This is a genomic window from Mycobacterium hackensackense, from assembly GCF_025822555.1.
Lineage (GTDB): Bacteria > Actinomycetota > Actinomycetes > Mycobacteriales > Mycobacteriaceae > Mycobacterium > Mycobacterium fluoranthenivorans.
In genome coordinates this window covers 166440-281782 of the sequence record NZ_JACKUC010000032.1, presented here as the reverse complement: position 1 = coordinate 281782, position 115343 = coordinate 166440, and the positions used below count along the sequence as shown (strand labels likewise).

Below are 115343 nucleotides of genomic sequence, written 5' to 3'. Positions count from 1 at the left end.
TGATCGCCGGCAAATCGGTGTGGATGCAGCGCGGTCCGCTCGATGACGCGATCCGGGCCTCCATCGCGATCCCCGGCATCTTCACCCCGCATGTGGTGGACGGCCGGCTGCTGGCCGACGGCGGCATCCTGGACCCGCTGCCGATGGCGCCCATCGCGGCGGTCAACGCCGATCTCACCATCGCGATCAGCCTGTCGGGCGCGGATCCGGCGGCCCGGCTCAGGGAGCCGGAAGGGCCCCGGCCCACCGCCGAGTTTCTGGGCCGGATGTGGCGCAGCACAACGGCATTGCTGGACACCACTGCCGCCCAGCGGGTACTGGAGACCCCGGCGGCGCGTTCGGTGCTGAGCCGCTTCAGCAGTGTCGACTCCGAGCCGCCCGACGATACCGGGGTGCCGCGCCTGGGCAGCTTCGAGATCATGAATCGCACCATCGACATCGCCCAGGCCGCGCTGGCCCGGCACACACTGGCGGCGTATCCCCCCGACCTGCTGATCGAGGTGCCGCGCACGGCATGTCGCAGCCTGGAGTTCCATCGTGCCGATGAGGTCATCGAGATCGGTCAGGAACTCGCCGCCGCCGCGCTGGCCGTCCTGGACTGATACCGGCTCGGCCGGTCAGTGCGCCAAGAATTCCGCGACCGCCCCCGCCACCCGCCTGCCCTGCGCCCGGCCCGCGACCGCAGACGGTCGCCGGCATGCCGGGTCCAACGGATTGCGCCCGAAAGCGGTCAGCGCCTCGTCATCGGCGTACACCGTCAAGGTGCGGCCGGCGAACGCGGCGATCTCGCCGGCCGTCCCGGTATCGAACGGGGACGGTGCGAACTCGGCGGCGGGCACCAGCACCACCACGGCGTCGCAGTCCGCGGCGGCGGCGGTGTTGACGCTGCTACCCACCCCACCGTCCATATAGCGCCGGTCCCCGATGGTCACCGGCGGCCAGGCGCCGGGCACCGCGCAACTGGCCGCGACGGCATCGACCAGCGGCACACCCGATTGCGGGGTGAACACCACGAGTTCCCCGGTGTCGACGGGAATCGCGGTGATCCGCAGATCTCGATCCGGCCAGTCGTGCGAGGGCAGCCGGTGCGCGATCACCTCGCGGCGCACCGCCTCGGGCACGGTGTGAGCGGCCAGCGCGATCGCCCCGATCCGCCGCAACCGCTCCTGCGGGCTGCCCGGCTCACTGAGCGCGCTCAGGAACACGGTCGAGATCTGGTCGATGTCGACACCGGAATCGATCTCATGCGACTGGTCGGCGATCTGACGGGCGAAGAGTTCAGCCAGCGCCGCACCGCTGCCCAGCGCAGCGGCGACCGCCGACCCGGCGGAGGTGCCCAGCAGCACGTCGGAATCCAGCAGCGCCGCCGCGGTGTCCGGGGATTCGTCGGCGATACCGGTGAGCACCCCGGTCTCCCAGGCGATACCCGCCAATCCGCCACCGGCCAGGATCAAGCCACGTTTCACGAGGTCCGAGTCTGCCAGCACAGGCGTGTGTTCTACCCAATTCTCCGACACTCGTGCGTCATGATGGCAGCATGACAAGCGCGACGATGCGGGCCCAGCGGTTCTACGCGGAAACCAAAACCATTGCGGTGGAGGATGTTCCGATTCCCGAACCGGGCCCCGGCGAAGTCCTGGTCAAGGTCGCGTTCTGCGGGATCTGCCATTCGGACCTGAGTTTGATCAACGGCACCTTCCCGGCCCAGATCCCGGTGGTGACCCAGGGCCATGAGGCCTCGGGCACCGTCGCCAAACTCGGCCCCGGTGTGACCGGCTGGGCCGAGGGCGACCGGGTGGTCGTCGCCGCGGGCCGGCCGTGCCTGGACTGCGTGAACTGCCGCCGCGGCGACGTGAGCAACTGCCTGCGGATCCGGTTGATGGCCTTCGCCTATGACGGGGCCTGGGCGCAGTACACCGTCGCGCAGGCCTTCGGACTCACCCGGGTGCCCGACAACGTGCCGCTGGAACAGGCCGCCATCCTGGCCGACGCGGTGTCGACGCCGTTCGGCGCGGTGGTGCGCACCGGCAAGGTCGGCATCGGCGAGTCGGTCGGTGTCTGGGGCGTCGGCGGGATCGGCACTCACATCGTGCAATTGGCCCGGCTGGTCGGCGCGGCGCCGATCGTCGCGGTCGACATCAAACCCGCCGTGCTGCAACGCGCCCTCGAGTTGGGCGCCGACCATGCCTTCGACGCCCGCGATGACGCGCTGCACGACAAGATCGCCGAAGTCACCGGAGGCCGCGGACTGGACGTCGCCTTCGATGCGGTCGGGGTGTCCTCGACGTTCGACCAGGCGCTGGCCAATCTCACCGTCGGCGGCCGGTTGGTCGGGGTCGGGATGAGCGCCGACGCGCCGACCATCGGGCCCACCTCGATGTTCAACCTGACCAAACGCCAAGTCCTGGGCCACCTCGGCTATCAGAACGCCGATATCGGCACCCTGGCCAAGCTGGTGTCGCTGGGCCGACTGGATCTGCACCGCTCGATCAGCGATATCGTGTCGCTGGAGGACGTGGCCAAAGGTATCGAGAAGTTGCACCACGCCGACGGTGACCCGATCCGGATCCTGGTGGAGCCCTAACTCAGATGCGGTGCCGCTCGGCCCGCGATGAGCGGCAGATCCAGATAGGTGGCGACACCGGGAGCCGCGGCGCACACCGCGGGTACCGAGTTCACGCAATGCGCGGCGGTGCCGACCACACCGGACTCCGCCTCGTCGCCCGGTTCGCCCTGGAATCCGCGCACCACGACGGTGAAGTCGGGATTGCCCCGCACCGCCATCTCGTAGCGCTGCCCCTCCGGCCCGAAAGTCCATGCGGGATCGAGGTTCTCCTCCCCCATCAGCCAGTTGACCGTGATGCGCACCACCGGTTCGCCGTCGACCTGGGCTTCCCAATGGAACCGGCGGGCGGCGACCTGACCGGGTGCGATATCGCCGATCGGCGAGGCGATCGGCGCGGTGGCCACCGCCACCTCCTGGGACGTGACGACGCGCGGGTCGGCGCGGAAACCGAGCTTGTCGGTGCACATCCGGATCGCCTGGATGAACCCGCCGTCGAGCATCTTCTGCATCGGGCCGCTCATCGCCTTGTCCGGGGTGTCGCCGAAGCCCATCACGTGGCGCAGGACGTCGGGTGCGTCGTAGGTGCGCAGATCGGAAAACTCTTCGGCGCGAACGAAGGTCACTCCGGTGGACAGCGCCGACAGCAGCAGCGGGTACTTCTCGCTGAAGCCGCCGGGCGCGATACCGGTGCCGTGCAGAGTCACCCCACCCTCGAGAGCCGCGGCCCGCAGCGGTGCGGCCTGTTTCTCGCTCGGGTACAGCCAGCCCACCGGGGTGACGACGTTCTTGCCGGATCGCAGCAGTTCGGCCACCTCCTCGGCGTTCGGCAGCAGCGGCGCGTAGATGACCGCGTCGGCGTCGAGCGCCAGGATGTCCTCGACCCGGTTGGTGGCGGCCACTCCCAGCGGAGCGCTGCCGATGAGGTTCCCGATATCGCGACCGTTCTTGGCTTCCGAGTGCACCCACGCGCCGGCGAGCTCGAGATCGGGATGTTCGAGGATGCCCTTGATGGCGGCCACCCCCACTCCGCCGGTGGCCCACTGCACCACGCGCAACGCCATTGTCGCTCCCTTCCGCATGCAAGAACTAGAACACGTTCTACCACCTTTACGGCCGCCGCCCGGCACAATGACCGGTGATGACCAACGCCCTGGACTTCGGTGTACTCGGCCCGTTGCAGGTGACCGTCGACGGCGCAGCGCTGCCGCTGGGGACGCCGAAGCAACGGGCGGTGCTGGCATTGCTGGTCATGAGCCGAAACCGGCCGGTCAGCGGCGATTCCCTGGTCACCGCGGCGTGGGAGCAGTTCCCCCCGCCGGAACCCAAAGCCAGCCTGCACTCCTACATCTCCAATCTGCGCAAGCTCATCTCCGGCACCGGCGCGGACGGGCGCACGGTGCTGGCCAGCGCGGCACCGGGTTACCGGTTGGCGGTCGACGATGCGAACTGCGATATCGGCCGCTTCATCGCAGCCAAGAGCGCCGGGGTACAGGCCGCCGCGGCCGGACAGTTCGAGCAGGCCAGCAGTCACCTGGCCACGGCCCTGGCACAGTGGCGCGGACCGGTGCTCGACGACCTGCGGGATTTCGAGTTCGTCGACCCGTTCGCCACCGCACTCGTCGAAGACAAGGTGGTGGCCCACACCGCCCATGCCGAAGCCGAAATCGCTTGCAACCGTGCCTATACCATCATCGGCAGCCTCGAGTCGCTGGTCATGGAGTTCCCCTACCGCGAGCCGTTGTGGGCGCAGCTGATCACCGCGTACTACCTCAGCGACCGCCAGTCCGATGCGCTGGATGCCTTCCAGCGACTCAAGTCCACCCTGGCCGACGATCTGGGCATCGACCCCGGGCCCACGGTGCGCACGCTGTACGAGCGCATCCTGCGCCAGGAACCCCTCAACGTCCGTCAGGCCGCCCGGACCACGGCCGTGCACAAGATCAACAATCTCGACCTGCGCACCGCCGTGGGTGTGCAGGTCGCCTCGGCACAGCTGCGCACCCGGTCCGGACGGGTCTACCCGCTGCTGGCCGCGGCCACCAGGATCGGCAGACTGCCCGATAACGACATCGTGCTGGACCAGGCCAACGTGAGCCGCCACCACGCCGTCATCATCGACACCGGAACCAGTTTCGTCATCACCGACCTGCGCTCGGCGAACGGCGTCGAGGTGAACGGTCAGCGCATCCGCGGTACGGCCAGCCTCGACGACGGCGACCGCTTCCGGATCTGCGAGCACGAGTTCGCCTTCGAGATCGTCCGTCCCGACTGAGCTTCGGCTGTGAGCGCCACGTCCACCCGTTAGGGTGTTGAGCCTGCGGACGTAGAGGAGCGAGGCAGACATGACCGGGCCGACTTCGCGTGAGGGCACCGATTTCGGCCCGTATCGACTGCGGCGTCTCATCGGCCGCGGCGGGATGGGCGAGGTGTACGAGGCCGAGGATACGGTCAAAGACCGGATCGTCGCCCTGAAACTGTTGCCGGAGGGTGTCTCCCACGATCCGGTGTTCCGCAAGCGCCTGCAGCGCGAGGCGCATTCGGCCGGGCGTCTGCAAGAGCCGCACGTGGTGCCGATCCACGATTACGGCGAGATCGACGGCGTGCTGTACGTCGACATGCGCATGATCAACGGGAACGACCTGCGCAAGCTGCTCAAGGGCTACGGACCGATGACGCCGGCGCGCGCGGTCGCGATCATCCGCCAGGTCGCCTCGGCGCTGGACGCCGCCCATGAGAGCGGCATCATGCATCGCGACGTGAAACCCGAGAACATCCTGATCACCCGGGACGATTTCGCGTACCTGGTGGACTTCGGGATCGCCAACGCCGCCAGCGACGAGAAGCTGACCGAACTGGGTACCGCGGTGGGCACCTACGCCTACATGGCCCCGGAGCGGTTCACCAGTGGCGAGGTCACCTACCGCGCCGACGTGTACGCGCTGACGTGTGTGCTGCACGAATGTCTCACCGGCTCCCAGCCGTTCCCGGGTGACAGCGTCAGCATGGTGATCACGGCCCACTTGATGAATCCCGTCCCGGCGCCCAGCCACACCCGGCCCGGCATCCCCACCGCGTTCGACGCCGTCATCGCCCGCGGGATGGCCAAGAAACCCGAGGACCGGTTCGCCAGCGCGGGAGACCTGGCCGCCGCCGCGACCGACGCACTGAGCTCCCGGGATCAGGATCAAGCGGCCACCATCGTGGCGCGCGGTGAGGCCGCCGTCCGCCCCGGCGTGCCGTACGGCGCGCCCGCCCGGCCGCCCACGCCGCCGCCGTTCGGGGCCACCGCGCCTCCTGGTGCCACGCCACCGCCGGTCCCCCCGCCGCCACCGGGTGCCACGCCGGCGCCGTACGCGGCCACCCCCGCCGGTTTCCACCAGGCCCCGTCGGGCGGGCCGACCTGGAATCAGGGCAGTCCCCCGCCGAAGAAGAAAGCGACGCCGTGGCTGCCGATCGCGGCCGCTGCGGGCGTGTTCGTGCTGGTACTCGCCGCGCTCGGAGTCTTCTGGCTGGTCAAACCCGAGGACACCGCCGCGTCCCCGACCACCAGCACCAGCAAGACCACCGAAGAGCCGACCGAGACCACCGACACGACGGAGACGACGGAACGGACCCGGACCACCGAACCGGACAGCCCGGGCACCCTGGAGAACCGGCTGCTGGGCATGCTGCCCCGCGACTACTCTCCCGGGTCCTGTCAGGTGCTGCACCCGCCGGTGACCGGCGCGCTGGCGACCGTCGACTGCGGACCGGCCTCCTCACCGGGTGGACCGGCCGCGTCGCGATACTCGCTGTTCGCCGATCAAGGTCAGTTGTCGGCCCACTTCGACGACGCCATCAAGGGCGATTCCGAGTTGTTGCAGTGCCCGGGCAGCGGGATCGATTCGCCGACGACATGGCACTACACCGACTCCGCGCAGCGGGCTGAGGGCTCGATCGCCTGCGGCACGTACAACAACGGTCCCGACATCACCTGGACGAAGAACTCCGACCTGCTGATCGGCAATATCCAGGCGCCCGATCTCGCACAGTTGCACCAGTGGTGGCTGGCCTACGGCTAGCCCGCCAAGACGACGCCAAGAATCCATCAAGATCGGCGTTGGACCCTGATGCCGTCCCGGAGCGACCGGGACCGACATCACCAGGAGTCCAGCCCATGTTCAGCACTTTCGCCCGCACCGCACTCGTCACCACGATGTCCGGGTTGGCGCTGGGACTGGCGGCGTTCGCCTCGGCGGGCACCGCGAGCGCGATCACCTCGCAGACCGATACCGCGTTCCTGAGCGAGATCGCCGACGAGGGCATCTCCTACGATTCCGCCTCCGCGGTCATCGGCAATGCGCACCAGGTCTGCTCAGAACTCAAGGCCGGCGCCTCCGGCACCGATATCGGCGGCGACATCCTCGCCCACACCGACCTGACCACCCGGCAGGCCGCCGCCTTCGTGGTCATGTCGATCGATTACTACTGCCCGCAGTACACCGACGCCTTCGCCTGAGAAGTATGTTCGATCCCGACCGCAATGAAGCGAAAGGGATCACCATGCCGAATCGTGTGTTCGTCGTCGGGGTCGGAATGACCAAGTTCGAGAAACCGGGCCGGCGCGAGGGCTGGGATTACCCCCAGATGGCCAACGAGTCGGGCACCAAGGCTCTCGCCGATGCGGGTATCGAGTACACCGAGGTGCAGCAGGGTTACGTCGGCTACTGCTCGGGCGACTCGACCTCGGGTCAGCGCGCGCTCTACGAGCTGGGCATGACGGGCATCCCGATCGTCAACGTCAACAACAACTGTTCCACCGGTTCAACGGCGCTGTACCTTGCGGCGCAGTCGATTCGGGGCGGGTTGGCCGACTGCACGATCGCGCTGGGGTTCGAGAAGATGCAGCCGGGTTCCCTCGGCGGCGGCGCGCAGGACCGCGAATCGCCGCTGGGCCGGCACGTCAAGGCACTGGCCGAGATCGACGAGTTCGCCTTCCCCGTGGCGCCGTGGATGTTCGGCGCGGCCGGGCGTGAACACATGAAGAAGTACGGCACCACCGCCGAGCACTTCGCAAAAATCGGCTACAAGAACCACAAGCATTCGGTGAACAACCCGTACGCGCAGTTTCAGGATGAATACACCCTCGATGACATCCTGGGCTCGAAGATGATCTCGGACCCGTTGACCAAGCTGCAGTGCTCGCCCACCTCCGACGGTTCGGGTGCGGCCATCGTCGTCAGCGAGTCCTTCGTCGACTCGCACGGGCTGGCAGGTCAGGCCGTGGAGATCGTCGGCCAAGCCATGACCACCGACTTCGCCTCGACCTTCGACGGCAGCGCGGCCAACATCATCGGCTACGACATGAATGTGCAAGCGGCACAACAGGTCTATCGCCAATCCGGACTCGGCCCCGCCGACTTCCAGGTGATCGAGCTGCACGACTGCTTCTCGGCCAACGAACTGCTGCTGTACGAAGCGCTGGGCCTGTGCGGTGCGGGCGAGGCCCCGGCGCTGATCGACAACGACGACACCACCTACGGCGGCCGGTGGGTGGTCAACCCGTCCGGCGGCCTGATCTCCAAGGGCCATCCGCTGGGTGCCACCGGGCTGGCGCAGTGCGCCGAGCTGACGTGGCAGCTGCGCGGTACCGCCGACAAGCGGCAGGTGTCCGGGGTGGCAGCCGCGCTGCAGCACAACATCGGTCTCGGTGGCGCGGCCGTGGTGACGGCCTACCAGCGCGCCGAACGCTGACTCCCGCCGAGATCGACAAACGGGCGCGAAGGTCCTGGGACTTTCGCGCCCGTTTGATCAATTGGGCGCAGATCGGTCAGAGGATGATGACCTCGTAGCTGCCGTCGGCGTGCTGGGCCCGGATGGTCTTCTTGTCGTATTTGCCGACGCTGGTGCGCGGCACCTGCGTGATGAACGTCCACCGCTCCGGCAGCCACCACCGAACCACCTTGTCGGCCAGGAACTCCCGCAGCTCGGCGGCATCCGCCGAGGCGCCTTCGTCGAGGACGACGACGGCCAGCGGCCGTTCCTCCCAGCGCTCGTCGGGCACACCCACGACGGCGGCCTCCAAGACGGCCGGGTGGGCGATGAGCAGGTTCTCCAGCTCCACCGACGAGATCCATTCGCCGCCGGATTTGATGACGTCCTTGGCCCGGTCGGTCAACGTGACATAACCGTCCGGGTCGATGAGGCCGACATCTCCGGTACGCAGCCAGCCGCTGTCGAATTTCTCGGCGTCCCGGCCCAGGTAGTAACCGCCGGTGATCCACGGCCCGCGCACCTCCAGCTCACCGATCGCCTTACCGTCATCGGGTAGCCGGTTGCCCGCGTCGTCGACGATGCGGACCTCGACCCCGCACATCGGCCTGCCCTGGGTCGCGCGCATCTGCCAGTGCCGCTCCTCGGAGACGCCGGGCAACGGTTTGGCCACCGTGGCCAGCGGGGAGGTCTCGGTCATCCCCCAGGCCTGCTGGATGTAGACGCCGTACTGCTCCTGGAAGGTCCGCATCAGCGACACGGGCACCGCCGAACCGCCGCAGGCCACCAGCCGCAGCGACGAAACATCGTGCCCCGGAGACCTTTCCAGGCAGTGCATGACATCGTTCCAGATCGTCGGGACCGCCCCGGCCACCGTCGGCCGCCGCGTTTCGATCAGCTCGATGAGCGAGGCCCCATCCAGGAACCGGTCCGGCATGGCCAGGTCGGCTCCGGCCATCAACGCCGCGTAGGGCAGGCCCCAGGAGTTGGCATGGAACATCGGCACGATGGGCAGCACCACGTCGCTGGAGCTGACGTCCAGGGCGTTGGCGGTGCATGCCGTCAGCGCGTGCAGATAGCTCGAACGGTGGCTGTAGACAACACCTTTCGGGTTTCCGGTGGTACCGCTGGTGTAGCACATCGCGGCCGCAGAATTCTCGTCGAGCTCGGGCCAGTCGAACTCTGTGGGCTGGCCGGCCAGCAGTTCGTCGTAGCGCAGCACCGTCGGACCGGACAGCGCGTCGAGGTCGCCGTCGCCGACCACGATCACGGTGTGCACGGTGCTCAGCTGAGGCAGCACCGGGGCCAACAACGGCACCAGTGAGGCGTCGGCGATGATCACCTGGTCCTCGGCCTCGTTGGCGATGAACGCGATCTGTTCGGGCGACAGCCGGATGTTCAGGGTGTGCAGGACCGCGCCCATCGCGGGGGCGGCCAGGTACGCGACGAGGTGTTCGGCGTTGTTCCACTGGAAGGTGGCGACCCGCTCGTCCCCGGTGATCCCGAGCCCGCGCAGCGCGTGCGCCAGTTGGGCGGCCTGTTCGCCGACTTCACGGTAGGTGATGCTGCGGTGGCCGCCCTGCCCGGTGGCGGTGGTGACGACGCGGTCCCCATTGACGCCGCACGCGTGGCGCAGGATCGCAGTGATGGTCAAGGGCCAGTTCTGCATGGTGGAGTACACCGCCGCGATGGTAGCGCCAGCCCGGGTTGCACCTGCAACGAATCACCGCCGGCGGACGATGTAGTTCACAGCAAGTGTTCACCACATCGACAGGGGGCGCGTCATGCGTCCGTATCTCACCGCCGTGCCACTGGCGGTGGCCGCGCTGCTCGGGTGCGCGCCACCGGTACACGCCGACCAATCCGCGCTGGACACCATCGGCGTGCTGGAGTCCGAGGGTTACACCGTCAACGTCGACCGGGTCGGCAGCGCCCCGATCGATCAGTGCGTGGTCACCAGTGTGCGTAACCCGCAAACCGTCACCCGGCTGATCCGGGTGGACAACGGCCGTAACGGCAAACACGACTACGACTATGTCGAGGTGGTGGTCAGCCGGTCCATCTCGGTGTCGCTCGACTGCACCGCAAACCTGCGACATGGGCCATGATGGACGTATGCGAATGAGATGGCTGCTGCCCACGACGGCGGTATGTGCCGCGATCACCCTGTCCACCGGGATCGCCGCCGCCGAAGAAACGGCGCAGGAGACCATCAACCGCCTGCAGTCCGAGGGCTACACCGTGAACATCGACCGGACCGGCACCCTGCCGATGAGTCAGTGCGTGGTCACCAACGTCCGCAATCCGAACACGGTCAAACAGTGGGTGCCCTATGTCGGGCCGGGCACCGATGAACGGGTGCTCGTGCAGCAGACGGTCAGTCAGTCGATCTCGGTGTCGCTGGACTGCAACCGGTCGATCAACGGCACGCGTTAGACGCCGACCGGCTCGAGTTCGCGCTCGTCGGCGAAGGCGATGGCCTCGAACGGCGAGTACATCGGCGGCGGCGTCACGCGGAACGCGGTGATCTCGCCTTCCACGTCGGTGACGTAAAGCCGGTCACCCTGGTCACTCAGGGCCACCGCCGTGGGGCGGGACCCGACCGTGATGGTCTCCAACACGTCGTTGGTGACGGTGCACAGCACCGCAACCTGGTCGTAGTCGACGACATAGGCACGCGAACCGTCCGCAGACATCGCCATCTGGATCGGCAGCGAGCCGGCCGCGATGGTGCGGTTGACGGTGAAACCGGCGAGATCGACGACGACGATCGCGCCCAGGTCGGTGATATCCGAGGTCAGCACGTACGCAGCGGTCTTGGTGACGGCGAGGTCGCGGATCGGCGCACCCAGCGACAGGGCCTTGCGCACGCGAGCGGTCTCGGTGTCGATCATCAGCAGACGGCTGCCCGAGATCGTGGTGACGGCCGCGTACAGGGTGCGTCCGGACGGGGCGATCCGGAGCCCGTCGATCGAGGCGCCGACGCCCGCGGGGATGTCGATGGTGCCGACCCGCTCGGCCGTGGTGTCGATGACAGCGATATCGACATGGTCGTCACCGGTGCGCGCCACGTAGGCGCGCTTGCCATCGGGGCTCACCTCGATCGCGGTCGCGGTGAATGCGAGCGGATAGGTGGCGAGGACCGTGTTGGCGCGGGTGTCGACGACCACCACGCTGTCCACCTCCGCGGTGCTGGTGAGCACGTACGCGCGGTCGTCGGCAAGTGCGACGGCGGTGGGCTCGCCCAGCACAGGCACCTGGCCCGGGCCCGTGACAGTGTCCGGGCGGACCACGGTGACGGAGTCGTCGCTGTGGTTGGCAGCCACGATCGTCGTGGAATTGGCAGCCACGTCGGCGATGACACCACGTCCGATCAGCACCGATCCCGCGAACGCCGTCCGCGATTCGGTCAGCGCAGCATCATTCGCGCGCACAAAAACACTTGCCATTTCCTCGACACCTCCGCCGGTATGTCGGCACCGGCACTAGATTCAGTCGCCATGCGCCGTGGTTGGCGCGTTCGTCCTTGATTCTAGCGACGAAAAACGGGTCGACAGCGGGCTCGAACGGGACCGGTGGACGATCTGCCGTCAACCTCTCAGACACTTATTAGAAAACTTTTCGTTATGCAGTTGTGACCTTTGTTCAGCAATTCGAGGCGGGCCGTCTAGCACCGAAGATGCGGAGCCAGCAATTGCCAGCCAGACGCCCCGAACAACCCGCGACCACCGGCGACCGCAACGCGGGAACCGGAAATGAGCGGCATATCACACCCGACACATCAGCAAATCCGCCGCCCCGACGCCCGGTATCCGCGGCACCAACCGCGGCGCCATGACCGGAATTCCGTCGATTTGACGTTGCTGTCAAATTAGCTACGGGGTCGTCCCGCGCTCAGGGCAGCAGCACGTACGAAAGGCCCTTCTGGGCTTTTACGTCGCGCGCCGACCAGGTGCCGGGGCCCATGCCGGGCCCACCCATCTCGGTGAGCCGCAGATACGTGCCATCGGCGCGTTTGGACACCGTGTCCACCCACGCCACATGTCCGGCCGCAGGCGCATCGAGCACACCGGGCGGAATGACGACGATCGCACGCGACTGCGGATCGCCGGCCACCGACCAACCCGAGGACCTGGCCGCACTCGCGAGATCCTTCGGCGCACCACCGATCGCCGGATAGAACTGCTTTCCGGAGACGAAATACCATTTCTCGAACGCGGCCCACATATCGGTGCCATCGCGGCCCGGATTGTTCTGCGCCTTACGGCCGACGGCGCGTCCCGCGGTCAGCCGCATCGATTCGGTCTCACAGGGCGGTACCACCGGATCATTGGAGCCGGTGTCCAGCATCGCGTCGGTGACATAACCGCCACTTTGCAGCCTGTTCCACAGATCGGTGCTCAAGTGATAGGGACCGCCGCTGAACACCACGCCACGGGCATAGCACGTGATGACCACCTTCGAGTGATCGGCGATGCTGCCGATCTTCTGGCTGGTCGCCGACGGCGCCGAGCGGACCGCCAGGTCAAAACTGCCCGTGTTGACCGTGACCGTGCGCCCACCGGCGGCCGCTTCCGATTGCGGCACCGCCCCCGCCTCGCCGCCTCCCGAGACGAGGGAAGCAAGTGAGAATGCCACGAATGCGATTGCCCACGTACTCACCCTGGTCGAACTCACCCGCAACCCTTTCGGAATACCAATTCGCAGAATCATAATTCCCGAATTGGCTATTTGCTAGAACCGAAAGAATTCTTTGCCGACCCGTGATGTCCGGCCGGCACCGGGGCACCCGGCCCTCAATGCCATTGATAGCGCGTCTTGGGACGTCCGGCCTTCCCGTAGTCGGTGCCACGCGCGACGGTCCCGTCGTCGGCGAGCCGCTCCAGGTACCGCCACGCCGTCACCCTCGACACCCCGACCCGCTCGGCCACCTCATCGGCGGTCAGGCCGTTCGGACTGTCCCGCACCACCCGGGCGATCTCGTCGGTGGTGTGCGGCGCCGCTCCCTTCGGCGAGACGGCCTTGTCGGTGGCGACCCGCAGTTCGGCGAAGGCCCGGTCCACTTCGGCCTGGCTGGCGGCTTCGGTGCCGGCGGGCAACGCACTGCGGTAGCGCCGATAGCGCTCCAGCCGGTCCCGGAACGCCGCGAAGGTGAACGGTTTGAGCAAATACGCCAGTGCCCCGTGCGCGACGGCGGCCCGCACCATCTCCAGGTCTCGCTCCGAGGTGATCGCGATGATGTCGGGCGCGGGCGCCAATCCCGACAGCGCCGACGCGAGCGCGATCCCGCTGGCATCGGGTAACCCCAGATCGAGCAGCACCAGATCGACGGGAGGCTGCGCTTCCGCCGCGGCCCGCATCGCATCGCGCGCGGTGTGCGCCACCGCGACCACCGAAAACCCATCGAGGCGGCCGAGATAGGTGAGGTGGGCCTCGGCGATCAGTGGCTCGTCCTCGACGATCAACACCCGGATCATCGGCGCACTCTGCTCTTCGCGCACGCGCTCATCGCGGCACCGTCACGGTGACCACCGACCCGTAGGTCACCTCCGCGGCGATCGTCCCACCGTGCCGGTTGACCACCTGCGCGATCAGCGCCAAGCCCAGACCATGGCCCGCCGCATCACTTTTCGTCGAATAGCCACGGCGCATCGCCCGCTCGAACGTCTGCGGATCCATTCCCGGCCCACTGTCGGCCACTCGAATCGTCAACGCCTCGTCGTCCTGGTTCACCGTCACTTCGACCCACGGCTCATCGCGGTCACACGCGTCGAGCGCGTTGTCGATCAGATTACCCAGCACCGTGACGATCTCCTGCCCGGTCAGCGGGATATCCGAGGGTAGTTGGGTGTCCTCGGTGACGGTCAGCGCGATGCCCCGTTCGTCGGCCTGAGCGGTCTTGCCCAGCAGCAGCGCCACCAGGGCCGGTTCGTTCAGGGACTGCGACAATCTGTCGACCAGGTGCTGGGACAGTTCGAGTTCTCGGGTCGCGACGGCGACCGCCTCCTCGGGGCGGCCCATCTCCACCATAGTGATGACGGTGTGCAGTTTGTTCGCCTGTTCGTGGGCCTGGGCACGCAGGGAATCGGTGAGCACCTGCAGCGCACTGAGTTCGCCCAAGGCGCCCTGCAACTCGGTGCGGTCGCGGATGGTGACGACCTCGGCGGCGCCCACGCCCCGGTCGCCACGCCCCCGGCCGCCGGATGCCCCGGACACCAGCGCCCGGTTCACCACCAGCACCCGATCCTCGGTCACCTGCAACTCGTCCCGGACGCCCGGATCGTGGCTGCGCAGGAACTCCGGGAGGTCCGCACGGGTCACGGGCCCCTCCGGCAGGCCCAGCAGCCTGCGCGCCTCATCGTTGACCAGGGCCACGCCGCGACCGTCCAGCACGATCAAGCCTTCGGACACCGAATGCAGCACGGCGTCATGGTGGTCGTACATCACCCGCAGCTCGTCGGGCCGCAACCCGTGTGTCTGTCGCAGCAGACGTCGCCGGATGGCCCAGGCACCGAGCAGCGAAATCCCCAACGCCGCAGCGGTGACCGCGACGATGATCGGGATCTGCGCCTGCCAGCGCTGCGCCAGCGTCTGCCGGGTGATGCCCGCCGACACCATGCCGACGATGCGGCCGTCGGGCGCCCGCACCGGGGCGACCGCCCGGATGGACGGACCCAGGGTGCCGGTGTAGACCTCGGTGAACGTCTCACCGCGCAACGCCGGTTCGAGAGTGCCCAGGTAGTGCCCGCCGATCTGGGTGGGGTCGGTATGGGTGAACCGGATTCCGTCCGGCGTCATGATGGTGATGAACGCGATGCCGGTGGCGGTGCGCACGGCCTCGGTCGTCGGCTGCAATATCTTTGTCGCCGAGCCCGATTCGATCGCCGCCGCGGTCGACGGGGAATCCGCCAGTGAGGTCGCGATGCCCAGCACCTGCTGACGGGCGGCGGCGTCGCCGTCCCGGCGGGCGTCCAGCAGGGCCAGGCCGCTGCCCGCCAGCACCACGACGACGACCACGAGGATCTGCAGGGCGATCGCCTGACCTGCCAGGGACCACTGTGATGCGGCCGGCCACCACCTGCGCACCGCCACCCCCAGCTGAACGAAATGAACTAAAACGTGACCCGGGTCACTTACTCGTCGACCATCCTTACATGACTTCTCATCAGGACACCCCTACCAAAAAGCGGGACCGCACCCACTGGCTCTATATCGCCGTCATCGCCGCCGTCGTGATCGGTGTCGGTGTCGGCCTCCTCGCCCCCTCCATCGGCAAGGACGTCGGTGTCCTCGGCACCATGTTCGTCAACCTGATCAAGATGATGATCGCGCCGGTCATCTTCTGCACCATCGTGCTGGGCATCGGCTCTGTCCGCAAAGCCGCCACCGTCGGGCGCGTCGGCGGGCTGGCCTTCGTCTACTTCTTGATCATGTCGACCGTCGCGCTCGGCATCGGGTTGGTCGTCGGCAACCTGCTCAAGCCGGGCTCAGGGATGCACCTGTCCGAGAAGACCGCGGGCCAGGGCGCCGCCCTGGCCGAGAAGGCACATCAGGCCGGCGGCCTGATGGACTTCGTCACCCATATCATCCCGAACACCCTGCTGTCCTCACTGACCGAGGGAAATGTGTTGCAGGCGTTGTTCGTTGCGCTTCTCGTCGGATTCGCGCTGCAGGCCATGGGGACCGCCGGCGAGCCCATCCTGCGCGGTATCGAGCATCTGCAGAAGCTGGTGTTCAAGGTGCTCACCATGATCTTGTGGCTGGCCCCGATCGGCGCGTTCGGTGCCATCGCCAACGTCGTCGGACAGACCGGCTGGAGTGCGGTCACCCAACTGCTGGCCCTGATGCTCGGCTTCTACCTCACCTGCATCGTGTTCGTGTTCGGTGTCCTGGGCGTGCTGCTGCGCGCGGTATCCGGCGTGTCGATCTTCAAGCTGGTGCGCTACCTGGCCCGCGAATACCTGCTCATCTTCTCCACCTCATCCTCGGAGTCGGCGCTGCCCCGGCTGATCGCCAAGATGGAACACCTGGGCGTGGACCGCAGCACCGTCGGCGTGGTGGTCCCCACCGGGTACTCGTTCAACCTGGACGGCACGGCGATCTACCTGACCATGGCATCGCTGTTCATCGCCGACGCCATGGGCCATCCGCTGTCCCTCGGTGAACAGCTGTCGCTGCTGGTGTTCATGATCGTCGCCTCCAAGGGCGCCGCCGGGGTCAGTGGCGCCGGAATGGCCACCCTGGCCGGCGGTCTGCAGAGCCACCGCCCGGACCTGCTCGACGGCGTGGGCCTGATCGTCGGGATCGACCGCTTCATGTCCGAGGCGCGTGCGGTGACCAACTTCTCCGGCAACGCGGTGGCCACCGTCCTGGTCGGCTCGTGGACCAAGACGATCGACCGGGCCAGGGTCGACGCCGTGCTGAGCGGCCAGGCACCGTTCGACGAACTGACCATGGTCGACGAAGCACGCGCCGAAGAGCCGGCATCGGAGCGCACTCCGGTACCGGTGTAGGGCGCGCACGGGAACCCGGCCGGAGCTGCTCCGGCCGGGTTTTCGTTGTCGTTGAACCGTTTCCACATCGGGGCCGTGTTCTCGGTATGCGTACGATCTTCTTCGCCCCACTCGCCGCCGTCGTGGCGCTCGCCACCGCGGCGCCGGCTTCCGCCGAATCCGCGGTGTCCACCATCGGGCTACTGGAATCTCAGGGCTATCACGTCAACATCGACCGGGTCGGCAGCGCCCCGCTGGATCAATGCGTGGTGACCAGTGTCCGAAATCCGCAAGAACAAACGAGACTCATCCAGGTGGACAGCCACGGCGACCGCGACATCGTCGTCCCGGTGGTGGTCCGGCGCACAATCACGGTGTCGCTGGACTGCTCGAGATAGCGAAGCCCGACGGGACCATCAACGGTTCGACATCAACGGTTCAACGATGTGGGACCATCTGCACATGAACCCGCAGGATGATCCCGAGGCCCGGATCCGGGCCCTCGAGCAGCCGCTCAGCGATGTGGCCAGGGCTTCCGAACTGGGCACCGACCAGCAGTACAGCGCCTACGGCTACACCCCACCTCCGCCGCCCACTGCACAATGGCAGTATCCCGGCGGGTATCAGTCCGGGTTTCCCACTGCGCCACCACGTTCCGGGTTGCGTCCATGGATGTTGATCGTGCCGGTCATGATCGGCTTCCTCGTCCTGGCCGGGGGCATCGTCACATGGGTGCTGCTCCAGAACACCGCGGTGACCCGAACCTCTCCTGGGATCTCCGGTGGCGGCGGCCTGATCACCAGCGCTGCACCCAGCCAGCGGTCGACGGCGAACCAGGCCCCCACCGCGGTGCCGACCGCCGCGCCGTCGCAGACGCTGCCCCAGCCAGGTAGCACGGTGAGCGTCTCCGGCATCGGCGCCGTCAAGACCATCGCCTGCAATGACAACGTGGTGGTGGTCAGCGGCGCGAACAACCGGATCACCATCACCGGGCACTGCACCAGCCTGACGGTGTCCGGCTTCGAGAACAACGTCACCGTGGACACGGCGGACGCCATCACGGCCAGCGGGTTCAACAACCATGTGGCGTTCCACTCCGGCTCACCGGCGGTCAACCAGTCCGGCGAGGGAAATCTCATCGAGCAGAGCTAGTCTGCCGGTATCACCTTGAGCTGCAACGCCGCCGCGGTGGCCGGGCCGACGACCCCGTCGACCGCCAGGCCCGCGGTGCGGCGCTGGAACTCACGCACCGCGGCCTCGGTCTGCGGACCGTAGTCGCCGTCCACCACCAAACCCCCGGCGTAGGACGCGTAGGCGTACTTCAGGCGGCGCTGCAATTCGGATACCTGCGGACCCCGCACACCGCGATACAGCAGGATCCCGGTGTACTCGCCCACCGGAACGGGCGGGCGCGGGGTCGACGCCGGGTCGGCGATCACACCGATACGCGCGGCGATATCACTGCGCAACAACGTCATGTCGATCGCACCCGGGTCCCATTTGCCCTGCGCATAGCCCGCGTACTCCTTGTGCCCGATGGTGCGGGCAGAGGTCTGGGCCAGCCGCCGGTTGATCGCCGCACAACAGCGGACCAGCGCGAAATACTGGGCATCGGGCCAGTTCTGACGATGAGGGGCAAGCGGACCGGTACCGGTGTTGGCGCATTCGATGCCGATCAGGTGCCAATTGCCCATGTTCGCCGGCACCCACGGATACATCCCCGCACCTGCATGCCACGCGACCCCGAGCGCCACGACGGTCACCGTGCCGTCCCGCGCAATGTGCAACTGCGACAACGGCCCTGCCAGATCGGGGCGGCCGTGGGCGATCGACGCCGCGGTGGCGGTATCGGATCCCGTGTGGTGCACCATGACACCACGGATGTCCTTGAAATCACCGTGCCCGCGGTCCCGCCAGCCCGGGTACTCGACGACATCGAGCCCCTCGGCCCTGAGCACATCGGCCAGCCAGACCGGATCGCCGGTGCACGGTCGTCTAGACGGCACCGCCCTTGCCTCCCCGCCCCACGGAATCGTGGTCTACCTGCGATCTCCAGCCGTTCTCCACACAACCTCCAAGTACCGGCGACCCCGTGGCGACAGGATGTGTGTGTCAGCCAACCTACCTCCGGCCATACCAACCGGCCCACCCACACAAGGAGTCTCGCCATGAAGCACACCGTCAACAGCATCGTCTCGGCCACCGCCGCGGTCACCATTCCCCTCGGCGCCGCGATGGCCATCGGCGCGCTGACGGCGCCCGATGCGTCGGCGGCAGGTGAGTCCGCGGTAGTCACCGTCGGTCTTCTGCAGGCGCAGGGGTTCGACGTGAAAATCGATCGGGTGGGTTCGGCACCACTGGATCAGTGCACGGTCACCAACGTCCGCAATCCGCAGGAGCGCACCGAACTCGTGCGGGTCGGCGACCGCGGCGACCGCGATTTCATCCCGGTCGTCGTCAGGCGCACGGTGACGGTCTCACTGGACTGCTCACGCTGACTCGCCGCTGCCGAATGGTTCTGCGGCGGAACACCTCACGAGACGGTGCCAAACAGCATCTACCGGCCCGCTCGCAGTGCGAACGGACCGGTAGATGCTCGATCGAGAATTCCGCGTCGGCCACGTCGGCCGACCGGCGATGGGGTCAGCCCCCGAAGGCCTTACCAATCCTGTTCACGATGTTGGTGACGCCCTTGCCGACCTGCTTCTGCAGATTCGTGCCACCCTTACCGAGCTGGTTCTGCAGATTCGTGCCGCCCTTACCGAGCTGGTTCTGCAGATTCGTCCCGCCCTTACCGAGCTGGTTCTGCAGATTCGTCCCGGCCTTACCCAGCTGGTCACCCACGTTGCTGCCAGCCTTGCCCAGCTCGCTACCCAGCTTCCCGAGATTGTTCCCGAGCTGCGTGATGACGTTCTGCTGCGAGTCGGCCGCGGCCACGCCCGCCGAAGCAGTGGCAACGCCCATCGCGACCGCAAGCCCACCGGTGCTCACGACCGCGGCCGTGGCAACTCGTTGCAGCATCCCCTGACGTCGATCCATGATCGTCCTCCCTCTAGCAAACGCCTTTGTTGGCTTACAAAAATTAGCACAGGGGTTGCTGACGGAGCCATAGTCACAACCGTCTTACAGCAAACTATTGTATTAACCCTTCCGTAAATTGTTTTGCCCTGCGCCGTGGTCGTGGAGTACCCAATAGCCTCGTAAGCAAACCCGGAATTTATCGGTCCGGCGCATCGCCGGAAGGCGCCGACTTCGCTAAACCTGCACGCAGATGCCACCTTTGAGATGTTCGTCATAGCGCCCCAGCGCTACCGAGCAAACCAGGTATTGGTGGGACAAATGAGGAGATCCTGCATTTTTGTCCCCACCGGTTCGAAACTGGCACCGCAATTGCAGGCACCGGAATGAGCACGCCAAACCTTCCGCGCGCGAGTTTGCTGGCGAGGGTCGCCGGCAAAGTCATATCGATATCGGGGTTGCCGGGTTGGTGGCGTCACACCCATGACCGAACGGCTCCGGGACACAGCGCACCCGCCGGACCGAGCCCGCGGACCGACCTACGCCGGCAGCGCCTCACTCATCGTTGCTGATTGAGCCAGACCTTGGTTCCGCCCAAGGGCGCCCAGGTCATCGAACCGTTCTGGAACATGATCTTCTTGCCGCCGAACACCCACGCCTCATCCGAGGTCGCGAGGCCCAGTTGCGGCACCCATGCCTTGGCGAATTCCTTACTACCCCAGTGCGCCCCGGTTTGGGGCGAGTACCACACGCGCACCGGAGTGCTGCCGGTGAAGTCCTGATAACCGTTCGCGAATGCCGTCAGCGGGACGACTCGCCTCGCTCGGGCCACATCCCCGACGGGCGACGGAGACCAGACGAACTGGCCGGGCGTCAGTTCCCACAACATGGCCGCCGTGCGCAGCTGCGCCCACACCGTCGACGTCGCGGCGAACACCGGACTGAGCACGTCACCCAGCGCGGGGTCGGTGACGGTCGCGAACCGCTGATAGACAGCACTCGTACCGGGCGGGGATTGAACGACTCGTTGCGCCTTCTTGGCGGTCCAGTTGGTCTGGTAGACCCCGAAGCGGTCCTCTTCCATCGCGCTCGAACTGTTGAGATCGCGCGTCGTGTAGAGCATCAACGGCCCCCCGAACGGCAGTTCGCGCCAACTGCTGATCATGTTGGATATCAGAGCCGCTTGCGCGTCCTCCGAGACGCGGTTGGTGGGTGCGCCGAATTCGGTCACCCAGATGCTCTTCGCCCTTTCATTGTTGGCCAACATGAGCAGACGAAGCCGCACCAACTGTTCGACCGGCGAATCGCTCTGGTACATCCCCTCGGAGAACTTCATGGTGTAGCTATAGGGATGGTAGGACAACGCGTCGAAATACGGGCCGGCTCCGGCCGCATACATTTTCGTCAAAAATGTCACCGGGTTGATGGTCCACGTGCTCCACGATTTACCGGAGCCGAGCACGCCACCGAGTACCGTCACCGAAGGATCGACGGCCTTTATCTTCGGGTACGCCGCTTTCAGAAGATCGGTGTAACCGCTCGGATCCGGTACGGGCCGATACCCGAAAATTCCATTGGGCTCGTTCCATATTTCGTACGCCGCGATCTTGCCTTTGTAGCGCGCCGCCACGGCAGCGGTGAAATTCCCGTACACATCCGGCGATGCGGGCCGCCCGTTGGGCGGTATCGAACCGGGAGCCGCCGCCCAGAGCGGGCTGGAGGTGATGGCGCAGATGATCGATATGTTCGCCGCGGCCGCTGCGGCGACGACACGGTCGGCACGCGACCAGTCGTAGACGCCCTTCTTCGTCTCGACATTCGCCCACGGAATACCGATTCGCACGGCGTGAATGTTGTTCGCGACCCACCGTTGCACGGTCTGCGCAACTTGGTCCTCGTTATAGAAAAAGAACTGCGAGTCGGCGAACCCCAAGGTTGACGACGAGGCCGCCAATGGCGTCACCTGTCCGAATTCCATGGGTCGATGCCGTTGCGATGTCGGTACCACGAAGAGCACCGCAAGCGTCACCAGCGAAACAATGACCGAAGCAGCGACCCGAGAATATTTACGGGCGGGGTAATTCATCCTCCGGCGCACGCATACCCAATCTCTCCGGTCCCCTGTCTACCCAAACGATATTGTGGCGTATCGGCCCTTTTCGACACGCGCAATTCAATTCGGCGTGTCGGACGATCGACCGACGCGCCGGGGCCGTGTGGTTCGGATCAGTCGCCCGCCTGGGGTTCCGCCTTCTCGACCGCTGCCCCCTTCTGCCAGGGCCAGCGCCCGGTGATCTCGACTTCCAGCGAGAAGCTCAAGAAGGTCCGGATGACCACGATGCCCGCGAGCACCACCACGCTCTGCCACGTGGGCGTGATGGCGACCGTCCGGATGATGTCTGCGGCGACGAGGAACTCCAGGCCGAGCAGAATCGAACGCCCAAGCTGTTCCCGGAAGAACCGATAAGGATCACTTGCCTTGTCCCGCATGCGGCCGACGGTGGCGCCCAGCGCCAGCACCGCCCCGACCGCGATCACCGCGACACCGATGCCGTCGATCACCTTGCCGACCGTCTCGACGACTTCAAAGAAACCCATGACTGAACGGTAGGACCCGACCCGGGGTTTTCAGCCCCTGGCGACCACGACACGCTGGCAATTCACCGTCGAATACCGGTGAGCCCGCCCGCAAACTCCCTTGCCGACGATTCGGTGCCGTGTACCGACCAACGAGCATGTTTGCGCGCCCGAACTGGACATCTCAGCAAACTCCCGCGATAGTGAACGCATGTCGAACCCGAAAGCCCGGTCATTGTCTGGTCGCGTCATGGCCGCCGCGGTCGGTATCACGATCGCCGCCGCACCGGTCGCGGTCGCGCCGGCACATGCCGACGGCGCCGATGACGCGATCCTGGCCGCACTGAGTGCCGCGGGGTTTTCGATCGGCAATCCCGCGGTGGTCAAACAGGTGTCCCGGACCATCTGCCCGTCGTTGAAGGACGGCGCCAAGACGATGACCTGGTTGGTCACGGGTGCGACGATGCAGGGCATCCCCCAACTCGTGGCCACGAAGCTCGTCGGCCTGACGGTGAAGACGAGATGCCCGCAGATGGTCAAGTCTGTCCTGACCTGACGAGTCCCGGCCCGATTGCGAGAATGGCCCCATGGCCGCCGACTCGCCCGATTTTCCGCACCACGCCGCGCAGCGGGGACGGGTGGAGCCGGCACCGAGGCGGGTGCGCGGCTACTGCGCCGGTGAGCTGATCTTCGACACCACCGCAGCCCGCTACGTGTGGGAGCTGCCGTACTACCCGCAGTACTACATTCCCCTCGACGATGTGCGGCGGGAGCACTTGGTCGACGAACTCCACCCGCAACGCAGCCAGTTCGGGGCCTCCCGGTCGTACGCGATCAGTGCCGGCGAGGTCACCGTGCCGTCGGCGGCACGTGTCTATGACCCCGAGGGCGACGGGCTCGTCCCCGGTCTGGTGCGCTTCGAATGGTCCAGTCTGGAGTGGTTCGAGGAGGACGAACGGATCCTGGGGCATCCGCGAAATCCGTACACCCGCGTCGATGCGCTCCGCTCCCACCGACACGTGGTGGTCGAGCTCGGTGGGACGGTGCTCGCCGACACGCACTGCCCGGTTCTGCTGTTCGAAACCGGTTTACCCACGAGGTATTACATCGACCGGACCGACGTGCGTTTCGAGCACCTGGCAGCCAGCCAGACCCAGACGTTGTGCCCGTACAAGGGCACCACGACCGGCTACTGGTCCGTACACGCGGGCGGAGCCACCCACGCCGACCTGGCCTGGGCGTACGACTATCCGCTGGCCGCGGTGGCGCCGATCGCCGGGCTGGTGGCCTTCTACAACGAGAAGGTCGACATCATCGTCGACGGTGCGCGACTGCCCCGGCCGAAGACGCATTTCAGTTAGGCCCACCGGTCCCGGGAACGGCCCCATGTCGGCCGTGTACCAACCGAACTCACACGGTGGCCAGGGAATCCCAGAATTCGGTGAGCGCCGCCGCGCCACGCACCGGGTCCTGCACCATCCACCAGTGCCCCAGCCCTTCGAGCACCTCGGTGCGCGCACCCGCGCGCTCGGCGGCGCGGCGCCGGATCTCCTCCGATCCGGTGTAGTGGTCCTCGGTGGCGAGCAGGCACAGCCCGGGACGGACCGCCGCGTTTCCGAGTCGCCGGCCTTCCTCGGCCAAGACGTCGCCCGCCACCGAGCGGTACAGCCCGAGGATGGCCGCCCCCATCTCCGGTCCGAGACCCACGGCGATCCTGGCGGCGACGTCGTCGGTGATTCCGAGCGCTGTCAGCCGCCCGGCCCTGTCCTGCACGCTCCCGCCGATCAGGGCCTCGACGAATTGTTCACCGGCGCCGGGGGTCTGCCAGATCTGGGCAGCCTCATGCCAGACGTACTCCGGGTCGAAGACCCCGATGATGTCGGTGGCCCAGCTGCGCACCAGCTCCGGTCGGAGCATCATCGCGTTCACCACGTGGTTGCCACCCCAGTCGTGGCCGACCAGGTCGATCGGACCGTCGATCCGAGCCAGTTCGCCGACCAGCCAGTCGCGGTAGTCCAGATAGGTGCCCGCCCAGCCGTGCGGCACCGGCGCACCGAATCCGGGCGGCGACAACCGGATCACGTCATCGCGGCCGAGCGCCTCGACGAGCGGGTCCCAGAGCGCGTCGGTCTCCGGATTGCCATGCACCAAAACCACCGTCATGCAATCATCCTGACATGGCCGGCACCAACGCCCACTTCTACCGCACCGCGGAGGGGACCGGGCTACCCCATGATCCTTTCAACGCCATCGTCGGCCCGCGTCCGATCGGCTGGATCTCCAGCCACAGCCGAGACGGCGTGCGAAACCTGGCCCCGTACAGCTTTTTCAACGGATTCAACTACCATCCGCCGATCATCGGATTCTCCTCGATCGGATGGAAGGACACCGTCGCCAATATCGAAGCCACCGGCAACTTCGTCTGGAATCTCGCCACCCGCGATCTGGCCGAGCGAATGAACCGGACCGCCGCCACCCTGCCCGCCCATCAAGACGAGTTCGAGACCAGCGGGCTGACTCCCGTTCCGGCGACCATCGTCAGCTCCGCGATGGTGCTGGAAAGCCCGGTGAACTTCGAATGTGAACTGACGCAACTGATTCAGCTCACCACCGCCGCCGGCGGGGCGCTGGACACCTGGCTGGTCCTCGGTGAGGTCGTCGCCGTGCACATCGAATCCGACCACCTTGTCGACGGGATATACGACACCGCCGGACCTCGTCCGATCCTGCGCAGCGGCGGGCCCGCCAACTACTTCGAGATCGGCCCGGAGGCTCTCTTCGCCATGCCCCGGCCCTCCTGAGGACTCATCTCAGCGTGGCGGGTCACCGTGCCAGGTGAAACTGTTCACGTACTTGCCGATATCCATGGCGAGTTGCAGATTCGCCCCGGACGGGTGCCCGATCCCGAATGACGGACTGAACTCGTGATACGGCCCGACCGCCGAAGCCACCAGGGCCACCTCGTTTTTCACCGCAACCATCACCATGATGCGCAGCCTGGTGTAGCTGCCGGAGGAGTCTTGCGGGTACTCGTCGGCGAAGACTCCGTATCCCGGCTGGTAACCGATTGCCGCATTGGGGATCTCGTAGTCCACGGTGGCGTCGGGATAGCTGCGGGCGATCAGGTCCTCGACGATGGCACGCGGCGTACGCCCCGCCGCCGGCTCACCGAAGAGTTCCACGGTGCCGGTGTCGCCGGCGATGAAGTCCAGCGTCACCCCGTCCGGATCGAGGGTGGCCCGGTAGGCGGTGCCCGGCCCGGGGTAGGAGACCGAGAACGACCCGTCGGCGGCGGTGAATCGGGGGTTGGTGGCCACGGGTGTGCCCATCGGCGGTCGCCCGCAGTCCGGCGGGCACTTGTAGTTCGGAACCGCGGGCGTGATCACCGCAGACACCGCCGCGACCACCACCGCCGAGATGACGACACCTACCCCGACCGGTAGCAGCACCCGGGTATCGCCCGCCGGCTGCTCGCCGAGATCACCTGCCCCGGAGTGGATCGCGACGCGGGCGGCCAGCAATGCCACTACCGTGAGCACCAGATGCACTCCCACGTGCACGCTCTGCGCCAGTGGGGCGACTTCGGCCACACCCAACACACCGTAGAGAATCAGCGCCACGCTCACGCCGACGATCACCGCCACCACGCGCCGGCGGCGGGCACCGAGTGCCACCCCCACCATGCCACCGACTGCGGCGGCCATCAGCGGCACCGCAATGCCCTGGATGCCTGCCTCGACGAGAAGTGCGAGCACGGAGCGTTCGGAGGTGGACACCCCGGTCTCCAGCTGCGGGCTGAGCCGGGTCAGTGTCGCCGCCGCAGTGAACGCCGTCGCCCCCAGCGCGCCGAACACGTAGCCGTCCAAGGGATCCCGTATCAATCCGGGCACCAGGCGTGCGGCGAAGGCGGGCAACAACATGAGAACCGCCCCGCCGACCGGAATCGACAGACCCTCCAGCATGGTGTGCCCGAAAGTGACCCCGGATCCCAGGGCGACGTCGTAGGCCTGCGCCACGATCTCCCCCGCGACCAGCGCCCATCCCAGGCCCAGCAGCGCCGCGAACAAAGCCGTCGCCACCAGGCCACGTCCCGACCTGCCGCAGGTACGCAGATACATCACGAACACCAAGGGGAATCCGGCTGCGGCCGTGCCGATCATCGGCGCCTGCCAGCGCAGGACCGCGCATACCGCCAGCGCGACGGCCACGCCCGCCAGCGCGAGGCGGAACTGGGTGCGCCGCTCACGTGGCAGATACGGGAAGAGGGTGGTTGTCAGCGAGGGCCACAGCACCCGTTGATCTGGGCCGGCTGCGAATGCGGTCATCGCCGCGCGGCGCCGGTCTGTAGGGCCAGAAGATCGCGGACCAGACTGTCGACGTTCGGGCTGCCGAGTCCGGTCACCAGGTCATAGCCCGGACTCGAGACGTCGACTGCGTTCGCCCCCAGACGGACATCGCGGAAACCGGGCAGCCGTGCGCCCGAAGCGACCTGGTACAGCAACGGATTGAGGTCACCACCCAACGTCCGCCCGCCGTGCGCGTGCAGATACTGGTTCATCAACACCGTCAACGCTGCCCAGATGGGTGCGGCCTGCGACGTTCCCGCACCGATTCTCGACTGCCCGTCGAACACGATGCGCACGCCGGTGAACGGGTCGGCCACCGCCGCCACATCCGGCACCAACCGCTGGGTGGTGTCCCGCCCTGTCCCGACACTGCTCTGAAATGCGGGGCGGGAGTACAGCTTCGAGACACCGCCGCTGCCACCCAGTGACATCGCCACATCTACCCAGGCCTGTTCGGAAAGCCACCGGCCCTGCTCGTCGGTGGTCAGCGTGGTGCCTCCGACCGACGTGACCTCGGGCATCGAGGCCACCGCGTCGAGACCGATATCGTCGGGCCCCGGGGGCGAGGACCAGTCCGGTCCGCCTTTGCATTCCAGGCCGCCGTTGTCCCCGCTCGCGTCGAACACCGTGGTGCCGTGCTTCTGCGCCGCCGCCAGCGCCGCACGGACCGGGGTGAGGTCGGCGGTGCCGTGCAACCGGTCGCAACCCCAACCGATCGACAGGCTCCACACCGCTCCGGGAAATTGGCGATCCGTGGTCTCGAACAGCTGCGCGACCTTCTGATAGCCGCCGTCGCCCTCGACGGTGGGGTACGCGTTCACGACGACCAGTTGGGCATCGGGCGCAATGGCGTGCGCCACTTGAAGATCCATCACCGTCTCGCCGGTGGACGGGCCCGGTTGGCCGCCGACGAGCACCGGGGTGAAACGGGGCAATCCCGACGTATCGGAGAAGGTGTCCAGATCGCTCTGGTCGTAGCCGTCGAATTCGAAGAACACGATGGTGGCACCCTTGCCGGTGAACCCGGCTGCGGCGAGTGGTTGTGCGTTGTACGCGGTCAGCAGCGCATCCGGGCTCAGCCCTTGGCGCGGCACGTCCAGCGGCAGCAGACCGGGACGCGCCATGTGGTGCGGGGTGTAGCCGAGGATGCGGCCGATATCGCTGACCGTGCTCATCAGTTCGACGGGCACCGCGGGTTGCCGCGGGGACGCGTAAAACTCCTGGCCACGGCGGCCCCGGTAATCGCGCACCGGAACCGCGAAGGCACGCGCCACGCTGTCCGCCGGGCCCTCGACGACGGCCCAGACATCACCCGGCCGCCACCGCACCGACAGACCACGCTCGGCGGCCCAACCGATCAACTCGTCGGGCCGACGGGCGTCGGCGAGTGTGACCGTCAGTTGCGTGTCACTCGAGCGGGACGCACCCAGATCGGCGGATGCGGCCAGCAGTCGTGCGTAGGGACCGGCGATGGTGGCGTCCGACGGGGGCGACAGCGGCGCGACGTCGGCTGCCAACAGGGACGCCGCCACCACCAGCACCCACAACCGGCGACGACCGGTCATGCCTGCGCTACGGCGAGGATCAGGGGATGCCGTTGATCCCATGATGCTGGCCGCCCGGGACCGTCGGCGCGGGCGGGGCCAACACCGACGGGGTGAAGAGGTTCCCACCGGTCGGGTCGATCGACTTCTGCGTCGGGGACACCGTCTCGGTCGGTGCCGCGGGCGTGGTCGTCGTGGTCGTCGTCGTAGTCGTGGTCGTCGTTGTGCTGCTGGGGCTTTCCTTGGTGCTGTTACCGCACGCCGCGGTCAGGCCACCCAGGGCGATGACGGCCGCGGCGCCGGCGACGGCGCCCAGACGACGGCTCAGAATGCGTGAGTTCACGATGCTGATCCTCTCTACGCCTACGACGACGATCCGGGACGGTGCACGCCCGGGGGCTCCGTCGGGGCCGGCGGAGCCAGCACGCTGGGCGTGAAGAGGTTTCCACCGGTCGGGTTGATCGACTTTTGCGTCGGAGACACCGTCTCGGTCGGCGTCGCGGGCGCGGTCGTCGTGGTGGTGGTCGTCGTGGTCGTCGTGGTGGTGCTGGACGGCGCCTCCTTGCCACCCGAACCGCACGCGGCCGTGAGGCCGCCCATTGCGATGAGGGCCGCGCATCCCGCGGTCAACCCCAGACGACGAACAAAAACCCGTGAAGCCATGACATCCATCCCATGCGGCCGGTGCTACGCAACATCTATTTGACAAGAACGTCACCATCGTCGCACATCAGGGGCCGATGCATTGGTTTTACCGGCTAGGCGGCCTTCTTGTGCGAGTCGGAACTTTCGCCGGCGCCACCGGCGCTCCGCGGTGTGCGATCACCGGCCGCACCGTCCTTGTCCCGCGTGCCGTGTTTGCCACCGGCTTTCGACGGGGCACTGTCGGACGAGCCGGCGTCGGACGAGCCGGCGCCGGGCGTCTGCGACGACGTGGTCGAATCCGCTGCGGGCGTCTTGGTTCGGTGCGGGCGGTGGGTGCCGGCGGGGTGTCGGCGAGTGGGCGGGGCGGCATCATCGCTCGCCGACGCACTCGACGTGTCGGCCTCGGCGGACGTCGCAGGGTCGGCGCCACCGGTCTCGCCCTCGGTTGCGGCGGGCGTGGCGTCGTCCGCTTTCGCGCCCGTGACCTCGACCGGGTCGCTCTTGACGTCATCGGCGGGGGTGGTCGTATCAGCTTTGCCCGTAGCGGTTTTCGCGGTGACCTCCGCCGCGCTCTGCGCCGCGTGGGTGCTCGTCTTCGCCTGCGGCAGCGCAGTGGGCGTGGCGGCGGCGAGGGCAGTCTGATCGTCCGTCTCATCCGAGACGGTGGGCACCTTGTCCCAGGACGGGTTGAGCGCATGCCGGATACCCACACCCACGGCGTTGAGCAATTGGAACGGCAGCGCGATCAGCCGTTGCGGCGTCGGGGACAGCGACGCCGGGGTGGGGACACCGGGGTTGATCGAGCGGTCATACCCCAGGTCGACCAGTAGTTTCAGCGCCGGCCGCACCAGATCCAGGAGTTGCTTGGGCACCCCCAGCATCTTGAACGGCACCAGCAGCGGAAGCTCCGGGGCCGCCAGCGTCACATAGGTGATGTTGCTGTCGGGGTCGGTGTAATCGGGACGGGCGCGGGGACCGGTCATATCCGCCGGGAAGTAGTTGGCGTGCAAAAGGCCGAAACCCAGCAGCGCGTTCAGGTCGGCCAGGAGGTTGAGCGGATAGTTCGGAAAGTCCGAGATCGGGTCGTACTCCCAGCTCACATCCGTGGTCTTGTAGGGGGTATCGGTCGGTGTGCTGCCGTCGAACTTGACACCGAAGATCGGCACGAACAAGCCCGGGAAGCGTTGCGCTATACCGCCGTTGGGTCGATTCATGCTGGCGATCAGCAGGAACGACAACCGGTCGGCATCCGGGGAGCCGATCGATTGCAGATACCGCATCTCCCGGACGACGACGTTCGCGCCCGACGAATAGCCCGCGACGGTGACGGGCCCGTCGGTGAGCAGGGCCGAGTCCAGCACCCCCTGCAGATTGGCCAGTCCCTGCTGCTGCGACTGTTCGAAGGTGGTCTTGCCGTCCCACCCGGAGGTGAGCGGAATCTGTGACGGCCAGCCGACCTTCTGGAAGTCGTAGCCGTAATAGGGCGATGCCGGGTTGGTCGGATCGAGGTAGCCGTGTCCGGCCACCCCGACGGAGCCGGGGTAGCTTCCGAGCGACCGTGGATCACCACCCAACTCCTGGATCATGCTGGCGCTGCTCGGGTTGCTGTTGCCGCCGATCGCCACCAAAGTGCCGGCGAGCAGCCGCACGCCCACCCCGACACTGGATAAAAGTGCCAGGCCTGCGATTACAGCGAAGACGAGGAGCGACCTGGACGCCGACGACGCAACCCCGATCACCGGACGAAACGACATAGACCCTCCCCGACACCACGCACCTGGCCGAATATTGCCCAGCTAGAAGCGGTCCACGGCACCGCTGCCGCACCGACCCGCAGCGCGAACACCCTTGAGGCGCAGCGTGCACAAGTCAGGGACACTTGCGCTGGGCAAATCCTTACTTGAAAGTAAGTTTCACACAGCAACGGCGACTGTGGGCGAAATTCCGGCGAGAAAGCTCACAGGACTTTCGAGAGGAACTCCTGCAGACGCGGATGCTTCGGGTTGTCGAACAACTCGGCTGGCGGGGCGTCCTCGACGATGTTGCCGCCGTCCATGAAGATCACCCGCGAGGCCACCTCCCTGGCGAAACCCATCTCGTGGGTGACCACCACCATGGTCATGCCGCCCTGGGCGAGGGCGCGCAGCACCTCGAGCACATCGCCGACCATCTCCGGGTCCAGCGCACTGGTGGCCTCGTCGAACAGCATGATCGACGGATTCATCGCCAGTGCCCGCGCGATCGCGACGCGCTGCTTCTGCCCACCCGACAGCGTGGAGGGCTTCACCTGGGCCTTCTCCGCGAGCCCCACCTGGGCGAGGAGGTCGAGCGCCTTCTTCTCGGCGGCCGCCTTGGACATCTTCTTGGTCAGCAGCGGCGCCAGCGTGACATTGTCGATCACCGTCATGTGCGGGAACAGGTTGAAGTGCTGGAACACCATGCCGATGTGCTGGCGGACCTTGTCCAGGTCGATCTTCTTGTCGGTGAGGTCGAACTCGTCGATGGTCACCTTGCCGCCGGTGATGTCCTCCAGCTTGTTCAGGCACCGCAGGAAGGTGGACTTGCCGGAGCCCGACGGACCGATGACGCAGACGACCTCGCCTTGTTTGATGGTGGTGTCGATACCGTTGAGCACCACCAGATCTCCGAACGACTTCTTCAAGCCCTCGATGCGGATCTTGACGGCGCCCGGCTCCGCGGTTGCAGCTTCGGGAATGAGATCGGTCATTTTCGATGCCCCTATTTGACTAGCCGGTGTTCAAGTCGGTCCGAGAGTTTCGTGAGCGCCATGATCACGACGAAGTAGATGATGCCGATGATCAGCCACATCTTGAACGACTGGTAGTTGCCGGCAATGATGATCCGGCCGGTCTGGGTCAGCTCGGCGATGCCGATCACCGACAGGATCGAGGTGTCCTTCAAGGTGATGACGAACTGGTTGATGTACGACGGGATCATCGTCCTGATCGCCTGCGGCAGAATGACTTTCCGCATCGTGGGCAGATAGCCGATGCCCAGGCTGCGGGCCGCCTCCATCTGCCCCTTGTCCACCGACTGGATGCCGCCGCGCACGATCTCGGTCATGTAGGCGCCGGCGTTCAGCGACAGCGTGATGATGCCCGCGGTCAGGGCGCTCATCTGGAAGCCGAGCGCCGACGGAATACCGAAGTAGATGAAGAACGCCTGCACCAGAAGTGGTGTGCCGCGGAAGATGTCGACGAATGTGGTGCCGATGGCGCGTAACCAGATCGCCCGCGACACCCGGAACAGGCCGAAGATGATGCCGAGCACCAGGGCGATGGCGATCGACACGACCGTCAAGATGACGGTCATCTTCAGGCCCTCCAGCAGCACCGGGTAGGTGCTCTTGATCAGGCCGAGGAACGAGTTGTCGTCGTTGGACGCACCCTCACCGAGATAGGTGCTGACGATCTTGTCGTACTCGCCGGACTTCTTGAGATTGTTCAAGCCGGTGTTGAACTTCTGCAGCAGTTCGGCGTTGCGGCCCTTGTTCACCGCGAACCCGTAGCCGGTCGGATCCTCCTTCGGGGTGACCGTCTTGAAGCCGTTGCCTTGCGCGATGCCGTACAGCAGCACCGGGTAGTCCTCGAACACCGCCACCGAGTTCCCGGTCTTCACCTCGTCGAACATCGACGACGAGTCGGCGAACGAGACCACCTGGAAGCCGTACTTGTCCTTGATGGAGTTGGCGAAGGTGGCGCCCTGCGTGCCGTTCTTGACTGCCACCCGCTTGCCACGCAGATCCTCGTAGGACTTGATGTCCTCGTTGGTCTTGAGCACCGCCATTTGGATGCCGGACTCGAAGTAGGGTTCGGAGAAGTCGAACACCTGCTTGCGCTTGTCGGTGATGGACATGCCCGCGATGACGCCGTCGACCTGATTGGCTTGCACGGCCTGCAGCGCCGCGTCGAAACCAAGCGGCTTGATGTCCACCGTGAAGTGCTGATTCTCGGCGATCGCACGGATCAGATCCATGTCGATACCGACGAAATTGCCCTGCTTGTCCTGGAATTCGAACGGCGCGAACGTCGTGTCCGTGGCAACGACGTATTTCTCGCCGTCCGCCGAGGCGGTACCTGCCGTCAGCATCGGGCTCAACGACCCGAGCAGCAGGGCGGTCACCAGTAACGCTGTCCGGTGCAGGACACCTCGTCGTCTCGATGACGAACGCTTCATACTGCGCCTCCCCCTCATCATCAAAAATGCGCGGGGACTAACGCTAGCCGTCGGTCACACTTCTTGTCAGCGAACAGGAGGCGAATCGCCGTCACCGCGCGCCGATGACGACACGGTTTCCGCCGCTGCGTTTGGCCGCATACATCGCCGAGTCGGCCGCTCCGATGAGGTCGAGGACCAGGTCGGCCGGCCGCGGCGCGGCATGCACGTCGTCCCCGTGGACGACCGTGACGCCGATGCTGGCAGTGACATTTCCCGCGAGCGCGGCGATGGCCCGGCACAGCGGGGTGGTGAATGCCGCGTCGCCGGTCCGGGAGGTCGCCGCCAGGAGGAACTCCTCTCCCCCGGCGCGGCAGATGGCCGCGTCAACCGGCGCGTGCTTGCGCAGGATGTCGGCGACGCGCAGCAGCACACGATCCCCGGCCGCGTGACCATAGGTGTCGTTGATCCGTTTGAAGTCGTCGAGATCGACCATCAGCATGACGAGATAGTTCTGCCCGCCCGCCATACCGCCGATCAGCAGACGTTCCACCACGTCCAGGAATCCCCGCCGGTTCAGCAGGCCGGTCAGCGGATCCTCGTCGGCACGGGTCGCGTATTTGCTCATGGCCTCCGACAGGCCACGGACGGTGAACGGCGCCACCATGTTGATCAGCCACAGCAGCCAGAGCGCGGCGATGGCGGTCTTGATGTCGACGTCGGTCGCGAGGCGGTATGCCGCGACGGCAGACGCGACCTGGCCGGCCGCGATGTTGAGCGCGAGCGCGCGGGTGCTGTGAAAGAACGCGATGTACCCACTGGTGATGGGCACCGCGGCGCAGGTGAAGGCGGCCAGCGCGGCACTCGGCTGGGCCAGGCTCCAGGCCACGATGCAGACGGTGGCCATGGATGCCGCGATCAGCGATTGACGCCGGGTGGGCCACCGGGTGAGCCAGAACCACGTCATCACGCAGGACAAGCTCGCTCCGACCACGCCGATCACCACGGCAGAGCCGACGGTGACGTGCCGTGCACCGGGCACGATCAACGCCAGTGGCGCCAGCACCGACGATGCCGCGACCACCGCCAGCAGCACGCGCGTCGAGCGGATCAACCCCCGATGACACAGGAAGGCAGTGACAGCCTCGAACTGATCGGGTTGGTCGAGCCAATCCGACAGCCGGGCCAGTCGTTTTCCCCCGCCGATAATGCACACGCTTTCCACTTAATTTACTGACGTCGATATTTTGACCTGCACGCCTTTGCCACCCCCGGCGTTCGCCCGCCTTCCCCCGCCGGGACATGGGCTGAACAGCAGCCTTACCTACCTGCTGCCCATATATGAATAGTCCAGTTGGACCGAATGCGTCGCGAAACAATCAATTTCGGTCCCGCATTTATTTGCGAATACAAATACTTTGGGAGCGACCGCGGACCATCGGCGACCCACTGCCAATCGGGAGAATTACCCGAAGTCCCGCTATTCGCTGGAGCTCGAACTTGCCGAGCCGGCATTGGCCCCGGCGTTCGGCGATGATTGCTGACCCGAGGTGCCGGCGGCATCTGTTGTAGACCCGCCGGTGGGGGTGTCCTGCTTGGTCGACGTGGTGGCCTTCACGGTGCCGGTCTTCGTGGTGCCGGTTGCCGACGCGGTCTCGTCCTCGTCCTTCTTGGTCGCCTCGGTCTTGGTCGCCTCGGTCTTGGTCGTCGACGCGGCGGCAGCCTTCTCCGCCACGGGTGCGGTCGTCGCTGTGGTCTGTTCGGTCGCGAGTTCCACGGTTTCGGCGTCCTTGGTAGCGGGCTCTTTTGTGGAGATCTCGGTTGCCGTTGTCGCCTTCACCTCGGTAGTGGCGTAGGGGATTTCCTTGGTGTCAACGTCTTTCGTGGTGTCCGCGGTGATTCCAGTGGCACGCTTGGCAACCTCGCCGGTGACCGCGACTTCGCTGACTCTGTTCAGATCCGCTGCGGCGGTTTCGGATTGCTGATCCTTCGGGACCGTGGCGGTGCCGACCTCGGCGGCGGTGGTCGTGAGTCGGGCGGCGGCAGTATTCAACGACCGGGCTCCAGCCAGTGATGTGGGGGCCTGCAGCGGGTCGTTGCGGTTGAAGACGTCCTGGATGCGGTCCACCACGGCGTGCACGGTGTTGCAGATAGCCGTGGCGACGCGCTTCGTGACATCGACGATGCCCTTGACCACCGCCCCCGTGACCTTGGCGATCGTCTTGACGACCCACACCGTGGCGTCCACCAGAGCGTTCACGACGCGGACCGTCGCGTTGGCGATGCCCTTGATCACCACGCCGGTGATCTTGGCCAGGTTCACGATGGCGTTCCGGATGAAGTCGAGGATCGGATTGCCGTTCTGGGACGCGATGAAGTCCTTGATGACCTCGACGGCCAGCTTGGGCGTCCAGTCCGTTTCCCAGATGCCGTAGTTGTCTTGCTCGTTGCTCGATCCGGTGTCCAGGTCGCGGGTCGTGTAGATGAAGATCGGCCCGGTGCCGTCCACCTTGCCCCAGTTGTTGAGGAAGTCCTTGATGAAATCGGCTTGTTGTTCCTGCGAGATCTCGCCTGGGACAGTGGGTAAGCCGTACTCGGTCGCCCAGATCTTCAGCGCTCCGTCGCCGTACTGTTCCATCAGCTGTCGCATTTTCTCGAGCTGAGCCAGCGGGGTGAGGGCATTGCCCTCCTGGTCGGAGAACTTGATGTCGGGCTTGTAGGGATGAAAGCTGAGCGCGTCGAAGTAACCGTGGGCGCCGGCCGCATACATCCCGTCGAGGAAGTCGACCGGATTCATGGTCCGGGTGGTGCCATCGGGGGAAGTCAAGGTGAACCCGAAACCCAGCACCCCGCCGATCACGGTGATGTTCTGATCGACTCCTTTGATCCGGGTGTACGCCTCCTTCAACAATGAGGTGTAGTTCGCCGGACTCACCGGGTCCAAGAAGAACTTCGCATTGGGTTCGTTCCACACCTCATAATCCGCGACCCGGCCCTCGAAATGGGCAGCCACCTCCGCTGTGAAGTTGCCGAATGTCGTCACATCGGTGGGCATACCGGACCCGAGTCTGTCGCCCGCCCAGGTGGGCGTCTCGTGCAGCACGGCGAGCACGCCCATGCCGCGTTTCAGAGCTTGGTCGACGATGTAGTCGTAGTTGGTGAGCCCCCAGTTGTAGCCGCCGCCTTGCCGGGGTTGAAGGGTTGCCCAGGACACCCCGATACGCACGTTCTGGATGCCGATCGACTGCATCATGTCCAGTTGCTTTGTGATGGCGGCTTCATCGCCCAACCGCGCCAGGTTCGAGTCGGCCAGCCCGACGGTGGTGGGCGAGTCGTCGATCGCACCCACGAGAGCGACCTGATGTGCGGCAGCGATCTGCCGGTCGGCTGTGCCGCCCAGGACGGCCAGTCCCATCATCGCGACAACCCCGAGAACCATCCGATGCCAGAACATCCCGGCTATGCCTGCCCGCACGATCGCTCCCCTCCGCGAGGTGGAGGTCGCACCGGATCTGACGCGGCCGTGAAGAACATTAGCGTTTTCTGTGAGAGGTGTCTGGAGGATGACAAACCGCGTTCGACAAGCCGTGAGAGGGCCCGTCAGGCGGCCGGCGGGTAGTGGCCGGGCACCATGCGTGTGGATACCCCGAAGCGGTTCCAGGCATTGATGGTGGTGATCGCGGCGATCAGGTAGGCCATCTCGGTTTGGTCGAATTGCGCTGACGCCCTTGCGAACACGTCATCGGCGACGAACCCGTTCGTGATGACGGTGATCGCCTCGGTCAACTCGATAGCGGCGACCTCCCTGGCCGTATAGAAGTGCCGCGACTCATCCCACGCGTCGAGTTGGATGATCCGTTCTGCGGACTCGCCCGCCGCCAGGGCCTCCTTGCTGTGCATGTCCAAGCAGAAGGCGCAGTGGTTGAGCTGGGATGAGCGGATCTTGATCAGGTTGAGCAGCGTCGGGTCCAACGTTCGATTCGCGGCGGTGTCCAGCCGGATCATCGCCTTGTAGACATCCGGGGCCAGTTCCGCCCAGTCCAGCCGGCTCGGATGTTCGGGAAGTCGTGCGTCATGTGTCGTCATGCCCTCGACGCTACGAGCGGGTGGCCCATCTTTCTGGGCCATTTGCACATCGATACCGTGGGCCACTTTGAGTGGAGTCAGGGCTTGTCCGTGTCAGATCCTGCGCTCGAGGACCATTTGGCGCAGAGGTTCTGGTCAGGCCTTCGCGGTGCCCCCAGTCGGACTCGAACCGACACTTGGCGGATTTTAAGAATCGATCCGAGGCTTTTCGGCAAACACGTCGACCTGCGGTTATGCGGCAACTTTTCTGGTAAAACTGCACGTCAAGACGTTGCATAAGTGCGTATAGGTAGTGCGTAGGCGCGCTCAGCTATCGGGTCGGTGCGTATAGATTTCCCGCAGGTCGCAGCCAATCTGCAGCCATTTCCGGCGCATGGGCGGTGTTTGCTGCACTGATAGCTGTCGGACAGTACACGTATCCTGGCCAGATGAAGATTGTCGATGAAGACGTGTTTCTGAACGACGACTACGTGCCCGACCTGCCGTCCCGCGCGGTGAGCCCCGGCGAGCGGTTGTCGGTGTTCCGGCAGAAGTCCACCGGGAATCTCGCTGTCCACTTTATGGTCGTTGCGGTCGTTGACTCTTTCAAAGACGGGCCACCCACGCGGGTCATGGCAAAGCGCATCTTCCTCGACTACTTCGGCGAGGGGCTCCAGGCCGCGGGGCATTCGCCGGAGAATGTTTTCGAAGCTGCCTTCGAAAGCTGTATCCGTGAGGAGCACAAACTGCTGTTTGGCACAGAGGAAACGGGATTCACAGGCGGGTTCCGCGTGAAACCTCGGCCGGTTTAGCTGCGGTATGCCGCTCTACGCGCAGTTAATTTTGGTCGTAGTTGGCCCCGCTGTTGGCGCCACAATTGCCTTACTTGGAGTGTGGCTAAACACCCGCACCACAGCTGCGCAAGCTGCCGCGGGCAGAGCCACGGAGCACACGAGCCAGCTGAGGGAAGATATCGCCAAAGTCCTTGCAGAGCGGCCGTATATTCTGGGGAGTCAGCAGACCTTCTTTTCAACTGCGTTCTTGCACTTCGGCCTCGAAGGGAGCGATAACGCACCACCTCCTGAACAGCTGTACACAGATCGCGACAGATACTTTGTGCGGTGTAATGCGCTGAAGCAGATGTCGATTCGCGCATCGCTTCTAACGAGCAATCCGAAGATCGTCACCGCTTTGCAGTCGCTACGTGAGATCGCCGAGGACTCTCTGAGACCGATGGAGGCAGCGCGAGGCGGCGGCGAGCCCGCCAAGGAATTCCGCCTGATGTACGACGCGCTATCGACCGCATTCGACGAACTGGAGTCTGCAACGAGGCAAGTAACTGCCGCTGACCCGAAACTCTAATTCGCCTGCCGCTCTCGCATTTGTAGCACCGTCGCCGCCGGTACCGCCGACGGGGCGGGCGGTTCGGGCAGTGTGTTTAACGCGCCGCCGTCTTCTTCGGGCACCCAGTCGCCGTAGGTGTTTAGTGTCAAGGTAAACGTACTGTGCCCCAACCACTTCGACATCTGCATGAAGTGCACTCCGGCCGATAGCTGCAGTACCGGGAAGGTGTGCCGCCGGTCGTGCATGCGGATGCCCCGCACTGCGGGTATCGGAGTGCCGTCGGGTGTGGTGCTCGGCGGGCGGCTTGCGGGCAGCCCGACCGCCTCGAGGGCGGGCTTGAACACCGTGTCGTAGAACGTGTCCATGCGCAGCGGTTGCGTCCAGTCGAGCGGCACCGCGTACCGGGTGCCTTTCGGGCGATAGCCGCCGCCGTTCTTCCGGCTCGGCCACAAGGGTGCTGTCGGGTCGCTGCCGCGCGGGTGCGTGTCCGCGAGATACACCGCCATGCGTTCCGCCAACCACGCCGGTAGCGGCACGGTGCGGCGGCTGCGCTTCGACTTCGGTGTGCCGGTAACCCAGACCTTCTCGCGCCTTCTCGCGGCGGTACTTCGTGCGTTGCACGCGCACGGTGCCGCGTACGGAAGTCGCAGGGCGAGTGGCAAGCACTATGTCTTGCACCTCAAGGCCGGCCAGTTCCGCAGCGCGGTAGGCCGGTGTAGGCGGCGAACTCGACGAGTAGCGCATAGGCCGGATACGAGGGCAGGCCAGGCATTTCTCCGGCGATCGCGGCGGATAGACACCCAATCTGCTCAGCAGTCATCGGGCTGTGTTCGAAGTGCCGTGCGTCGCCGGTCGCGCGTGCACCGGGGTTGTACGTCGCTTCTGCCGGGTTGCTTGCGATCGCGCCGTGCGACCGCGTCGCGTATGCGAGGACCCACCGCAGCACTTTCCGGGCATGCTTGCGGGTGCCGGGTGCGAGCACGTTGCCGATGATGCCGTCGGCACCTTGCTTCGACTTCTGTGCGACGAGCCGGGCGCGGAACCGTTCGCAGTGCGGCGGGGTTATCGAGCCGATCGCGTGCGCACCGAACTCGTCGAGCACGTAGCGGTGCAACAGGCCGACATAGCCGTCGTACGTGGATTGCTTCAGCTTGCCGTCGGCGACCCGGATCGCTTGCGCGTCGAGCCACAGTCGCGCGTAGTGCCCAAACGGCAACTCCCCCGCCTTGCGTTGTTCCGCCAGGCAGCAGTGCCGGTTGTGTGCCGTGCGGCGTTAAGTTCGTCGCGGCGGGCTTCCGCCTCGGCAAGTGTCGGGTAGGGCTCGGTGCATGTCTGGGTTTTCGGCGGGCCGTCCGGGCGTGCGGGGTAGCGCAGGATCGGTAGGCCGAAGTTGTCGCGCAGCGGCTCTCTCCAGATAACCCGGTATGCCCCGACTAACCCGGTACGCCTCGACCGGCTTGCCGTTCCGCCTGGCGATGACGCCTGTCGGCCGCGTGCAGCCAAAACGGGCGCGGCCCGTCGCCCGGTAGTTGTCGAAACGTCGCGTACCAGGCGACTTATGGTGCCCCTAGTCGGACTCGAACCGACACTTGGCGGATTTTAAGGAGGGGCGCGCCGCGTTCGAAGACCTCGGGAAACGGTTCGCGGAAAGCATCATTTGTGTTGTGAGACAGCTGATTTGATCGTTGCCGGTACGGCTCCGCTCCGGCCCCGATTCGCTCTAGATTCGCCCCCGGTCGCCGCGATGACGCTGCGACGATCTTGATTCGAGGATGTTAGCTAGGCGGGCCGGGGTTTCTTTAAGGTCCTATGTCGGACAACAGTGAGACGATTGCTTACATGACACAAGGCCCAGAAGAACTTGGCGTATATCGACCGTTTCCGTCCTTCACCGAGTGGGACACAGGCGGATTTGATGACGCACTGTTCGAGCGGTACGCGAAATTGCTCGCCGCGTCGAAACAAGCGGCCTCCCCGGAGAACCTCGAAGAGGCGATGACTGCGGCCATGCGCTATGCGGCTATCGACACTGGAGCTATCGAAGGTCTCTACACCGTTGACCGTGGGTTTACGCGAACGATCGCAACGCAGGCCGCCGCCTGGGAGCAGGTAATCGACGCCCGAGGCGCACATGTCCGGCTCGCGTTCGATGATGCGCTCAGCGGGTACGAATACGTACTGGATGCAGCAACCAAAACCGTCGATATCTCAGAATTGTGGATTAGAGAACTGCATCAAATCATTTGCAAGAGCCAGAAAACGTACACCGTCTATGGCGAATTCGGTTCGCAAGAACGGCCTCTGCCTAAAGGCACATATAAGACCATGCCCAACAGCCCAACGCTCGCGGACGGCCGAGTGCACGCGTATGCGCCGGTCATCGACACACCCCCGGAAATGCGGCGCCTGGTTGAAGAACTCCGATCAGAGGCATTCGCTTTAGCGCATCCTGTAATCCAGGCTGCATATGCCCATTACGGGTTCGTCTGCATACACCCGTTCTCCGACGGCAACGGCAGGGTTGCCCGGGCATTGAGCAGCGTCTACCTTTACCGGTCGCCAGGCGTCCCGCTCATCGTCTTCGCAGACCAACGAAACGACTATCTCGACGCGTTGGAGGCTGCGGACGGCGGCAATCAATTTCAGTTTGCTCAGTTTGTAATGACGAGGACAATCGATGCTATAGGGATCATTCGGGCGTCCCTTCAACGAAGCGGGCCGCCGATCGCTTCAACCCTCGCTGGTCTCAACGAGCTCTTCGGCGGAGAAACTGGCGACGAAGAACTACTTGCAGGTGCCATGCGATTGCGACAACTAGCGGTCGCCGAGGTAAAGAAGCAATTAGCTGCGCTGACGCTTCCTAGTCGACTAAAGGTGGAAGCGTACATGGGAAACGCTGGATCGCCACCGGTCCCAGAGGGGTACCGAACCATAGGGGCAGACGGACTCTGGTTTATTTCTGCCAGAAGCGATTGGCCGCGTGAGTTATCACTCACTCTCCGGGTGGGGATCTTCGTGCGAATTGACGATTCCATGCCGTCAGAGTTGATTATGACGTCGCACCCCGGCGATGGCCTCGAAGTATGGCTCCGGGAGCTTTCAGAGACCGCAAATGAGACATTGAATCTCAAGCTCTCGGGGTGGAGCGAGGGCGTCATCGCCCAATTCCTCGCGGACGTGGCCGCAAGTGCCATCGCTGAAAGCTAGCCGCGACGCCGTAACGCCGTAACGCCGTAACGCCGTAACGCCACCACATTGCCCGCCGCCGCGGCCCGCTTAACCGGGGCGGGCGGTTCAGGCAGCGTGTTGAGCGCGCCGCCGTCCTGCTCGGGGATGTAGTCGCCGTAGGTGTCGAGGGTCAGGGTGAAAGTGCTGTGCCCGAGCCACTTCGACACCTGCATGAAATGGGTGCCCGCCGAGAGCTGGAGTTTTGAGGGGTTCCAGGTTCTCGGCAGCTACGGCGACGCCTGGCTCATCGAGTCGCACTATGTGCCGTTCGGGTATGTGATCGTGGCAGCGACGGGCGGGCTCGACTCCGACCGCAACCCGATCGGCTTCCGAGAGCACGTCAATCCGGCTTATCAAGGGCTGCGGCATATTCCGGGGCGTGGCCCGTACCCGCTTACGGACAGCTTCTATGCGAGGGGTTTTGGTACGGGCGTCCGACATCGCGGTGCAGCAGTCGTCATGCAGGTGACCACCAACGCTAGCTACACCGCCCCGGCCATCAAGACATAGGGCTGACCATGTTCGAGCGCGTACGCAACTCGCGGGACCCAGAGCGCGACTACCGAGACAAGTCTGAGTTCGGCTTCGGCCCTGGGCCAGTCGCCCCCGGCAAGGAGACCGCGCCACCGAACCAAAGCGGCGTGTACCGGGCGAAGTGCCCGCCGGTCGAACCCACACCAAGCGACGACCTCAGCGCCCGCGTACAGGAAACCCGGTGGCGGCCGGCCGACCCGCCGCGCGGCTACCCAGGCGAGCGAGTCGGGTAGCCCTCGCCATGCCGTCGCAACACGCCTACGCCCCGTGCAGGCCGCAGCAACCGCCCCCTAGACGGCCCGGTCACGGTGCGGGGAACCCGTTGCCTTACCGCCCCGTGACCGCGTGCCCCTAGTTGCGCTTTCCCTTGCGATTGCGCTTTGAGGACCGCTTTGGCTGAGTCCGTTGGCCACGTCGCTCGGCGCGATTTTGCGGCGACGTGTCTGGGAATAGCGCCTTGTATCCCGGAGTGTTCATCCCCATTTCTTCCCTGTACCACTCGTTATAGTCGTCCACCGCTTGATTGAACTCTGCAATGTCGTCGGCGTTACGTTCCCTGATCTCGTTCACGAACCAGTCGTAGAACTCCGCTGCGGTGGTGATGTAGCTATACAGAACCGGTAAAAGGTCGAACCTTTTGTCTTTGGCTCGCAGGTAACCTTTCGCGGGCGCTGTCCAACCGTCCCAATCAAGCAGCTTGTCGCGGTCCAGCGTCAGCTTGTTCTCCATGATTGTCGGTCCACCTTGAACCCAGGAGAAATTAGTGCTGATGTCTGGCAACGGAATTGAGCGATGCGTGCAGTAGTTCCGGAGGTCCTTCATGAACTCCGCTTCGCCAGTGCCGAATGACGTCTTGACGTGTTCCCTGTACTCGCACTTCTCGAACTCCGAACCGTTACCCCAGCAGTGCCGCATCACAACCCGCTGCGAGTCGATCAGCGACGTGACCGACGTGAGGTAGTTATGCAGGTACCGGACCAGTTCGTCTGCGTATTCGTCGGTAGTGTCGCGAGCCATCATCCGCCGCTGCAGGAACTTCGCGGCGTGCCTGTTCAGCTCATCGGCGTTCTTGGACATAACGTGCCCAGCGCGCCTGAGAGCGTCAAGGTCGTCGCGCAGCCGGAAGCCTGGCATCGCCTCCAAATCGGCGTTGCGCTTGTCCCGCTCGATGCCGAACGGGCTGGTCCAAGATTCGAGCACCGTCGGCTCATCATTCTGAGTCGAGTCTGCGTCGTCGTTCCCCGGCTGCTCAGTCACCACGCGATTATTTCAGCGACGAGCGACAACCTGAGCAGACGCGCAGTTAGCTAGCAGCGCGACCTCGCCGCCGCGATCCCGCCGCGCGCCGCGACGACGCCGCGACGAGAGCGGTTTTCTCACCAGCCCGAGCGACCAAAAACGGTTCTACCTGCACTTTCTCGGTGCCCCCAGTCGGACTCGAACCGACACTTGGCGGATTTTAAGTCCGCTGCCTCTGCCAATTGGGCTATGGGGGCCTGTGCAGACAATGACGTTAGCGTCTGCGCCGGTCCCTGAAAAATCACTGCCCGGCTCCTCCGAACAGGGGATAGTCACCCGCCCGCGTGGCCGTCTACCATCTCGGAATGAACGGCCTGTTTGCCTTGCTCGTCACGCTGGCATTCGTCGTGCCCATCGGGGGACTGCTCATCTGGCTCAGTCACCGCAGCGCACAGAAGCAATCCGCAAAGTACTGGTCCACCCGAGGCGGCGCCGCGGCCGGTGGCGCCGCGGCCGGTGGCGGCTATCTCGGCGGCGGATGCGGCGCCGGTGACGGCGGTGGAGCCCATGGTCACGGCGGTTGCGGCGGTGGCTCCAGCTGCGGCGGAGGCGGGTGCGGCGGCGGAGGCTGCGGCGGGGGCAGCTAGCCCGCGGCCGCCAATGCCAACGGTGTGAGCGAAACCGTCAGCGCGGGAACCGGATACCGGCACAACGCACAGCCATCACGGATGACCTCGGTGGTCTCCTCCGCAACGCCGCGCAGCACCCGGATGTCACCGGAAGGTTCCCCGCTCAACCCACCGAGGCTCATCCGGCTCAGGATGGCGCCGTGCCTGCGGCTGAGCCGCGCCATCGCGGCGACCATCTCGATCACCGTGTCCGCGCCACCCGCACCGTCGGACCGCAGCAGCTCACCATGTACACCGATCAGGCTCGTCGCACGCTGTGCGACAACCTGCGCCGCGTGGTCCTCCCAGCCGGGCTGAGCGCTGTCGACCATCACCTGCCGGACCGCACCCGTCGAGCCACCGAGCACAGCGAGGTGTTCCTCGGCACCGACCACGAACTTGATCAGCCCGGCGGCGACGGCTCGCCTCACGGCGGCGGGATCCGTGTCCGCCCGGCAGTGCATGACGAGATGCTTCGCAGTCACCTCACGTGACACCGCAAGATCGAGTTCCTCGACCGAGACGATATCGACACTCACTCCGTGGCGCCGGATCCAGTCCGCCACCACTCCCGACCGCAGCACACTTGCCGGAAAGCTGAGCGCCGAAGTAGGAAATGCTTTGCGGTACATGGCACATCGGCGCAGCACCACCGCCTCGTCGAGGAGGCCGGCGGGCCGCACCATATCGTCGAGCAACCGGCGCGCGAAGCGATCCGCGGACGACAGGCGAGGGATGACGAGGGTATGCACGGTCATGCCGCCGTCCGTCCCACGATCGCGCCGCCGGCCGAGAGCACGACCAGCGGACGCGGGAAACGCATTGTGGCACAGGCATCGTCGAGGGATTCGTCGATCTCTTCGGCGAGCTCCGGCAGTTCCTCCCGCCAGTCTCCGCTCGGCACCGCACGGCCCCCACCCAATCCCAGCCGCGTCAGCACCTCACCGTGGATACGACGGATGTGGGTCATCTCCGTGATCATCTGCCCGATGGCGGCCGGGTAACTGATGAAGTCGTCCACCTGCCCGCCGACCTCGCAGTGCAATCCCACCAGGTCGAGGCGGGCGCTACCGAGCACTGCCCCGATCGCGGCATCCATCTGCTCGCTGTCACAACGCAAGGTGCGCCGACCATCCTGCTGAGCCCGGACCACGGTGAGATCGGCTGCGTTCGAGTCGGTCACATGCACCATGACACCTTGTGTTCGGCCTTCGACTGCCGATGCCAGCAGCTCGATCTCCGCCAGGGAACTCACCACCATGCAGCCGGGCCTCAACCCGGCGGCGGCGCGGATCTCCGCGTCCCGCAATCCTTGCGCATGGATGGTCAGTCGCCGCGGACTGATGCCGGCCGCGATCGCCACCGCGAGATCCCGGCCCGACCACACGTCGACCGCGATCCCGCGTTCGCGAACCCACTTGGAAACGAGGTGATTTCGCAGCGCACTCGCGGGCACCGCGACCTCGGTCATCGGAAAGTAGCCGCGGTAGATCTCGCACCTGCGCTGAACCAGCCGGTCGGGCGACATGGCCGCCGAATCGGTCTCGGACAACGATGTATGCGATCTCGCTCCCGACAGCGCAGAAAGGAAGACGCCGGAAATGGACACCGAAACCTTCTTGCTCGTTGAGGCCTCGGCCTGCTGCCGGGGGCCACACCATCCACTGTGGCGCGCGCCATGCCGTTCGGCCACCGTCCTAGCGGACTCTTGACGGATCCGCAGGAAACCTTGACGAGTTGTTGACCTTCACGCGCGATGGCGGCATGAGGCCCGCAGCCACGACCTCGAATGGGTGGGCGCTGTTCGCATTGAACACACCGGCCGTAAATGACCTCGTGGTAGTGATCGTCAAGGCCCGAGAACTGCCGTCACCTGGGTCGATTGACGCCATCTGGGCCACGCGGATGTGACCTGGATAACCGCGATGAATAAACGGCGTAAAGGACTGTCGCCCGGGCGTAAAGAAACCGTCAATGCCCGCTGTGAGCGTCCTTGGCGGGTCTAGCTTCAAGCCGGGCTCTCAGAACGGGGAGCCTGCCAGAGGCTGCCTCGATCACACCCGAGCGCCGCCCGCAGTTTTCAGTGAACGGAGTGACATGTCGGTGGTCGTGTACATCGTGCTGACGGTGGCGATCTTCGCCCTGCTCGGCTTGATTCAGAAGTTGGTCGAGGGGCTGTGAGCTACGACAACATCGTCGGGCTGGTGCTCGCGATTCTCCTCGCACTGTTTCTCTTCGCCGCGCTGCTCTTCCCCGAGAGGTTCTAGTGAGTGCCCTGACTAGCGAGGGGGCGGGGATCCTGTTCCTCGTCACCCTGATCGTCGCCCTGGTGGCCGTACACGTGCCGCTCGGCGACTACATGTACCGGGTCTATTCGTCCGACCGAGACCTGCGCGGCGAACGGCTCATCTACCGACTCATCGGTGCCGATCCGAAAGCCGAGCAGACCTGGGCTGCCTACGCACGCAGCGTGCTGGCCTTCTCGGCCATCAGCATCCTGTTCCTGTTCGTTCTCCAGCTCGTGCAGGGCAAGCTCCCGCTTCATCTGAACGATCCGGCGACGCCGATGACTCCGGCCCTGGCGTGGAACACGGCCGTGAGCTTCGTGACCAACACCAACTGGCAGGCCTACTCGGGTGAATCGACGCAGGGCCATCTCGTCCAGATGGCCGGCCTGGCCGTACAGAACTTCGTGTCCGCGGCGGTCGGTATGGCAGTCGCGATGGCCTTCGTCCGTGGCCTGGCCCGGCGCAGTACCGGTGAACTGGGCAACTTCTGGGTTGACCTGGTCCGCGGCTCGCTGCGCATCCTGCTGCCCCTGTCCATCGTCGGCGCCATCATCCTGATCGCGGGCGGCGCCATCCAGAACTTCCACCTGCACGATCAGGTGGTCAACACCCTGGCCGGCGGGCAGCAGACCATCACCGGCGGCCCCGTCGCCAGCCAAGAGGTGATCAAAGAACTCGGCACCAACGGCGGCGGTTTCTACAACGTCAACTCCGCGCACCCGTTCGAGAACCCCAACGCGTGGACCAACTGGGTGGAGATCTTCCTGCTGCTGGTCATCAGCTTCTCACTGCCCCGCACCTACGGGCGGATGGTCGAGAGCAAGAAGCAGGGGTACGCGATCGCGGCCGTCATGAGCGTGCTCGCCGTGATCAGCGTCGGTTTCATGATGCTGTTCCAGCTGCAAGGCCACGGCACCGTGCCCACCGCGGTCGGCTCGGCGATGGAAGGTGTGGAACAGCGCTTCGGCGTGGCCGACTCGGCCGTCTTCGCCGATGCCACGACGCTGACGTCCACCGGTGCCGTCGACTCGTTCCACGACTCGTACACCAGCCTGGGCGGCATGGTCACGCTGTTCAACATGCAGCTCGGCGAGGTGGCACCGGGCGGCACCGGCTCGGGCCTGTACGGCATGCTCATCCTGGCCATCATCACCGTTTTCATCGCGGGCCTGATGGTCGGACGCACCCCCGAGTACCTCGGCAAGAAGATCACACCGCGTGAAATCAAGCTCGCCGCAACTTATTTCCTCATCACCCCGTTGATCGCGTTGACCGGCACGGCCATCGCGATGGCGATGCCGGGCCAGCGCGCGGGCATGCTGAACACCGGTCCGCACGGCTTGTCCGAGGTGCTCTACGCGTTCACCTCGGCGGCCAACAACAACGGGTCGGCATTCGCGGGTATCACCGTCAACACCGAGTGGTACAACACCGCGCTCGGCCTGGCCATGGTGTTCGGCAGGTTCCTGCCGATCATCTTCGTACTCGCCCTGGCCGGCGCACTGGCCAAACAGGGCAAGACCCCGGAGTCCATCGGCACCCTACCGACGCATCGACCTCAGTTCGTCGGCATGGTCGCCGGTGTCACGCTGATCCTGGTCGCGCTCACCTTCTTGCCGATGCTTGCGCTCGGCCCCCTCGCTGAAGGAATTCACTGATGACCACCCCCACCCTCGAATCTGGGCACGCACAGCACAAATCGCAGTCCACCAACCGCATTCAAGGCGGCCTGCTGGATCCGAAACTGCTGTGGAAGTCGATGCCCGACGCACTGCGCAAGCTCGATCCGCGCACCTTGTGGCGCAACCCCGTCATGCTGATCGTCGAGATCGGTGCGGTATGGAGCACGATCCTCGCGATCGCCGACCCCTCCTGGTTCGGCTGGCTGATCGTGATCTGGCTCTGGCTGACAGTCATTTTCGCGAATCTCGCCGAAGCGGTTGCCGAAGGACGCGGTAAGGCTCAGGCCGAGACGCTGCGCAAGACGAAGACGTCGACCATGGCCCGTCGCCTCATCGACTGGGCCCCCGGCCGCACGGCCACCGAGGAAGAGGTCGCCGCTCCCCTGTTGCAGCTGGGCGACCACGTGGTGGTCGAAGCCGGCGAGACCATCCCCGGCGACGGCGATGTCGTACAAGGCATTGCCTCCGTGGACGAATCCGCCATCACGGGTGAATCAGCGCCGGTGATCCGGGAATCCGGAGGCGACCGTTCCGCGGTGACCGGTGGCACCGTCGTGCTCTCCGATCGCATCATCGTCCGGATCACGCAGAAGCCGGGCGAGAGCTTCATCGACCGGATGATCTCCCTCGTCGAGGGCGCCAACCGGCAGAAGACACCGAACGAGATCGCGCTGAACATCCTGCTGGCCTCGCTCACGCTCATCTTCGTGTTCGCCGTCGCGACGCTGCAACCGCTCGCCATCTACTCGAAGATGAACAACCCCGGTGTGCCGGACAGCTTGGCACTCACCGGCAACGGTGTGTCGGGCATCGTGATGGTCTCGCTGCTGGTGTGTTTGATTCCCACCACGATCGGCGCGCTGCTGTCCGCGATCGGTATCGCCGGGATGGATCGCCTGGTCCAGCGCAACGTGCTCGCCATGTCGGGTCGTGCGGTGGAAGCCGCCGGCGATGTGAACACGCTGCTGTTGGACAAGACCGGCACCATCACGCTGGGCAACCGGCAGGCTTCCGCGTTCGTCCCGGTCACCGGGGTGACTGCCGAGGCACTCGCCGATGCGGCCCAGCTGTCCAGCCTGGCCGACGAGACGCCGGAGGGCCGCTCGATCGTGGTCTTCGCCAAGGAGGAGTACGGGCTGCGAGCCCGGACTCCGGGCGAGCTGGCGACGGCGCAGTGGGTGGAATTCACCGCCCAGACCCGGATGTCGGGCGTGGATCTGGGCACCGATCACAGCCTGCGCAAGGGCGCGGCCAGCTCGGTCGCCGACTGGGTGCGCAACCAGGGCGGCCAGGTGTCGGCGGAGCTCGGCGAGATCGTCGACGGCATCTCCGCCGCCGGCGGGACCCCCCTTGTCGTCGGGCAGGTCCTGGACGGCACCGCCTCGGTTCTCGGTGTCATCCACCTGAAAGACGTCGTCAAGCAGGGTATGCGCGAACGCTTCGACGAGATGCGCCGGATGGGTATCCGCACGGTGATGATCACCGGCGATAACCCGTTGACCGCCAAGGCCATTGCCGACGAGGCAGGTGTCGATGACTTCCTCGCCGAGGCCACGCCGGAAGACAAGATGGCCCTGATCAAGAAGGAGCAGGCCGGCGGGAAGCTGGTCGCCATGACCGGTGACGGCACCAATGACGCACCCGCGTTGGCGCAGGCAGATGTCGGCGTGGCGATGAACACCGGCACGTCGGCGGCGAAAGAGGCCGGCAACATGGTCGACCTCGACTCGGATCCGACCAAACTCATCGAGATCGTCGAGATCGGCAAGCAGCTGCTCATCACCCGCGGGGCGCTCACGACGTTCTCGATCGCCAACGACATCGCCAAGTACTTCGCGATCATCCCCGCGCTGTTCGTCACGCTGTTCCCCGGCCTGGATCTGCTCAACATCATGCGGCTGCACAGTCCGCAGTCGGCAATCCTGTCCGCGGTCATCTTCAACGCGATCATCATCGTCGCGCTGATCCCGTTGTCGCTGCGCGGTGTTCGGTACACGCCCAGCAGTGCCTCGAAACTGTTGAGCCGCAACCTCTACGTCTACGGCTTGGGCGGAATCATCGCGCCGTTCATCGGCATCAAAATCATCGACCTCGTAATCCAGTTCCTGCCAGGGATGTGAAATGAATTTCTCCAGTTTGATTCGTCAGCACTGGGCCGCGCTCCGCGCCCTGCTCGTGCTCACCGTGATCCTCGGCCTCGCCTACCCGGCCTTCATCTGGCTCATCGCCCAGATCCCCGGGCTGCGTGAGAATGCCAACGGGTCCATCGTCGACGCCGGTGGGAAACCGGTGGGCAGCAGCCTGATCGGTCAGTCCTTCACCGACGCGGAGGGCAACGCACTGCCGCAGTACTTCCAGAGCCGGCCGTCGGCCGCGGGCAACGGCTATGACCCCCTCGCCACCAGCGCGAGCAACCTGGGACCGGAGAGCATCGTCGACACACCCGGTGACCCGTCGCTTGCCAAGGACGACAACGGATACAAGGCCAGCCTGCTCACGCAGGTCTGCCAGCGCAGCGCCGCCGTGGGTGAGCTCGAGGGTGTGAGCGGGGCCCGCCCGTTCTGCACCGGCGGTGGGGGCCAGGGCGAGCGAAGCGACGGGGAAAGTGTCGGGGCCGTGCTCTCGGTGATCGGACCCCGCACCGCATCCGGCGACGTCGTCCATCCGACGCGGGTGGTCAGTGTCAACGAACCGTGCGAGACGACCAAGACCCCGTTCCTGAGCACCTATGAGGGCGCCCGCGTCGAATGTGCGAAGTTCGGTGAGGATTACGCCATCGGCCAGATCGTCCCGATTCGGGGTGCCGCCCCGGCAGAGCCGGCCGTACCCGCGGACGCCGTGACCGCCAGCGCCAGCGGCCTGGATCCACACATCTCCCCCGCGTACGCCGCCATCCAGGTGGACCGGATCGCCAAGGCCCGGGGTGTCTCACCGGACCTGATCCGCACGGCCGTCGCGGACAACACCGCCGGCCGCACCCTCGGGTACTTCGGCGAACCGCGGGTCAACGTATTGATGCTGAATGTGGAGCTGGACGAGAAGTATCCAGTGAAGAGTTGATGCACCGGTGGATGATGAGGGCGTGAACATCGGCGACGAGGTGCTCGCCCCGGGAGCGAGCAGACCAGACGGGGAACGGTCGGCTACGTCGACGCACAAGGCCAAGCGGGGCGAACTGCGCATCTACCTGGGCGCCGCCCCGGGCGTCGGGAAGACCTTCTCGATGCTCGGGGAGGCACGCCGCAGGCTCGAACGCGGCACCGACGTGGTCGCGGCCGTCGTCGAGACGCACGGCCGCAAGAAGACCGCCGAGCTGCTCGACGGGATCGAGATCGTCGCGCCGCGGTACATCGAGTACCGCGGCGGGCGGTTTCCCGAACTCGACGTGCCCGCGGTCATCGCCAGGCACCCGGAGGTGGTGCTGGTCGACGAACTGGCCCACACCAACACTCCGGGCAGCGTGAACGCCAAGCGCTGGCAGGACGTCGAAGAACTGCTCGACGCAGGCATCGACGTCATCTCGACGGTCAACGTCCAGCACCTGGAGAGCCTCAACGACGTGGTGACCCAGATCACCGGAATCGAGCAACAGGAGAAGGTCCCCGACGAGGTGGTGCGCGCGGCCGATCAGATCGAGTTGGTCGACATCACCCCGGAAGCGCTGCGGCGCAGATTATCCCACGGAAACGTGTACGGCCCCGAGCGTATCGATGCGGCGCTGTCCAACTACTTCCGGCGCGGAAATCTGACGGCCCTGCGGGAACTGGCACTGCTGTGGCTCGCCGACCAGGTCGACGCCGCGCTGTCGAAGTACCGGGCCGACAACAAGATCACCGACACCTGGGAGGCGCGCGAACGCGTGGTCGTCGCCGTAACCGGTGGCGCCGAGTCGGAAACCCTGGTGCGGCGGGCGTCGCGCATCGCGTCCAAATCCAGCGCCGAACTGATGGTCGTGCACGTCGTGCGGGGCGACGGTCTCTCGGGTATCGCGGCCCCGCAGATGGGCAAGGTGCGAGAACTCGTGACCAGCCTCGGCGCGACACTGCACACCGTGGTCGGTGACGACGTCCCGGCCGCGCTGCTGGACTTCGCCCGCGAGATGAACGCCACCCAGCTGGTGCTCGGGACCTCTCGGCGGTCCCGCTGGGCGCGCATGTTCGACGAGGGCATCGGCGCGTCGGTGGTCCAGCAGTCCGGCAAGATCGACGTTCACATGGTCACCCACCCGGAGGCCAAGCGACCGCGCTCGTACTCTTCGGTGGCGTCGTGGCAGAAGCACCTGCTGTCCTGGCTGGCCGCCGTGATCGTTCCGAGCGTCATCTGCGCCATCACGTCGCTGTGGCTCGACCCCTTCCTCGGTATCGGCGGCGAGAGCGCGCTGTTCTTCATCGGGGTGCTGGTGGTGGCGCTGCTCGGCGGTGTGGCGCCCGCCGCGCTGTCGGCGCTGCTGTCCGGTCTGTTGCTGAACTACTTCCTGGTCAATCCCCGCTACACCTTCACCATCGCCGAACCGGACAGCGCCGTCACGGTCGTGGTGCTGCTGCTCGTGGCCGTCGCCGTGGCGGCGCTGGTCGACGGCGCCGCCAGTCGGGCTCGCGAGGCGACCCGCGCGTCACAGGAAGCCGAACTGCTCGCGCTGTTCGCGGGATCGATTCTGCGCGGGGCGGATCTGGGCATGCTGCTGGAACGCGTCCGCGAGACGTACGCCCAGCGGGCGGTCAGCCTGGTCCGCGACGGACCCGACGGGCCGGCGACGGTGGCGTGCGTGGGCAAGGACCCGTGCGTGGAGGTGGATGACGCCGACACGGCGGTGGAGGCCGGTGACGACGAGTTCTGGATGCTGCTGTCCGGCCGCAAGCTGTCGGCCCGGGATCGCCGCGTGCTGGGTGCCGTCGCCAAACAGGCGGCCGGTCTGGTCAAACAACGCGAATTGACCGAAGAGGCAAGCGAGGCCGAGGCGATCGCCCAGGCCGACGAACTGCGGCGTTCGCTGTTGTCGGCGGTGAGCCACGATCTGCGGACCCCGCTGGCCGCCGCGAAGGCAGCGGTGTCGAGCCTGCGAAGCAGCGATGTCGATTTCTCCGCGGAGGACACCGCCGAACTGCTGGCCACCATCGAAGAATCCGTCGATCAGCTCACCGCCCTGGTGGGCAATCTGCTCGATTCGTCGCGGCTGGCGGCGGGGGCGGTCCGCCCCGAACTGCGCCGGGTGTACCTGGAGGAGACCGTGCAGCGCGCACTGCTCGGAATCAGCAAGGGAGTCACCGGCTTCCCGCGCAAAGAGCTCGACCGGGTCAAGGTCGAGGTCGGCGATGCCGTCGTCATGGCCGACAGCGGCCTGCTCGAGCGGGTACTGGCCAATCTGGTCGACAACGCGTTGCGCTACTCGCCGGTGAACAGACCGGTGCGGGTCACCGCCGGCCAGGTCGGTGACCGGGTACTCATCGCCGTCGTCGACGAGGGACCCGGTATCCCCCGCGGCACCGAGGATCAGCTGTTCGAACCCTTCCAGCGCCTGGGCGATCGCGACACCAGCACCGGTGTCGGCCTCGGCCTTTCGGTGGCCCGCGGCTTCGTCGAAGCAATGGGCGGCACGATCACCGCAACCGACACACCCGGCGGCGGCCTGACCATCGAGATCGACTTGGCGGCAACAGCAAAGGATGTCCAAGCATGACCCGGGTGCTCGTCATCGACGATGAACCACAGATCCTGCGGGCGCTGCGCATCAACTTGTCCGTCCGCGGGTACGAGGTGACCACGGCGGCCACCGGGGCCGAGGCCCTGCGGTCGGCCGCCGATCACCGTCCGGATGTCGTGGTTCTGGATCTGGGCCTGCCGGATATGTCCGGTATCGAGGTGCTGGCGGGGTTGCGAGGCTGGATGAGCGCGCCGGTGATCGTCCTCTCCGCGCGCAGCGACTCCTCGGACAAGGTCGAGGCGCTGGACGCCGGCGCCGACGACTACGTGACCAAACCCTTCGGCATGGATGAGTTCCTGGCCCGCCTGCGCGCGGCCGTACGCCGGGGTACCGCGGCGGCCGAAACCGACGAGCCCGTCATCGAAACCTCCTCTTTCACCGTGGATCTCTCCGCGAAGCAGGTCACCAGGAACGGCGTCGAGGTGCATCTGACACCGACCGAGTGGGGCATCCTGGAGATGCTGGTGCGCAACCGCGGCAAGCTGGTGGGCCGTGAGGAGCTGCTCAAGGAGGTGTGGGGTCCGGCCTACGCCAAGGAAACGCACTATCTGCGGGTGTACCTGGCGCAGTTGCGGCGAAAGCTCGAAGACGATCCCTCACACCCGGTACATCTGCTCACCGAAGCGGGGATGGGTTACCGGTTCCAGCAGTAGCGGGCTTGACCGCCTGCAGGGTGTAGGTCAACGGGATTCGGTCCCGCCCCTCGGCCAGCACGAACTCGCCCGGGTAGTCGCTGCTCGGGATCATGGCCTCGCCCAGCGGATTCCACGGTACTTCGCGGTGCTCCTCCAGCGCGGTGACGATCAGTCCGGCGTCGGTGAGTGCCGTGAAGATCTCGCCGAGACCATGATTGAAATGCACCAACGTCGGGGAGTCCAGGGTGCCGTAGCCGGCATAACTGTCGTGCTCGACGAACACAACGCCGTCGGTCTCGAAATACGGGTACTCCAACACCAACAATCCGTCCGGTCGCGGATCGCACATCGCCCACAGCACCGGATGCCCCTCGCGCATGAACAATCGTCCGCCGGGCCGCAACAGGCCGGCGACGGTGGCGGCCCACCTCCGGATGTCGGGCAGCCAGCAGATGGCGCCGATACCGGTGTAGACCAGATCGAAATCGCCGACCGCGTCGTAGACATCGGACTCGACGAAGGTCACGGCCCCCTTCGCCAGGTCGCGCGCCGCCTCCAGAGCGGACGGCGAGAAGTCGATACCGGTCACCGATTTCGCGCCCAGACGGGCGAGCGACACGGTGTCCGTGCCGATATGGCATTGCAGGTGAACGACATCCAGTCCGTCGAGCCGGCCCAGCCGGGGTAGGTCATAGCGGACCACGTCGGAGAGGTGGGCGGGGTCATCGAACCCTGCGAGGTCATACCCGTCCGGCCCGGTGTGCAGGGGCACCCGGGATTCCCAGTTCGCCAGATTCGTCGCGCGCCAGTCCTCGGTCACACCTCATTGTCGCACGCGGAGTCTACTCGTTTTTCCGATCCAAAACCGTTGTGCGGGTGGATCTGTGGATGAATCCGCGACTGTGGATAACTGCCGGTTCTGTCGGTGGTGCGTACTAGTGTTCGAGTCATGGAAGGTGTCGTCGATCTGCTGGCCACCGTGGACAAACTGTCCACGGTGGCGTTCGACGACGCGTCGGTGGCTGAGCTGTTGGAGGTGCAGTCGGCGCTGGAATCGGTGAACCGGCGGATCCCGGCGATGCAGCACCGGGTGATGGCGGCGGTGAAGGCGCAGTCCAGTCCGGGCGAGTTGGGTGCGCGCAGCTGGGCCGACGCGTTGGGGATCCGACTGCGGATCTCGCACACCGAAGCCTGCCGCCGGTTGAGCGAGGGTGAGTTGTTGGGCCCGCGGCGCTCGGTGACCGGCGAACCGCTCGAGCCCGTGTACCCGGGCACCGCCGCGGCCCTGGCCCGCGGCGAACTGACCGGCGAGCATGTCCGGATCATCACCCACACCATGAAGAAGATCCCATCCGTGGTGGATGACCGGACCCGCGCCGACGCCGAGACCGACCTGGCCGCTGTCGCCGCCGTGCAGACGCCCGAGGCGTTGCGTAAGGCGGCCGCACTGCTGCTCCAGTTGCTCGACCCCGACGGGCCCGAACCCAATGACGAGGACACCGTGGCGCGCCGGGAGATGCTCCGCAACGTGACGCTGGGCCCACAGGACGCCGACGGGATGAGCGAGCTACGCGCCAAGGTCACCCCGGAATTCCGGGCCTATCTCGAACCGATCTTCGCCAAGCTCGCCGCCAAGGGCATGTGCAATCCCGACGATGTGCACCCGTGTGTGAAGGGCACCCCACCCGCCGAGGTCAGTGCCGCCGACACCCGCAGCCTCGGGCAGCGCCAACACGATGCCCTGATGACGCTCGCCCGCAGCGCGCTGACGGCGGGTGAGCTGGGCGAGCACAACGGACTACCGGTGAGCGTGGTCGTCACCACCACGCTGACCGAGCTGGAAACCGCGGCCGGGGTCGCCCACACCGGCGGCGGATCCACTGTGCCGATGCGCGATCTGATCCGGATGGCCGGGCATGCCCGCCATTACCTGAGCATCTTCGACGGCCACACCGCGGTGCCGCTGCACCTGGGCCGCACCAAACGCATCGCCTCCCCCGGCCAGCGACTGGTCCTGCACGCCCGCGACCGCGGCTGCACCTTCCCCGGCTGCGCCATTCCCGGCTACCTGTGCCAAACACATCACGCCGAGACCGACTACGGCGTCGGCGGGCACACCGATATCACCAACTTGGGTCTGGCCTGCGGCCCGCACAACCGCCTCGTCACAGAACGCGGCTGGACAACCCGCATCCGGGCCGACGGCCGCGTCGAATGGATACCGCCACCACTGCTGGACACCCGCCAGCCACGGGTCAACGCCCTGCACCACCCCGAAGACCTCTTCCACGGCTTCCGCGGCTTCCACGGCGACGGCGACGGGGACGGGGACCGCGACGGGGACGGGGACGACCGATGACCCTTCCAAACGAATTCCAACCGCGACCGCTTACGGTGCCCGCCATGACACACTCCACGACCCGCGCTGCCGCGGCCGCCGCCGTCGTCGCACTCGGCCTGTTCGGCGCTGTCGGTTGCGGCTCCGATTCCAAATCCGATGCCGGCAGCAGCTCCTCGAAGAGCTCATCGGCTTCATCGTCGTCATCGACGAAGAGCTCCGCCGCATCGTCGACCAAGAAGGCACCCTCGACTCCCGAAGCGCACGAGTCGATCGCGGACTACATCCAGGAGAGCGGGATCACCGAGACGTCGATCAAGCGCGGCGACCCGGGCCCGTCGATCGACCTGCCGGTGCCCGAAGGGTGGGAGGCCACCGACAAGCTGCCCGAAGCCCCCTACGGTGCGATCGTCTTCACGGGCAGCTCGGTTCCCGACAACCCGCCCCGCATCCTGGCTCTGCTGTCCAAGCTGACCGGCAATGTCGACCCCCAGAAGATCCTCGAGTACGCCCCGGGCGAACTGCAGAACCTGCCGGGGTGGAAGCCCCTCAACGAGGGCGCCTCGTCCACCCTGAGTGGCTTCAACGCCTTCCAGTTGGGCGGCAACTACGACGTCGACGGCAAGCAGGGTGTGATCGCGCAGAAGACCGTCGTCATCCCGGCCGATGACGGCCTGTATGTGCTGCAACTCAACGCCTATGCCGACGAGTCGGAAGCCGACACGCTGGGCAATGCCACCGATATCATCGACCAGCAGACCACCATCACGCCCTAGTGCTCACAGGCTGCGGTCGGCTCTCGGTCATGTAATCGCCGCGAAGCGTTCGTCTGCTGCTACCTCGCACGACGCCAACCCCGGTACACGCTCTAGCCGTGGACAACTCGCGTGCGTACAACAGTGTCTGGCAGTTCCGCGGCGATGCGTGGTGCCGCCTCGAAGAGGCCGCCGACCGGTTGACTCGACCGAGCACGACCGGCGACCTCAAAGACGAATACGTGGCCATCTGTCACGACCTGCTGATCAACCTGGCACCGCTGGAACCGTACTGGGCCTTCCCCGGCTCACCTCAGTTCGCCAAGATCCAGCGCCTGTTCAACGCGGGCGCGTACGACAAGTTCGCCCACACGGTCGCCCGGATCAACCGGGCGCTCACCACGGAGTCCTACCGCACCGGCGATGTCGACACCGCCGGTGCCGACGACACCGCCGATCTGTTCCCGGCCGACCCGCGCACCTTGGAGAGCCAGCCCGCCAACCGGCGCGAGCAGCTGTACTTCGAGGTGCTGGTCGTGGAGAAGATGACCGAGGCCCAAGAACGGGCACTGCGCAAAGAGGTGCGCAGCTGGCGCAGGCCCGATGACGAATTCGTGTACGAGTTGGTCGTCGTCGGCAGCGGCGACGAGGCCTTGATCGCCGCGCGCCTCAACGTCAACCTGCAGGCCGTTGTGATCCGCCGCCGGTTCAGTCACCAGTCGCCCCGGGACCTGACCACGCTGTCGGAGTTCATCGACCACACGCTGTCCCACGATCTCGACGACCACAAATCCCCCGACGAGCGGGCCGCGATCCTGGCCAAGTCGCTGCATGAGCTGCGTCCCGAACTCGACCTGTTCCTGATGACCGAGATCGAGGTCGAGGACATCGCCGGCCGGCTCGGGCAGTCGTTCCGCCGGGTGTTCCACGCCCGCGAGGGGGTGCTGGAGCTGCACCTGTCCATCCTGCAGGGGGTCGCCGCGCGCTACCGCACCCCGTTCTTCAGCGCGCTCAAGCAGTACAGCCACCGGCCCACCGGTGTCTTCCATGCACTGCCGATCAGCCAGGGCAAGTCGATCGTCAACTCGCACTGGATCAAAGACATGGTCGGGTTCTACGGGCTGGACGTGTTCATGGCCGAGACCTCGGCGACCTGCGGCGGGCTGGACTCGCTGCTGGAACCCACCGGCCCGCTGCGCGAGTCCCAGCAGCTGGCGGCCGAGGCGTACGGCAGCAGGCACACCTATTTCGTCACCAACGGCACCTCGACGGCCAACAAGATCGTCACCCAGTCCCTGGTCGCTCCCGGCGATATCGTGCTGCTGGACCGCAACTGCCACCAGAGCCACCACTACGGCATGATGCTGGCCGGCGCCAACGTCGTCTACCTGGAGGCCTACCCGCTCGCCGACTACACGATGTACGGCGCGGTCCCGCTGCGGGAGATCAAGTCGAAACTGTTGGCGCTCAAGGCCGCCGGCAAGCTCGACCGGGTCAAGATGATCTCGCTGACCAACTGCACGTTCGACGGCATCGTCTACGACACCGAGCGCGTCATGGAGGAATGCCTGGCCATCAAGCCCGACCTCGTATTCCTGTGGGACGAAGCGTGGTTCGCGTTCGCCCGGTTCCACCCGGTGTACCGCAAGCGCACTGCCATGGCATCGGCTCGCAGCCTGCGCGACAAGCTCGCCGACCCCGAATACCGCGCCTCCTACACCGAGCAGCTCACCCACGAAGGCCCGCTGTCCGACGAGGAGCTGCTGAACCGGCGGCTGCGGCCCGACCCCGCCGAGGCACGGGTCCGGGTGTACGCCACCCAGTCCACGCACAAGACCCTGACCTCGCTGCGGCAGGGCTCGATGATCCACGTCTTCGACCAGGACTTCGAGCAGAAGGTGTCCGAGGCCTTCCACGAGGCCTATATGGCGCACACCTCGACCTCGCCGAACTACCAGATCCTCGCGTCACTGGATCTGGGTCGCCGCCAGGTGGCGCTGGAGGGTGTCGAGTTGGTGCAGCGCCAGATCGAGAACGCCATGCAGCTGCGCGACGCCATCGACAACCATCCGCTGCTGAGCAAGTACATGTCCTGCCTGCGCACCTCGGACCTGATCCCGCAGCAGTTCCGCCCCTCGGGTATCGCCCAGCCTCTGCGATCCGGGCTGAAAAACATGATGGCGGTGTGGGATTCGGACGAGTTCGTGCTGGATCCGTCGCGCATCACGCTGTCGATCGGGCGCACCGGCTACGACGGTGACCAGTTCAAACGCGAACAGCTGATGGACCGGCACGGCGTGCAGATCAACAAGACCTCACGCAACACCGTGCTGTTCATGACCAATATCGGCACCACGCGCAGCTCGGTGGCGTTCCTGGTCGAGGTGCTGGTGAAGATCGCCGGTGAGCTGGAGGAGTCGATCTCCGAGATGGGCCTGGGCGAACGGGCCAGGTTCGAGCAGAAGGTGCGCCGGCTGACCACGAACTCGGCCTCGCTGCCGAATTTCAGCGGCTTCCACCCCGTCTTTCGGGACGGCACGCAGACGCCCGAAGGCGATGTGCGCCGCGCCTTCTACCTGTCCTACGACGACACCCACTGCGAGTACCTGTCCACCGACGAGATCTTCGACAAGATCGACGCCGGCGTACCGGTGGTGTCGGCGACGTTCGTGACGCCGTATCCGCCCGGATTCCCGGTGCTGGTGCCCGGCCAGGTGTTCAGCCAGGAGATCCTGACCTTCCTGCGCGAGCTCGACACTCCCGAGATCCACGGCTACAAACCAGAACTCGGCTTCCGGGTGTACACCGAGAAGGCGATCGAAGGTCTGCGGCCGGCGCGCTGGTCGGATCTGCCGCAGCCCATCTTGGCCGATTAGTCATGAGCGGAGCCGGAATCCGACGCCTCTGACATTCTGCACGATCCGCGGTTGGTCCGGGTTGTCACCGAGGCGGCGGCGCAGCTGGCCGATATGCACGTCGACATTGTTGGCGCTGCCCTGCCACGCCGGACCCCACACCGCGGCCAGGATCTCACCTCTGGCCACGACGTGCCCAGGGTCTCGCGCCAGCAGCGCGAGGATGTCGAATTGCGTCCTGCTCAAGGCGATCGGACTTCCGTTTCGGCGTACCTCGCGCCGCTCGACATCGATCCGCAACGCCTGATCGGATTTCGGCCCGTACTCAACCGTGTCGGCAGGTTCCCCGGCGAGTAGTGCGGTGATCCGGTCTGCGACGTCTCGGCAGCCGAACGGCTTGGCTATGAACGTATCCACCAGCGATCCTCTGCTGTCCAGGAGCATGGCCCGCTCACCCGCCGATCCGAGGGCGATGACGCGCGCACCGTGCGCCATCCGCAGTCGCGTGCAGAGTGCGCGATGTTCATCAACGTGCACCGAGCCGAGATCGACCACGATGACACTGGGTGTGTGCGCCGACGCGAGGGCAGTCGATAGATCCGCGACGTCGATGCACGTGGTGGAGATCGACGTATTCAGGAAGCAGTTCACAATGCCCTGCGCCCACGCGTTCACCCCACCCGCCAGCAATACCGTCCGCTCCGAGAGATCCACACTCACCATTACATACTGACCTACTACGTAGATAGGTGACCTCTGGCGCGGGAAAGTTCTCACCCCGAGAGCGAATCGTGACCGAACGGCGATCCTCACCAGGCCCCGGGCAGTCTCCTCCGAGTCGGCAAGGGCGGCAGCTAATTACAGGAATGACATTTGGGAACACTGTTACCTACGGGGAACAAGTGATGTAACGTGTGCCAATGTACTGACTTACTACGTACTTGATTGACACGTAGATCGTGCAACCGGACGTGACAACGCAGCAGCCACCGCGTAGCCGCGCCAAAGGAGTTCGTGAAGTGATGGACAGTCCTGCTCGCAACGACGACCCGGTCGGCCGTCGACCGCCTACGCGGCGGCTTGTGTTGTCAGCCGTGGGCGGCGCAGTGATCTCGGCGCTTCTTGCCACCGCGATTCCCGCTTCGGCCCAACCCAACAGCAGTCCGTGGGACCCCTTGTTGCCCGGCGTGCTCAGCGCGGGTGCGCCCGGCGACCCGCTGGCCGTCGCGAACGCATCACTTCAGGCCGGTGCATTGGCCGCGCAGACCACCATGGATCTGGGCCGCAAATTCCTTGGCAGCCTGGGCATTATCCGAACGCCAGCCGATCCGGTCCCGGCCGTGCTCGGCAATCGACTCTACGGTCGCCAGGCCATCGAGTACGTGATCCGGCGGGCCGGTTCACAGATCGGCGTTCCCTACTCCTGGGGCGGAGGCAGTCTCACCGGTCCCAGCCGCGGAATCGATTCGGGGGCCGGGACTGTCGGATTCGACTGCTCAGGTTTGACCCGCTACGCCTATGCCGGCGTGGGGGTTCTACTGCCCCGCTACTCCGGCGACCAGTACAACGCCGGCCGCAAAGTGGCGCCATCGCAGGCGAAGCGCGGCGATCTGCTGTTCTGGGGCCCGGGCGGCGGACAACATGAGGCGATCTACCTGGGCAACGGCCAGATGCTCGAAGCGCAGCAGACCGGTGTGCCGGTGAAGATCTCACCGGTGCGAACAGGCGGTATGACTCCCTACGTGACACGCGTCATCGAGAGCTGAGATCAATTGCAGGTCAGCCGATACACGCCCAGGCACCGGACAGTCCCACCGCCAGGACACCGGCAGGTCCCACCGCGATCACCGCACTCGCGCCGGTCAGCGCCGCCCGAATACTCAGCCGGGCACGTCGGGTGGCCGGGTCGGCCAGCCTACCCGCCCGATGCAGCACCGCGATGTCGGCGGCGCCGAGCGCGGATGCCGGCGCTGCCCCTACCAAGGCCATCAGGCCGTCGAGCAGCGCGCGCTCGCCGAACCGGTGCGCCGCAGCATCGTCGGCGCACATCTCCAGAAGCCGGGCCACCTCGCCGGGCGCCCAAGCGAACAACGCCACTCGCGGGAGTACCGCCGCCAGCCCGCGCAGGACGGTCACGATGGTGAGGTGATGGCCCACCAAGTGCGCGCGTTCGTGCGCGATGACCGCACCGAGTTCGCGCGCGCCGAGCGCGGCAACCGCCGAGCTGGTGACCACGATCGTCGACGGCCGGCCCGACACGCAGTAGGCGGCGCGCTCCCCGGCTTCGACGACGTACACGTCGCCGCCGTGGAGGGGGCGGCCCACCATACGGATCGCTGCCCCATGTTCGTGAGCGTGCCCGCGGAGGCGGGCGATCGTGCGGGCCAGCCGTACCCCGACTCCGACTGCCAGCGCGAGCAGGACCACCACTACCGCCAAGACCGCGAACTGCGGAACAAGTCCGGCCGCACCGGAAGCCAATTCGCACAGCCACTTCAGGCAGGAAGCCGCGAGAATACCGGGCTGGCCCCAGTGCGTGATCACATCCAGCGCGACGAATGCGGTGATGACCATGCCGGTCCCCACAGCACTTGCGATTGCGGTGAGCCACAACACCACACCGGCGCGAGGCGCCTGCCCACCATGGGTCAACCGCGTCAAGACCGCCGGGCCGACGAAGACCAGCGCGGCAGCGTAGACGACCAGGCAGAACAGCGTCACCGCTTCTTGGTCCTCGATGTACGCCGGCTCAACCGCCGCAACGCGTCCCGCAGGCTATCCGACTCCGTGGGTCCGATCTGTTCGATGAAGTAGCTCAGCACGAGTTCGGACCGGCCGCCGTCATCGAGCGCCTCCCGCATGAGCCGAGCCGTGCGCTCCTCACGCGTCATGATGGCCCAATAACGGTAGGCACGGCCGTCGCGTTCGCGCTCCAGCCAACCCTTGGTGTGCAGGTTGTCCATCGTCGACATCACGGTGGTATAGGCGATCCGCCGCTCGCGGGAGAGTTCTTCGAAGATCTCGCGCACGGTCACGGTGTCAGGGTCGCGATTCCATATCCGGTCCATCACGACGGCTTCCAAATCACCGAAACCTCGCACACCCACTGCCGACACCCTCCAAGCTGTTGCACCGGAGCCTACCGCGCAGACCGGTCTTCACACGCAACGACGCGGATTCTCAGGACAGGGCACTTCCGCGTACCCACTGCGGCCACGGCATGCTCCAGTCACCGTTCTGCCACAGCTGCAACGGATCTCCACCGGTGTTACGGATTTCCACGATGTCCCCGGGCTGGGAGAATTCGTAGAACCAGCGCGCGTTGTCGCCGCTCAGGTTCAGGCAACCGTGCGAGACGTTGGTGTTGCCCTGCGCCCAGACCGTGCTGTCGAGCTGATGCAGATAGACCCCGTCGGTGCTGATCCGGGTCGCCCACGAAATGGTCTCCCGGTAGCCCAGCCGTGAATTGATCGGCAGCCCAAAGGTGGACGAATCCATGATGACCGGGTTGGCCTTGTCCAGCACGGTGTAAACACCCCGCTGCGTCCAGAACGAGATCGTCTGCCCATTGACCGTTTCGCTGCCGCCCATGCCCATCGAGGTGGGCATCGTGCGAACGAGTTCTCCATTGCGGTACACGCTCACCTGTTTGGTCGCGTCGTCGGCGATCGATACGTGCGCATCCCCGATCGTGAACGTGACCCGAGCGTCTTCCTGTCCGTACAGGCCCGCGCCGACGGCCCTGCCGTAGATGTCGGCCGCCACCGTCACCGTGGTACCGGGCGAAAAGTACTGCGGCGGACGCCAATGCGCATTCTGGTCATCAACCCAGTGCCACGCCCCGGATACCGGAGGAGTGGTGGTCACCACCAGTGCCCGCTCGGCGGCGGCCCGGTCGGTGATCGGCTCGTCGAAGTGCGCGACGACGACCGTCCCGACGCCGTAGCGTTGTCCCTCGCGCAGCGGCGCGGCGCCGGTTGTCCGCAGCGACACCCGGGTCTGATTGCCCGGTACGAGCGTCGAGAATGTCGACACCTCCCGTCGCGGCATCCCGTTCGCCCCCACCCCGGTTGCGGTCACGGCATAGCTGCGGCCATAGCCCAGTGGCACGGCAGGTTTCCACACGGTGCGGTCGGGTGTGAGCACGCCGTCGATGCGCTTGCCCAGCTCATTCACCATCACCACGTCGACCAGGGTGCCGGCAGAGGCTGTGACGGTGACGGGCGCGAGGGGGTCGACATCGCGCGCGCCCACGGCCGGGCTGAGCACCAGATCGACCGGCCCCGGCGGAAGTACGGCCGGCCCGGCCGCCTGAGCGTCGGCGACGACCGCACCGGCGCATCGTCCGACACAGCCATCGAGCGTCAGTACAAGGCCGCCACCGATCAGGGCGATCGCCAACAGCGCCGATGTCAGCAGGCGCAGTCTGCTTGTTCGATTGGTCCCCACGCAGATCTCCTCGAACTCGCCGACTCCACCAACTACGTAGTGACATAGTAGATGACTTGAGGCTACTCGTCAGACGACGTAGTCGAGGCTGGTCATCATCCCGGCTGCCTGGTGATAAGTGTTGTGGCAGTGCAACATCCAGGTGCCCGGATTGTCGGTGATCAGGCGGACACCGACCGTCTGTCTCGGCAGCACGATGAGGGTGTCCTTGCGTGGACCCGGCCGGCCATCCGGGGTGATCACCTCGAAGGTGTGCCCGTGCAGGTGCATCGGATGCCACATCATGGTGTCGTTGACGAAGGTGAGGGTGACATTCTGGCCCTGCCGGACCTGGAGCGGCTCCATCTGATCGAAGCCTCGACCGTTGATGGTCCAGTCGTACCCCATCATCGCGCCGCCCAGCCGGGCGGTCAGGGTGGTCTCGGCGCGGTCGCCGGCGAGCACCGCCTCCGGCGCCGCGGCGAATGCCGCGACGGTACCGATCCGGCCGCGCAGCTCGGCGGGGACGAATCCGGGGTCGGGCACGGTTCCGGCGCCGGTGGACAGCATCGCGCGGGCGTAGGCGTTCTTGCCCTCGGCGGAGGCCACCAGCGGGAAAACACCGTCCCCCGCGGTGATCACCACGTCGTAGCGTTCGCCCATCCCCAACAGCAGGGCGTCCACCTCGGTCGGTAGCACCGGGAACCCGTCGGTATGGGTCACCGTCATGCGGTGTCCCGCCAGGGCCACCCGGAACGCGGTGTCGGCTCCGGCATTGATGAGCCGGATCCGGATGCGCTGTCCGGGTTTGGCGCGGAATGTGCTGGCCGCGGCCGGGATCCGGCCGTTGACGAGGTAGTACGGGTAGCTGATATCGCCGGCGTCGCCGCCGAGCAGCTCACTCGTACCGACGCCACCGACCCCGGGCATACCTGGCATACCGGGCATGGTGTGTCCACCCATTCCCATCCCCATCGTCCGCAATCCGTCGAACAGCTGTTGTGGACTGCTGCCGACTCCGGCGGTCCAGTCGTCGAGGACGACGATCCATTCGGCGTCATAGGCGCCCGGCTCACGCGGGTCGTCGATGATCACCGGCAAGTAGAGGCCGTGATCGGCATCCAGATCGGTGTGCGGATGGGCCCAATACGTTCCCGGATGCGCAGCGGTGAAGCGGTAGGTGAAGTCGCCCGTCGCGGGGACATCGGGCGTGGCCGGAGCCGCGCCGTCCATATCGTTGCGCAGCGCCAGACCGTGCCAGTGCACCGAGGACGCATGCGATAGCCCGTTGGCCAGGGTGACCGCCAACTCGTCGCCGACACCCGCCCGGATCAACGGTCCGGGCACCACCTGGTTGTACGCGTACGTCTGCGCGACGGGGCCGCCGAGGTCCACCCGGGCCGGCCCCGCCTCCAGTCGCACGTCCACCGTTCTCCCGGTGTGCGGACGGGCCGCCTCGGCTGCCGCGATCGCGTCGGCAGAGACCGGTGTGGCACCACCGCTGCGCGGCCGGCCCCCGCATCCGGCCAGCGCCAGCCCGCCGATTGCCGTCGCGGCCAGGAACCCGCGCCGGGTCAGGGCGGAGCCTGTGAGTCCCTTCATCGCAGATCTCTCCTTCCCCCGCCACGATGAGCGTGCTCACCGGCGAAATGGGTATTGCTTCGATGAAGATTCGGTCAAAATCGGCCCAGGACGGCGTCCGGCGCCGCGCGCGCGGCACGATACGTTCATGGACAACACCGCAGCACCTGCCGGTCCCGGCTCCGGGTTTCGTGCGTTGGTCGTGGACGACGAGGTGGGCCTGGCCAATGTGGTGGGCAGCTATCTGGAACGCGAGCAGTTCGAGGTCACCGTGTGCCACACCGGTACCGATGCCGTGCTCCGGGCTCGCGAGGTCGACCCTGATGTGGTCGTGCTCGACCTCGGCCTACCCGGTATCGACGGTGTCGAGGTGTGCCGGCAACTGCGCCTGTTCTCCGACGCCTATGTCGTGATGCTCACCGCGCGCGATTCCGAGACCGACACCATCGTCGGGCTCTCGGTCGGTGCCGACGACTACGTGACCAAGCCGTTCAACCCGCGCGAGCTGGTGGCGCGGATCCGGGCGATGCTGCGCCGCCCGCGCACCGTGACCTCGCCTGCCGATACGGTGCGGCGGACACCACCGCCCACCGCGCCGCCGCGGGTGTTCGGCGAGCTGTCCATCGACATCGAGCGCCGCGACGTCACCCTGGGGAACACATCGATTGCCTTGACCCGCACGCAGTTCGACATCCTCGCCGCACTGTCGGCACGCCCGGGCGTGGTCTTCACCCGGCCCCAGATCATCGAGACCGTGTGGGGTGACTCATGGGTGGGCAATGCGCACCTGGTGGATGTCCACATCGGCCACCTGCGCCGCAAACTCGGTGACGATCCTGCCGAACCGCGCTTCGTGCAGACGATACGAGGCGTCGGCTACCGGATGGGTACCGGCGGATGAGCGCACCGGATCACCTGCAGAACACCACTGTCCGGCAACAGAAACCCGGAGTCGGGCTGGGCGCCAGGCTGATGGGGGCGCAGATACTGGTCCTGCTGACGGGCGGGGTGACCACCTGGATCGTCGCCGCGATCGTCGGGCCGCCGTTGTTTCGGGAACACCTGCGCCGGGCCGGCGTCGGTCACGGATCGAACGAACAGTTCCACGCCGAACAGGCATACCGCTATGCCACCGTGCTGTCGATCGCCGTGGCCGTCGCGGTCTCGGCCGCCACGGCGTTGGTGGTGACGGCCTATTTCAGCCGGCGTCTGCAGCGTTCGGTGGCCGACGTGTCCGCGGCGGCCAGTGCCGTCGCCGCCGGGCGATACGACATCCGGGTGGCGCCGGCGGGCCTGGGCGCGGACTTCGACAATCTCTCCGGGGCGTTCAACCAGATGGCCCGACGCCTGGGCACCATCGAGCTGACGCGACGCCAGATGTTCAGCGACCTCGCCCACGAGATCCGCACGCCGGTTTCGGTTTTGGGGGTGTACCTGCAGGCGGTCGAGGACGGCGTACGACCACTGGACGCCGACACCATGGGGATGCTGCGCGAGCAGGCGGACCGTCTCGTGCGGTTCTCGCAGGATTTCGCTGCCCTGGCTCAAGCCGAGGAGGCCGGCTCGGCGATCGACGTGCAGCTCGATGCCCCGGCACCTCTGGTGACGTCCACGCTGGCCGCGGCCGCCGGCCGGTTCGCGGCCAAAGGTGTCGCACTGACAAGCCACGTCCCGGCGGACCTGCCCCAGGTCCGCTGGGATCCGCAGCGCATCGGTCAGGTACTGCACAATCTGCTCGATAACGCGTTGCGGCACACACCCTCCGGCGGCCACGTGGACGTGCGGGTGACGGCCGACCATCGGGACCTTGTCATCACGGTCACCGATGACGGTGACGGCATCCCGGCCGAACATCTGTCCCGGATCTTCGAACGGTTCTACCGGGTGGACGCCGCCCGCGACCGTGAGCACGGCGGCGCCGGGATCGGTCTGGCCATCGCCAAAGCCTTCGCCGATGCGCACGGTGGCAGCCTCACCGCGTCCAGTATGGGGTCCGGACACGGTGCGACCTTCACGTTGGTGGTGCCTGTCGGGGGTCCGACGGCCGGCGGTTAGAGCGAACCCAAAAGGGTTTTCATGGTGTCGATTTCACGTTGCTGGCTGGTCTTGATGCTGTTGGCCAAGGCGACCGCGGCCGGCGACTGACCCGTCTTGATCTCGGTCTCGGCCATGGTGATCGCGCCCTGATGGTGGGCGATCATCTGCGTCAGGAACAGCTTGCTCGCCGCGACGCCCTGAGCGTTCTGCAGCGCCGCCATGTCCTGCTCGGACATCATGCCCTGCCCTGTCTGCATGCCCGGCATACCTGGCATTCCCGGCATTCCTGACATACCGGGCATACCCGGCATTCCCGACGAGGGGGACATCCCGGTGGCGCCCCACTGGGTCAGCCAACCCTGCATCTCCTGGATCTCCGGCCCCTGCGCGGCCTTGATCTGGGTGGCCAGCGCGATCACCTTCGGGTCGACACCCTGCTTGCCCAGGACCATGTCGCTCATCTCGATGGCCTGTTGGTGATGCGGAATCATCATCTGCGCGAACATCTCGTCGGCATGGTTGTGCTCCGCAGACGTCGCAGGTTGCGTCGTGGTGGTAGTCGTGGTCGTGCCCGACGCGGACGGTCCGGCGGAGGTCGTGGAGGTGCCACACGCACCGAGCGTGACCGCCGCGGCCACCAGGGCCGCGGTCATCATCAGTGTTTTCTTCACCCCTCCAGCCTGACAGCGCCCGGTATGGCTCTTGTCGTCGTTCTGTGAAGGTTCGGTATAGGCCTCCCGGGTGCTCACGCCGGCAGCTTGAGACGTTTGAGCATCAGCGCGTTGACCGCCACGATCAGGCTCGACCCGGACATCGACAGGGCGGCGACCTCGGGACGCAGCACGAATCCGAACAGGGGCACGAGCACCCCCGCGGCGATCGGCAGCGCAATGACGTTGTACCCGATGGCCCAGCCGAGGTTCTGGCGCATCTTGCGCAGTGTGCCCCGCCCGATCCGCAGGGCCACCGCGACATCGAGCGGATCCGAGCGCATCAACACCAGATCGGAGGTCTCGATCGCGACATCGGTGCCCGCCCCGATCGCCACCCCGAGGTCCGCCTGCGCCAGCGCCGGTGCGTCGTTCACACCGTCGCCGACCATCGCGACTCGGGAATGTGCGGCCTGCAACTCGGCGATCTTGGCCGCCTTCTCCCCGGGCAGTACGTCGGCGATCACGATGTCGATGCCGAGTTGGCCGGCGATACGTTCGGCGGTGGCCTCGTTGTCGCCGGTGAGCATCGCGACCTGCACACCCAGTTCATGCAGGGCTGTCACCGCCGCCGGGGACGTGGGCCGCGCCGCATCGGCGAGCGCGATCACCGCCACCAGCTGTCCGTCCACGGCCACCAACACCGCGGTCCGGCCTCCCGCGGCCAGCTCATCACGACGTGCGAACAGGGCACCGGAATCGACACCCTCCTGCGCCAGCAGGGCGCGGTTGCCCACCACCACCGTGCGGCCCGCCACCGTCGCGACCGCGCCGTGGCCGGGTACGTTGCGAAACCCCGTGAGAGCCGCGACGGGTGCCCCACGCGCACGCGCATAGCTCACGATCGCAGCGGCCAGCGGATGTTCGGACTCCGTTTCCACCGCCGCCACCAAGGCCAGCAGTTCGTCCTCGGCCATTCCGTCGACCACCAGATCGGTCACTTCCGGCTCGCCTTTGGTCAACGTGCCGGTCTTGTCCATCACCACCGCGGTGACCCGAGCCGACATTTCAAGGGCGGTGGCGTTTTTGAACAGCACACCGCGTTTGGCACCCAATCCGGTGCCCACCATGATCGCCGTCGGAGTGGCCAGCCCCAAGGCGTCCGGGCAGGTGATCACCACCACGGTGATCGCGAACAGCAATGCGGTCTGCACCCCGGCACCGACGGCCCACCACACCAGGAAGGTGACGGTGCCACCGAGCAGCGCCACCACCACCAGCCAGAACGCGGCCCGATCGGCCAGTCGCTGCCCGGGTGCCTTGGAGTTCTGTGCCTGCTGGACCATCGCGACGATCTGGGCCAGCACCGTGTCCGCGCCCACCTTGGTCGCGCGCACCCGAAGGGTCCCGGTGGTGTTGATGGATGCGCCCACCACCGTCGCACCGGGTCCCTTGGAGACCGGCAGACTTTCGCCGGTGACCATCGATTCATCGACTTCGGAGTTACCGTCCTCCACCGTGGCGTCGACGGGAATCTTTGCGCCCGGCCGGATCAGCAGCAGGTCACCGGTGGCGACCTCGGCGGTGGGGACCTCGACGGGCAGATCGTCCCGGATCACCACCGCCACCGGCGGGGCGAGCTCCAGCAAGGTGCGAATGGCGTCGTTGGCTCCGCCCCGGGCCCGTATCTCGAACCAATGCCCCAGCAGCACAAAGGTGGTCAACATCGAGGCGGCCTCGTAGAACACCTCGCCACCACCGGTCAGCGTGACACCGACGCTGTAGAGCCAGCCCGTGCCGACGGCAACGGCCACCAGCACCATCATGTCCAGTGTTCTGGCGCGCAACGCCCGCCAGGCACCGTCGAAGAAGATCCAGGCCGAGTAGAAGATCACCGGCACACTCAGGACGAACCCGACCACGTCGTCCCGGAGCCCGAACGGGCCCGGCGCGGTGAAGCCCAGCATGTCGCGGCCCATCGGGGAATACAGCATGATCGGCACCGACAACACCAACGCCACCACGAACCGGTTCCGCATGTCGGCCACCATCGCCGCCATCGACATCGCGCCGTGGCCACCGTGGCCCATCAGCGCGTGCGGCGATACCGCCTCGGCGCCACCGGGTTCGGCCATCGGGTCGCACACGTGCGCCGGCACCGATCGGCCCTGGCAGTGAAAACCGCAGTCGCGCAACCACTGCGACAGATCGGCTACCGAGGTGGCCGCCGGGTCGTAGGTCACGGTGGCCGTATTGTTGACGGTGTTGGCCTGCACCGAGGACACCCCCGGGCGGCGGAGCAACGTCGACTCGATCACCGCACCCGTGGTCGCCCAGTGCACACCGCCGACATTCAGCACCGTGGTCGTCAACACGACTCAAGCATCCCGGTCGCCGTTGATCATGATGTTCGATTACGACAAAGATTCGATGAAGATTCGCCACAGCGGCCACGTGGCAACCTGATCTGACTGGCCTCGTAGAAGGAGTTTTCGCGCTACGGTTCTGCGGTATGTCCGGCTATCGCGAGCTCTTCGACACCAGCATCTCCGATCCGGCGGCATTCTGGGCCGAGGCCGCGAAGGCCGTCACCTGGACACGCGAGCCGCAACAGGTCCTCGATGACAGCAACCCGCCGTTCTACCGGTGGTTTCCCGACGGGGAGCTCAACACCTGCGCCAACGCCCTGGACCGGCATCTGGACGAGCGTAGCGATCAGGCCGCACTGATCTACGACTCCCCCGTCACCGGTACCACCCGCACCTACACCTACCGCGAATTGCACGACCGGACAGCCCGATTCGCCGGCGTGCTACGCAACCTGGGTGTGGCCAAGGGTGACCGCGTGGTCATCTACATGCCGATGGTGCCCGAGGCCGTCATCGCCATGCTGGCGTGTGCCCGGCTGGGCGCCGTGCACTCGGTGGTGTTCGGCGGGTTCGCCGCCTACGAGCTGGCTGCGCGGATCGACGATGCCCGACCGGTGGTCGTGGTGAGCGCCTCCTGCGGTATCGAGCCCACCCGTATCGTCGATTACAAACCGATGCTGGATGCCGCGCTCGCGCATGCCGAGCACACCCCGAGCGCCTGCGTGATCCTCCAGCGCGAACAACAACCCTGCGCACTGGTCGACGGACGCGATGTCGACTGGGCCGACGCCATCGCCACGGCCGAACCCGTGGGTCCGGTACCGGTGGCCGCCACCGACCCGCTGTATGTGCTCTACACCTCCGGCACCACAGGCAAACCGAAGGGCATCGTCCGAGACAACGGCGGGCACGCGGTGGCGATGATGTGGACGATGCGCCACATCTACGACGTCGAACCGGGTGACGTGTACTGGGCGGCCTCCGACGTCGGCTGGGTGGTCGGCCACTCCTACATCGTCTACGCGCCGCTGATGCTGGGCGCGACAACGGTGCTCTACGAGGGCAAGCCGGTCGGGACCCCGGATGCGGGCGCATTCTGGCGGGTGGTCGCCGAGCACGGCGTCAAGGTGCTGTTCACCGCGCCGACGGCGATCCGGGCCATCAAGAAAGAGGATCCGCACGGCGCCCGCATCAAGGACTACGACCTGTCCTCGCTGGTATCCCTGTTCCAGGCCGGCGAGCGACTGGACCCCGACACCTACCACTGGGCCGCCGATAAGCTCGGCATCCCCGTCATCGACCACTGGTGGCAGACCGAGACGGGTTGGGCGATCGCCGCCGACCCGATGGGCGTGCAGGTGTTGCCGGTCAAGCCCGGGTCGGCGACGGTGCCGATGCCCGGTTACGACGTGCAGATCCTGCATTCGGACGGCGTCGTCGCCGAACCCGGCGAGGAGGGCGCCATCTGCATCAAACTGCCGCTGCCGCCTGGAACATTGCCCACGCTCTGGGGTGACGACCACCGCTATGTCGCGGCCTATCTCTCGGCGTTCAGCGGCTACTACCTGACCGGCGACGGTGGCTATATCGACGAGGACGGCTACCTGTTCGTGATGGGGCGGACCGACGATGTCATCAACGTGGCAGGTCACCGGTTGTCCACCGGGTCGATGGAGGCGGTGTTGGCAGAACACCCCGCCGTGGCCGAATGCGCGGTGATCGGCGTCGCCGATGAGATCAAAGGCCAGGTTCCGCGCGGCTTCGTGGTGCTCAAGGCGGGCGCCTCCGCCGATAATCTGGCCGCCGAACTCGTCGCGGCGGTGCGTGAGAACATCGGTGCCGTAGCCGTTTTCAAGTCGGTCGACGTGGTCCCGGCGCTGCCGAAGACCCGGTCGGGCAAGATCCTGCGCAAGACCATGCGCGGCATCGCCGACGGCCGCGACGAACCGGTGCCGTCCACCATCGAGGATCCCGCGGTGCTGGAGGCCCTGAAGTCGATTCTGCGGCGGTAGCTACCCGGCGAGCCAGGCACGGTTGCGCAGCAGCCGCAGCCCGTTGAGCGCGACCAGGATGGTCGATCCCTCATGTCCGGCGACACCGAGCGGCAACGGCAAGTACCAGAACAGGTCCCAGACCACCAGCACGGCAATGAAGGTCGCGGCGATGGCCAGGTTGGCCAGCATCGTCCGCCGGGCTCGCCGGGCCAGTGCCACCACCGCCGGGATGGCGTTCAGTTCATCGGCGATGATGATGGCATCGGCGGTCTGCAAGGTCAGATCGGCGCCACGGCCGCCCATCGCGATCGAGGTGTGCGCGGCGGCCATCGCCGGCGCATCGTTGACGCCGTCGCCGACCACCAGCACCCGGCCCGGCAGACCGCGCACGATCTCGACCTTGTGTTCGGGCAACAGGCCGGCGTGCACCTCGGAGATACCCACCTGCTCGGCCAGATGCGCAGCGGCGCAGTGATTGTCACCGGTGATGAGCACCGGTTGCCGGCCGCCGAGGGCCGCCAGTGCGCCGACCGCGGCGGCCGCGCCGGCACGCAGCGTGTCGCGCAGCCCCAGCACACCGGCCACCGCGTCGTCCACGAGCACCACCACCGCGGTGGCCCCGGACTCCTCCAATCGCCGCACCGCCGAGAGCTCGCCCGGCACCGCAGCCGGGCTGAGCACCTGCACCCGGGTGGCCTCCACGGTGGCCTGCACGCCCCGGCCGGGAAGGGCCAGGAAATTCGCGGCCACCGGCACGGCGATCCCGCGTGCCCGCGCCGCGGCGGTGACCGCGCGCCCCAGCGGGTGTTCGCTGTCCTGCTCGGCGGCGGCGGCCAGGCGCAACACCTGCGTCTCGGTGTGGCCGGCGGTGACCTGAACGCAGGCCAGCCGCGGCCGGCCAGAGGTGAGCGTGCCGGTCTTGTCGAAGGCGGCGATCTCGACCTCGGCCAGATGTTCCATGGCCACAGCGGATTTCACCAGCACCCCGTGCCGGCCGGCGTTGGCGATCGCGGACAACAGGGGCGGCATGGTGGCCAGCACCACCGCACACGGTGACGCCACGATCATGAACGTCATGGCCCGCAACAACGCGCCCTGCAGATCCTCGCCGAACGCCAGTGGCACCGCGAACAGCGCCAGCGTGGCCACCACGACGATGACCGAATAGCGCTGCTCGACCTTCTCGATGAAGAGCTGCGTTCTGGCCTTGGTCGCCGACGCTTCCGCCACCATGGCGACGATCCGGGCCACCACACTGTCGGCGGGGTCGCGGAGCACCCGGACCCGCAACGCCCCGGCACCGTTGAGGGTGCCGGCGAAGACCTCGTCACCGGCAAGTTTGGCCATGGGTACCGGTTCTCCGGTGACGGAGGACTGGTCGACATCCGACGCACCGCCCACCACGATCGCGTCGGCGGGGATCCGCTCCCCCGGCCGCACCAGCACGAGGTCGCCGACGCGCAGCGCTTCGGCCGAAACCACCTGCTCACCGCCGTGCTCGTCGAGTCGTACGGCCCGCTCGGGGGCCAGGTCCAGCAGCGCGCGCACCGAATCCTCGGTGCGCCGGGTGGCCAGGTCCTCCAAGGCCCCCGACGTCGCGAAGATGACGATCAGCAGCGCACCGTCGAACACCTGCCCGATGGCCGCCGCGCCGATGGCCGCCACGATCATCAGCAGGTCCACATCGAGGTGCCGCCGCTTCAGTTCGGCCAGCCCATCGCGGGCCGGCATCCACCCGCCCGACACATAGCCGCCGAGATAGGCAGTCCACCAAACGAATTCGGGCGCGTGCAGAAGCTGGGCCGCCAAACCGGCGAGAAACAGGGTCAGCGCCAGGGCCGCCCACCGCACCGACGCCACGGTCCATATCGCCGGGCGGCGCACCGCCGGGTGAGCCGCGGGAGCCCGCACCGCCATGTCCGTCATCACCCATACATCTAAACATGTAAAGATTTAAATATGTCAAGTCCGGTTGGCTCACCGTGCTTGAATGGGTGAATGGGACACGGAGTCGAAGGCCGTACCGCACCCGCGGCATCGCTGGATCCCGTGTCGGCGGTCAAGGTCGCCGAAACGCTGCAGGCGCTGGCCTCTCCCAACCGGTTGCTCATTCTCACCCGGCTGCGCCAGTCGCCGTGCACCGTCACGGACCTGTCCGCGGCCGTGGGGATGGAACAGCCCGCGGTGTCCAATCAGCTGCGCCTGCTGCGCACCCTCGGCCTGGTCGCCGGCGACCGGTCCGGCCGCAACATCGTGTACCGGCTCTACGACGGGCACGTCGCCCAGTTGCTCGACGAGGCCGTCTATCACATCGAGCATCTACGGCTCGGCGCCCGCGACACCGGATAGCCACAACACCCCGCCTGACAAGGCAATTCGATGCCCGGATCCTTTATTTTCCGGCCCAGCCGAACTATGGTGAGGTGGTCATATGTTGATATTCCACCGAGTCCGGTACCGGACACCGAGGAGCTGAGCAGCATGGTCGAGCGCGTCACCCACCGAGCCGGATCCGGATGCACCTGTCATTGCAATGCGTGCGATGGCGGCCACCACTGCGGGAATCCCCCCAACTGCAATATCAGGCGCTGACCCCCCAAGGCGGTGCCTTCACCGGTCAATCGACCGGTGAAGGCACCGTTCTGATTTGCGAGGGTCACCACCTCTGCGTGATAGCCGGTCCACCACCCCTACGACAGGGGCATCGACGAGTTTGCTACCGGAGCATCCGTCGGCCCGAAAATGCTGCGCGACATCACCGTTTGAATCCGCCTGATTCCCGGGGACCGTTCCCCGGGGGGTTAAGTGCCTGCTAATTTCGCACACAGGGCGGCCCCACGGGGGGAGTCGCCCACGACTTCAGGAGTGGAACACGGTGAAGTTCACGACCATCACAGCGGGGTTCGCCTCGGCAGCCATTGCCGCCGCAGGAGCATTCGCTGCATTCAGTGCACCCATCGCGACCGCCGACAACCAGACCACCACCTCGCAGCTGGGCAGCCAGGCCACGCTGACCAACGGCGACATCGTCCAGGGCTGGACGCTCACCGGTCTGAAGGTCAGCACCGACACCATCCCCTACCAGCCGCACGGCACGCTGTGGGAAGCCACCGCCACCAATGAGGCCCTGCAGGGCAATGTCACGCCGATCGTGTCGAATCTGAACGCCCGCGCCCAGAACGGGGACACCTACCGCGCGCTGTTCGGCGTCGCCACCGCGCAGGGCGTGAATCCCTCCACCCTCTCGCAGGGCGAAAAGACCACGGGCAAGGTGTATTTCGATGTCACGGGACAGGCTCCCGACAGCGTGGTGTACGCCAACGCCGACGAGGACCTGATCGTCTGGCTCAAGCCCGCACCGGTGCAGAGCCCGGCCACCGGATCGGCTCCGCGGGCCCGCCAGGCCCCGGCCACCACCAGCACGCCGGCCACCTCGACCAGCGCCGCCCCCACCACCAGTGGCGTGCCGACCACCAGCGCGGCACCCACCACCTCGCCGGCCGCGACCACCGAGCCGACCACCCCGGGCGCACCCACCACGGCGGCCACCCCGGCCACCCCGGTGCCGTCCGGTAGCGCGGGAACCCCGCTGCCCGCCGATGCCGTGCCCGCGCAGGCCCCGGCCGGCAGCGCCGGCACCCCGCTGCCCACGGGTGAGGTTGCGCCCGCCCTGGTCCCCGCCGGTACGCAGCCGGCCCCGGCCGCTGCTGCCGAGGCCGGTGCCGCAGAGGTGCCGGTCCCGGCCGAAGCCGTCCCGGCACCGGGCGGAAGCGCGGGCACGCCGCTGCCCGCCGGCGCCTCCCCGACGACGACCGTCGTGGTGCCCGCCCCGGCCGGCTGATCAGCCACCGCAGGGTTGCTCAGGAGTGTGACGTCCACCAGGCGTAGATGTGGTCGAGCGTCGGACCTCCTGGGCGGCCCTGCACCACACTGAACAGTTGCTTGTCGATATCGCTCCAGGCGAGCATCGGGTTGTCGCCCTGGATGCCGCAGACCAGCGTGCCGCTGACCTCTTGAGGTGACGCATTGTGGCGCCACGGCCCCGGCGATTGGATCCGGCCGGGACAGTCGACCACGGTCGAGGTGTTCGTGAGCTCCTTGATGGCCTTGTCCAGAGCGGCCGAGTCGACCAGCAAGGAGTACGTCGCCGAGACCGGCCCGCCCGGGTCGGAGTTGGCCGTGCACGCCATGGTGGCCAGTGCGCCCTCCAGCCGTGCCACCGGCGTGCAGGTACCGGTCGGGTAACCCGCCGGAAGCGCGCGCAGCAGCCGGGAATTGGGGTCACTCGGCGGTGCACTGGTGGTGGACGCCGCCGTCGAGCCCTGGTTCGGCGCGGGCGCCGCCGGGGCAGCGGAATCACCGGAGGGCCGGAGCACCAGGAAGGCCGCGCCGGCTCCGACGGCCGCGACGGCGGCCACCACGCCGGCGATGACGCCGAGGTGCGGGCCGCGCCGCGTGGGCGCAGGCCGCGGAATCACCGGCGGGGGTGCTCCGTTCTCCCATGACCCTGGCGTACTCACCCGGCCTCGCTCCTCACTCCGCGATGGACAGCGCGATGCCGTCCAGGATGTCGTGTTCGCTGACAACGAGTTCGTCGATCCCGGCGAGATCGCCCAGCACGTCCGCCAGTTCTTCGACGACAATGGCACCGCCGGCGATCACATCGGCCCGGCCCTCGTGCATCGGCCCCAGCGCAAGACGCTGCGCGGCACTCATCCGGATCAGGTTGTCGCACACCTCCAGCAGATCGCCGAATCCGGTGCGGGACAAATGAATAATGTCAGGGTCGTACTCTTGCAGACCGTGCGCCAGCGCTGCGAGGGTGGTGAATGTCCCGGCCACTCCCACCCAGGTACGAGCCTGCCCGACCGGTACCTCCCGCAGCGCCTCGGCCAGCCGTTCACGCACCATCGCCCGAGCCTCACCGATCTCGGCCGCAGTCGGCGGATCCGTGTGCAGGCAGCGCTCTTTGATGCGGACGCAACCGATGTCCGCCGAGTAGGAAGCCTGCACCCCGGCGGAACCGAGGACCAGTTCGGTGGATCCACCACCGAGGTCGACCACCACGAAAGGCCCTGCGTCAGGGTCGAGTTCACCCACGGCCCCACGGAACGAGAGCTCCGCCTCCTGGGTTCCGCTGATCACCTCGGCCACCGACCCGGGGATCACCTGGCCCAGCAGCCGCGCGGTCATGGCGAAGAATTCGTCCCGATTGGCCGCATCGCGGGCGGCCGAGGTGGCCACCATCCGCACCCGCTGCACCCCGTGCTCGCGCATGGTGGCCACGTAGTCGGTGAGCGCTGCTTCGGTGCGCGCCAGCGCGGCCGGTGCGAATTCACCCGTCGCGTCGACACCTTCACCGAGCCGCACGATCCGCATCTCACGATGCACATCACGCAGGCCGCCCGGCACCACGTCGGCGACCAGCAATCGAATGGAGTTGGTGCCGCAGTCGACGGCCCCTACTCTCAAGCCCACGCTCACGTCCACACCTTCGGGTCGAGGATCCCGGCCATCCCGGGTTCGGCCGCCAGCACCGCCAGCGCTTCGTCACCGAACGGGTTCACACCGGGTCCCTTGGCCAGCGCGTGGGCCATCACCACATGCAGGCATTTCACCCGGTCCGGCATCCCGCCGCCGGTGAACGTGGTGCCCAGCGACTCGATGGCGTCCCGTTCGGCGAGATAGGACTCGTGCGCGCGGAGGTAGGCGGCGGCGAGTTCGTCGTCCGAGGCGAGCCGTTCGCTCATATCCCGCATCACCCCCGAGGACTCCAGCCGGCTGGCGGCCGCGGTGAGGGCGGGATGGGTCAGGTAGTACAGCGTGGGGAACGGGGTGCCGTCGGGAAGGCGTGGCGCCGTCTTCACGACGCCGGGCTCTCCGTTGGGGCAGCGGTAGGCGATCTCCAGGACACCGCGCGGCTCGCGACCGAGCTGGCGCGCGACGGCGTCCAGATCTGCCGGCTCAACCACCGGCGGGCGGGGTCGGGGGCACGGGCGGGGTGTCCGGTGCGGGCGGGGGCGCCTCGGGCGCTGGGGTCATCACCGGCGAAATACCATGCGGCTCATCGGCAATGGTGTGCCACAGCGAGGTGTACCACGGGTCGGTCGACTTCACGGGCGCATTCTCCGCGCCGGGGGCCGCGGGCTGCGCCGCCGACGGCGGCAGCTGCACCTGATAGGGGATGTCGCCGGGCATGACGAAACCCAGTCGCTCCCGCGCCTGGGCGGCGATGAACACCGGATCGGCAAGTTTCACTTTTTGCTGCTCAAGTTCTTCGATCTGCGAACGTAGTTGTGTCTCGGCGGCTTTGAGCTGATTCATCTCGGCCCGCTGCGCGAAGTAGGTGCGTACCGGCCCGGCGATGGTGAGCGTCAGCACACACACCACCACGGCCAGGATCGCCGCCCGCCGGGCGGCCGAACCGAAGTGCTGCTCGGACTGGTTGTCCAGCGATTCGGTGGCCGCCCTGCGGATCGACTCGGCGACACTGTCCGCGACCGGTTCGACCGGCTCGGCAGCGTCCTGTCCCGCCTCAGCCGGACGCGGCTCGATCCGACGCGGAACGGCACGCGACCGGGCGGCACCCGGCTTGCCCGGCCGTGGGGCCGGGCCGCGCCGCCGCTGATCGGGCCGTTTCGCGTCGGGCATAGGACCGAAGCTACTGGCTCGCAGGCGAGAAGCGCGGGAAAGCCAGGTCCCCGGCGTAGCGCGCGGCGTCGCCGAGGGTCTCCTCGATACGCAGCAGCTGGTTGTACTTGGCCACGCGCTCACTGCGGGCCGGGGCGCCGGTCTTGATCTGGCCGCTGCCCACCGCGACCGCGAGGTCGGCGATGGTGGTGTCCTCGGTCTCACCGGAACGGTGGCTCATCATGGTGCGGTAGCCGCTGTTGTGCGCCAGCGCGACGGCGTCCAGCGTCTCGGTCAGAGTGCCGATCTGGTTCACCTTCACCAGCAGCGCGTTGCCCGCACCCTTCTCGATGCCCTCTTCCAGGCGCTCCGGGTTGGTGACGAACAGGTCGTCACCCACCAGCTGGACACGGTCGCCGATGGCGGCGGTCAGCGCCACCCAGCCGTCCCAGTCGTCCTCGGACAGCGGGTCCTCGATGGAGACCAGCGGATAGTCGTCGAGCAGCCCGGCGTAGAACTCGGCCAGCTGCGCCGCGGTGCGGGTCTCCTTCTCGAAGGCGTATCCGGTTCCGTCGGTGTAGAACTCGGTGGCCGCCACATCCAGCGCGAGCGCGATATCGCTGCCCACCTTGAAGCCGGCCGCCTCGATCGCCGAACCGATGAGATCAAGGGCCGCCCTGGTGCCGGGCAGATCGGGCGCGAAGCCGCCCTCATCACCCAGACCGGTGGCCAGACCCTGCTTCTTGAGCACGGACTTGAGCGAGTGGTAGACCTCGGCGCCCCAGCGCAGCGCCTCCTTGAAGGACGGTGCACCGATCGGCGCGATCATGAACTCCTGCACGTCGACCCCGGTGTCGGCGTGCGCCCCGCCGTTGATGATGTTCATCATCGGCACGGGCAGGATGTGCGCGTTGGGTCCGCCGATGTAGCGGAACAGCGGCAGCCCGGCAGCCTCGGCGGCACCCTTGGCCACCGCGAGGGACACGCCGAGGATGGCGTTGGCGCCGAGGCGCGACTTGTCCGGCGTGCCGTCCAGATCCAGCAGCGCCTGGTCGACGAGCCGCTGGTCGTCGGCGGCCAGGCCGATGACAGCCGGGGCGATCTCGTCGAGCACGGCCTCGACGGCCTTCTCCACGCCCTTGCCGCCGTAGCGCGATCCGCCGTCCCGCAGCTCGACCGCCTCATGCTCACCGGTCGACGCGCCCGAGGGCACCGCGGCGCGGGAGATGGTGCCATCGATCAGGGCAATCTCGACCTCGACGGTGGGGTTACCGCGCGAATCGAGGATCTCGCGGGCTCCGACCTGTTCGATGATGGGCACGGGTTCCTCCTGGAAGTGACGGACTGGGCTGACGGGTCATGCGCTCAACCAAGAGCCTAAGGGTTGATCCTCGGCGCGGTGTGCCCCAGTCATGCACTACAGGGAATGCCCGGCCGCGTACGCGGTCGCCCAGTCCCGGACCGAGCGCGCGTACTGGTCGGACAGGTTGTAGGCACGCAGCGCGTCCATCCAGCCCCGCGGGGTCGACAGGTCCTTGCCGCGCCAGCACAGATAGCCCGCCGCCGAGAGCGCGGCGTCGTCGATGTTGTCCGGGCTGATCACGCCGTCGTTGTTGGCATCCACGCCGTACAGCCGCCACGTCTCGGGGATGAACTGCATCGGGCCCATCGCGCGGTCCATGGTGGAGTCGCCGTCCAGCACGCCGCCGTCGGTATCGGGGATCTTCAGGTTCCCCATGGTGCCGTCCAATTGGACGCCCCGGATGGGCGGCCGCACATCACCATTCGGCGCGACCGTGGCCCCGCGATAGGTGCCGTGATGACTCTCGACCATGCCGATACCGGCCAACGTGGGCCAGGACAGGTGGCATTTGGGGTTCTCCACTTCGGCGACCCGGGCGGCGTACGCGTAGGCCTCCAGCGCCGTCACCGGGATCCCCAGCGCCGGTGCGCGTTGGGCCGCCCAGGCGTGCAGAGGGTCGGCCGGTCGCCCGGCCGCGTGGGTGTCGACCTGCGGAACGGGATCACCCGCCGGCGGCGGCACGCCGTCCGGGATCGGGATGCCCGTCTGCCAGGAACAGCTCGAGGCCATCAACAGGGCCGTCGCGCCGATCACCGCGACAGCCCGCAGCCAACGCACTGGCGACACCGGACTCCTCAAACCGTTTCACTTGGTGCCATCGTCCCACGCGCGGGCGGCGATCCCATTCAGTCACACGACCGTCCCCCACCGAGACCGCCCCTGATAAGGTACGCCACACCTATCTTTGGCAAGGCAAAGCTTGGGTGTGAAATTGGGTAGCGAGGACGACTGAATGACGGCATCGGCAGAACTTCCGGCCAGCGTTCTCGCCGCTGCACCCAACATCACCTCACAGCTTTTCGGCAGCGGGCTCATAGGTCTGCGCGAAGGCCTGGAAACCAGCATCGTCGTGTCGATTCTGATCGCGTTCCTGGTCAAATCCGGCCGACGCGACGCGCTCAAGTGGGTGTGGCTGGGCGTGGCCGGGGCCATCGTGATGACCCTGGGGGTGTTCCTCACCATCCAGTTCAGCGCCTACACGGTGTCGGGGCTGGGTGCCGAGGCCATCGCCGGAGTGGCCTCGCTGGTCGCCGTCGTCATCGTCACCACCATGGTGCTCTGGATGAAATCCGCGGCCGCCAGCCTGTCGGGCGAACTGAAAACGGGGATGGCCCGCGCCCTGGAGACCGGCGGGCTCGCGGTCACCAGCCTGGCCTTCCTGGCCGTGGGCCGCGAAGGCGTGGAGACGGCGCTGTTCATGGTCGGCTTCGCCGAGGCCGAGACGCTCTGGCCACTGGTCGGCCTGGTGGTGGGCGTGCTGATCGCCATCGCCATCGCCTACGCGATGTACGCCGGGGCGGTCCGCATCAACCTGGCCAAGTTCTTCCAGTACACGGCCGTGTTCCTGATCCTCGTCGCCGCCGGCATCCTGTCGTACGGCGTGGGCGCCCTGCAGACCGTCGGCTGGCTGCCGGGCCTGGCCCACAAGGCCTTCGACATCAGCTCGTGGTTCAACTGGTCATCCTGGTACGGGCAGGTGATCCAGGGCGTCTTCAACGTCACACCGACCCCCACCGTGCTGCAGTTCGGGGCGTGGCTGGCCTATCTGGTCCTGGTGCTCGCGGTGTTTCTGCGGCCCACCAAGGCGCCGGCCGCGCCGGGCGACGCCCCCACGCCTGACGACACGTCGGCCGAATCGAACACCGACGCCCGAATCGAACACTGACACGGTCCCGGCTCCGGAACCGTCCGCCACCGCAGAAAAGCATCGAAAGGTCGACCACGTGAACAATCGCACCGCCCTGACAGCCGCGCTGTTGGCCGGGCTCGCCCTGGCCGGGTGCACCGCCAAGGAAAACGCCAACAGCAGCGATCCCGCCAAGGCCGGCGCACCGGCGGAGGTCACCGTCACCGCCTCCGACGACAAGTGCGAGCTGTCGGGCACCGAGGGCAAGACCGGCGCGACGACGTTCAACATCACCAACAACGGCACCAAGGTCACCGAGTTCTACGTGTACGGCGAGGGCGAGCGGGTGATGGGCGAGGTGGAGAACATCTCCCCCGGGCTGCAGCGCAAGCTGATCGTCCAGCTGGCCGAGCCGGGCACCTACCAGACGGCGTGCAAGCCGGGCATGATCGGCGACGGCATCCGCGGCGACTTCAAGGTCACCGGCGACACCGTGCAGGTCGACACGCAGGGCAAGTTCAAGGAAGCCGCCGACAACTACAAGCGGTACGTCAACAGCCAGACCGACGCGCTGATCCCGGCCACCCAGCTGTTCGTCGACGCCGTCAAGAAGGGTGACATCAACGCGGCCAAGGCCCAGTACCCGATCGCCCGCACCTACTACGAGCGCATCGAACCGGTCGCCGAGTCCTTCCCCAACGATCTGGACCCGCGGATCGACCTGCGCGAGGCCGATCTGGAGCCGGGCCAGAAATGGACCGGTTTCCACGCCCTGGAGAAGCAGCTGTGGGTCACCGGGTTGCAGCCCGACGCGAACGCGCTGGCCGACCAGCTGTTGGCCGATGTGAAGGAACTCGACGCCGGGGTCAAGGCGCCGGACTGGACCATCGACTCCACCAAGATCGCCGGTGGCGCGCAGGGTCTGCTCGACGAGATCAGCGCCAGCAAGATCAGCGGCGAAGAGGACATCTTCAGCCACACCGACCTGTGGGATTTCAACGCCAACGTGCAGGGCTCGCAGACCGCGGTGGCCTCGGTGCGGCCCATCCTCGATGAGCGCAACCCCGACCTGGGCAAGCGGGTGGACGAGCAATTCGCCAATGTCGAAGCGCTGCTGGCGAAGTACCACAAGGGCGACGGCTTCGTGCTCTACGACACCGTCACCGAACCGCAGCGCCAAGAGCTGTCCCGCGCCATCGACGCGCTGTCCAAGGAGGTAAGTCAGGTGCAGGGTGTCATCGCACCCCAGTAACCCCGAAGGCGGTCCGGACGCCGGTCCGGAAGTCGGTCCGGAAATCCACGTCGTGGACACCCCGCGCCAGGGGCTTTCCCGGCGCAAACTGTTCGGCGCCGCGGGCGTCACGGCCGCAGTCGTCGGCGCAGCCGGCGCGGGTGCACTGGCCGGGCGCGCCTCGGCCACCAGCACCCACGGCGGCGACTGGGAACCTCACGGCGCGGTGCCCTTCCGCGGCGAGCGGCAGGCCGGCATCATCACCGAAGCCCAGGACCGGATGCACTTCTGCACCTTCGACATCATCACCGACAAGCGCGACGACGTGGTGGCGATGCTGCAGGAGTGGACCGCGATGGCCGAGCGGATGACCAGGGGCGAGGACGCCGTCAAGGACGGTGCGGTCGGCCTGAACCCCTACGCGCCGCCCGCCGATACCGGTGAGGCCCTTGGCCTTCCGCCCTCACAGCTGACCCTGACCATCGGCTTCGGCCCGACCTTCTTCGTCAAGGACGGTAAGGACCGGTTCGGCATCGCCGACAAGAAACCTGTCGACCTGGCTCCGCTTCCCAAGCTCACCAACGAGAATCTGGACCCCGCCAGGTGCGGCGGCGACATCTGCATCCAGGCCTGCGCCACCGATCCGCAGGTGGCCGTGCACGCGGTGCGCAACCTGGCACGGGTGGCCTTCGGCACGGCGGCGGTGCGGTACTCGCAGCTCGGTTTCGGCCGTACCTCGTCCACCACCCGGGACCAGTCCACCCCACGAAACATGTTGGGGTTCAAGGACGGGACCAACAACCTCAAGGCCGAAGACACCGACAAGCTCAATCGGAACGTGTGGGTGGCCGACGGTGACGGCCCGGACTGGCACACCGGCGGCACCTATCTGGTGACCCGACGCATCCGCAACCGGATCGAGGCCTGGGACCGGACCACCCTGCTGGAACAGGAGAGGGTGATCGGCCGCACCAAAGGCACCGGTGCACCGCTGGGCTACGACGACGAATTCGCCCCGCTGGACTTCGACCTCAAGAACGCCAAGGGCGAACCGATGATCGACCGCGACGCCCACGTGCGGCTGGTGCATCCCGACCACAACGACGGCATCGAATTGCTGCGCCGCGGCTACAACTTCACCGACGGCTCCGACGGCTACGGGCATCTGGACGCGGGGTTGTTCTTCATCGCGTTCACCCGCAACCCGAAGACGCATTTCGTCCCGGTCATCTCCAAGATGTCGTCCGACGCGCTCAACGAGTACATCTTCACCAACGGCACCGGTGTGTTCGCCTGCCCGCCCGGGCTCAAGGACGGCGACAAAACCGGCTACTGGGGTTCGGGCATCTTCGCCTGACCCCAGCCCGGTAAAGTTCCGCCGGTGACCACGCCGAACGCCCGCGCGCTCTGGTTGCGCGGCGGGCTGGTCGGCGGGAGTTCGGCGGTGATGGCCACCTCGGCCCACGCGGGCGCGGCGGGAGCCGTCCCGCACGGCGCCGCGCTGGTCGCGGCACTGCTGGTGTGCGCCACCGCCGGAGCCGCTGTTGCGGCGGTCGACGTGGCCGGCCGCCACACCCGGGGCCTGGCGGTGTTCACCGCGCTGTGCGCCGCACAGTTCCTCAGCCACGTCGCGCTGGCCGTGACCGGCGGCCACCACCACGCCGGTGCCGCGTTGGGCCTGACCCCGGCGATGATCGCCGCCCATACCGCCGCCGCGGTGGTCCTGGGCCTGTCGATCGTGGTGGTCGAACACCTCTACACGGTCTGCACCACCCTGCTGACCTGGCTGCGGCTGTTCACGGTCGGCAGCTCCCGACCCACTCCGCCGCCCGTTCAGCGGGCCGAGCCCGTCGTCATCCGCCCCGTGCTGCTGCGCCCGGGTTTGGGTATGCGCGCACCGCCGCGCACCTTCGCGTAACGGTCACCACTCCTCACCCGACACCGCATGCCCTCGTGGGCTGCGGTGGTACGCGTTGCGCGCATCTCTGCGCGCCCCACACACTTTCGCAGCGATTCAGAGAGTCACGACATGACCCTTCCCGAAGAAATCTCGGTACCCGAAAACCCGACCGCCCCACCGCCGCCGCGGCGCAGCTGGCGCCCGCTGCTCATGCGGCTGCACTTCTACGCCGGCATCCTGGTGGCCCCGTTCATCGTCATCGCCGCCGTCACCGGCGGGCTGTACGCGATGGCACCGACCATCGAACGCCTCGCCTACGGCGACCTGCTCCGTGTCGAGCCGTCCGGCCGGCCGGTGCCACTGGCCGATCAGGCCGCCGCCGCCCGCAACGCGTATCCGCACCTGGCCATGACCGGGATGCGACCCTCGGCCGAGACGGGTGAGTCCACCCGGATCTACTTCGCCGATCCCGCCCTCGACGAGGAATTCCGGCGGGCCGTCTTCGTCGACCCGTACACCGCCCGGGTGCTCGGCGACGAGCCGACCTGGCTGGGCTACCTACCGGTCAGCACGTTCCTGGACGGGCTGCACCGCCACCTTCAGCTGGGTGAGCCCGGCCGGATCTACAGCGAGGTCGCGGCCTCATGGCTGTGGGTGGTGGCGCTCGGCGGACTGTGCCTGTGGTTGTTCCGCCGCGGCCGCGTCTTCACGGTGGCTCGCGGACTCAAGGGCCGCGCCCGCACGCTGAACTGGCACGGGGCCACCGGGGTATGGCTGCTGGCCGGTCTGCTGTTCCTGTCAGCCACCGGTATCACCTGGTCCACCTACGCCGGAGCGCATGTCAGCGATATCCGCACCGCACTGAATTGGCAACGGCCCACGATGGATCCGGCGCCGACATCGACCGCCACCGTCGATCCGGCCGACATCGACTACGACGCGGTGGTGCGCGCGGCCGCGGGCGCCGGAGTGCAGCTGCCGGTCGAGGTGGCCCTGGCCCCCGAAGCCGGGGCGGGTGTCACCGTGACCGAACAAGACAAGCCCTACCGGCTGACCACCAACGCCGCCACCGTGGATCCGGCCACCGGGTCGGTGACCAGCACGCTGGACTACTGGCGGGACTACTCCGTGGTGGCCATGCTCGCCGACTGGGGGATCCGGGCGCATATGGGCCTGCTGTTCGGTCTGCTCAATCAGCTGGTCCTGCTCGGTATCGCCGTCGCGCTGGTGGCCGTCATCGTCGGCGGGTACCGGATGTGGTGGCTGCGCCGCCCGACGCGCGGGTCGGCGTGGGCGGTCGGCAGGGCCCCGCTGCGGGGTGGACTGCGCACGCTCTCCCCGTGGGCAGCCGGCGCACTGGTGGTCACCGCGGTGGCACTCGGCTGGTTCCTCCCGCTGTTCGGGATTCCGTTGGCGGCCTTCGTGATCGTCGATCTCGGCATCGCCGCGATCAAGCGCGGGAAGGCCGGGACCGATGCGTAGGCGGCTGGCCATGCTGATGCTGGCCCTATTGATGGCAGGTTGCGCCGCTCCGCATCCGGAACAGCCGATGGCTGCCGAGGTCACCGTCCGGGACCAGTGGGCCAGCGCGGCCGACTCCGGAATGGCGGCGTTGTTCGGCACTTTCGCGAACAACGGCCACCACGAGGCGCGCATCGTGTCCGCCACCTCACCGGTCGCGGGCCGGGTGGAGGTGCACGAGGTCACCGCGGATGCCAACGGCACCAAGACCATGCACCCGAAACCCGGTGGCCTCGTGATACCGCCGGCCGGGACGCACGATCTGGTGCCCGGCGGCGATCATTTGATGCTGATGGACCTCAAGGCACCGCTATCCCCCGGTGCCGATGTCCCCGTCACGGTGACGTTCGACGACGGTTCCACCCTCGACGTCACCGCGCAGATCCGCGATTTCGCCGGCGCCAACGAGCACTACCAATCGCATGGCTGAGATGAACCGGCGGCGCCTCCTCACCGGGGGCGCCGCCGCGCTCGCCGCCGGGGCAGCCCTCACCCAGAGCGGTGCGGCCCGATCAGCCACGCCGCAGGGCGGTTTCGGCACCGCCGTCGAACCGTTCCACGGAACACACCAAGCCGGGATCGCCACCGCAGCGCAGGCCCACGCCTTGTTCATCGCGCTCGACCTGGTGCCCGGCGCAGGCCGGGATCAGCTGACCGCGGTGCTCAAGTTGTGGAGCGCCGACGCCGCGCGACTCACCCAGGGGGTGCCGGCCCTGGCCGATACCGAACCCGAACTGGCACTGCGCCCGGCCCGGCTCACCGTCACCGTCGGACTCGGACCCGCGGTGTTCGCGCGGGCCGGGCTGGCGCACCGGCTGCCGGCCACGGTGTACCAGATGCCCGGGTTCGGTACCGACCGGCTCGATCCGCGGTGGTGCGGAGGGGAATTGCTACTCCAGCTCTGCGCCGAGGACCCGGTGACGCTGGCGCACGCGGCCCGGGTGCTGCTGAAGAATGTGCGACGCTTCGCCGTACCACGGTGGCGGCAAAGCGGATTCCGGCACGCCGCCGGGGCCGACCGGTCCGGAGCCACCATGCGAAACCTGATGGGTCAAGTCGACGGCACCGCGAATCTACGGGAGCCGGCCGAATTCGACCGACACGTCTGGGATGACGGCGGCCGGCAACCGTGGTTCGCCGGCGGCACCGTGCTCGTGCTCCGGCGGATCCGCGCCGAGATGGACACCTGGGACGAATTAGACCGGGAGAGCAAGGAATTCGCGGTCGGTCGCCGCCTGGACACCGGCGCGCCGCTGACGGGAGAACGCGAGTCCGACCAGCCCGATCTCACCGCGCAGGTCGGTGGTATCCCGGTGATCCCACCCAACGCGCATATCGCCCTGGCCCGGCACCGGTCCGAGGACGAGCTGATGCTGCGGCGGCCGTACAACTACGACGACCCGCCGCCACCGGGCACCACCACCGACAGCGGCCTGCTCTTCGCGGTCTACCAGCGCGACCCGGGGCGCAGTTTCGTCCCGGTGCAGCGCCGGCTCGCCGCCGCCGATGCGTTGAACCGATGGGTCACCACGATCGGTACCGCGACGTTCGCGATTCTGCCGGGTACCAACGGCGGCTATCTGGGGCAGTCACTGCTGGGGTGAGGGCCAGTGGGCGCGCCACTCGTCCTCGGTGATCTGGGCGGGTGGCGCGTCGGCGATGGCGTCCCCCCGGCGGTCGGCGAAGACCGCCTGCTCGACCTGGCGGACGGTGTCGATGAACTCCAGAACCGCTGTGCGGAGGTCGTTTTCGACATCGCCGCCGGCGTCTATCCGCACCTCGCGCAGAGTGGCCGGCACCAGGTCGTCGGGCAGACCGGCCCCGGCGACCCGCTCCCGGATCTTCTGCGCCAGCGCCAGCGCGGGCTGGCCGGTCGGGACATCGTCCATGCACGAATTGCGGGCCTTGGAGAGCTTCTCCTGCGCTTTACGCTCCTCCCACTGAGCCAGCTGCTCTTCCAGTGAGATCGATTCGCCGGCCAGTACCCCGAAAGCGCGGTTGCCCAGCTTGCGCACCAACGCATCGGCGACGTCGTCGATGCCGAACGGGTGCGTGGGCGCGTCCTCGGCGATGCGGGCGTGAAACAGTACCTGCAGCAGCACATCCCCGAGTTCCTCGCGCAGTTCGTCGGCATCGCCGCTGCGCACCGCGTCGAACAGTTCGTAGGTCTCCTCGAGCAGATAGCGCCGCAGCGAGTCGTGGGTCTGCTCGCTCTCCCACGGGCCGTCGGTGCGCAACTTGTCCATCATCGCCACCGCGTCCATCAAGCGCTCGCCGGATTGCGGTGCGGGCGCGGCGATCAGCCGCTCCCCCGCCGCCAGCCGCGCCTTCACCGCAGGATGCCCGGGGTCCGAGGACAACAACACCGGCGCTGCGCCTTTTTCGTCGTCACCGGCGAAACACGGGCGGGCCGACGGCAGTGACCACGGCACCTTGATCGGCATCTCCTCGGTGTACTGCACATCGCCGGCCAACAGTGCGACGGCATCCACCGGCACCAGTGCCGGTCGGCGCGGGTCCACCAGAACGACTGTCATTTCACGCCTCCGGCATGGGAAGTCATGACGCCCCACTTCCCACAGTCACATCCACGTCACCGGCGGGACGTCCGTCCAAGGTGAGCAACAGACCGGCCACCGCCTTCACCAGCTCGACATCACGGATCCGCGGCGCGCCGACATTGGTCCCGGCCCGCGGGATCGGGATCTGCACCGCCGACGTCGTCGCACGGTACGCCGCACCCGGGTAGACCCGTTTGAGCCGCAGCTGCTGGGAATCCTGCAGGGTCAACGGACCCACCCGCAGGGTGGAGTCCGAGATGGTGGCGACTTCGGTGACCCCGTACTGCCGGCACAACAGCCGCAGCCGGGCGACCGCGACCAGACGCTGCGCCGGTTCGGGCAGCGGTCCGTACCGGTCGACGAGTTCCTCGATGACCGCGTCCACGGCCGCGCCGTCGGACGCGGCGGCCAGGCGCCGGTAACCCTCCAGCCGGAGCCGGTCGCTGGCGATATAGTCCGGCGGAAGGTGCGCGTCCACCGGCAGGTCGATCCGCACGTCCTTGGGTTCTTCCACGCCCACAACGGTTTTGCCGTCGACCGCGGCCCGGTAGGCCTCCACCGCTTCACCCACCAGCCGCACGTACAGGTCGAAACCGACCCCGGCGACATGCCCGGACTGTTCGGCGCCGAGGACGTTGCCGGCGCCGCGGATCTCCAGGTCCTTCATCGCCACGGCCATCCCGGCGCCCAGGTCGTTGTTCTGCGCGATGGTGGCCAGCCGGTCGTGCGCGGTCTCGGTGAGCGGAACCTCGGGCGGATACAGGAAATACGCGTACCCGCGTTCCCGGCTGCGGCCCACCCGGCCACGCAGCTGATGCAGCTGGGACAGACCGAAGGTGTCGGCGCGTTCCACGATCAGGGTGTTGGCGTTCGAGATGTCCAGCCCGGTCTCCACGATCGTGGTGCACACCAGGATGTCGTACTCCCGGTTCCAGAACCCCTCGACGGTCTTCTCCAGCGTGTCCTCGTTCATCTGGCCGTGCGCCACGACGACCCGCGCCTCGGGCACCATCGCCTGCACCCGCGCGGCGGCCTGGTCGATCGACTTCACCCGGTTGTGGATGTAGAACGCCTGCCCGTCGCGCAGCAGCTCGCGCCGCAGCGCCGCCGCGACCTGCTTGTCATCATGGGGCCCAACGTAAGTCAGCACCGGGAAGCGTTCCTCGGGCGGCGTCAGGATGGTCGACATCTCCCGGATGCCGGCCAGGCTCATCTCCAGGGTGCGCGGAATCGGGGTGGCGCTCATGGTGAGCACGTCGACGTGGGTGCGCAGGCTCTTGATGTGCTCCTTGTGTTCGACGCCGAACCGCTGCTCCTCGTCGACGACCACCAGACCGAGGTCTTTCCAGCGCACCCCGGTCTGCAGCAGCCGGTGCGTGCCGACCACGATATCGACCGAACCGTCGGCCATGCCCTCGATCACGGCCCGGGATTCGGCCGGATCGGTGAAGCGCGACAACCCTTTCACGGTGACCGGGAACCCCGCCGTGCGTGCGGTGAAGGTCTGCATGTGCTGATCGGCCAGCAGCGTGGTGGGCACCAGCACCGCGACCTGCTTACCGTCCTGCACCGCCTTGAACGCGGCCCGTACCGCGATCTCGGTCTTGCCATAGCCGACGTCGCCGCAGATCACCCGGTCCATCGGGACCGGCTTCTCCATATCCGCCTTGACCTCTTGGATCGCGGTGAGCTGATCGATGGTCTCGGTGAACCCGAACGCGTCCTCCATCTCGGCCTGCCACGGGGTGTCCGGACCGAACGCGTGCCCCGGCGCGGCTTGCCGCTTGGCATACAACGCGACCAGCTCACCGGCGATCTCGCGAACCGCCTTGCGCGCCTTGGTCTTGGTATTGGTCCAGTCGCTGCCGCCGAGCCGGCTCAGCGTGGGCGCCTGGCCACCCACATAGCGGGACAGCTGGTCCAGCGAGTCCATCGGCACGTAGAGGCGGTCCGACCCGCCGCCGCGCTTGGCCGAGGCGTACTCCAGCACCAGGTACTCCCGGCGCGCACCGCCGATCACCCGTTCGGTCATCTCGACGAACTTGCCGATCCCGTGCTGGTCGTGCACCACCAGGTCGCCGGCAGTCAGCGCCAGCGGGTCGACGACGTTACGCCGTTTGGCAGCAAGCCTTTTCCCCTCGGGCGCGGCGACACGGTTACCGGTCAGGTCGGTTTCGGTGATGACCACCAGGTTTGCGCCGGGCACCACCACGCCGTCGCGCAACGGCCCCTTGAGCACGCCGACCACACCGGCCTTCGGCGCCGCACCGGACTCCAGAAGTGTTGCCGGGATGTCGGATTCGCCGAGTTGTTCCACCACGCGCTGCGCCGTGCCGGCGCCCGGCGTCACGATGACGGCGAACCCGCCCGTCGCGGCATGGGCGCGCAGCATCGCGAAGATCTCCTCCAGCGACTGCTGCGACCGTGCCGACGGGGCGGCCCGCAGATCCAACTCGGTGGCGTTCTCACCGGTGAGCTGACTCAGCGTCCACCACGGATGTCCACCGGCCACCGCCGTGGCACGCACCTCGTCGAGACCGCGGAAGCCGGACCCGCCGAGCTCCTCGATATCGATCGGGGCATTGCCACCCATCGCGGCGACCGACCAGGACGCCTCCAGGAACTCCCGGCCGGTCTTGATCAGGTCGGCGGCGCGGGCCCGCACCTTCTCCGGATCGCAGACCAGCACCGGGGTGCCGGCGGGCAGGTGCTCGGTCAGCAGCACCAGATCGTCCGGGCGCAGCACCGGCGCCAGGGCCTCCATCCCGTCGACCGTGATGCCCTCGGCCAGTTTGGCCAGCATGTCACCGACGCCGCCGGCCATGGTGTTATCGGTGGCGGGCAGCGCGCCCGCGAGCTGACCGGCACGTTCGCGGACCTCGGCGGTCAGCAGCAGCTCCCGGCACGGCATCGCGATCAGGTTCTCGATGGTGATCTCGGGGATGGAGCGCTGGTCGGCGACGGCGAACATGCGCATCTCCGAGACCTCGTCGCCCCAGAACTCGATGCGCACCGGGTGTTCGGCGGTGGGCGCGAACACGTCAAGAATGCCGCCGCGGACGGCGAACTCGCCGCGTTTGGCGACCATGTCCACGCGGGTGTACGCGAGCTCGACGAGCCGGGCGATCAGACCGTCGAAGTCCGCTTCGCCGCCCACCGTCAACGTGATGGGCTCCACGTCCGACAGTTCGGGTGCCATCGGTTGCAGCAGCGAACGGGTGGTGGTGACGACGACGCGCAGTGGCGGGCCGAGCCGTTCGTCCTCGGGATGGGACAGCCGGCGCAGCAGCCGCAGCCGCGCACCGACAGTCTCGACACCCGGCGAGAGCCGTTCGTGCGGCAGCGTCTCCCAGGACGGGAACAACGCGACCGACTCGCCGAATACCGCACGCAGTTCGGCGGTCAAGTCGTCGGCTTCGCGACCGGTGGCGGTGACCACGAGCAGCGGTCCGGCCTGGGCGGCCGCGGCGGCGACGAACAGGCGCGCGCTGGCGGGCCCGATGAGGGCCAGGTCGCCGCTGCGTTCGGTCACAGCCCGCAGACCGGGATCGGTCAATGCCAGCTCGATGAGGCCCGCCAACGGGGTCTCGACAGAATGGTGCCCCGGTGCGGTCATGATGGCACCCAGTCTAGTGGCGTCCGAACGGTGTCAAGAATTGGTACGGCGGTGTCAATAGACCGTCAAGATCATGGCGCCCGGCCGCCGGTGCGCACACCGTGGACACATGACTCTTCTCGATGCGGTGCACTCGCTGCGCCGGGCAGCCCCTCAGCGGATCGACCCTGCGGTGTGGCCGGTGACCACGCAGGTCGATGTCGACGGCCGGCTGTGCGTCGGCGGGGTACCGCTGACCGAGGTCGCCGACCAGTTCGGCGCTCCCGCGCTGGTGCTCGACGAGGCCGAGTTCCGCTACCGGGCGCGCCGTTACCGGGTGCAGCTGCCGGAGCGGCGCACCGTGTACGCCGGCCACGCGCTGCTGAGCCGGGAGGTGGCCCGGTGGGTGGCCGAGGAAGGTTTGGGGCTGGCCGTGCGCAACCCGGCCGAACTCGCCGTCGGTGTGGCCGGCGGTGTCGATCCGTCCCGCATCGTCGCGCGCGGCTGCGCCCGGACCACCGCCGACCTGCGCGCCACGGCAGGGGTGGGGCGCATGGTGATCGGCTGCGGCACCGAGATCGCCCTGCTGGCCTCTCAGCTGAGCCGGCCGCAGCAGGTGCTGGTCGATTCCGCCGACCTGGCCGCACGGGTGCTGCACCAGCCGATGCTGCGGCTGGCCGGGCTGCACTGCCGGGCCGGCGAGATCAAGCAGGCGCTGGCCGAGATGGCCGAAATCCGCGACCGGCATGACATCGAGCTGCCCGAACTCAACATCGGGGAAGTCGACGCCGACGATTCCGCGGCCGATCTGACCGAACTCGATGAGGCCATCGACCTCGCCCTCGACGAGAGCTGCGCGGCGGCACGCTTCCCGCGCCCGATCGTCGTCGTCGAACCCGGGCATGCGATCACGGCCAGGGCGATGGTGAGCTGCGCGCGGGTGGTGGCCGTGCGCGACGGTGTCGTCACCGTCGACGGCGCCGCCCCACCGGTGAACCGGCAGTCGGTCGCCGTGGCCAATCGGCACCCGCTCGGATCGACCCGGCCGGTCACCGTGCTCGGCCGGGCCGGTGAGGTGATCTGCGCACAGGTGATCCTGCCTGCCGATCTCCATCCGGGCGACCTGCTCGCCGTCGCCGGCCCGGCCGCCCGAGGCGACGCGCTGACGACACGGCCCCCGGTCGTGGTGGTGCGCGACGGGCGCGCCCATCTGTCGGTGCGCCGGGAGACCATCGACGATCTGCTGGCCCGCGACGTCGGTTAGTCAGTCGGCTTCCAGGGCGGGATCGGCCTCCAGGTGCGTCAGCCCGTTCCACATCAGGTTCACCAGGTGCGCGGCCACCACTTCCTTGCTGGGCTCGCGCACATCGAGCCACCACTGCGCGGCCATCGACACCGACCCGACCAGGGCCTGGGCATACAGCGGCGCCAGGTCGGGGTCCAGGCCGCGCCGGGAAAAGTCGCCGGCCAGGATGGAAGCCACCTGACTGACTGCGTCGTTGAGCAGCGTGGAATAGGTGCCGGAGGTGATGGCGGCCGGCGAGTCTCGGATCAGGATGCGGAAGCCGTCGGTGCGTTCCTCGACATAGGTGAGCAACGCCAGCGCGACGCGCTCCAGCCGGACCCGGGACCGGTTGTTGGTCAGCGAGGATGTGATGCCGTCCAGCAGCGCCGACATCTCCCGGTCGACGACGACGGCGTACAGGCCTTCCTTACCGCCGAAGTGCTCGTACACCACGGGTTTGGACACGTTGGCGCGCTGCGCGATCTCCTCGATCGAGGTGCCGTCGTAGCCGCGGTCGGCGAACAGCGACTTGGCGATCTCGATGAGCTGCTGGCGGCGTTCGGTGCCCGTCATCCGCGCGCGGGGGACGCGGGCTTCCTTTTCCGGTGCTGCCACATGCCCACACTAAACCCCGGGTCGATGAACTCCTGCCCGCCGGCCTAATCCCCGGGTCGCTGAACTCCCGCCCGCCGGCCATTCGCACTTGCATTAGAGTCTCGGGTTGATCAGTCCGTCGTGGTGTAATCGGCAGCACCTCTGATTTTGGTTCAGATAGTTCAGGTTCGAGTCCTGGCGACGGAGCTCATTCAGCGCTCATTCAGCGCACATTCGGCCGACCCCCGTGCCGCACGCCGTCCCCGGCAGGCCCAAGATGGCTGGTGTGGAAGGCCAGCGCTCCTACGGCGGCATCAGCGCAGACGAACGGACCGCACGGCGGCGCCGGCAACTGCTCGACGCCGGCCTGGAGATCTTCGGCTCGACCGGGTACCGCGCGGCCACCGTGCGGCAGGTCTGCCGCGTGGCGAAGGTCGCCGACCGCTACTTCTACGACCAGTTCCGCACCATGGAGGATCTGCTCGTCGCCGTCTATCAGGAATGCGTGGATCGGCTCGAGGACTCGATCGCCGTCCCGATCCAGACCGCCGGCTCCGTCGAGGAGATGGCCCGGCTGGGGTTGGAGTCGTTCCTGGCGGCGGTACAGGACGACCCGCGGCTGGCCCGGGTGGTCTGGTTCGAGGTGCTGGGCGTCAGCCCGGAAGTGGAGACGACCTATCTCAGCCGGATGGCCAGGTTCGGTGAGCTGCTGATCACCGCGGCGCCCGCGCCGTTCGCGGTGGCTCCAGAACTCCGTCCGCTGGTGGCGGGCGCGGTCATCGGCGGTATCAGTCACGTGGTGATGACCTGGCTGGCGTCGGGCTTCGCCGCACCGCGCGCGGATGTGGCGACGGCACTGGAGCTGTTCCTGATCAGCGTCGCCGGCGGCACCGTCACCGCACCCGAGTGAGCTGCATCACCGCCCGGCGGGGAAGCCGTGGTCGCCCGCTAATCTGATGACGTTCAACATCAGATTAGCGGGTGGAGGCGATCGAGATCGAGGCAGACAGCGGGACACACAGTGCCGTGATCATCGGCAGCGGCTTCGGGGGACAGTGCGCGGCGATGACGCTGCGCAAGGCCGGTATCGACGACTTCGTCATCCTCGAGCGCCGGGCGTTCGTCGGGGGGACGTGGTGTCAGAACTCGTACCCGGGCGCCGCAGTGGATGTGCAGTCGCCGCTGTACTCCATCTCGTCGGAGCCGTACGCGTGGACCCAGATGTTCGCCGACCAGGCCGAACTGCAGGCCTACACCAACCACGTCCTCGACAAGCACGCCCTGCGCCCCCACATCCGCGTCAACGCCGAGGTCACCGAGGCCCGCTGGACCGAGGACGCGTGGACCGTCTACACCGCCGACGGCCGCGAGTTCCGCGGCAAGTATCTGATCAATGCGTCGGGCCCGCTGAGCACCCCGGTCATCCCCGACTTCACGGGCCGGGAACTGTTCACCGGCAAGAGCTTTCATACCAACGACTGGGACCATTCTTTCGACTACCGAGGCAAGCGCGTCGCGGTGATCGGTTCCGGCGCCAGCGCCGCGCAGGTCATCCCCGCGATCGCACCCGATGTCGCAGAACTTCACGTCTTCCAGCGCAGCCCGCACTGGGTCATGCCCCGCCACGACCGGGTGTTCACCCCCTGGCAGCGTCGGCTGCTGGGCAACCGCCTCATCCACAAGGCGGTGCGCACCGCGATCTACTGGAGCCTGGAAACCCGGATGATCGGGTTCAAGTATTCGCGGTGGGCGCTCAAGCGCGTCGCCGAGGACAACGCCCGCGCACTGATCGCCCGCCAGATCAGCGACCCCGCCCTGCGCGCGGCCGTGACTCCCGACTACACCATCGGCTGCAAACGAATCATCCTGTCCAACACGCTCTATCCCGCCCTGGCCGCGGAGAACACGACGCTGCACGACCGCACCGACGGTATCCAGCGCATCACCGAAACCGGCATCGTGACCGCCTCCGGCGAGCATGTCGACCTCGATCTGATCGTGTGGTCGACGGGCTACGACGCCACCGACGGTGTCATCTCCTACCCCGTCGTCGGCGCGCGGGGAACCAAGCTGGCCGATGTCTGGCAGGAATTCCCCCGGGCCTACCTGGGCACGTCGATCCCCGGCTTCCCCAACTTCTTCGTCGTCACCGGCCCCAACACCGGAATCGGCCACACCAGCGCGGTTTTCGTCATCGAGGCGCAGATGGAGTACATCTCGCGGGCGATCACCGCGGTCGAGCGGCAGGGCGCGACAGCCATCGAGGTCACCGATATCGCCGAGGACGACTACACCCGCATGGTCCACCGCGAAATGCGACGCACCGTCTGGCACACCGGCGGCTGCCAGTCCTGGTACAAGTCCAAGTCCGGGCACGTCATCGCGATGTTCCCGGGATTCTCGTTCACCTTCCGCCGCCTGGCCCGCCGATTCAGGCCCGCCCATCACGTCATCCGGCCGGCAGGAGGACACCGATGAGCCGAGCCGACCGCATCGACCTGTCCACGTCGGTGGCGCTGGTGACCGGCGCCGCGGGCGGCATCGGCGCCGCGGTGTCCGAAGAACTTCACCGCCGGGGCGCCGCGGTGGTGCTCGTCGACCTCCAACAGGACCGGGTCGACGCCGTGGCACAGCGCCTGGGCCCCCGGCGGACGCTGGCCATCGGTGCCGACGTCACCGACCTGGACGCCATGAAAGCGGCCGTCGCCGCGGCCGGGAACACCTTCGGAAAGCTCAACATCGCCTTCGCCAAATCCGGAATCGCCAGCGGAGCACAGGCTTTCACCATCTCCAGCGCCCCCGACGGCATCTTCGAGAAAGTCCTCGCCGTCAACCTGCAAGGGGTGTGGAACACCGTGCGCGCCGCGTTGCCCGACGTGCTCGACACCGCGGGACACGTGCTGCTCACGTCGTCGACGTACGCCTACGTCAACGGCATGGTCAATGCTCCTTACGCGGCCTCCAAAGCCGGGGTGGAGGCCATCGGCCGGGCACTGCGCGCCGAACTCGCCGGCTACTCGGCCACCGCCGGCGTGCTCTACCCCGGCTGGATCGCCACCCCCATCGCAGATATCGCCTTCGGCGGTGACCCACTGGCCACCGAACTCGTGCACCGGGCCACCCCGGCGCCGCTGCGCAAGCCGATCCAGCCGGTGCGGGTCGCCCACGCCGTCGCCGACGGCATCGTCGGTCGCGCGCCCCGCATCCACGTCCCGAAACGATGGATCCCGCTGTCGGTGCTGCGCGGCGTGGTCAACCCGATCGCCGACCGGGCGCTCGAAGGTGACCCCGAGCTGCAGCAGCGGATCCGCCAGATCGACCGTCGCTGAGACCGTCCTGCACCGGAGGCATCCCGCCACCACTGGTTACCCTCAGACGGAACATCGACCCGCGGGTCCGGACATCTGGAGACAGGGATGACCAACATGCACGGCGAGTCCGCTGTGGTGATTCTGGCTGCCGGAGCGGGCACCCGGATGAAGTCCAGCACTCCCAAGGTGCTGCACCCCCTGGGCGGGCGCAGCATGCTCGCCCACGCGCTGCTCGCCGTCACCCCGCTGGAACCCAGCCATATCGTGGTCGTCGTCGGCCACGGCCGTGACCTGGTAGGCGCGGAGGTGGCGCAGGTCGCCGAGCGGGCCGGCCGCCCGATCCTCACCGCGGTGCAGGACGAGCAACTCGGGACCGGGCACGCGGTCGGGGTCGGCCTGGCCGTGCTGCCCGACGATTTCACCGGCACCGTCGTGGTCACCTCCGGGGACGTACCGCTGCTCGACAGCGAGACGCTGGCCGCGCTGGTGAGCACGCACGGCCGCGGCGGAGCCACCATCCTGACCACCACACTGGCGGACCCGACCGGCTACGGGCGCATCGTGCGCGATGAGGCGGGCGCGGTGCTGGCCATCGTCGAACAGGCCGACGCCGATGCCGCCCAGCGCGCGATCGCCGAGGTGAACTCCGGCGTCTACGCGTTCGACGCGGCCGCGCTGCGGTCCGCGCTGAGCCGGCTGCGCGCCGACAACGCCCAGCAGGAGCTCTACCTCACCGACGCCATCGCCCTGGTCCGCGGTGACGGGCTGCCGGTGCGGGCCCAACACGTCGCCGACACCGCCCTGGTGGCCGGGGTCAACGATCGGGTCCAGCTCTCCGCACTGGCCGCCGAGCTCAACCGCCGCATCATCGAGCGCCATCAGCGCAACGGGGTCACGGTGATCGACCCGGCGACCACCTGGATCGACGCCGACGTCGAGATCGGACCCGACACCGTCGTGCAGCCGGGCACCCAGCTGCTCGGGGCCACCGCGATCGGCTCGGGCTGCACCATCGGTCCCGACACCACCCTCACGTCCATGGAGGTGGGCGACGGTGCCTCTGTCATCCGCACCCACGGCGAACTGTCGGTGATCGGCGCGGGCGCCACCGTCGGCCCGTTCACCTATCTGCGACCGGGTACCGAGCTGGGTGCGGCGGGCAAGCTCGGCGCCTTCGTCGAGACCAAGAACTCGGTGATCGGCGAAGGCACCAAGGTGCCGCACCTGACCTATGTCGGTGACGCCGATATCGGCGAGCACAGCAATATCGGAGCCTCCAGCGTCTTCGTCAACTACGACGGCGAGACGAAGCGCCGCACCACCATCGGTTCCCATGTGCGCACCGGCTCGGACACCATGTTCGTCGCGCCCGTCACCGTCGGCGACGGTGCCTACACCGGTGCCGGCACCGTACTGCGCGAGGATGTGCCGCCCGGTGCGCTGGCGGTCTCCGACAACACCCAACGCACCATCGAAGGATGGGTGCTGCGCAAGCGGCCGACGAGCGCCTCGGCCGAGGCCGCACGCAAGGCCGGGGCCGCCGAACCCGACGCCTGATGTTCGTAATCTGGTAACCCGGGGACGCGGGACGGTTACTGGCCCGTACGATTGGCGCGTAATCGACCCGACTGGCGAAGGCGACAGATGAGCCACGACTGGACCGACAACCGCAAGAACCTGATGCTCTTCTCGGGTCGGGCTCACCCCGAGCTGGCCGAGCAGGTGGCCAAGGAACTCGACGTACCGGTGACCGCGCAGACCGCGCGGGACTTCGCCAACGGTGAGATCTTCGTCCGCTTCGACGAATCGGTGCGCGGCTGCGACGCGTTCGTGCTGCAGAGCCATCCCGCGCCGCTGAACCAGTGGCTGATGGAACAGCTCATCATGATCGATGCGCTCAAGCGCGGCAGCGCCAAGCGCATCACCGCGATCCTGCCGTTCTACCCGTACGCCCGCCAGGACAAGAAGCACCGCGGCCGCGAGCCCATCTCCGCCCGCCTGGTCGCCGATCTGTACAAGACCGCGGGTGCGGACCGCATCGTCACCGTGGACCTGCACACCGACCAGATCCAGGGCTTCTTCGACGGTCCGGTGGACCATATGCGCGCCCAGAAGCTGCTCACCGGGTACATCGCCGAGAACTACGCCGACGCCGACAAGGTCGTCGTCTCCCCCGACTCGGGCCGCGTCCGGGTCGCCGAGAAATGGGCCGACTCCCTCGGTGGCGTGCCGCTGGCCTTCATCCACAAGACCCGCGACCCGCTGGTGCCCAACCAGGTGAAGTCCAACCGGGTCGTCGGTGAGGTCAAGGGCAAGACCTGCATCCTGACCGACGACATGATCGACACCGGCGGCACCATCGCGGGCGCGGTCAAGCTGCTGCGCGAGGACGGCGCCAAGGACGTCATCATCGCCGCGACGCACGGCGTGCTCTCGGACCCGGCCGCGCAGCGCCTGGCCGACTGCGGTGCGCGTGAGGTGATCGTCACCAACACGCTGCCCATCGGCGAGGAGAAGCGCTTCCCGCAGCTCACCGTGCTGTCCATCGCACCGTTGCTGGCCAACACCATCCGCGCGGTCTTCGACAACGGCTCGGTCACCGGCCTCTTCGACGGGTCCGCGTAGCGACGAACGCCTGCCCGAGGAGCAATCAGCCATGGTGGCGACGATTTTTCACAACCCGAAATGCTCGACCTCGCGCAAGACGCTCGACCTGTTGCGCGAGAACGGTATCGAGCCGGAGATCGTGCTGTACCTGAAGACCCCGCCGTCGCGCGCCGAGCTGGCCACGCTGATCGCCGATGCCGGTATCCCGGTCCGCGAGGCGGTGCGCAAACGCGAATCGCTCTACACCGAACTGGGCCTGGCCGACGCATCGGATGACGAACTGCTCGACGCGATGGCCGAACACCCGATCCTCATCGAGCGGCCCCTGGTGGTGACCGACAAAGGGACCCGGCTGGCACGGCCGATCGAGCGCGTGCGCGACATCCTGTGAGGATCGCGGTCGCCCTGGCGGCGCTGGCCGTCCTGCTGGCCGGCTGCGGTGACGACACCCCGGATTACAAGTCGATCTGGACCACCCCGACGACGACCACCTCCAGCGCCGATCCCAGCGCCGCACCGAAGCCGGTGCCGCTGTCGGCCTACCTGGAAAGCGTCGGCGTCACCGGCGATCCCGTCGCGCCGGAGAAGATCACCGACCTGACCGTCGACCTGCCGCGGCCGGCCGGCTGGCAGGCCTACAGCAACGTCAACCTCTCGCCGGGCACCCGGGTGATCGCCAAGGGCGACACCTATCCGACGGCGATGCTGATGGTGTTCAAACTGACCGGGAACTTCGATATCGCCGAGGCCCTCAAGCACGCCGACGCCGACGCGCAGTTGTCGCAGAACTTCACGAAGCTCAACGGGTCGACCGAGAACTTCCGCGGCTTCCCGTCGTCGATGATCGAGGGCACCTACGACCTCAACGGGCGGCGGATGCAGAGCTACAACCGGATCATCATCGCGACCGGAGGGAGCGGTTCGGCTGGAGCGACCGGTACCCCACCGAAGACGCCGCCGGGCGCTCCCGGTCAGCGCTACCTGATCCAGCTGACCATCACCAGCTACGCCGAAGAGGCGCAGAAGCAGGGCAAAGACATCGAGGGCATCATCTCCGGGTTCAAGGTCGCCGCCAAGTAGGTTTGGCCGGGCCGCAGCGCTGCGACCCGGGGATTGGCTACTGTTCCCGGCATGAACTGGACAGCCGCAGATCTGCCCTCCTTCGCCGGGCGCCGGGTCATCGTCACCGGAGCCAACAGCGGGCTCGGCTTGGTCACCGCCCGTGAGCTGGCCCGGGTCGGGGCCTCGGTCACGCTGGCGGTGCGCAACCTGGACAAGGGCCATGCCGCCGCCGCACAGATGACCGGCGATGTCACCGTCGCCAGACTCGATCTGCAGAGCCTGGACTCGATCCGGGAGTTCGCGACCGGGGTCGACGGGGTCGATGTGCTGGTGAACAACGCCGGCATCATGGCGGTGCCGTTCGCGCTGACCGCCGACGGATTCGAGAGCCAGATCGGCACCAACCACCTCGGCCATTTCGCACTGACCAACCTGCTGCTACCCAAGATCACCGACCGGGTGGTGACGGTGGCCTCGCTGATGCACCTGATCGGATGGATCGATCTCAAGGACCTGAACTGGAAGTCCCGGCCCTACCTGGCCTGGCCGGCCTACGGCCAATCCAAGCTGGCCAATCTGCTGTTCACCAGCGCCCTGCAGCGCCGGTTGGCCGCCGCCGGTTCCCCGGTGCGGGCCATCGCCGCGCACCCCGGCTACTCGGCGACCAATCTGCAGGGCCAGACCGGGAACGCCGTCGGCACCAAGGTGTGGTTGGCGGCGAACAAGATCGCCACCGATGCCGACTTCGGCGCCAGGCAGACGTTGTTCGCCGTGTCCCAGGACGTGCCCGGTGACAGCTTCATCGGCCCGAAGTTCGGGATGCGGGGACCGACCGGCCCCGGTCCGCGTAGCCCACTGGCTCGCTCGGTGCGCACCGCCGAGGGGCTGTGGCAGCTGTCTGCGCAGCTCACGGGCACTGAATTTCAGATCTGAGCCCGTCATCGGCTACCCTTGCTCACGTCACGGCGAGGGTTGGTCGACATCTGTCAATGCAGAAGACCACCGTTATCGACGGGAACCCACTTCGTTGGACCCTGGCCGTGTGTGAACCGGTTTACAGGAGGACCAACACATGGCCAAGAACTCGGCCCCCAACAAGCTGACCGCCGACGTGCGCACCCGCACGGGCAAGGGCGCCTCGCGCCAGGCCCGCCGTGACGGCAAGGTCCCCACCGTGCTGTACGGCCACGGCGAGGATCCGCAGCACCTGGAGCTCAACGCGCGTGACTTCGCCGCCGTGCTGCGCCACTCGGGCACCAACGCCATCCTGACCCTCGATATCGCGGGCAAGGAGCAGCTGGCGCTGACCAAGGCGATCGTCATCCACCCGATCCGCCGCAACATCGTGCACGCCGATCTGTTGGTCGTGCGCCGCGGCGAGAAGGTGACCGTCGATATCGCGGTCGTCGTCGAGGGCGAGGCCGTGCCGGGCACCCTGGTCACCCAGGACGCCAACACCATTCAGGTGGAGGCCGAGGCGATGTCCATCCCCGAGCAGGTGACCGTGTCGGTCGAGGGCCTCGAGGCAGGTACCCAGATCACCGCCGGCCAGATCGAGCTGCCCAAGGGTGTCAGCCTGATCGTCGACCCGGAGACCCTGGTGGTCAACGTCGTCGCCGCGCCGACCGCCGAGGACTTGAACGCCGAGGGCGCCGGCGAGACCGCCGCTGCCGGTGGGGCTGCCGCGGAGCCTGCCGCCGAAGCCGAGTCCGCCGAATAGTTTTGGCCGAGCCGTTACTGGTGGTTGGGCTCGGTAACCCCGGGCCCAACTACGCCAAAACCCGGCACAATGTCGGCTTCATGGTGGCCGACATCCTGGCCGACCGGATCGGCTCGGGTTTCAAGGTGCACAAGCGATCCGGCGCCGAGGTGGCCACCGGCCGCCTCGGCGGCCGGTCCGTGGTGCTGGCCAAACCACGGGTGTACATGAACGAGTCCGGCCGTCAGGTCGGGCCGTTGGCCAAGTTCTACTCCGTGGCACCCGCCGATATCGTGGTGCTGCACGATGAGCTCGATATCGACTTCGGCCGGATCCGGCTCAAGCTCGGCGGCGGCGAAGGCGGCCACAACGGCCTGCGCTCGGTGGCAGCCGCGCTGGGCACCAAGGACTTTCAGCGGGTGCGCATCGGCATCGGCCGACCGCCCGGGCGCAAGGATCCCGCGGCCTTCGTGCTGGAGACCTTCAACTCTGTCGAGCGTCCTGAGGTTCCGCTGCTCTGCGAGAACGCCGCCGACGCGACGGAGCTTCTGCTTCGGGTTGGTGTCGAGGCCGCCCAGAACACCGTGCACGCCTGGTAGGTTGGCACGGCGCATCTCAAATACTCGGCACGACGCGGTATCTGACCTGATCGTGACGTCAATACGCCTCAATAGCAAGCACTAATGCCCGTAAGAGATAGTTTTTGTACCAATGATTGTTCCCTTCAGACTTCTGACCGCATCCCGCACCGCTTTGTACTTTGATTTTGCGAGATCGTCTACGAGGCCAGCCAGTTTCGCGTATCCACCCATCGAATGGTGGTCCAGCGGATTCAGACTGTTTGTGTAGCTGCCCTGCACTCTATTGCCGCTGTTCAAGGTTCCCTTGATCGGATCAATGAAGTAGTTGGGCACCGGGTCACCAAGATCTTCGATATGGATCCGAGGATAGGATCCCGGCCAGGTAATAACGGGTGATCCGAACGTCACCAAGCCAGCCACGCGGTACTTACCCGAGTCGGCAATATTCTGGGCCAACATACCGCCTTTACTAAAACCAATCAGTACCAGTTCGACCGGCTCAGGACTCGAAGCGATCGCGTTGTCAATAGCATTAAATACGGCCTTGTCCTCATTGAGCAACGTCCGGTACTTGAGTGCATTAGCCCACGAGAACAAATTGTTGGGCTCGACTCCGCCAATATATACAGCGAGACGGACCTTCCCATCATCTCCTCGAATCTTGTCGATTTGAACATTGTCACTGTCGGGAAGTCGCTTCGCCAACCCTTCAAGAGTGCCGTCGTTCTTAATGACTGAGACCGTCTTGCTTACTATCGGTTTCGTTGTCGGAGCAACTCCAGATACGCCAGTACCTATAATCGAGACCGCGCTCCCCCCGCCGCCAGCTAGTACAGCGTAGACAAAACGACCGTCCGGACTAACCGCTACTCCAGCTGCGTACCCAACCGAAACAGTGTCAATAACTACCTTCTTGTCAGTGTCAATCACAGAAACCGTGCCACTACCAAAATTGGTCACATACGCACGGTGGCTTTTCGGGCTCACAGCCACCCATTCCGGACCGGAGCCGACCGGGATTGACGTCACCGCATTGTTGTGCGCTGAATCGATCACTGACACCGTGCCACTGCTTAGATTAGCGACGTAGATGTCAGTACCGTTCACTGCCACGCCGTATGGGTAGTTTCCCACTTGAACCGACGTGACGGAATTACCGTGGGCTGTATCGATTACAGACACGGAATTGCTGCCCGCGTTGGCGATGTATACGAACCGATTGTCGGTACTCACCGCCACCCCCAGAGGGCTGGAGCCTACTGGGACGGTGTCGATCACGTTGTTGCCATGCACCGCGTCGATCACAGAAACGGTACCGCTGTTCTGATTGGCAACATACACAAATTTGCCATCCGAACTCACCGCTACGCCGAATGGACCACCCCCGACCTGAACAGTGCTAACCCGAGGTTGGATAACGGGATTGGTGACGTTGGACATGTCGATCACTGACACCGTATTACTGCCGCGGTTCGTGACGTACACAAAGTTGCCACGTACGGCCACGCCAATCGAATCACTGCCAACTGGCACCGTCGTGACTCGGTAATTATTCGCAGTGTCTACTATCGACAGCGTGCCACTGGATTCGTTAGCCACGTAGACATATCGACCGTCCGCAGCCACGCCTTCCGGGTCGCCGCCAACATAAACAGGTTCACCAATAACGCCGGCAGCTTTTGATGCGGCCTTCGCAGCTAATGCAGCAGCCGATCGACCCGTAAGCCCAGCAGAATCGACGACGTGTACCGCGGTGGTGTATTGGCCGTCGCCTCCCTCGAAGTACACCGATTGGTACAACAGTCCGTCTGCGCCGACCACCACCGAACCAGAAGCGTGCCCGATGAACGGATCACTTATGGGGGTCAAGCCTGAAGCGTCGACCGCCAGTACCACCGTGAAGTCAGTCTGGGTCGCGAAATCGAATCTACTCACCGACTGATACACGGTGCCGGTCTCGCCGAAAACTACCGGGGCGTTTGGGATGCCCTCGTAAACAGCCGTTTCGACGTCAGTCGGGGAAATGATTGCGACCATCGTGTTGTAATCGTGCGTCGTCGGATCAAGGACGGCGAGCGTCTGATAGGCGGCGCCACTTGCGCCGATCACCACACCTGCGATTCGTTCGCCAATCGCGGGATCGCCTGGATAGCCTACGAACTCATGCACGTCGGCCCCAGTCGCCGACACCACCACCACCTGGGTGACTCCGGTACCGGGATCGTAGGTTGTTTGATATGCGACGCCGTCGGGCCCAGCCACAATCGCGCCCACTGGCCGCCCTGCCATATCAACTGTACGAATCGACCCGTCCTCGAATCTGTTCATCACGTACGTGGTCACGCCACCGGACTCGGAGTCAGGATCGCCGGAAACAGTCTGGTAAACGGAACCGTCATCGCCGATGACCACCGGCATGAGGTCTCCGCCAGCACTGAACACAGAACCCGATATGCCGTCGAACACCACATCGAAGCCGCCACTGGCGATCTTGGCGATCGTGGTGGTCGTCGCGCCCGTCTCGGCGTCTACCACCAAGATCGCTTGATAGACCGCACCGTCGCTTGCCACCTGAGGGCTACCGAGCGGCAGGCCAGGAAGCACGGCGGGCAACGTCACGAACTTCTTGCCGTTGAACACGGCAACCGCAGCCCCGAATGCATACGCGTCTGTTCCTGCGTCTACAGCGATCGCCTGGTAGACGGTGCCATTCGCAGCAATAGCCACCGAACCCGTGGCGTAACCGTCGATCGTGTAGGTCTTGAAGCCGGCTGCGGTGAGTACCCCGACGCGCGTCGTGATCTTGGAGTTGACGGCTTCTATCTCGACCGTCGTCACGTATACGGTTCCATTAGGCCCGACCACGACGTTTGCACTACCGGGAGCGGTTGCCGCAGGTGCACCGGCAACTTCGTAGGTTGCCACGCCGCCCGGCTTGATGGCGAGAAGCGTTGTGGTGTCTGTGGAATCCGCATTCTGTCTGACGGTGACCTGGTAGGCATTACCGCCTGTTCCCACCACCACCGAACCGGCCGGCGAGCCCGCGTACAGCCCCGTGAACGTCGACCCGCCGCCGGGTGAGATGACCAGAACTCCCGTCAGCGGAGCGCCCGTGGTCCCGTCTTGGCCATTGATCGTCTGGTAGGCAACACCATTCGACCCGACAACCACCGGACCCGTTGCGATGCCGGCGACATACGACAGGGTGGTCGTTCCGTCGGCAGCGATCACCGCGACCGTCGTGGTCGACGCACCCGAGACCGGATCAGTGCTCACCACCGTCTGATGGACAACGCCGCCTGACACCACCAGCCCGCCCGAAGCACCAAGGCCGACGGGCACTCCCTTAATCGCCGAACCCAACGCGGTTGGATCGGGAGCCGAAATCGGGGCTGCGCTGATCACCGCGATGGCCGACCCCTGGGCCCCGGTGTACGCGACGTACACGGTCCCGTCGCCACCGATGGTGAGATCTGTGGGGTTCGACGCCGACGGGAGGCTGATCGTCCGAATCACGTTCCCTGCCGTGTCGAGGACATCCACAGCCGCGTTGGTCGCGTCAGTGACGTACGCCGCGCCGTTGGCGCCGAATGAGATAGACCAGGGCGCTCCCCCAAGGTCAAAGGTACTCGCAAGCGAGCCATCCGAATTCACCACCCTGACGACACCAAGCGCCGGCTTAGTCAGGAAGAGGCGGCCGCCGGACCCCAGCGCGAGGCCCGCCACACCGGAGTCGTCACCGTCCTCCAGGACGCTGATCGTGATGAGATGGTTCACTGACCCGTCTGCATTGAAGACAGCGACGGAGTCGTTGTTCCAGTTCGCTACGTAGACATGACCGGCGTCATCGACTGTCAAAGCGCTCGCAGGATCTGCGGTCTGCGCGAACAGACCCACCGAGTATCCGTGGGCCGGGTCGATGACGACAATGACCCCATGCCCGGATTCCGCTGCGAGATCATCGGCGGAGTCGGCCGTCTCGCCGCTGACGAAGACGCGTCCGTCCGGGCCGATCGCAATGTCATATGCCGTACTGAACGCCGAGGGGATCACCGATGCGACGTCGACAGTCGCGGCGTAGCTCCCATCGTGGTTCAGGACCACCACGTTGCCCGCCGAACCTGACTGGTAGGTGGTGAAATAGAACCGCCCGTCGGAGCCGATCGCCAACCCCTGGTTTCCGAGGTCAGCGTTGTCGGCGTCGGTCAGAACGCCCACGTTGAAGGTCGCGGACGGTGCGATCTCGGCGACGACGGTGATGGGGATCGACAACTTGCCGTCCGATGCCGTAACGGTGAAGGTGGCCTGATCGATCCCTGGCGAGGTCCACGCATTGAAGCGGGCCTGCGCTGTCGGCCGGAAGGTGAACAGTCCGGTCTTGGCATCGACCGTGGCAACACCCAAAGCCGCATCCGGAGGTGTGGCAAGACTGTAAGTGAGGTCGTCGCGCTCCGGATCTGTCGCGTGGACGACACCAATCACCAATCCGGACAGCGCATCGGTCTTCCCGATCGTCGACTGACCGTTGGTCGGCCCTTCGTCGACGTGACTGACGGGCACGATATCGACCTTCACTTTGACGGTGTCGGTGCCGCCGTGTCCATCAGACACGGTGATCGTGAAGCTGTCGGCCTTCGCGGACTTGCTGGCCTTGAGCGCGCTCGCGGCCGCCCACGCAGCGGCGGTGGGGGTGTAGATAAAGCTGTCGGTGTTGTTGTCGTAGGTGATGGTTCCCTTTTTGGTGGATGCAGGTCCACTCAGGGTGAAATCGTCACCGTCGGCATCAATTGCTGTGATCGAACCCCAGGTCCTGCCGTTGTTGAGATTGACGAAATCGATTGTCGCCGCAGTCTTATCTGGAACCTTGTTGGCAGGTTTGATGGCCACCGTCACCGGCACGTCATGGCTGCCACCGTGCCCGTCATCGACGGTCACGGTAAAGACGTCCGTCTTGGATGCTCCGGAAACCGCCGCGTCGTGGCGGGCTTGAGGCGTGGGCGTGAAGACGAACCGCCCCTTGGCGTCGATCGTCACGTCACCCTTGGCCGGGTCTGATGCCGTATAGGTCAGTACGTCTTTGTCCTTATCGGACCCGGTCACCGTGCCCTTCACGACTCCGGACGAACTCGGCTTACCCGCTTTGGCTTTCCCGGTCGGATCGATGTTCAACGGCGCGATGTCCACCGTGAGATCCTGCGTGAGAACACCCCGGCGCCCATCGGAAATGGTGACCAGGAATGTCTCGGAAGTCGTTCCCGCCAAGCCAGTGGCCGCCGCGTGGCGCGCAGCCGCGGTCGGCGTGTAGGTGAAGCTCCCGTCGGCGTTGAAGACTATGGACCCCTTGGCCGGCACAGCCGAGAACGTCAAAGGATCGCCGTTGGAGTCGGTGACGGTCAGATGCCCGGTGACTACGCCGTCGGCGTTAGGTGCATTGACGACGGGGGCATGCGCCACCGGGAAATCGTTGTGCGGTACAAGCGAAATGATCTGCAGCTGATCATCGTCGCCGTAGTAGTACAGCTCCATCCCGTCCGGCGAAAGCACCGCACGGGGATAGAAATCGGTCGTGGTGGCTGTGACAGGTGTCGTGGTCAAGACGGCGGCCGTCCGAGTGTCGATCGCCACCACCGTGTTGTTCACGGTGTCGACCGCGAGCAGGACGGACCCGTCACCGTTGATGGTCAAGCCACCCAGGGTTTCAGCATAGGTGTCGATGGTGCCCACAACCTTGTATGTCTTGGTGTCGATTCCGCTGATGGTGCCTTCGCCGACCTCATTCAGATAGGCGCGGGTGCCGTCCGGGCTCAGCTCCACATCAGTGAAATACGTCCCTGTCGCAATGACTTTGGCGCTGCTGGATGATGACGAGAAGACGTACAGACCGGAGAGCACGACATCGGGATCGTCGGTCGGCATGTCTGCGATGACGTACACTTTCTTCCCGTCCGCCGCGACTTCGATGTCATAAAACGTGGGGACGGCGCCGGGCAGCTTTACTGTGCCTGCGACCTTGCCGCTGGCGGTACTGACCTTGGCGACCGAGGCTACCTGGTTACCGTTCTTGTCGTAGGTCAGCGTGGTGACGTACAACGTCTTGCCATTCGGGCTGACGGCGACACTGACCGGGTAGCGCTCCTTCAGATCGAAGGTCGAGGCGACCGCTCCGGTCGTGGTGTCGATGACCGCGACGTGATCGGTGTAGTCGAGGCTGACGTAGAGCTTCTTGCCGTCGGGTGCGAGCACGGCCGAAATCGGCTCGGCCTCAAGTTCTATGGTGCCCAACACCGCGCGATTAATCGTGTCGACGACAGTGATTGTCTTGTCGTCATAGTTGGTCAAGTAAGCCCGACTATCGGTGGCCACCACGCCGGTCACGTTCTTGCCGGTGGCCAACACACCGGCGTCGGTGATCGGTGTGGGCGCGATGGTCACACGTAAAGTGGCGACCTGATTGTTGGCCTTGACACCATCGGAGACCGTCACACCGAACTCGACGACTCCGGCACCACCCAGACCGGCGATCAGCCGCTGCGCCGCGGTCGGAGTGAACGTGAACGCACCGGTCTTGTTGTCGAGCACCAGCTTGCCCTCAGCTGGCGGAGCCACCACGGTGTACGACAGCTTCTTGCCCTCGGGATCAGTCGCGACGACCTTGCCGGTCACCGCACCCGTCGTCGGGTCCGCTGCCGAATAGGTCGGCGCTCCGACGACCGGCGGCGCATTCACCGCGGTGGCCGCCTGTGCGGTGCTCAACGGCGTGCCGCTATCCTCCGGTTTCGCACCGGTCAGCAGCGTCTCCACTTCACGACGGGCCGCAGCCAGAGCGACCCAGACGGTCGGCGATTCCACCGGAACGCCTGGCCCGCCAGAGCTGTTGAACGGGTCGGTGACGGCGGACAGTACCGCTACGGCCAGATCCTTCTGCTCCTTGGGCTGGACCGGCGTTGAAACCTGCTCCGGTGCCTCGGTCGCCGTTGCAGGCGCACTCACCGACACCGCCGGCGCAGTGGTTGCGGCCGATGTGGTCGCCTGCGAGCTAGGGGGCGTCGAGTCGGTGTCGGTTTCGGTCTCTTTTTTAGGTTTCGTCGTAGTGGTAGGAGCGTCGGAGGAGGTAGTCGCCTTTGGCGACTTTCTCTTCGGTTTCGGCAGGTGGGAACGTTTCGGTGTACTGCCGGACTCGACCACTCCGGACGTGCTGTCGGGGACCGAAGATTCCGGCTTGGTAGTGGTGGGCGCTGTCGACGACCCCGACGTCTCGGTTCCGGAACCAGGGGCCGATCCGCTCGAGCTCTCGTTGCTCGACGACGGCGCGCTCGACGAAGACTCCGAGTCGGACGTGTCCGCCCACGCGGGTACCGCGGCGATCGCCGAACCTATCCCCAGCGCGACCGCCAGCGCACCCACCCGGCCGACATGCTTCGCATAACCCATGACATCCCCTGTCTGAGGACACGTTTCACCCCACGCTGGACCTCGGGTCAGCGCGGCAGTTCGCGGGATGTCACGGTCTGATGGCAGTTCAACAGCAAGTTCGCAGCGAAACTACCAGGGAGTTGCCAGTCGGTTTGCTAGGAAATTGACTTTGGGGATAATTTCATCCGAACGGCCTACAAGCCTCAGTCCGAGGTCCGTCGCGCGTAGGCCCGCAGCGCGAACGGGGCCAGCACGGCCGTCATCGCCAGCGACCAGAGGATGGTGGCCAGTACCGGGTGGTGCAGGGGCAACTGGGCATCCGGCGGCGCCGCGGGGCCATTGCCCCACAGCTCCCGCATGGCCTGCGCCAGCGAGGACACCGGGTTCCATTCGGCGGCCACCCGAAGCCAGCGCGGCATCGGTTCGGTGGGCGCGAAGGTGTTGGCCAGGAACGTGATCGGGAACAGCACGGTGAACATCACCCCGTTGACGGCCTCGACCGAGCGCATCAGCGAACCGACCAGGATGCCGAACCAGATCATCCCGAACCCGAACACCAGGATCAGCGCGAACGCCAACACCGCGTCCCCGACACCGCCGCGGATCCGCCATCCGATACACAGGCCGGTGATCGCCATGACGACGATGCCGATCGACGAATGGATGAGGCTGGCAATGCTGCGGCCGATCAGCACCGAGGAGCGCCGGATGGGCAGCGAGCGGAACCGGTCGATCACCCCCTTCTCGGCGTCGGCGGTGATGCCGGATGCGACGACGAACGCGGTGAACACGATGGTCTGCGCCTGGATACCGGGCAGCAGGAACTCACGGTAGGACGCCCCGCCCCTGGTGGCGATGGACGCCCCGAACACGAACGCGAACAGCAGCACGAACATGATCGGCTGCACCGTCACGTCACTGAGCATCTCGGGCATCCGCTTGGTGTGGATCATGTTGCGCTTCACCATGATCCAAGACTGCTGCGCGATATTCGTCGGCCGCACCGCCGGGTGCGCGATGGCCTTCTCGGATACGGCGGTCATGCCTGCGCCTCCTCGGCGGTCTCGGCGCGATGCCCCGTCAGCGACAGGAAGACGTCATCCAGGCTGGGCCGGGACAACCCGATGTCGTCGATCTTGATGCCGCTGTCCCGCAGCCAGTTGGCCACCCGGGTCAGGTCGTCGATACCGTCGGCCGCCGCGGTCAGCTGCCGGGCACCCACGTCGACATGCACCTCGGTGCCGGACCGGGCCACCAGGTCACGCGCGGTCGGCAGGTCGGCGGCGTGCGACACCGTGACCACCAGGCTGGCGTTGCCGGCCTGCTCCTTCAGTTGCAGCGGTGTCCCTTCGGCGATGATCCGGCCGTGATCGATGACGACGATATCGTCGGCGAGTTGGTCGGCCTCCTCCAGATACTGCGTGGTGAGCAGCAGCGTGGTACCGCCGGCCACGAGCTCGCGCAGCACCTCCCACAGGTCGCTGCGGCTGCGCGGATCCAGTCCGGTGGTCGGTTCGTCGAGGAACAACACCGGCGGCGCGGCGATCAGGCTGACCGCCAGGTCGAGGCGGCGCCGCATCCCGCCGGAATACGAGCGCACCGGCCGGTCTCCGGCTGCCACCAGATCGAACTGCTCGAGCAGGCGATCCCCCAGTGACCTGAGGTCCTTGCGGCCGATCCCGTACAGGCCGCCGATCATCCGGATGTTCTCCCGGCCGGTGAGCAGTTCGTCGACGGTGGCGGCCTGTCCGGTGAGCCCCATGTTGCGCCGCACCATATCGGGCTGGGTCCGCACGTCGTATCCGGCGACCCGCGCGGTACCACTGGTGGGTTCCGACAGCGTGGTCATCATCCGCACCGTGGTGGTCTTGCCCGCGCCGTTGGGACCCAGCAGCCCGAGCACGGCGCCTTGGGGCACCGTGAAGCTCACCCCGTCGACGGCCCGATTGTCGCCGAACTCTTTGACGAGTTCGATCGCCTCGATCGCCGGTGGGGTCATGGCCTCAACCGTAGCGAGGTGCCCCGACATCTCACCAATGCTTTTGACGGCGTCAAGATCGGCGCCCAGCCCGTAAAGATTCCGTTCACGACGCCGCCGGGGCCCCGAACCGGGCGTAGACCTGAGGACATGAGCGCCACCACGCAGACCACTCGCTGGCATCGCCTCCTCGACGGCGACCGCACGTGGGGGTCGTTGAACATCTCCCTGACCCGCCACGGCATCACCCGCTACCGACTGGTGGTGTTCCCGCCCGGACTGTCCTGCGAGCAGCGTCGGCAGCTGCGGGTGTGGCGGGCCTGGCCGACATGGGGTCTGGTGCTGTGGCTGGTGCTGGAGGTGGCGCTGTTACCGACGGCGGGAACAGGTGGCGCGCTGACGATAGCCACCTTCGTCGCCCTGTCGGCGGGAGCCGTCTCGATGGCATTCGTCGACCAGTTCCGCCGCGAGGTCCGGACGCTGGCCGTGCTGCGGATGGCCGGGGTCAACGATCGCGAGAGTGCCGAGTTGTCCGCCGAACTGAAGGGGCACGCCACCGCGCTGGCCCTCGCCGATCGAGAACTGGCCGCCGGTGAGATCTCCGCCGCCGACCACGAGTCGGTGGTGTGGCGGGTCTACGACGGGATGGCCCGCACCTCA

The 115343-nt window shown here is 66.6% G+C and carries 105 protein-coding genes and 2 tRNA genes (3 of these 107 running past the window's edge); 56 read left to right on the top strand and 51 right to left on the bottom strand.

Translation table 11 applies throughout. The annotated features are described in order from the left end of the window. A protein-coding gene (locus tag H7J86_RS25680; RefSeq protein ID WP_090362585.1) for a patatin-like phospholipase family protein crosses the window boundary here: on the top strand, positions 1-602 show its 3' portion. The gene continues 337 nt to the left of window position 1, outside the view; 602 of the gene's 939 nt are visible here — the last part of the coding sequence; its start codon lies off the left edge, out of view; it ends in the stop codon at positions 600-602. A 15-nt stretch (positions 603-617) separates the two neighbouring features. On the opposite strand, the gene H7J86_RS25675 is transcribed toward H7J86_RS25680, so the two are convergent. Beyond that, on the bottom strand, positions 618-1466 hold the full coding sequence (locus H7J86_RS25675; protein WP_267294397.1) for a patatin-like phospholipase family protein: 849 nt from the start codon (positions 1464-1466) through the stop codon (positions 618-620). Positions 1467-1537: 71 nt separating this feature from the next. Between H7J86_RS25675 and H7J86_RS25670 the strand changes: the two genes are divergently transcribed. After that, on the top strand, positions 1538-2584 hold the full coding sequence (locus tag H7J86_RS25670) for a zinc-binding dehydrogenase (protein ID WP_267294395.1): 1047 nt from the start codon (positions 1538-1540) through the stop codon (positions 2582-2584). Here the strand turns inward: H7J86_RS25670 and H7J86_RS25665 are convergent. Beyond that, a complete protein-coding gene (locus H7J86_RS25665) occupies positions 2581-3627 on the bottom strand; it encodes an NAD(P)H-dependent amine dehydrogenase family protein (RefSeq protein WP_267294393.1) in 1047 nt (348 codons plus the stop codon). The two genes, H7J86_RS25670 and H7J86_RS25665, sit on opposite strands and share 4 nt — an antisense overlap. Before the next feature lie 77 nt (positions 3628-3704). Between H7J86_RS25665 and H7J86_RS25660 the strand changes: the two genes are divergently transcribed. The 4 genes from H7J86_RS25660 (at position 3705) to H7J86_RS25645 (ending at position 8299) form a co-directional block, all read left to right on the top strand. Beyond that, on the top strand, positions 3705-4838 hold the full coding sequence (locus tag H7J86_RS25660; RefSeq protein ID WP_267294391.1) for a BTAD domain-containing putative transcriptional regulator: 1134 nt from the start codon (positions 3705-3707) through the stop codon (positions 4836-4838). A gap of 70 nt (positions 4839-4908) precedes the next feature. Then, positions 4909-6627, top strand: coding sequence for a serine/threonine-protein kinase (locus H7J86_RS25655; RefSeq protein WP_267294389.1), 1719 nt, complete (start codon positions 4909-4911; stop codon positions 6625-6627). Positions 6628-6722: 95 nt separating this feature from the next. Further along, entirely contained in the window at positions 6723-7064 is a 342-nt protein-coding gene (locus H7J86_RS25650; protein WP_187096711.1) for a DUF732 domain-containing protein, read from the top strand. Positions 7065-7108: 44 nt separating this feature from the next. Beyond that, on the top strand, positions 7109-8299 hold the full coding sequence (locus H7J86_RS25645) for a lipid-transfer protein (protein WP_267294387.1): 1191 nt from the start codon (positions 7109-7111) through the stop codon (positions 8297-8299). A gap of 76 nt (positions 8300-8375) precedes the next feature. On the opposite strand, the gene H7J86_RS25640 is transcribed toward H7J86_RS25645, so the two are convergent. Continuing rightward, positions 8376-9998, bottom strand: a complete 1623-nt coding sequence (locus tag H7J86_RS25640) for a fatty acid--CoA ligase (protein ID WP_187096713.1) — start codon at positions 9996-9998, stop codon at positions 8376-8378. A 103-nt stretch (positions 9999-10101) separates the two neighbouring features. Between H7J86_RS25640 and H7J86_RS25635 the strand changes: the two genes are divergently transcribed. Both H7J86_RS25635 and H7J86_RS25630 read left to right on the top strand, forming a co-directional pair. Then, positions 10102-10425 carry a hypothetical protein gene (locus H7J86_RS25635; protein ID WP_267294385.1) on the top strand — a complete coding sequence of 108 codons (324 nt, stop codon included), beginning with the start codon at positions 10102-10104 and terminating at the stop codon, positions 10423-10425. Positions 10426-10432: 7 nt separating this feature from the next. Further along, positions 10433-10753 carry a hypothetical protein gene (locus tag H7J86_RS25630; RefSeq protein ID WP_267294383.1) on the top strand — a complete coding sequence of 107 codons (321 nt, stop codon included), beginning with the start codon at positions 10433-10435 and terminating at the stop codon, positions 10751-10753. On the opposite strand, the gene H7J86_RS25625 is transcribed toward H7J86_RS25630, so the two are convergent. From H7J86_RS25625 to H7J86_RS25610, 4 genes are all read right to left on the bottom strand, one after another. Next, positions 10750-11766, bottom strand: coding sequence for an MmpL3/TtfA transport complex stabilizer (locus tag H7J86_RS25625; protein ID WP_267294381.1), 1017 nt, complete (start codon positions 11764-11766; stop codon positions 10750-10752). The two genes, H7J86_RS25630 and H7J86_RS25625, sit on opposite strands and share 4 nt — an antisense overlap. Positions 11767-12211: 445 nt before the next feature. Then, a complete protein-coding gene (locus H7J86_RS25620) occupies positions 12212-12955 on the bottom strand; it encodes an amidase (RefSeq protein WP_267294380.1) in 744 nt (247 codons plus the stop codon). 158 nt (positions 12956-13113) lie between these two features. Beyond that, positions 13114-13794 carry a response regulator gene (locus H7J86_RS25615; RefSeq protein ID WP_090362771.1) on the bottom strand — a complete coding sequence of 227 codons (681 nt, stop codon included), beginning with the start codon at positions 13792-13794 and terminating at the stop codon, positions 13114-13116. A 28-nt stretch (positions 13795-13822) separates the two neighbouring features. After that, positions 13823-15403, bottom strand: coding sequence for a sensor histidine kinase (locus tag H7J86_RS25610; RefSeq protein ID WP_187096716.1), 1581 nt, complete (start codon positions 15401-15403; stop codon positions 13823-13825). Positions 15404-15471: 68 nt separating this feature from the next. On the opposite strand from H7J86_RS25610, the gene H7J86_RS25605 reads away from it, so the two are divergent. The 3 genes from H7J86_RS25605 (at position 15472) to H7J86_RS25595 (ending at position 17961) form a co-directional block, all read left to right on the top strand. Further along, the gene (locus tag H7J86_RS25605; RefSeq protein ID WP_187096717.1) at positions 15472-16830 is read left to right on the top strand and encodes a cation:dicarboxylate symporter family transporter; all 1359 of its coding nucleotides are present in this window, start codon (positions 15472-15474) and stop codon (positions 16828-16830) included. 86 nt (positions 16831-16916) lie between these two features. Next, complete coding sequence (locus tag H7J86_RS25600) at positions 16917-17207, top strand: hypothetical protein (RefSeq protein WP_187096718.1); 291 nt, start codon at positions 16917-16919, stop codon at positions 17205-17207. Between the two features lie 64 nt (positions 17208-17271). Next, positions 17272-17961 (top strand): DUF3060 domain-containing protein, encoded by a 690-nt coding sequence (locus H7J86_RS25595; RefSeq protein WP_267294378.1) that lies wholly within the window; start codon positions 17272-17274, stop codon positions 17959-17961. Here H7J86_RS25595 and H7J86_RS25590 read toward each other — a convergent pair. Then, a complete protein-coding gene (locus H7J86_RS25590) occupies positions 17958-18815 on the bottom strand; it encodes a peptidoglycan recognition protein family protein (RefSeq protein WP_090362546.1) in 858 nt (285 codons plus the stop codon). The genes H7J86_RS25595 and H7J86_RS25590 overlap by 4 nt on opposite strands. Positions 18816-18977: 162 nt before the next feature. Here H7J86_RS25590 and H7J86_RS25585 point away from each other — a divergent pair, with 162 nt between their 5' ends. Then, on the top strand, positions 18978-19307 hold the full coding sequence (locus H7J86_RS25585) for a hypothetical protein (protein ID WP_267294376.1): 330 nt from the start codon (positions 18978-18980) through the stop codon (positions 19305-19307). A gap of 145 nt (positions 19308-19452) precedes the next feature. Here the strand turns inward: H7J86_RS25585 and H7J86_RS25580 are convergent, their stop codons facing one another. From H7J86_RS25580 to H7J86_RS25570, 3 genes are all read right to left on the bottom strand, one after another. Continuing rightward, a complete protein-coding gene (locus H7J86_RS25580; protein WP_139170148.1) occupies positions 19453-19848 on the bottom strand; it encodes a hypothetical protein in 396 nt (131 codons plus the stop codon). Between the two features lie 538 nt (positions 19849-20386). Beyond that, positions 20387-21913: a cellulase family glycosylhydrolase gene (locus H7J86_RS25575; RefSeq protein ID WP_090362540.1), complete on the bottom strand. Its 1527-nt coding sequence runs from the start codon at positions 21911-21913 to the stop codon at positions 20387-20389. A 140-nt stretch (positions 21914-22053) separates the two neighbouring features. Next, positions 22054-22425, bottom strand: a complete 372-nt coding sequence (locus tag H7J86_RS25570; RefSeq protein WP_090362538.1) for a DUF1622 domain-containing protein — start codon at positions 22423-22425, stop codon at positions 22054-22056. 190 nt (positions 22426-22615) lie between these two features. Between H7J86_RS25570 and H7J86_RS25565 the strand changes: the two genes are divergently transcribed. Together H7J86_RS25565 and H7J86_RS25560 are read left to right on the top strand one after the other, a co-directional pair. Beyond that, positions 22616-22960 carry a DUF732 domain-containing protein gene (locus H7J86_RS25565; RefSeq protein ID WP_090362536.1) on the top strand — a complete coding sequence of 115 codons (345 nt, stop codon included), beginning with the start codon at positions 22616-22618 and terminating at the stop codon, positions 22958-22960. Positions 22961-22991: 31 nt separating this feature from the next. Next, positions 22992-23765 carry a DUF427 domain-containing protein gene (locus H7J86_RS25560; protein ID WP_267294374.1) on the top strand — a complete coding sequence of 258 codons (774 nt, stop codon included), beginning with the start codon at positions 22992-22994 and terminating at the stop codon, positions 23763-23765. Between the two features lie 49 nt (positions 23766-23814). Here H7J86_RS25560 and H7J86_RS25555 read toward each other — a convergent pair whose 3' ends face one another. Then, entirely contained in the window at positions 23815-24567 is a 753-nt protein-coding gene (locus H7J86_RS25555; RefSeq protein ID WP_267294372.1) for an alpha/beta fold hydrolase, read from the bottom strand. 14 nt (positions 24568-24581) lie between these two features. On the opposite strand from H7J86_RS25555, the gene H7J86_RS25550 reads away from it, so the two are divergent. Beyond that, positions 24582-25205: a flavin reductase family protein gene (locus H7J86_RS25550; protein ID WP_187096724.1), complete on the top strand. Its 624-nt coding sequence runs from the start codon at positions 24582-24584 to the stop codon at positions 25203-25205. A gap of 9 nt (positions 25206-25214) precedes the next feature. Here H7J86_RS25550 and H7J86_RS25545 read toward each other — a convergent pair whose 3' ends face one another. The 10 genes from H7J86_RS25545 to H7J86_RS25500 all read right to left on the bottom strand — a co-directional run bounded on the left by H7J86_RS25545 (position 25215) and on the right by H7J86_RS25500 (position 37201). Then, positions 25215-26729 (bottom strand): zinc ribbon domain-containing protein, encoded by a 1515-nt coding sequence (locus H7J86_RS25545; RefSeq protein ID WP_267294371.1) that lies wholly within the window; start codon positions 26727-26729, stop codon positions 25215-25217. Then, complete coding sequence (locus H7J86_RS25540) at positions 26726-28315, bottom strand: S53 family peptidase (RefSeq protein WP_267294369.1); 1590 nt, start codon at positions 28313-28315, stop codon at positions 26726-26728. Before H7J86_RS25540 ends, H7J86_RS25545 begins: the two co-directional genes overlap by 4 nt. Before the next feature lie 19 nt (positions 28316-28334). Further along, positions 28335-28637: a hypothetical protein gene (locus tag H7J86_RS25535; protein ID WP_267294367.1), complete on the bottom strand. Its 303-nt coding sequence runs from the start codon at positions 28635-28637 to the stop codon at positions 28335-28337. Positions 28638-28657: 20 nt separating this feature from the next. Continuing rightward, a complete protein-coding gene (locus H7J86_RS25530) occupies positions 28658-28957 on the bottom strand; it encodes a hypothetical protein (RefSeq protein ID WP_090362764.1) in 300 nt (99 codons plus the stop codon). Positions 28958-29052: 95 nt separating this feature from the next. Continuing rightward, on the bottom strand, positions 29053-30693 hold the full coding sequence (locus tag H7J86_RS25525) for a PE-PPE domain-containing protein (protein WP_267294365.1): 1641 nt from the start codon (positions 30691-30693) through the stop codon (positions 29053-29055). Positions 30694-30896: 203 nt separating this feature from the next. Further along, positions 30897-31667, bottom strand: coding sequence for an amino acid ABC transporter ATP-binding protein (locus H7J86_RS25520; RefSeq protein WP_187096729.1), 771 nt, complete (start codon positions 31665-31667; stop codon positions 30897-30899). 11 nt (positions 31668-31678) lie between these two features. Further along, positions 31679-33136 carry an amino acid ABC transporter substrate-binding protein/permease gene (locus tag H7J86_RS25515; RefSeq protein WP_090362520.1) on the bottom strand — a complete coding sequence of 486 codons (1458 nt, stop codon included), beginning with the start codon at positions 33134-33136 and terminating at the stop codon, positions 31679-31681. 91 nt (positions 33137-33227) lie between these two features. Next, the gene (locus tag H7J86_RS33445; protein WP_139170146.1) at positions 33228-34331 is read right to left on the bottom strand and encodes a GGDEF domain-containing protein; all 1104 of its coding nucleotides are present in this window, start codon (positions 34329-34331) and stop codon (positions 33228-33230) included. A 264-nt stretch (positions 34332-34595) separates the two neighbouring features. After that, entirely contained in the window at positions 34596-36590 is a 1995-nt protein-coding gene (locus tag H7J86_RS25505) for a cellulase family glycosylhydrolase (RefSeq protein WP_267294364.1), read from the bottom strand. 125 nt (positions 36591-36715) lie between these two features. After that, entirely contained in the window at positions 36716-37201 is a 486-nt protein-coding gene (locus H7J86_RS25500) for a carboxymuconolactone decarboxylase family protein (protein ID WP_267294362.1), read from the bottom strand. Positions 37202-37629: 428 nt separating this feature from the next. Here H7J86_RS25500 and H7J86_RS25495 point away from each other — a divergent pair, with 428 nt between their 5' ends. Both H7J86_RS25495 and H7J86_RS25490 read left to right on the top strand, forming a co-directional pair. Continuing rightward, positions 37630-37992: a hypothetical protein gene (locus tag H7J86_RS25495; RefSeq protein WP_267294360.1), complete on the top strand. Its 363-nt coding sequence runs from the start codon at positions 37630-37632 to the stop codon at positions 37990-37992. A 7-nt stretch (positions 37993-37999) separates the two neighbouring features. Next, the gene (locus tag H7J86_RS25490) at positions 38000-38542 is read left to right on the top strand and encodes a hypothetical protein (protein ID WP_267294358.1); all 543 of its coding nucleotides are present in this window, start codon (positions 38000-38002) and stop codon (positions 38540-38542) included. On the opposite strand, the gene H7J86_RS25485 is transcribed toward H7J86_RS25490, so the two are convergent. Then, complete coding sequence (locus H7J86_RS25485) at positions 38539-39030, bottom strand: site-specific integrase (protein WP_267294356.1); 492 nt, start codon at positions 39028-39030, stop codon at positions 38539-38541. The genes H7J86_RS25490 and H7J86_RS25485 overlap by 4 nt on opposite strands. A gap of 173 nt (positions 39031-39203) precedes the next feature. Then, positions 39204-39740 carry a tyrosine-type recombinase/integrase gene (locus H7J86_RS25480; RefSeq protein ID WP_267294354.1) on the bottom strand — a complete coding sequence of 179 codons (537 nt, stop codon included), beginning with the start codon at positions 39738-39740 and terminating at the stop codon, positions 39204-39206. Positions 39741-40333: 593 nt separating this feature from the next. Between H7J86_RS25480 and H7J86_RS25475 the strand changes: the two genes are divergently transcribed. Continuing rightward, a complete protein-coding gene (locus H7J86_RS25475; protein ID WP_267294352.1) occupies positions 40334-41731 on the top strand; it encodes a Fic family protein in 1398 nt (465 codons plus the stop codon). Here H7J86_RS25475 and H7J86_RS25470 read toward each other — a convergent pair. Further along, positions 41728-41925, bottom strand: a complete 198-nt coding sequence (locus H7J86_RS25470) for a hypothetical protein (RefSeq protein ID WP_267294350.1) — start codon at positions 41923-41925, stop codon at positions 41728-41730. The genes H7J86_RS25475 and H7J86_RS25470 overlap by 4 nt on opposite strands. Before the next feature lie 7 nt (positions 41926-41932). Here H7J86_RS25470 and H7J86_RS25465 point away from each other — a divergent pair, with 7 nt between their 5' ends. After that, positions 41933-42262 (top strand): hypothetical protein, encoded by a 330-nt coding sequence (locus tag H7J86_RS25465; RefSeq protein WP_267294348.1) that lies wholly within the window; start codon positions 41933-41935, stop codon positions 42260-42262. A 375-nt stretch (positions 42263-42637) separates the two neighbouring features. Here H7J86_RS25465 and H7J86_RS25460 read toward each other — a convergent pair whose 3' ends face one another. Together H7J86_RS25460 and H7J86_RS25455 are read right to left on the bottom strand one after the other, a co-directional pair. Next, positions 42638-43543: a hypothetical protein gene (locus H7J86_RS25460; protein WP_267294346.1), complete on the bottom strand. Its 906-nt coding sequence runs from the start codon at positions 43541-43543 to the stop codon at positions 42638-42640. Positions 43544-43708: 165 nt separating this feature from the next. Then, positions 43709-43782, bottom strand: a tRNA-Leu gene (locus tag H7J86_RS25455). A gap of 108 nt (positions 43783-43890) precedes the next feature. Between H7J86_RS25455 and H7J86_RS25450 the strand changes: the two genes are divergently transcribed. Continuing rightward, positions 43891-44172, top strand: coding sequence for a hypothetical protein (locus H7J86_RS25450; protein ID WP_267294344.1), 282 nt, complete (start codon positions 43891-43893; stop codon positions 44170-44172). On the opposite strand, the gene H7J86_RS25445 is transcribed toward H7J86_RS25450, so the two are convergent. Continuing rightward, on the bottom strand, positions 44169-44951 hold the full coding sequence (locus H7J86_RS25445) for a type III PLP-dependent enzyme domain-containing protein (protein WP_267294342.1): 783 nt from the start codon (positions 44949-44951) through the stop codon (positions 44169-44171). The two genes, H7J86_RS25450 and H7J86_RS25445, sit on opposite strands and share 4 nt — an antisense overlap. After that, a complete protein-coding gene (locus tag H7J86_RS25440; RefSeq protein ID WP_187096741.1) occupies positions 44948-45745 on the bottom strand; it encodes a type III PLP-dependent enzyme domain-containing protein in 798 nt (265 codons plus the stop codon). Before H7J86_RS25440 ends, H7J86_RS25445 begins: the two co-directional genes overlap by 4 nt. Before the next feature lie 625 nt (positions 45746-46370). Between H7J86_RS25440 and kdpF the strand changes: the two genes are divergently transcribed. The 6 genes from kdpF to H7J86_RS25410 all read left to right on the top strand — a co-directional run bounded on the left by kdpF (position 46371) and on the right by H7J86_RS25410 (position 54517). Then, complete coding sequence (gene kdpF, locus H7J86_RS25435; protein WP_090362500.1) at positions 46371-46460, top strand: K(+)-transporting ATPase subunit F; 90 nt, start codon at positions 46371-46373, stop codon at positions 46458-46460. 8 nt (positions 46461-46468) lie between these two features. Beyond that, positions 46469-48139, top strand: coding sequence for a potassium-transporting ATPase subunit KdpA (gene kdpA / locus H7J86_RS25430; protein ID WP_267294470.1), 1671 nt, complete (start codon positions 46469-46471; stop codon positions 48137-48139). Further along, the gene (gene kdpB / locus H7J86_RS25425; RefSeq protein ID WP_267294340.1) at positions 48139-50283 is read left to right on the top strand and encodes a potassium-transporting ATPase subunit KdpB; all 2145 of its coding nucleotides are present in this window, start codon (positions 48139-48141) and stop codon (positions 50281-50283) included. The genes kdpA and kdpB overlap by 1 nt, the downstream gene beginning before the upstream one ends. A 1-nt stretch (position 50284) precedes the next feature. Next, on the top strand, positions 50285-51223 hold the full coding sequence (locus tag H7J86_RS25420; RefSeq protein ID WP_187096743.1) for a potassium-transporting ATPase subunit C: 939 nt from the start codon (positions 50285-50287) through the stop codon (positions 51221-51223). Positions 51224-51338: 115 nt separating this feature from the next. Next, positions 51339-53840 (top strand): ATP-binding protein, encoded by a 2502-nt coding sequence (locus H7J86_RS25415; RefSeq protein WP_235633033.1) that lies wholly within the window; start codon positions 51339-51341, stop codon positions 53838-53840. Beyond that, entirely contained in the window at positions 53837-54517 is a 681-nt protein-coding gene (locus H7J86_RS25410; protein WP_090362494.1) for a response regulator, read from the top strand. The genes H7J86_RS25415 and H7J86_RS25410 overlap by 4 nt, the downstream gene beginning before the upstream one ends. On the opposite strand, the gene H7J86_RS25405 is transcribed toward H7J86_RS25410, so the two are convergent. Next, positions 54480-55319 carry a class I SAM-dependent methyltransferase gene (locus H7J86_RS25405; protein WP_267294338.1) on the bottom strand — a complete coding sequence of 280 codons (840 nt, stop codon included), beginning with the start codon at positions 55317-55319 and terminating at the stop codon, positions 54480-54482. The two genes, H7J86_RS25410 and H7J86_RS25405, sit on opposite strands and share 38 nt — an antisense overlap. A gap of 129 nt (positions 55320-55448) precedes the next feature. Between H7J86_RS25405 and H7J86_RS25400 the strand changes: the two genes are divergently transcribed. From H7J86_RS25400 to H7J86_RS25390, 3 genes are all read left to right on the top strand, one after another. Further along, a complete protein-coding gene (locus H7J86_RS25400; RefSeq protein WP_267294336.1) occupies positions 55449-56858 on the top strand; it encodes an HNH endonuclease signature motif containing protein in 1410 nt (469 codons plus the stop codon). A 44-nt stretch (positions 56859-56902) separates the two neighbouring features. Further along, complete coding sequence (gene lpqN, locus H7J86_RS25395; protein ID WP_170847437.1) at positions 56903-57613, top strand: envelope biogenesis lipoprotein LpqN; 711 nt, start codon at positions 56903-56905, stop codon at positions 57611-57613. 98 nt (positions 57614-57711) lie between these two features. After that, on the top strand, positions 57712-60468 hold the full coding sequence (locus H7J86_RS25390; protein ID WP_090362491.1) for an aminotransferase class I/II-fold pyridoxal phosphate-dependent enzyme: 2757 nt from the start codon (positions 57712-57714) through the stop codon (positions 60466-60468). Here H7J86_RS25390 and H7J86_RS25385 read toward each other — a convergent pair whose 3' ends face one another. Then, positions 60469-61167, bottom strand: coding sequence for a winged helix-turn-helix transcriptional regulator (locus tag H7J86_RS25385; RefSeq protein WP_267294334.1), 699 nt, complete (start codon positions 61165-61167; stop codon positions 60469-60471). It abuts the gene before it with no gap. Positions 61168-61541: 374 nt separating this feature from the next. Here H7J86_RS25385 and ripB point away from each other — a divergent pair, with 374 nt between their 5' ends. Then, positions 61542-62213: an NlpC/P60 family peptidoglycan endopeptidase RipB gene (ripB, locus tag H7J86_RS25380; protein ID WP_308204869.1), complete on the top strand. Its 672-nt coding sequence runs from the start codon at positions 61542-61544 to the stop codon at positions 62211-62213. Positions 62214-62226: 13 nt separating this feature from the next. On the opposite strand, the gene H7J86_RS25375 is transcribed toward ripB, so the two are convergent. From H7J86_RS25375 to H7J86_RS25360, 4 genes are all read right to left on the bottom strand, one after another. Continuing rightward, positions 62227-63168 carry a M56 family metallopeptidase gene (locus H7J86_RS25375; RefSeq protein ID WP_267294330.1) on the bottom strand — a complete coding sequence of 314 codons (942 nt, stop codon included), beginning with the start codon at positions 63166-63168 and terminating at the stop codon, positions 62227-62229. Continuing rightward, on the bottom strand, positions 63165-63554 hold the full coding sequence (locus H7J86_RS25370) for a BlaI/MecI/CopY family transcriptional regulator (RefSeq protein ID WP_090362481.1): 390 nt from the start codon (positions 63552-63554) through the stop codon (positions 63165-63167). The genes H7J86_RS25375 and H7J86_RS25370 overlap by 4 nt, the downstream gene beginning before the upstream one ends. A 73-nt stretch (positions 63555-63627) precedes the next feature. Continuing rightward, positions 63628-64896, bottom strand: a complete 1269-nt coding sequence (locus H7J86_RS25365; RefSeq protein WP_267294328.1) for a L,D-transpeptidase — start codon at positions 64894-64896, stop codon at positions 63628-63630. Between the two features lie 69 nt (positions 64897-64965). After that, complete coding sequence (locus H7J86_RS25360; protein WP_267294326.1) at positions 64966-66477, bottom strand: multicopper oxidase family protein; 1512 nt, start codon at positions 66475-66477, stop codon at positions 64966-64968. Positions 66478-66604: 127 nt separating this feature from the next. On the opposite strand from H7J86_RS25360, the gene H7J86_RS25355 reads away from it, so the two are divergent. Both H7J86_RS25355 and H7J86_RS25350 read left to right on the top strand, forming a co-directional pair. Next, positions 66605-67357, top strand: a complete 753-nt coding sequence (locus H7J86_RS25355; RefSeq protein ID WP_090362475.1) for a response regulator — start codon at positions 66605-66607, stop codon at positions 67355-67357. After that, on the top strand, positions 67354-68511 hold the full coding sequence (locus H7J86_RS25350; protein WP_267294324.1) for a sensor histidine kinase: 1158 nt from the start codon (positions 67354-67356) through the stop codon (positions 68509-68511). The genes H7J86_RS25355 and H7J86_RS25350 overlap by 4 nt, the downstream gene beginning before the upstream one ends. Here H7J86_RS25350 and H7J86_RS25345 read toward each other — a convergent pair. Both H7J86_RS25345 and H7J86_RS25340 read right to left on the bottom strand, forming a co-directional pair. After that, positions 68508-69149 carry a DUF305 domain-containing protein gene (locus H7J86_RS25345; protein WP_267294468.1) on the bottom strand — a complete coding sequence of 214 codons (642 nt, stop codon included), beginning with the start codon at positions 69147-69149 and terminating at the stop codon, positions 68508-68510. The two genes, H7J86_RS25350 and H7J86_RS25345, sit on opposite strands and share 4 nt — an antisense overlap. A gap of 89 nt (positions 69150-69238) precedes the next feature. Beyond that, complete coding sequence (locus H7J86_RS25340; RefSeq protein ID WP_267294322.1) at positions 69239-71518, bottom strand: heavy metal translocating P-type ATPase; 2280 nt, start codon at positions 71516-71518, stop codon at positions 69239-69241. A gap of 137 nt (positions 71519-71655) precedes the next feature. On the opposite strand from H7J86_RS25340, the gene H7J86_RS25335 reads away from it, so the two are divergent. Beyond that, positions 71656-73524: an acetate--CoA ligase gene (locus H7J86_RS25335; protein WP_267294320.1), complete on the top strand. Its 1869-nt coding sequence runs from the start codon at positions 71656-71658 to the stop codon at positions 73522-73524. Here H7J86_RS25335 and H7J86_RS25330 read toward each other — a convergent pair whose 3' ends face one another. Beyond that, positions 73525-75423 (bottom strand): heavy metal translocating P-type ATPase, encoded by a 1899-nt coding sequence (locus tag H7J86_RS25330; RefSeq protein WP_443677664.1) that lies wholly within the window; start codon positions 75421-75423, stop codon positions 73525-73527. A gap of 81 nt (positions 75424-75504) precedes the next feature. Between H7J86_RS25330 and H7J86_RS25325 the strand changes: the two genes are divergently transcribed. After that, the gene (locus tag H7J86_RS25325) at positions 75505-75855 is read left to right on the top strand and encodes an ArsR/SmtB family transcription factor (RefSeq protein WP_090362468.1); all 351 of its coding nucleotides are present in this window, start codon (positions 75505-75507) and stop codon (positions 75853-75855) included. Positions 75856-76381: 526 nt separating this feature from the next. After that, positions 76382-77347, top strand: a complete 966-nt coding sequence (locus tag H7J86_RS25320; RefSeq protein WP_187096755.1) for an MPT63 family protein — start codon at positions 76382-76384, stop codon at positions 77345-77347. Positions 77348-77366: 19 nt separating this feature from the next. Here the strand turns inward: H7J86_RS25320 and H7J86_RS25315 are convergent, their stop codons facing one another. From H7J86_RS25315 to H7J86_RS25290, 6 genes are all read right to left on the bottom strand, one after another. Next, positions 77367-78026: a hypothetical protein gene (locus tag H7J86_RS25315; protein ID WP_267294316.1), complete on the bottom strand. Its 660-nt coding sequence runs from the start codon at positions 78024-78026 to the stop codon at positions 77367-77369. Between the two features lie 13 nt (positions 78027-78039). After that, on the bottom strand, positions 78040-78990 hold the full coding sequence (locus H7J86_RS25310) for a Ppx/GppA phosphatase family protein (protein ID WP_372517331.1): 951 nt from the start codon (positions 78988-78990) through the stop codon (positions 78040-78042). Next, complete coding sequence (locus H7J86_RS25305; protein WP_090362457.1) at positions 78987-79478, bottom strand: DUF501 domain-containing protein; 492 nt, start codon at positions 79476-79478, stop codon at positions 78987-78989. Before H7J86_RS25305 ends, H7J86_RS25310 begins: the two co-directional genes overlap by 4 nt. Continuing rightward, the gene (locus H7J86_RS25300; protein WP_267294314.1) at positions 79471-80157 is read right to left on the bottom strand and encodes an FtsB family cell division protein; all 687 of its coding nucleotides are present in this window, start codon (positions 80155-80157) and stop codon (positions 79471-79473) included. Before H7J86_RS25300 ends, H7J86_RS25305 begins: the two co-directional genes overlap by 8 nt. A 10-nt stretch (positions 80158-80167) precedes the next feature. Further along, positions 80168-81457: a phosphopyruvate hydratase gene (gene eno / locus H7J86_RS25295; protein ID WP_090362452.1), complete on the bottom strand. Its 1290-nt coding sequence runs from the start codon at positions 81455-81457 to the stop codon at positions 80168-80170. 96 nt (positions 81458-81553) lie between these two features. Continuing rightward, complete coding sequence (locus H7J86_RS25290) at positions 81554-82285, bottom strand: lytic transglycosylase domain-containing protein (RefSeq protein WP_090362449.1); 732 nt, start codon at positions 82283-82285, stop codon at positions 81554-81556. A gap of 166 nt (positions 82286-82451) precedes the next feature. On the opposite strand from H7J86_RS25290, the gene efeU reads away from it, so the two are divergent. The 7 genes from efeU (at position 82452) to H7J86_RS25255 (ending at position 89601) form a co-directional block, all read left to right on the top strand. Then, the gene (efeU, locus tag H7J86_RS25285) at positions 82452-83384 is read left to right on the top strand and encodes an iron uptake transporter permease EfeU (protein ID WP_187096756.1); all 933 of its coding nucleotides are present in this window, start codon (positions 82452-82454) and stop codon (positions 83382-83384) included. A gap of 58 nt (positions 83385-83442) precedes the next feature. Next, the gene (gene efeO, locus H7J86_RS25280; protein WP_267294312.1) at positions 83443-84597 is read left to right on the top strand and encodes an iron uptake system protein EfeO; all 1155 of its coding nucleotides are present in this window, start codon (positions 83443-83445) and stop codon (positions 84595-84597) included. A gap of 43 nt (positions 84598-84640) precedes the next feature. Then, on the top strand, positions 84641-85933 hold the full coding sequence (gene efeB, locus H7J86_RS25275; RefSeq protein ID WP_267294466.1) for an iron uptake transporter deferrochelatase/peroxidase subunit: 1293 nt from the start codon (positions 84641-84643) through the stop codon (positions 85931-85933). A 24-nt stretch (positions 85934-85957) separates the two neighbouring features. Beyond that, complete coding sequence (locus H7J86_RS25270) at positions 85958-86494, top strand: hypothetical protein (RefSeq protein ID WP_090362440.1); 537 nt, start codon at positions 85958-85960, stop codon at positions 86492-86494. A gap of 111 nt (positions 86495-86605) precedes the next feature. Then, positions 86606-87958, top strand: coding sequence for a PepSY-associated TM helix domain-containing protein (locus tag H7J86_RS25265; protein ID WP_267294310.1), 1353 nt, complete (start codon positions 86606-86608; stop codon positions 87956-87958). Next, positions 87951-88427, top strand: coding sequence for a copper chaperone PCu(A)C (locus H7J86_RS25260; RefSeq protein ID WP_267294308.1), 477 nt, complete (start codon positions 87951-87953; stop codon positions 88425-88427). Before H7J86_RS25265 ends, H7J86_RS25260 begins: the two co-directional genes overlap by 8 nt. After that, a complete protein-coding gene (locus H7J86_RS25255; protein ID WP_267294306.1) occupies positions 88420-89601 on the top strand; it encodes a Dyp-type peroxidase in 1182 nt (393 codons plus the stop codon). Before H7J86_RS25260 ends, H7J86_RS25255 begins: the two co-directional genes overlap by 8 nt. On the opposite strand, the gene H7J86_RS25250 is transcribed toward H7J86_RS25255, so the two are convergent. Together H7J86_RS25250 and mfd are read right to left on the bottom strand one after the other, a co-directional pair. Next, positions 89587-90534 carry a nucleoside triphosphate pyrophosphohydrolase gene (locus H7J86_RS25250; RefSeq protein ID WP_090362430.1) on the bottom strand — a complete coding sequence of 316 codons (948 nt, stop codon included), beginning with the start codon at positions 90532-90534 and terminating at the stop codon, positions 89587-89589. The two genes, H7J86_RS25255 and H7J86_RS25250, sit on opposite strands and share 15 nt — an antisense overlap. A 22-nt stretch (positions 90535-90556) precedes the next feature. After that, positions 90557-94174, bottom strand: coding sequence for a transcription-repair coupling factor (gene mfd / locus H7J86_RS25245; protein WP_090362427.1), 3618 nt, complete (start codon positions 94172-94174; stop codon positions 90557-90559). A 109-nt stretch (positions 94175-94283) separates the two neighbouring features. On the opposite strand from mfd, the gene H7J86_RS25240 reads away from it, so the two are divergent. Beyond that, positions 94284-95417: a diaminopimelate decarboxylase family protein gene (locus H7J86_RS25240; protein ID WP_267294304.1), complete on the top strand. Its 1134-nt coding sequence runs from the start codon at positions 94284-94286 to the stop codon at positions 95415-95417. Here the strand turns inward: H7J86_RS25240 and H7J86_RS25235 are convergent, their stop codons facing one another. Further along, positions 95418-96011: a TetR/AcrR family transcriptional regulator gene (locus H7J86_RS25235; protein ID WP_090362422.1), complete on the bottom strand. Its 594-nt coding sequence runs from the start codon at positions 96009-96011 to the stop codon at positions 95418-95420. It lies immediately after the preceding gene. Between the two features lie 156 nt (positions 96012-96167). Here H7J86_RS25235 and H7J86_RS25230 point away from each other — a divergent pair. The 11 genes from H7J86_RS25230 (at position 96168) to pth (ending at position 105310) form a co-directional block, all read left to right on the top strand. Continuing rightward, positions 96168-96239, top strand: a tRNA-Gln gene (locus H7J86_RS25230). Between the two features lie 79 nt (positions 96240-96318). Next, positions 96319-96942, top strand: coding sequence for a TetR/AcrR family transcriptional regulator (locus tag H7J86_RS25225; protein ID WP_220388650.1), 624 nt, complete (start codon positions 96319-96321; stop codon positions 96940-96942). Between the two features lie 71 nt (positions 96943-97013). Next, entirely contained in the window at positions 97014-98510 is a 1497-nt protein-coding gene (locus H7J86_RS25220; RefSeq protein ID WP_267294302.1) for a flavin-containing monooxygenase, read from the top strand. Then, complete coding sequence (locus H7J86_RS25215) at positions 98507-99361, top strand: SDR family NAD(P)-dependent oxidoreductase (protein ID WP_267294301.1); 855 nt, start codon at positions 98507-98509, stop codon at positions 99359-99361. The genes H7J86_RS25220 and H7J86_RS25215 overlap by 4 nt, the downstream gene beginning before the upstream one ends. Positions 99362-99448: 87 nt before the next feature. After that, on the top strand, positions 99449-100900 hold the full coding sequence (glmU, locus tag H7J86_RS25210; RefSeq protein WP_090362413.1) for a bifunctional UDP-N-acetylglucosamine diphosphorylase/glucosamine-1-phosphate N-acetyltransferase GlmU: 1452 nt from the start codon (positions 99449-99451) through the stop codon (positions 100898-100900). An 87-nt stretch (positions 100901-100987) separates the two neighbouring features. Continuing rightward, positions 100988-101968: a ribose-phosphate diphosphokinase gene (locus tag H7J86_RS25205; protein ID WP_090362410.1), complete on the top strand. Its 981-nt coding sequence runs from the start codon at positions 100988-100990 to the stop codon at positions 101966-101968. Between the two features lie 31 nt (positions 101969-101999). Continuing rightward, the gene (arsC, locus tag H7J86_RS25200) at positions 102000-102341 is read left to right on the top strand and encodes an arsenate reductase (glutaredoxin) (protein ID WP_187096778.1); all 342 of its coding nucleotides are present in this window, start codon (positions 102000-102002) and stop codon (positions 102339-102341) included. Positions 102342-102343: 2 nt separating this feature from the next. Beyond that, on the top strand, positions 102344-103030 hold the full coding sequence (locus tag H7J86_RS25195) for an LpqN/LpqT family lipoprotein (protein WP_267294464.1): 687 nt from the start codon (positions 102344-102346) through the stop codon (positions 103028-103030). Between the two features lie 51 nt (positions 103031-103081). Beyond that, entirely contained in the window at positions 103082-103945 is an 864-nt protein-coding gene (locus H7J86_RS25190; RefSeq protein ID WP_187096779.1) for an oxidoreductase, read from the top strand. 139 nt (positions 103946-104084) lie between these two features. Then, positions 104085-104732, top strand: a complete 648-nt coding sequence (locus tag H7J86_RS25185; protein WP_090362402.1) for a 50S ribosomal protein L25/general stress protein Ctc — start codon at positions 104085-104087, stop codon at positions 104730-104732. Positions 104733-104734: 2 nt separating this feature from the next. After that, positions 104735-105310 carry an aminoacyl-tRNA hydrolase gene (gene pth, locus H7J86_RS25180; protein ID WP_187096780.1) on the top strand — a complete coding sequence of 192 codons (576 nt, stop codon included), beginning with the start codon at positions 104735-104737 and terminating at the stop codon, positions 105308-105310. 81 nt (positions 105311-105391) lie between these two features. Here the strand turns inward: pth and H7J86_RS25175 are convergent, their stop codons facing one another. Beyond that, positions 105392-112141: a cadherin-like domain-containing protein gene (locus H7J86_RS25175; RefSeq protein ID WP_267294299.1), complete on the bottom strand. Its 6750-nt coding sequence runs from the start codon at positions 112139-112141 to the stop codon at positions 105392-105394. A gap of 79 nt (positions 112142-112220) precedes the next feature. On the opposite strand from H7J86_RS25175, the gene H7J86_RS25170 reads away from it, so the two are divergent. Then, positions 112221-112718 (top strand): hypothetical protein, encoded by a 498-nt coding sequence (locus tag H7J86_RS25170; RefSeq protein WP_267294297.1) that lies wholly within the window; start codon positions 112221-112223, stop codon positions 112716-112718. Between the two features lie 190 nt (positions 112719-112908). Here the strand turns inward: H7J86_RS25170 and H7J86_RS25165 are convergent, their stop codons facing one another. Further along, positions 112909-113748: an ABC transporter permease gene (locus H7J86_RS25165; RefSeq protein ID WP_267294295.1), complete on the bottom strand. Its 840-nt coding sequence runs from the start codon at positions 113746-113748 to the stop codon at positions 112909-112911. Next, positions 113745-114734, bottom strand: coding sequence for an ATP-binding cassette domain-containing protein (locus tag H7J86_RS25160; protein WP_372517330.1), 990 nt, complete (start codon positions 114732-114734; stop codon positions 113745-113747). The genes H7J86_RS25165 and H7J86_RS25160 overlap by 4 nt, the downstream gene beginning before the upstream one ends. Before the next feature lie 99 nt (positions 114735-114833). Here H7J86_RS25160 and H7J86_RS25155 point away from each other — a divergent pair, with 99 nt between their 5' ends. Continuing rightward, positions 114834-115343: the 5' portion of a DUF6611 family protein gene (locus H7J86_RS25155; RefSeq protein WP_267294290.1), read on the top strand. The gene runs 9 nt beyond the window's last position; 510 of the gene's 519 nt are visible here — the first part of the coding sequence; it begins with the start codon at positions 114834-114836; the stop codon falls past the right edge of the window. Beyond that, positions 115319-115343, bottom strand: the 3' end of a protein-coding gene (locus H7J86_RS25150) for a DUF998 domain-containing protein (protein WP_267294288.1). The gene runs 641 nt beyond the window's last position; only the last 25 of its 666 coding nucleotides appear in the window; its start codon lies off the right edge, out of view; the stop codon is at positions 115319-115321. The genes H7J86_RS25155 and H7J86_RS25150 overlap by 34 nt on opposite strands.

What these genes read in the sequence shown, in the direction of transcription:
- H7J86_RS25325 (WP_090362468.1), top strand. Translation starts at nt 75,505, where the DNA reads ATGGGACACGGAGTCGAAGGCCGTACCGCACCCGCGGCATCGCTGGAT.
- arsC (WP_187096778.1), top strand. Translation starts at nt 102,000, where the DNA reads ATGGTGGCGACGATTTTTCACAACCCGAAATGCTCGACCTCGCGCAAG.
- H7J86_RS25165 (WP_267294295.1), bottom strand. Translation starts at nt 113,748, where the DNA reads ATGACCGCCGTATCCGAGAAGGCCATCGCGCACCCGGCGGTGCGGCCG.
- H7J86_RS25625 (WP_267294381.1), bottom strand. Translation starts at nt 11,766, where the DNA reads ATGGCAAGTGTTTTTGTGCGCGCGAATGATGCTGCGCTGACCGAATCG.
- efeU (WP_187096756.1), top strand. Translation starts at nt 82,452, where the DNA reads ATGACGGCATCGGCAGAACTTCCGGCCAGCGTTCTCGCCGCTGCACCC.
- H7J86_RS25400 (WP_267294336.1), top strand. Translation starts at nt 55,449, where the DNA reads ATGGAAGGTGTCGTCGATCTGCTGGCCACCGTGGACAAACTGTCCACG.
- H7J86_RS25650 (WP_187096711.1), top strand. Translation starts at nt 6,723, where the DNA reads ATGTTCAGCACTTTCGCCCGCACCGCACTCGTCACCACGATGTCCGGG.
- H7J86_RS25475 (WP_267294352.1), top strand. Translation starts at nt 40,334, where the DNA reads ATGTCGGACAACAGTGAGACGATTGCTTACATGACACAAGGCCCAGAA.
- H7J86_RS25670 (WP_267294395.1), top strand. Translation starts at nt 1,538, where the DNA reads ATGACAAGCGCGACGATGCGGGCCCAGCGGTTCTACGCGGAAACCAAA.
- H7J86_RS25605 (WP_187096717.1), top strand. Translation starts at nt 15,472, where the DNA reads ATGACTTCTCATCAGGACACCCCTACCAAAAAGCGGGACCGCACCCAC.
- H7J86_RS25350 (WP_267294324.1), top strand. Translation starts at nt 67,354, where the DNA reads ATGAGCGCACCGGATCACCTGCAGAACACCACTGTCCGGCAACAGAAA.
- H7J86_RS25485 (WP_267294356.1), bottom strand. Translation starts at nt 39,030, where the DNA reads ATGGCGGTGTATCTCGCGGACACGCACCCGCGCGGCAGCGACCCGACA.
- glmU (WP_090362413.1), top strand. Translation starts at nt 99,449, where the DNA reads ATGACCAACATGCACGGCGAGTCCGCTGTGGTGATTCTGGCTGCCGGA.
- H7J86_RS25470 (WP_267294350.1), bottom strand. Translation starts at nt 41,925, where the DNA reads ATGCAGGTGTCGAAGTGGCTCGGGCACAGCACTTTCACCCTGACCCTC.
- H7J86_RS25500 (WP_267294362.1), bottom strand. Translation starts at nt 37,201, where the DNA reads ATGACGACACATGACGCACGACTTCCCGAACATCCGAGCCGGCTGGAC.
- H7J86_RS25585 (WP_267294376.1), top strand. Translation starts at nt 18,978, where the DNA reads ATGAAGCACACCGTCAACAGCATCGTCTCGGCCACCGCCGCGGTCACC.
- H7J86_RS25495 (WP_267294360.1), top strand. Translation starts at nt 37,630, where the DNA reads ATGAAGATTGTCGATGAAGACGTGTTTCTGAACGACGACTACGTGCCC.
- H7J86_RS25615 (WP_090362771.1), bottom strand. Translation starts at nt 13,794, where the DNA reads ATGATCCGGGTGTTGATCGTCGAGGACGAGCCACTGATCGCCGAGGCC.
- H7J86_RS25185 (WP_090362402.1), top strand. Translation starts at nt 104,085, where the DNA reads ATGGCCAAGAACTCGGCCCCCAACAAGCTGACCGCCGACGTGCGCACC.
- kdpB (WP_267294340.1), top strand. Translation starts at nt 48,139, where the DNA reads ATGACCACCCCCACCCTCGAATCTGGGCACGCACAGCACAAATCGCAG.
- H7J86_RS25530 (WP_090362764.1), bottom strand. Translation starts at nt 28,957, where the DNA reads ATGGCTTCACGGGTTTTTGTTCGTCGTCTGGGGTTGACCGCGGGATGC.
- H7J86_RS25520 (WP_187096729.1), bottom strand. Translation starts at nt 31,667, where the DNA reads ATGACCGATCTCATTCCCGAAGCTGCAACCGCGGAGCCGGGCGCCGTC.
- H7J86_RS25660 (WP_267294391.1), top strand. Translation starts at nt 3,705, where the DNA reads ATGACCAACGCCCTGGACTTCGGTGTACTCGGCCCGTTGCAGGTGACC.
- H7J86_RS25420 (WP_187096743.1), top strand. Translation starts at nt 50,285, where the DNA reads ATGAATTTCTCCAGTTTGATTCGTCAGCACTGGGCCGCGCTCCGCGCC.
- H7J86_RS25560 (WP_267294374.1), top strand. Translation starts at nt 22,992, where the DNA reads ATGGCCGCCGACTCGCCCGATTTTCCGCACCACGCCGCGCAGCGGGGA.
- H7J86_RS25360 (WP_267294326.1), bottom strand. Translation starts at nt 66,477, where the DNA reads ATGAAGGGACTCACAGGCTCCGCCCTGACCCGGCGCGGGTTCCTGGCC.
- H7J86_RS25160 (WP_372517330.1), bottom strand. Translation starts at nt 114,734, where the DNA reads ATGTCGGGGCACCTCGCTACGGTTGAGGCCATGACCCCACCGGCGATC.
- H7J86_RS25215 (WP_267294301.1), top strand. Translation starts at nt 98,507, where the DNA reads ATGAGCCGAGCCGACCGCATCGACCTGTCCACGTCGGTGGCGCTGGTG.
- H7J86_RS25555 (WP_267294372.1), bottom strand. Translation starts at nt 24,567, where the DNA reads ATGACGGTGGTTTTGGTGCATGGCAATCCGGAGACCGACGCGCTCTGG.
- H7J86_RS25190 (WP_187096779.1), top strand. Translation starts at nt 103,082, where the DNA reads ATGAACTGGACAGCCGCAGATCTGCCCTCCTTCGCCGGGCGCCGGGTC.
- H7J86_RS25580 (WP_139170148.1), bottom strand. Translation starts at nt 19,848, where the DNA reads ATGGATCGACGTCAGGGGATGCTGCAACGAGTTGCCACGGCCGCGGTC.
- H7J86_RS25490 (WP_267294358.1), top strand. Translation starts at nt 38,000, where the DNA reads ATGCCGCTCTACGCGCAGTTAATTTTGGTCGTAGTTGGCCCCGCTGTT.
- H7J86_RS25575 (WP_090362540.1), bottom strand. Translation starts at nt 21,913, where the DNA reads ATGAATTACCCCGCCCGTAAATATTCTCGGGTCGCTGCTTCGGTCATT.
- H7J86_RS25565 (WP_090362536.1), top strand. Translation starts at nt 22,616, where the DNA reads ATGTCGAACCCGAAAGCCCGGTCATTGTCTGGTCGCGTCATGGCCGCC.
- H7J86_RS25540 (WP_267294369.1), bottom strand. Translation starts at nt 28,315, where the DNA reads ATGACCGGTCGTCGCCGGTTGTGGGTGCTGGTGGTGGCGGCGTCCCTG.
- H7J86_RS25525 (WP_267294365.1), bottom strand. Translation starts at nt 30,693, where the DNA reads ATGTCGTTTCGTCCGGTGATCGGGGTTGCGTCGTCGGCGTCCAGGTCG.
- H7J86_RS25235 (WP_090362422.1), bottom strand. Translation starts at nt 96,011, where the DNA reads ATGACGGGCACCGAACGCCGCCAGCAGCTCATCGAGATCGCCAAGTCG.
- lpqN (WP_170847437.1), top strand. Translation starts at nt 56,903, where the DNA reads ATGACACACTCCACGACCCGCGCTGCCGCGGCCGCCGCCGTCGTCGCA.
- H7J86_RS25550 (WP_187096724.1), top strand. Translation starts at nt 24,582, where the DNA reads ATGGCCGGCACCAACGCCCACTTCTACCGCACCGCGGAGGGGACCGGG.
- H7J86_RS25330 (WP_443677664.1), bottom strand. Translation starts at nt 75,423, where the DNA reads ATGGCGGTGCGGGCTCCCGCGGCTCACCCGGCGGTGCGCCGCCCGGCG.
- H7J86_RS25515 (WP_090362520.1), bottom strand. Translation starts at nt 33,136, where the DNA reads ATGAAGCGTTCGTCATCGAGACGACGAGGTGTCCTGCACCGGACAGCG.
- H7J86_RS25355 (WP_090362475.1), top strand. Translation starts at nt 66,605, where the DNA reads ATGGACAACACCGCAGCACCTGCCGGTCCCGGCTCCGGGTTTCGTGCG.
- H7J86_RS25635 (WP_267294385.1), top strand. Translation starts at nt 10,102, where the DNA reads ATGCGTCCGTATCTCACCGCCGTGCCACTGGCGGTGGCCGCGCTGCTC.
- H7J86_RS25345 (WP_267294468.1), bottom strand. Translation starts at nt 69,149, where the DNA reads ATGATGACCGCGGCCCTGGTGGCCGCGGCGGTCACGCTCGGTGCGTGT.
- H7J86_RS25205 (WP_090362410.1), top strand. Translation starts at nt 100,988, where the DNA reads ATGAGCCACGACTGGACCGACAACCGCAAGAACCTGATGCTCTTCTCG.
- H7J86_RS25600 (WP_187096718.1), top strand. Translation starts at nt 16,917, where the DNA reads ATGCGTACGATCTTCTTCGCCCCACTCGCCGCCGTCGTGGCGCTCGCC.
- H7J86_RS25665 (WP_267294393.1), bottom strand. Translation starts at nt 3,627, where the DNA reads ATGGCGTTGCGCGTGGTGCAGTGGGCCACCGGCGGAGTGGGGGTGGCC.
- H7J86_RS25445 (WP_267294342.1), bottom strand. Translation starts at nt 44,951, where the DNA reads ATGACCGTGCATACCCTCGTCATCCCTCGCCTGTCGTCCGCGGATCGC.
- H7J86_RS25645 (WP_267294387.1), top strand. Translation starts at nt 7,109, where the DNA reads ATGCCGAATCGTGTGTTCGTCGTCGGGGTCGGAATGACCAAGTTCGAG.
- H7J86_RS25410 (WP_090362494.1), top strand. Translation starts at nt 53,837, where the DNA reads ATGACCCGGGTGCTCGTCATCGACGATGAACCACAGATCCTGCGGGCG.
- H7J86_RS25260 (WP_267294308.1), top strand. Translation starts at nt 87,951, where the DNA reads ATGCGTAGGCGGCTGGCCATGCTGATGCTGGCCCTATTGATGGCAGGT.
- H7J86_RS25450 (WP_267294344.1), top strand. Translation starts at nt 43,891, where the DNA reads ATGAACGGCCTGTTTGCCTTGCTCGTCACGCTGGCATTCGTCGTGCCC.
- H7J86_RS25570 (WP_090362538.1), bottom strand. Translation starts at nt 22,425, where the DNA reads ATGGGTTTCTTTGAAGTCGTCGAGACGGTCGGCAAGGTGATCGACGGC.
- H7J86_RS25255 (WP_267294306.1), top strand. Translation starts at nt 88,420, where the DNA reads ATGGCTGAGATGAACCGGCGGCGCCTCCTCACCGGGGGCGCCGCCGCG.
- H7J86_RS25545 (WP_267294371.1), bottom strand. Translation starts at nt 26,729, where the DNA reads ATGACCGCATTCGCAGCCGGCCCAGATCAACGGGTGCTGTGGCCCTCG.
- H7J86_RS25300 (WP_267294314.1), bottom strand. Translation starts at nt 80,157, where the DNA reads ATGCCCGACGCGAAACGGCCCGATCAGCGGCGGCGCGGCCCGGCCCCA.
- H7J86_RS25240 (WP_267294304.1), top strand. Translation starts at nt 94,284, where the DNA reads ATGACTCTTCTCGATGCGGTGCACTCGCTGCGCCGGGCAGCCCCTCAG.
- H7J86_RS25655 (WP_267294389.1), top strand. Translation starts at nt 4,909, where the DNA reads ATGACCGGGCCGACTTCGCGTGAGGGCACCGATTTCGGCCCGTATCGA.
- H7J86_RS25265 (WP_267294310.1), top strand. Translation starts at nt 86,606, where the DNA reads ATGACCCTTCCCGAAGAAATCTCGGTACCCGAAAACCCGACCGCCCCA.
- H7J86_RS25630 (WP_267294383.1), top strand. Translation starts at nt 10,433, where the DNA reads ATGCGAATGAGATGGCTGCTGCCCACGACGGCGGTATGTGCCGCGATC.
- H7J86_RS25595 (WP_267294378.1), top strand. Translation starts at nt 17,272, where the DNA reads ATGAACCCGCAGGATGATCCCGAGGCCCGGATCCGGGCCCTCGAGCAG.
- H7J86_RS25335 (WP_267294320.1), top strand. Translation starts at nt 71,656, where the DNA reads ATGTCCGGCTATCGCGAGCTCTTCGACACCAGCATCTCCGATCCGGCG.
- mfd (WP_090362427.1), bottom strand. Translation starts at nt 94,174, where the DNA reads ATGACCGCACCGGGGCACCATTCTGTCGAGACCCCGTTGGCGGGCCTC.
- H7J86_RS25250 (WP_090362430.1), bottom strand. Translation starts at nt 90,534, where the DNA reads ATGACAGTCGTTCTGGTGGACCCGCGCCGACCGGCACTGGTGCCGGTG.